Raw genomic sequence first — 115343 nt, forward strand, 5'->3', positions numbered from 1 at the left:
TAGAATTTTATAAAGCCGCTTTAGATGCAGGGGTTAAGCCCATCATAGGGTGTGAGGTTTATGTTGCAGCTGCGTCTCGTTTGACGAAAGATGGAAAAGGTGGTGGATATTACCACCTTGTACTTTTGGCAGAAAACAATGAAGGCTATCAAAATTTAATTAAGTTAGTGTCATACGGTTTCATTGATGGTTTTTATTATAAGCCTAGGGTAGATAAAGAACTTTTGAGAAAGTACCACAAGGGAATTATTGCTTCAAGTGCTTGTTTAGCTGGGGAAGTAGCGAGAAATATTTTAACTGTTTCCTATGACGAGGCAAAAGATGCTGCATTAGAATATTTAGATATATTTGGTGAGGGCAATTTTTTTCTTGAATTGCAAGACCATGGCATGAGGGAACAAAAACAGGTAAATATGGCATTGGTGCGTATGAGTGAAGAAACGGGAATCCCCTTGATTGCCACGAATGATAGCCATTATATTTACAAAGAAGATGCAGAACCCCATGATATTTTATTATGCATTCAGACAGGGAAAACTGTTTTGGATGAGGATAGAATGCGTTATGAGGGTGGACAGTTTTATGTGAAAAGCCCTGAGGAGATGTATGATTTATTTTCTTATGCGCCAACTGCATTGGAAAACACAGCCAAAATTGCCCAAAGGTGCAATGTATCCTTTTGTTTTCATGAATTAAAGCTTCCCCGGTTTGATGTACCACAAGGAAAAACTGCCCAACAGTATTTAAGGGAAGTTTGTGAGGCAGGTTTTAGGGAAAAATATCCTCAGGCAAAAGCCGAATGGAAACAACGTTTGGAATATGAGTTGACAACCATTGAAAATATGGGATATGTGGACTATTTCCTAATCGTTTGGGACTTTATTAAATATGCTAAGGATAATGGTATTATTGTTGGACCTGGTCGTGGTTCGGCTGCGGGCAGTATGGTATCATACTGCCTATCGATTACTACCATTGATCCTTTAAAATATGATTTGATTTTTGAGCGATTCTTAAACCCTGAGCGTGTTAGCATGCCAGATATTGACATTGACTTTTGCTACGAGCGTCGTCAGGAGGTAATTGACTATGTAATTCGTAAATATGGTGAAGATCATGTGGCCCAAATTATAACATTTGGGACTATGGCGGCTAGGGCGGCCATTAAGGATGTGGGGCGAGCGTTGGCTATGCCCTATGCGGATGTAGATCGCATTTCGAAAATGATTCCTACAGAGTTGGGGATTACAATAAAAAAAGCTTTGGCAATGAATCCGGATTTACAAAAAGCCTATGAAACGGAGGAGGACACCCATCGCTTGATTGACACATCCTTAAGATTAGAAGGGTTGCCAAGGCATTCATCTACCCATGCAGCAGGGGTTGTTATTTGTAAAGAGCCCGTAATGGAATACGTGCCTTTGAGTGCCAATGATGGGCAGGTCAATACCCAGTATACCATGACATTATTGGAAGAATTGGGTATTTTGAAAATGGATTTCTTGGGTCTACGCACCTTAACGGTTATACAGAATGCAGTACAGGAAGTGGAACGTATCCATGGTATTAAAATAGATATTGACACCATCCCTGATGATGATATTGAAGTATATCAGCTCATTAGCCAAGGTAAAACAGAAGGTGTGTTTCAGTTGGAAAGTGCCGGTATGAAGCAGTTTATGCGTGAACTTCAACCCAAGCGCTTGGAAGATTTGATTGCTGGTATTTCTCTTTATCGTCCTGGTCCTATGGATTTTATACCTAAATATGTAAAAGGAAAAAATAATCCTCAGAACATACAGTACACTCATGAGAGTCTAATTCCTATTTTGCAAAACACCTATGGCTGTATCGTATATCAAGAGCAGGTCATGCAAATAGTTCGTGATTTAGCAGGATATAGTCTTGGCCGAAGCGACCTAGTACGTCGTGCCATGAGCAAAAAGAAGGCCTCTGTCATGGCAGAGGAGAGAAACAACTTCGTTTACGGTGTTGGCAAAGAGGTGCCTGGTTGTGTGGCAAATGGAATTCCTGCAGAAATAGCGGAAAAAATTTTTGATGAAATGACAGATTTCGCAAAGTATGCCTTCAATAAGAGCCATGCGGCTTGCTATGCTGTGGTTGGTTATCAAACCGCCTGGCTAAAGGCTCACTATCCTGTAGAGTTTATGGCCGCATTGATGACAAGTGTTATGGATAATGCCAGCAAAGTTTCGGGCTATATTGAAGAGTGTAAAAAAATGGGGATATCCTTGTTACCACCAGACATTAATGAAGGCTACGGACATTTTTCCGTTTCTGATGGAAAAATACGTTTTGGCCTTGCGGCAATTAAAAATGTAGGTAGAGGCGTAGTAAACACATTGGTTACGGAACGGAGGGAAAATGGCTTATTTCAATCTATGACAGACTTTTGCAATCGCATGGAAACAGGTGAGATTAACAAGCGCAGTATTGAAAGCTTAATAAAAGCTGGTGCCATGGACTCTTTAGGTGGCGCCAGAAGCCAGTACATGGCGATTTACAAAAGTATTTTGGATGGAATTGGGCAAGCAAGAAAGAATAACATAGCAGGGCAAATGAATTTGTTTGACATAGATATGGGGGAAGAAAGTTATACACCTCAAGATGATTTGCCAAAGGTGGAGGAGTATGCATCTAGGGAAAAATTGGCTATGGAAAAAGAAGTTTTGGGGGTTTATGTGAGCGGACACCCTTTGACGGAGTATGCCATTAAACTGAGAACAAAAACCAGCCATAGTAGTATTGATTTTCTTCCTGTTGAAGAAGGGGACGACAGACATCAGGTGGAGGAAGAAACAAAGGTTATTGTGGGCGGTATGATTGCAGCTGTTTCGGTGAAATATACAAGAAACAACGACAAGATGGCCTTCCTCACTTTGGAAGATTTTCAAGGCACCATGGAAGTTGTTGTTTTCCCCAAGGTTTATCAGCAGTATCACGACCTTTTTCAGGAAGAAACGGTAATTCTGATAAAAGGCCGTGCAAGTGTATCGGCGGATGGGGAAGCAAAAATCATAGCATCTCAAATTCAATTATTACAATTGGAGGAGGAGGCGAAGCCGACGTCTTTGTGGCTGAAAATTGCAGAAGAAAATGAGGTGCCTTTGCCCCAAATTATTGCGGTATTATTGCAACATAAAGGGAATACCCCAGTTTTTATTTATCAAGAAAAAACAAAGCGAAAGATGAAGGCCGAAAGAAAATATTGGGTTAACGGCTCCTTGGACTTGCAGCAGGAGTTAAAGCTTTTGCTGGGGGAAGCCAATGTAGTGGCTAAGGATATTTAGGAGGAGATGGCGTATGGATGACAAAAGTATGGAAAATACACCTTATATCTGCGTGAAAGCGTTAGAAAAGGGTGTAAGCATAATCGGGGTAACCCGTGGAGAAGTTACGAAAATTCACCATACGGAGAAACTGGATCAGGGCGAAGTTCTGATTGCCCAGTTTACGTCCAACACCTCAGCGATTAAAGTAAGAGGCCAAGCAGAAATTTATACACAGTTTGGCATGATTTTAGCTGAAAAACCAGAGAAGGAATAGCATAACGGATTTTAACAGTTACTTTCTTGCAATATGCTTACTTAAAAGTTATGAGTAGGCAATTGAGGACAGAAAAAATATTGTATTACCATCCGTTATGAGTATTTTCAAATTGCAAAATACGAATTATTTTTTATTGGATAGGAGGAATGGGTCATGGGAGTGAAAAAAATAAAGAAAATTGGGGTTTTGACCAGTGGTGGCGATGCACCCGGCATGAATGCAGCCATTCGTGCTGTTGTAAGAACTGCTATTTACCATGATATTCAGGTAATTGGAATTCGTAAGGGTTATAATGGCCTAATAAACGGTGAAATCAAAGAGATGCATAGTAAAGATGTATCAAATGTGATGAACCTTGGTGGCACAATTTTGCACACTGCTCGTTGTCCAGAGATGATGACAGAGGAAGGCAAAAATAAAGCAGCTGCCATTTACAAAATTTTGGGTTTAGATGCCTTAGTTGTAATTGGAGGCGATGGTTCTTACAGGGGGATGGCAGAGTTAGCAAAGCTTGGGGTTAACTGCATTGGTATCCCTGCCACAATAGACTTGGATATGAACAGCACCGAGTATACCATTGGTTTTGACACAGCGGTAAATACGGGGATGGATGCTTTAAATAAACTTAGAGATACATCAAGCTCTCATGAGCGCTGTTCCGTAGTTGAAGTTATGGGCCGTGATGCTGGCTATATTGCTGTATGGTGTGGTATGGTTGGTGGTGCAGAGGATGTTATGTTCCCTGAGGCTAAGGACATCATTGATAGTCAAAAAGTCATTCAGCAGATTTTAGCAAACAGAAGTGTTGGGAAACGACACAACTTAATTGTAGTTGCAGAAGGTGTTGGGGGAACACAGCAGCTTGCAAAAGATATTCAGGATATTACCGGTATCCAAACCAGAGCAACCATTCTTGGTCATTTGCAAAGAGGCGGCAGCCCAACAGCAGTGGACCGTATGCATGCCTCCATGATGGGCTATCATGCCGTAAAAGCCATTATGGAGGGTAAAGAAAACCAGGTTATATCCTTTAATAGGGGAAGATATGAGATCATTGATTTAGAGGAATCTTTGGGGATGGAGAAAACTCTGGATAAAGAAATGTATGACGTAATCAAAATGCTTGCTATATAACAAATGTGTTAGGGAGAACCCAGCATAACAATGCCGATGTCAATTCAAATTGCGATAATCCTTTATGCAAGATGACGATGATTTAACATTCAGAAATTTTTCGGAATTTTTAGATACTTTGCTTGTATAAAAGTTTTTAAACTTTTGGCAATAGATAAAATGAATAAAAAAGAGGAGGTACTGCAATGCGCAGGACAAAAATCGTTTGCACACTGGGACCAGCAACAGACAGTGTTGAAACTATGAAAAAATTAATTCAGAATGGGTTGGATGCTGCCCGCGTAAACTTTTCTCATGGAACTTATGAATCCCATGGGGAAATGATTAAAAAGCTAAAACAGGCGAGAGAGGAATTGGGTGCGCCTATTCCCTTAATCTTAGATACAAAAGGCCCTGAAATTCGTATCAAAACCTTTGCCGAAGGTAAGATCGTTTTAGAGGCAGGAGACAAATTCACTTTAACTACAGAAGATATTGAAGGTACAAAGGATATTGTATCTGTAACCTACTCGGATTTGCCTAAAGATTTACAGGTTGGCTCTCGTGTTTTGATTGATGATGGTTTGATCGAGCTTAGAGTTGAGAATATTGTTGGACCTGAGGTGCGTTGTGTTGTAGTAAATGGTGGTAAGGTTGGCTCCAGAAAAGGTGTAAACTTACCTGGTGTAAAGGTGAATTTGCCTGCATTGACCGAAAAAGATATTGAGGACTTGAAATTTGGCATTGCCAATGAATTTGATATAGTTGCCGCCTCTTTCATTCGTTCTGCTTCTGACGTAGTCAGAATCAGAAAAGTGTTGGAAGAAAATGGTGGAGAAGGCATTCAGATTATTTCTAAAATTGAAAACCAAGAAGGTGTAGACCGTATAGATGAGATTTTGGAAGTTTCCGATGGTATTATGGTTGCCAGAGGTGATTTGGGTGTAGAAATTCCACCGGAAGAAGTTCCTTTGGTTCAAAAGCAGTTGATTGCCAAGGCAAACAAGCGGAGCAAACCGGTGATTACTGCTACGCAGATGTTGGAAAGCATGGTAAATAGCCCTAGACCAACCAGAGCAGAGGCAAATGACGTTGCAAATGCTATTTTTGATGGCACAGATGCCATAATGCTTTCTGGGGAAACAGCGGCAGGCAGCTTCCCCATTGAGGCAGTTGCAACTATGGCTCGTATCGCTGAAAAAACTGAAAGCAGTATTAATTATAGCAAGTTGCTTACAAGGCAGTTTGATGGTGTCAGAACCAATATTACCAATGCCATTAGCTTTGCCGCTTGTACAACAGCTGCTGAATTGAATACAGCTTGCATTTGTACAATTACACAGTCCGGCTTTACAGCTAGAATGATTTCCAAGCACAGGCCTGTATGCCCAATTGTTGCGGCAACAATGACGGGAAGAGTTTGGCGTCAGCTTAACTTGGTTTGGGGTTGTAAGCCCATGTTGCACACGGCCAAGTTGCAACAGGGTAAGGTATTTGATACAGGCATGGAGGTTGCACAGGCAAGTGGAATAGTGAAAAATGGCGACACCGTTGTGTTAGCTCTAGGAATGCCTGTTGGCGTAAGTGGTGCAACGAATACCCTTCGTGTTGATATTGTTGGCGATGTTTTGTGTAAGGGTATTGGTGTAGGATCAAAAAAAGTAAGTGGCAGAGCCAGAGTCATTAAAATGCGTGAGGATATGGAACGTAACTTCCAAAAAGGCGATATTTTAGTAGCTACAGCTACGGATAACGATTTTATGCCTTATATCCAAAAGGCATCTGCCATTATCGTGGGTCCTATGGATCATAGCGATGATTGTCACGCAGAGATTGCTGGTAGAGCCTTAGATATACCTGTAATCATTTGTAATGCAAAGGTAGTGGATTTTATTCCCAACGATGCATTAATATCGGTGGATGCATCTACTGGATTTATTTATGCAGGGTTGCCTGACGATAAACAAAAAGCATAGTTTTTTTAATATAGTGAAGGTCATGTCATCTGGATATGGCCTTTTGTATTTAAAAAAGTACAAACGATATTTCCGATATGTAAAAAATATGAGTAGTTTTTTTGTTTATTTTGCCATATATGCTTACTTGTCTACAGTATAAAACGCACAAAATTGTGTATTTGCATAAAGCAAATAGAAAAAAATATAATTGAGTAGGGAGGTTTCTCTATTTGAGTCATTGACAGAGGAAGAAAAGGGTGCTAACATATGAACAAGGATTCAACATGTTGAATATTTTCAAAATATTGAAAATATTTCAAGAATCCGAGGTTTGCATTTTGGCTAAGCAGCAACCAAAGTGTAAGCATGGACTTTTACATTATTTTTATTTTTAAAGGAGGAGATATTATGACTGGTACAACATTGATTAGTGCTGACAATACGTGGGCACTTATGGCCATTACTTGTGGCTGGGTTGCGTTTTCTATTTACGCAGAGCAGACATGGTCTTGGGCATCCAAACTTTCAGGTGCAATTATTGCGCTGATTGGTGCTTTGCTGTTAACAAACTTGAAAATTATTCCTACAAATGCCCCTTGGTTCGATGATATTATTTGGGGCTATGTGGTACCACTGGCTATCCCCCTGTTGCTGCTACAGTGCGATATTCGTAAGATTTGGAAAGAATCGGGTAAACTGTTAATTATTTTTCTAATTGGTTCTGTGGGTACAGCTTGTTCTGCGGTTGTTGCTTTCAAATTATTACAAAACAGTGTTCCAGAGGCAGCCGGCGTTGCAGCCATGATGACAGGTTCATACATCGGTGGTGGTGTTAACTTTGCTACTTTAGCAGGTTCTTTTGAAATTCCTGGCGAAGTTGTTGCAGCTACAACAGTAGCCGATAACCTTTTAATGGCTTGCTACTTCTTCGTATTAATTGCAATTCCTAGCATTGGTTTCTTCCGTAAAGGTTTCAAACATCCTCACTTGGATGAAGTTGAAAGTGCAGGCGTTGATGAAGCAGCAAAGACGCAAGCAGCTGCATACTGGGAAAGAAAACCTATTTCCTTAAGAGATATCGCTGTTGACTTTGCAATTAGTGCAATCATTGTTTGGGTTTCCATCGAAATTGCAAAAATTTTCGGAACAGTTATTCCTAAAAGCAACACAGCATTAACGATGATCAACGGTTTGTTGGGTAACAAATACTTGATCATGACAACAATTGCTATGTTTGTTGCAACCTTTGGCTCAAAATATGTAGGTAAAACTGCTGGCACACAGGAAATTGGTACATATTTGATTTACTTATTCTTGTTCGTAATCGGCGTTCCTGCATCTATTGGTCAAATCCTTCAGAATGCACCAATGTTGTTCGTATTCTGCTTAATTATGGTCGTAATTAATATGTTGTTCTGCTTTATTTTTGGTAAGTTGTTTAAATTCAACTTGGAAGAAGTTATCCTTGCATCCAATGCTAACATTGGTGGCCCTACAACAGCGGCAGCAATGGCAATCTCCAAAGGTTGGGTAAAATTGGTTGGACCTATCATGTTGGTTGGTACTTTGGGTTATGTAATTGGTACATACTTTGGTACTTTTATCGGTCAATTGTTAGGTGCATAAGCATAAGAGAGTTTTTTAAGAGACGAAAAGAGGAGTAGTATGATTTTTGACGGACATTCCGACATCTTTACGGATGTCACCATCAAACGCCTGCTTGGGGAAACGCAGGTAATTAAGAATCACCACCTGACTAGATTGCGCAAGGGCGGAATTGAGGGAGGCTGTTTCGTCATCTGGATTGATCCACCCTATGACAAAGAACCATCGAAAAGACTTGCACAAATTTTGAAGGCAACCAAAGATGAAATGGCAGAGTGTGAAGAAGCGGTTTTGGTACATAGTATGGCCGAAATTGAGGCTGCACAAATAGCTGGTAAGTTTTTTATCTTACTTGGTATGGAAGGTCTTTCAGGCATTGGGGAGGATCTAGATCAGATACATAAACTTTACGATTTTGGTGCGCGTCACGCTATGCTAACATGGAATGAGCAAAATGCCTTAGCCACAGGTGTACAGGGTGATCCTGCTAGAGGGGTAACACCGCTTGGCAAAAGAGCTATACAAATGATTCAGGAAAAACATATGATCATGGACGTTTCTCACTTAAATGAGCGCTCTTTCTGGGATGTAATGAGTGTGGCCCAAGGCCCCATTTTAGCATCTCACTCAAATGCCAAGGCTCTTGTTCCTGCGGCAAGAAACTTATCGGATGACCAATTGCTGGCCATTAGAGATACAAAGGGGTTGGTTGGCTTAAACTCCTTTAACCTCTTTGTCTGTGAAGATTTAAAAGGACAAAATGTGGATAACTTGGTGAAACACGCATCCTATATTGCAGACAAAATTGGCGTTGAGCATATTGGCTTTGGGTTTGACTTTTTTGAATTTCTCTCCACAGATTCTATGAAGAGTTATAGCGACCAGGAAACCTCCTTTACCGTAGGACTCGAGGATTGTTCTAAGGTTCCTGAAATGTTAGTGAAAATGAAAAAAGCTGGGTTTACTGATAAAGAGTTGGGAATGATCTCATGGGGTAACTGGTTCAACTTAATTCGCAAGGTGCTTGGTTAAAGGTGAAATGGCTTCCCTACCTTTTTAAAAGGTAATATAAAACGATTCTATGAAGTGAGTCAATAGAGCCCAAAAGAAAGGCGAGCAAATTTTGCTCGCCTTTTTTATAGATATAGATAGGTGTATATTGGAAAAGTGTTTTGACGGTTAGCTATAATGGAAGGGATTGAAGTATAAATAAAAATAAAAAAGGCACTCTGCAATTTTGCAGAATGCCTTTGGTTTAAAAAAATGGGGGTGTCATTGCCCAAATAGATATACATTCTTCATCGGAGTTATTGATATATTTATGGGGGAGTGTGCTATTAAAATAAATACTATCCCCTTCGTAGAGAATATAATCTTTCCCATTCAGATGAACGGTTAAGGTGCCTTTTAGCACATACCCGCATTCTTCGCCTTCATGGCAAAGCGTATCCTTTTCATAGGTACAGCCGCATTTCAGACGGACTTCTGTCATATCCAATAAATGACCAGCTCTTGTGGGGGACAACAACTTATAAAAGCTGTTGTTCCGATGGGTTACGATTGTTTTATGATCTCCCCGCCGGATAAGGATACTATCTTCCTGCTGTTTTTCTTCAAAAAAATAATTTATGTTTGTATCTAAAGCGCTGGCTAAGCGCCAAAGGCTTACCACGGAGGGAACAACCAAATCACGCTCTATTTGGCTAATTAGACCGGTACTCACATCAGAAACTTTAGAAAGTTCTGCAATACTTAATTTTTTCTTATTTCGCAGTTCTCGAAGTCTTGAACCGATTTGAAAATCCATTTTGCTTTCCTCCTATCTCTAAGTGAGTTGATTTTAATAGAAATTTTCAATTATTGTATTAATTTGTTTTAACAAAACAAACAGTATTATTGATAGGCATTTGTTAATACGAACAGAATGTATAAAAGTCATACTAGGTTCTCATTATAACATTACTGTTTTTATTTGTATACTACATTTTATCACTAATGTTTTCGGGGAACAATATTTTTTTGAAAAAAGGAAAGGATGTATAAAGACAGGGCAAATCAGGGTTTTTTCGGGGGCAAGATTGCAAATTAGGTGGGTGTGTGCTATGATGTTAAGGATTATAGAGCGGTATTAAAAAATTGGAGGATTTTATGTTGACGAGTAAACAAAGATCATATTTGCGTTCCATGGCTAATGGAATTGATGCAATTTTTCAGGTTGGGAAAAACGGAGTTACACCTGAACTTCGTGACACAGTGCATAATGCTTTGGAGGCCAGAGAGTTAATTAAGATTAGTGTGTTGGATAATAATATGTTGGGGGCTGGGGAAGCAGCAGAAATGTTGGCCAGCAGAACTGGGGCAGAAGTTGTTCAAGTCATTGGGAATAAGTTTGTTTTGTTCCGCCAGTCAAAAACCAAACCGGTAATTGAGCTTCCAAAAGTAAAAAAGTAATATTTGGGGGAGAGGATATTCGTGACTAACGTGTTTGATTATCTGCTTTGGCGGGGGGATCTAACGTTAGAGCAATCTCCGTTTCAAGACGTAGATGGGCTTATTTTAACGTGTTTATCCTATCATTTTTTTACAGAAGTAATGGAGCAATATGGCGCTACACCTGTGCCCATTGAAGTATTGGCGCAGAGGGTAAAAGACTTACCCCAGGAAAAACTTCGTATGCGAGACCCTCAGGATGTTGTATTATTGCAACTTATGGGCAAGAGCCTACGGTTTAAAAATATGGAAGTATGCTTTTATGTAGATAGGGTTGATTTGGAAAAAGAAGCACAATTTTCAGCCATCACCATTCTTTTGGGAGACGGCACATTTTTTATTGCATATCGAGGAACAGATCTAACGCTTATTGGATGGAAAGAAGATTTCAATATGAGCTTTTTAGACTTTGTACCAGCTCAAATTGCAGCTGCAGCATATCTTTTATACGTTGCAACGAATTTGACTGGGAATATGCGAATTGGTGGACATTCCAAAGGTGGAAATTTGGCGGTGTTTGCGTCAGCAGTAGCTCCCTCAAAAGTGAAGGATCGTATTTTGTGTATCTACAACCATGATGGCCCCGGATTTCAAGAAGGAATGCTTCGTTTTCAAGGATATAAGGAGATTGTGCCCAAAATATACTCTTTTGTACCTCAATCGTCTATTATTGGTATGTTAATGAGCCGACAAGGTGGGTATACAGTTGTGAAAAGTGGAGAAAAGGGTTTGCTTCAGCATGATCCCTATTCTTGGGAGGTATCGGGAAAAGATTTTGTGCGTTTGGAGTCGGTATCCATAGAAAGTAAATTTTGGGATAAAACCCTAAAAAGCTGGTTAAAAAGCCTAACACCAGAAAAAAGAGAAAAGTTTGTGGATGCTTTATTTGAATTGCTTTCAATGACCCATGCGGATGAGCAAGGAGAAGTGGTTTTGTCTCCGTTAAATGCGTACCGAACCCTGCAAACCTTGAAGGATGAAGATGAAGAGACCAAGAAGGTTATTTTGGATGGACTTAGGTTACTTTGGATGGCAGCGAAAAAAACTGCAGGCGACTATGGCTTTGCATTGCAAAAGCTGGCTGGATTGATACTGTTGGATAAGAAAAGATAAAGAGGCGTTCCTATGCGAAATGAAATAGCAGGATTCAAAAATTGCAAAAGCATTGCCATTATGGGTGGAACATTTGACCCCATCCATAATGGGCATTTGGTGACGGCTGAGGCTGTACGCCACCGTTTTAATGTGGACAAGGTTATATTTATTCCCACTGGCAGACCTGCACATAAAACACAGGAGCAGGTGACCCACAATGAACACCGTTATTTGATGACTGTTTTGGCCACTATGCGAAATGAAAATTTTGAAGTCTCGAGAATTGAGATTGACCGACCTGGTGTAACTTATACTATAGATACCATCGAGATGCTAAAAAAGATGTGCCAGCCTGATGTAAGGCTATATTTTATTACTGGGGCAGATGCCATTCACCAAATTATGCACTGGAAAGAGCCAGAAAGGCTATTATCTCTTTGTGATTTTGTGGCAGTTACCAGACCGGGATATGATAGAGCTAGTTTATTTGGTGATATACGAGAAATTAGAGAGAAATTTGCAAGCCGTATTCACTTTATGGAGGTGCCGGCATTGGCGATTTCTTCCTCGGACATCAGAGACCGTGCAAAACGTGGGGCTCCAATTAAGTATTTATTACCTCAGGCGGTGGAGGACTATATCCACAAGTTTTGTTTGTATGAGGATGTAGAAAAGAACGAGGTGAGATTTATGTTGGATTTAGATGTTATGCAGGAAAAATTACAGTCTGCATTATCAATCAAAAGATATATTCACACAATGGGAGTTGCCGATGAGGCTGAACGTTTGGCAGAGATTTACGGAACACAGGGAGACAAACAAAAGGCACGGGTTGCTGCCTTACTTCACGATTGTGCAAAGGATTTTCCCATTGGGGTTAGAGATCGTTTTTGTAAAGAGTATAAAGTTCCTGTGGATGAGTATATGAAAAAAGCAACCGATTTAATTCATCCTTTTTTAGGGGCGGAGGTTGCAAGAAGAGACTATCTAGTGTCTGATGAGGAGATAATAGGAGCCATCCGCTTTCATACAACAGGAAGGGCAAATATGACTTTACTGGAAAAAATAATCTATATTGCTGACTATATAGAGCCAAATAGGGAAAAATTTGACGGGATTGAGGAAGCCAGAAGGTTGGCATACTTAGACTTAGATATGGCAATGAAGTTTATTTTAGAGCAAACCATTGAATATGTTAAATCAAGGGGACGGGAAGTGCACCCTTTTTCCATAGAAGCATTAGAATATTATAAAGATTGTTGAGGAGGAGCTATATGAACGCATTGGAGGCGGCGAAGATTGCTCAGGAAGCATTAGAGGATAAGCTAGGACAGGATATTAAGGTTTTAGATTTACAGGGTTTATCCAATATTACAGATTGCTTTGTAATTGCAAGTGGTAGCAATGTGAACCATTTAAGAGCCATGGCAGATGAAGTGGAGCAGAAACTATTTCAGGAGGGTGTGAAGTTGCATCATTCCGAAGGGTATAGTGTTGCAACCTGGATTTTGTTAGATTTTGGCAATCTTTTGGTGCATTTGTTTAACAAGGAACAAAGAGATTTTTACGGCTTAGATCATGTCTGGAGTGACGCAAAGAATGTGAAAAAAGTGTGAATGTAAAAATTTAAATTTGTAAAATCATCCATTATTATACTCAGATTCCAAAATGTTTGGCAAAATAATTAAGCTACTATAAGGATAGAATTCTGTATTGAACAGGGCTCAGTCCTTTTCATTTGCATTGGATTCTGTGATAATTAAAAGCTTCTATATTTTTCTAGTTCATCTTTAAATTCATGTATTGAACTAAATTTTGTTAGATAACAACTCTGACTGAAGCAATCCAAAGAAGTTTTATCATTGAATTTTCGATACAGCTTCTTTTTCGTGGCATATCCTGAATAATATCTTTTTTAAAAGTATTTTTGATACGCTTGATGTTAGACGGACAGCCTTAATCAGAATGGAAAATATGTTTTGAGAACACAAATTTTCACAATAGCTTTGTCTAACATAGCCATTAGTATCTCAATAAGGGATCCTGACCCATGTTATAATTGATTATTTCATTTATATATCTAGGTTAGGGGATAAGAATAATTTATTTTTTATTTTCTTTTGGCTTTGTTTTTTTCAATTTATCTGACCTAGCCCATGATATACTCTTGCCAGAGATGCAAATCCTTGGTTATCTTCCAAGTAAAGTTGAACGATTTCTACATTTAAAGTTGAGGTATATTTTCTTGACATAAAAAAAACTTTCGTTAGTTTTCTTGCCTAACAAAAGGGGTTCAATTCAGTATAGGGAGTGTTTTTTATATAGCATAAAAAACCATATAATGAGAAATAGAAGATAATTATGTGTTTTTGAATTAAAAACAGATGTCTATCTGCAATGGAATTCAAATAAAATTATCAATCGTTTTTTTTCTCTTTGGTTGTAAAAACGAATATATTTTTGACTAATGTACTCAATATTATATATAATTTTTCCAATATATTTGATTAAAAGTTTAGATTCAATCGTCACAAATGTTCATATTTTTGTTCATTAACAACAACGAGAGATTCTATGCCAGTTTCATGCATTGCAATGAGGAAAAAAATAGATTATAATTGTCCCCAAGATCAAAGGAGTTCTTAAACAGCATGATGTCTGCCTGTTTAAGGGCTTTTTTTTTACTCAAAAATGCAAGGTATAATATTTTTTATGGGAAGGACTGATGGAAAATACTATTTATGCGTTTGGGGAGTTCGAGAGTCTGAACTGTTATATAGAATTTAAATTTAGCTAAAGGTGTAGTGCATTTCAGAAAGGAGTGAGGGGAATGAGTTATAATTTGTATCAACAGCTAAACCAGCCGAAGGGGTTATATGATCCAAACTTTGAACATGATAACTGCGGGATTGGAGCAATTGTAAACATCAAAGGAATCAAGAGCCATCAGACTGTGGAAGATGCATTAAAAATTGTAGAAAACCTGGAACACAGAGCGGGTAAAGATGGTGAGGGGAAAACAGGGGATGGTGTAGGGATCCTTTTGCAAATTTCCCATGGATTTTTTACCAAAGAAGCAAAGAGGCTGGGTTATGATATTGGTGAAGAAGGCGACTATGCAGTTGGTATGTTTTTCTTACCCCAAGGTGAGCTAGAAAGAAACCGTGCAAAAAAAATGTTTGAAATCATTGTAGAAAAAGAAAATCTGGAGTTTATAGGATGGAGGCAGGTTCCAACGAATGCAGCTATTTTAGGGAAGCAAGCTCTAGACTGCATGCCTTTTATTCTGCAATGCTTTGTGAAACGAAAAGCAGATATAAAAAAAGGCTTGGAGTTTGAACGTAAGGTTTATGTTGCAAGGCGAGTTTTTGAACAGAGCAATGACAATTCGTATGTAGTGTCTTTATCTAGCCGCACCATAGTGTATAAAGGGATGTTCTTGGTAAATCAACTTAGATTATTTTTCAAAGACTTGCAGGACAAAGACTATGAATCTGCCATTGGTATGGTTCATTCTCGTTTTAGCACAAACACTACACCAAGCTGGGATAGAGCCCATCCCAACCGTTATATTCTTCATAATGGTGAAATCAATACCATTCGTGGCAACTCTGACCTCATGCTTGCCCGTGAGGAAACCATGGCAGCGGATGTATTTAAAGGAGAGATGCATAAGGTATTACCAATTATTAACCAGGCTGGTTCAGATAGTGCAATGCTGGATAACACACTAGAATTTTTGGCTATGAGCGGCATGGATTTGCCCTTAGCGGTTATGGTTACCATTCCTGAGCCTTGGAGCAATAATAAAAATATGAGTCAGGCAAAAAGAGATTTTTATCAGTATTACGCAACTATGCTTGAACCATGGGATGGGCCGGCATCAATCCTCTTTTCTGATGGTCAGGTGATGGGCGCAGTGTTGGATCGAAATGGATTAAGGCCTTCTAGATACTACATTACCGATGATGATAGATTAATCCTTGCCTCAGAAGTTGGGGTTTTAGACATTCCTGTTGAAAAAATCGTAAAAAAGGATCGATTGCGCCCTGGTAAAATGCTTCTGGTAGACACGACAAAAGGCAGGATTATTGACGATGATGATTTGAAGGAGCACTATGCAACACGCCAGCCCTATGGCGAGTGGATTGACAAGAATCTTGTTCATCTAAAGGATATTTCTATCCCCAATAAAAAAACACCTCACTATACTAAGGATGAGTTAACTAAACTGCAAAAAACCTTTGGATATACATATGAAGAAGTAATGACTGCAATTTTGCCTATGGCAAAGACTGGAGAAGAAGCCATTGCATCTATGGGTACGGATACGCCACTGCCAGTGCTTTCGGATACAAACAAGCCTTTGTTTAACTATTTTAAACAGATGTTTGCTCAGGTTACAAACCCGCCGATTGATGCAATTCGAGAGGAAATTGTAACAAGTACCACAGTATACATTGGTGATGCAGGTAATCTTTTGGAGGAAAATCCAGAAAACTGTAAAGTTATTCGTGTGAATAACCCTATTTTGACCAATACCGACTTATTAAAGATAAAGGATATGAATATCGATGGCTTTAAAATTGCCGTAATCCCAATTACTTATTATAAAAACACCCATTTGGAAAGAGCTCTTGACCGCCTATTTGTGGAGGTAGATAGAGCTTATAGGGATGGCGCTAACATTATCATTTTATCAGACAGGGATGTGGATGAAAATCATGTCCCTATTCCATCTTTGCTTGCAGTTTCTGCAGTGAGCAAATATTTGGTTAAAACAAAAAAGAAAACCAGCGTTGCTTTAGTCTTAGAGACAGCAGAACCAAGAGAGGTGCATCACTTTGCAACTTTACTGGGATATGGTGCGTGTGCCGTGAATCCTTACTTAGCACAGGATACCATTGCAAATTTGATTGATGAGGATATTTTGGATAAGGATTATTATGCAGCGGTAAATGATTATAATTCAGCAATTTTACACGGAATAGTTAAGATTGCATCAAAAATGGGCATTTCTACCATCCAGTCATACCAGGGGGCACAAATTTTTGAGGCTGTGGGTATTGACTCTAAGGTTGTAGATAAATATTTTACCAATACAGTAAGCAGGATTGAGGGCGTTGACCTGGATGATATTCAAAAAGAATTCCATGAGTGGCATAACAGTGCATTCGACCCCTTGGGATTGGATACTGACCTAACGTTAGACAGCGTAGGCAGTCATAAGTATAGAAGCAATAAGGCAAAACATTTGTATAACCCCCAAACAATTCATCTCTTACAAGAAGCAACAAGGACCGGAGATTACAAACTTTTTAAAGAATATACCCGCTTGGTAAATGATGAAACAAAGGTAACACTACGAGGGCTGATAGGTTTTAAGTTTGCAGAAAATCCTGTTCCAATAGAAGAAGTGGAAAGTGTGGAATCTATTGTTAAGCGTTTTAAAACAGGGGCAATGAGCTATGGCTCTATCAGTCGAGAAGCCCATGAAACCCTTGCCATTGCTATGAATCGAATTGGCGGTAAAAGTAATAGTGGTGAAGGTGGGGAAAGCGTGGATCGCCTTACGTCAGATCCGAATGGTGACAGTAGGTGCTCTGCAATTAAGCAAGTTGCTTCTGGCCGATTTGGCGTTACTAGCCGCTACTTAATGAGTGCTAAGGAAATTCAGATAAAAATGGCCCAGGGTGCAAAACCTGGTGAGGGGGGACACCTTCCAGCAGAAAAGGTATACCCTTGGATTGCGAAAACAAGACACTCCACCCCCGGCGTAGGTTTGATATCCCCTCCGCCTCATCACGATATTTATTCTATTGAGGATCTGGCACAGCTAATCTATGATTTGAAAAATGCCAACAGAGATGCAAGAATTTCTGTTAAGCTCTGCTCTGAGGCAGGTGTTGGTACCATTGCCGCAGGTGTAGCAAAGGCAGGTGCACAAGTTATATTAATTTCTGGCTATGATGGGGGTACAGGCGCAGCACCCAGAACCTCCATTCAGCATGCAGGTATTCCTTGGGAGCTAGGATTGGCTGAAACACATCAAACCTTAATTCGAAATGGTCTGCGCAACAAAGTAACTTTAGAGACTGACGGGAAGTTGATGAGTGGTAGAGATGTTGCCATTGCAATGTTGTTGGGAGCCGAGGAATGTGGTTTTGCCACAGCTCCGCTGGTAACTATGGGGTGTGTTATGATGCGTGTTTGTAATCTGGATACTTGCCCAGTTGGGGTGGCTACTCAAAACCCGGAACTTAGAAAAAGGTTTAAGGGGAAACCAGAATATGTAATCAATTTTATGTATTTTATTGCCCAAGAGTTGAGGGAATACATGGCGAAACTAGGATTTAGGACTATTTCGGAGATGGTTGGTCGTAGTGATTTATTAAAGGTTCGCCATGGCGCTAGAACCAGAACCACAAAGGTTGAATTAGCGAAAATCATTAATAACCCTTTTGCTAAACCAGGCCAGAATTTTTGTTTTGATCCCAAACAAACTTTTGATTTTCAGCTGGAAAATACATTAGACATGAGGCTGCTTTTAAAGGAGTTAAAAGATGCCATGGAAACGAAGACTCCGGCATCATTGGAAGTGAATGTAAAAAATACAGATCGTTCTTTCGGTACAATTTTGGGTTCAGAAATTACAAAGAGATATCCTGAGGGTTTGGCAAGGGACACATTACGCATTCGGTGTAATGGTACAGGAGGTCAGAGTTTTGGTGCGTTTATTCCAAAAGGACTTACTCTTCAGCTAGAGGGGGATAGTAACGACTATTTTGGGAAAGGGCTTTCTGGAGGTAAACTAATCATCTGTCCACCGAAAAAAAGCAAACTAAAGGAAGATGATAATATCATTATCGGCAATGTTGCTCTCTATGGTGCAACCGATGGTGAAGCCTACATCAACGGTGTGGCAGGGGAACGTTTCTGCGTTCGAAACTCTGGAGCTAGGGCTGTTGTTGAGGGTGTTGGGGATCATGGTTGTGAATATATGACAGGTGGCATTGCTGTTATTATCGGACATACGGGCAAAAACTTTGCTGCAGGTATGAGTGGTGGTGTTGCCTATGTTTTAGATGAAAATAGAGATTTTTACACTAAGGTGAATAAGGAATTGGTTTCTTTGGAGGAGGTAGTTCATAAACAGGATGTTACCCTTCTAAAAGAATTGCTGACAAACCATGTAAAAGCAACTGGGTCAAAAAAAGCCATGGAAATTATTAATGACTTTAGTGATTATTTGCCTAAATTTAAAAAAGTTCTTCCTCATGACTTCGATAAGATGCATAAAGCTACTGTTCGTATGGAGGAAAAGGGTCTGAGTGGTGATGAAGCGTTAATCGAAGCATTTTATGCGTTCTATTCAAATAAATAAGACAGGGGGGACTAAACATGGGAAAAGCAACAGGATTTTTGGAATATGAAAGAGAAGCTGGTGGTGAGGTGAGCCCGAAAGAAAGAATTAAAAATTTTCAAGATTTTCACCAGCATTTAGAAAGAAGTCAGCAACGCCAACAGGCGGCTAGGTGTATGGACTGCGGCGTTCCCTTCTGTCAGAGTGGAATGATGATAAAAGGAATGACTTCAGGGTGTCCTTTGAATAATTTAATACCTGAGTGGAATGATCTAATATATCTGCAAAAGCCAGAGCAGGCTTTGGGAAGGCTGCTAAAAACAAATAATTTTCCGGAGTTTACAGGTCGTGTTTGTCCTGCACCTTGCGAGGCAGCCTGCACTTGTGGTTTAAATGATTCTCCGGTAACCATTAAGGATAATGAGTGGGGTATTATTGAAAATGGATATGCTTCAGGCTTTATCCAACCCAATCCGCCAAAAGTAAGAACCGGTAAAAAAATAGCAATTGTAGGAAGCGGACCATCTGGTCTGGCAGCGGCGGATCAACTAAATAAAAGAGGACATAGTGTGGTTGTTTACGAACGCAATGACCGTATTGGGGGTTTGATGATGTATGGAATTCCCAATATGAAATTGGAAAAAAGTGTAATTGACCGTAGAATAAACATCATGAAGGCAGAGGGAATTGAGTTTGTTACCAATGCGGATGTGGGGAATACAATTAAAGCAGATAAGCTGACTAAGGAGTATGATAGCGTGATTCTAGCCTGTGGTTCCTCGAACCCTCGTGATATTAAGGTACCTGGTCGTGAGGGAAAAGGAATTTACTTTGCTGTGGATTTCTTGAAAGCCACTACCAAAAGCCTGTTGGATAGCAATTTAAAAGATGAGAAATACATGAGTGCTAGGGGAAAGAAAGTATTGGTAATTGGCGGTGGCGACACCGGAAATGATTGTGTGGGCACATCTATACGTCATGGAGCAAAAAGTGTGGTGCAATTAGAGATGATGACAAAACCTTCTATTAACAGGGAAGACGATAATCGTTGGCCCCAATGGCCTAAGGTTTTAAAAACTGACTATGGTCAGCAGGAATCTATTGTTATTTTTGGAAATGACCCAAGAATTTATGAAACAACGGTAACTGAGTTTGTTTTAGATAAGGATGGGAATGTTACAAAGGCGAAGATCATTAAGCTAGAGAAAAAGAATGATAAAAATGGAGCCATAATATTAGCTCCCCTAAAGGGAAGTGAAAAAACAATTGATGTGGATTTGGTATTGATTGCAGCAGGCTTTGTGGGCGCAGAAAGCTATGTGACTCAGGCGTTCAAGCTTGTGTTGAACGAGAGAACAAATGTAAAAACTGCTGAAAATAGCTTCCGTACAAATGTTGAAAAAGTATTTGTTGCAGGTGATATGCATAGAGGACAGTCTTTGGTTGTTTGGGCAATCAAAGAGGGAAGAAGTGTAGCAAGAGAGGTGGATAAGACACTAATGGGTTATACCAACCTGGTATAGCGTTTGTAAGTAAGCTTTATAATAAGAAATAAGGGGATAGGAAAAAGCTTGTAATCTAAATGATTCAAGCTTTTTCTAATGGTTTTTTTTAGTTGCAATAAAATGTTGGGAAAGCTATAATGGGAACAATTATAAAATGGATGAACAAGAATAATAAAAAAGCTTGAATGCTTTATCAATTTATATTTATGTGATATAGAATTTTTGTTTATATTATTGAAATGTTATTGCAAAAAAAATTTTTTAGCTTTAGAATATTTCTATATATTACCAAAATGAATGCTACTGTCTATTTTTGTATGTAGAGCGAAATAAGCAATGGAGCGTGAAAGTTTGAAAAAAATTCGAAACAGGAAAGAACTCTACTTTGAAATTTTAAAATCTTTTTATCAAGGAAAGTACGTGTATGGCGACAAGTTCATGACACAGTTAGAGGCAAAAGAGTATTACCAAGTTGCCAGGCCTACGGTGGAAAAAGTATATAAAATGCTTCAAGAGGAGGGGTTTTTAACCTCTAAGCGTCATGTCGGATCAATCGTTACATTTAATCCAATTGATGAAACACACTTTAACAGAATACCTATAGATCACAATAATCCCGGAGTTTTAGATTTTTATACATACTATTTTCCCCGAATGACTATGGCCAGGGCGATATATGAGGGGCTATGTTGGGCAAGTGAAGAAGGGTTGAAGGACATACAGAAGGATATCCATGTTATTTTAGAGAGGATAAGAGAGGGAAAACCTTTTGTAAATCTAGTTTCGGATTGGTACCTAAAGTTAATAACTAGCATCCAAAACCCATTTTTAGCAAATATAATGGATCACTACTATCACAGGGTTATTTACTTTAATAGATGTAGAACTTTACCATCGACCTTAAAAAAACAAATTGATCAGGCAATGAAAGATTTTTTTGAAGGCATTCTTGTCATTATTCAAGCTAAGGAGCATGAAAAAATCTTTCCTCATTATTATACCTTTTATGATCGCCTTTTTAGCACACCAGATTTATTATTTTTCTCGAAAGGAGAGTTTAATGAGCAACGTTATTTTGAGCATTCACAGTATAGCAGACTGCTACACGAATTGTTGATTTCCATTCATATAAAAGGTGTGAAAAAAGGGGAAATTTTGCCAACTATAGACAGGATTAGTGAAATGTATAAAGTAAGCGGGAAAACAGCTAGGGATGCTTACGATGTTTTGGTAAAAAATAGAATAGCTGTAAGAAGGCAAAGAACAGGAACAATGCTGATTGCCCAATTAGATGATGACAAAGTTAGGGAATGGACGGCCAAAAACTTTGAAGAACAAAAGGTGGGAATTTATTATATTCTTGAAACATTAAGAATTTTAGCTACCGACTATATGCAGTGTGAATGGGAAACAATACCTTCAAACGTGATTCAGAAGATGAAGGATGAATTAAACATGCAGCATCGGGACGAGGTATATAGCCATGCACCTTATTTTGTTTCAGATATTTTAGTTACACCTATAATAATGAATTTGCCTATGGGCGTTTTACAAAAATATTATTTTTATGTCCATAAACCTGCATCAGAATTTGTGAATGTTTGCGGTTTGGAACTTTGGTTTTATTTCAATAAAAATGACGAAGTATATGATTTACTTGTTCAAGCAATCAGCGCCCTTGAGGAGGGTGATCATAAAACCTTTGTGTATTTTGGGATAGAGGCATTACAATTGAATATGGAAATTATTATGCAGACTTGTGAAAAAGGTTTTGAAAGACACAAAAAACGGTATATATAGATTACAAATATGTGGGACATAACAAAGCAATTAGGCAAAAAAATCTTTTTTGCACAGAATTGAAAAAAATGAATTTCACGTCTAGCAGCTATCGGTTTTTGCTTAGATAAAGTGAGTGAAAAACATAACTAAACATGAATAGGCTTCAAAGGACACAAACGAGCTATAGTAAATTGAAATAAAGCAAAGACAATTCTTTTGAATTGTTCTTTGCTTTATTTGTTGCTATCCAGAAGTTTATAAAGCAGTGTATATAAGATATGGGCTTCTTCTGAGGATAGGTTCATATCTTCTGCCATTTTGGTAGGAATGCAGATTGCGTCATCTTTTAGTTGTGTACCTTTTTTGGTAAGGGTGACAATCAAACTCCGTTCATCTTCACTAGAGCGTTCTCTTGTGATCAAACCCTCTTGCTCTAAACGTTTGAGCAATGGCGTTAGCGTACCTGAATCCAAGAAAAGCTTCTGCCCTAGTTCCTTAACGGTGCAACTTTCATCCTCCCAGAGTACCATCATGGCGATGTACTGTGTATAAGTTAACCCAATATGATCCAGATGGGGTTTATACATCTTTATAATCTCTCTGGAGCAAGCGTATAGAGGGAAGCAAAGTTGATTTTTTAGTTTTAAGTTATCATAGTTCATGTTACACACCACCTTTTTATTATTATAACACGCAATTTAATTAGGGGCAATTTAATGTTTTAAGTTTTGTTTGCTCTGGTTAAGCCAAGCGAGCTGTGGAAAGTTTTGCTAAAAGCTACTTTTTGACCCTTTTAAACTGTTTTGAGAAAGCAAGAACGAGGATATCAAATTATTTGGATATCCTCGTTACATTTTTTTTATTAGAACCGTTTTAAAGTAATTCCTTCAATCTTTCTTCAATCATTTTTATTTCTTCTACCGGTTCAAAACGTTCTACAACTTCGCCAGTTCGATCAACTAAAAATTTTGTAAAATTCCATTTTATATCTGCAGTTTCTTGATAATTCGGATAAGCTTTACTTAAAATATCGTGTAGGACTGGGGTAAGGGGATGATTTTCTAGAAATCCTTGAAAGCCCTTTTGCTCTTTTAGGAACTTAAAGAGGGGTTCAGCGTTCTCACCATTGACATCGATTTTTGAGAAGATGGGGAACGTAACTCCGTAACGAGAACTACAGAATATTGCTATTTCTTGGTTGCTTTCCGGTGCTTGATTCCCGAATTGGTTACAAGGAAAATCTAGAATTTCAAATCCTTGATCCTTGTATTTGTTATATAAAGCTTGAAGGTCTTCATACTGGGGCGTAAAGCCGCAACCCGTTGCAGAATTCATAATTAAAGAGACTTTCCCTTTCATCTCCTGGAGGTCTACAAGATCACCTTTTTGATTCAACACTTGAAAATCATATACATTCATTAATCATCTCTCCTTTTGGATAACAATATATATTAAATTTTTAAAATTAAATTTATTAAAATATAATTTAACACAACTGAATTTTAGCATGATAAAATTTGATTGTCAATCTTTTCTTAAATTAGAAAAATTTAATCGCATCATCCGAACTTCGTTATATAACAAAAGTAAAAACAATAGGGATCTGATTTAACCGTTGTGTTTTGAAGTTCTTAGTGGGCAAAGTTACCTTCCCTCAAAAGAAACTGAGCTTGCAAATAAGGTTTAAAACTCTATTATGATGAGGGAAAAAAGTTTTAGAAAAGTTTGCAAAAAGTGAGAATGTTTAAGAGAAAAAGGAGTAGATATGCGTTTCACATGATTGGATCGTGGTTTATACTATATTTAGGTGTTGCCAAATTATTTGAGAAGGTATATGGTACAGAGGAGCTTGATAGCAATCAATGAGATTTCTTAGATAGTGTTTTTCTGTTAGAAATTCATTGTGAGACGTAGCAAAACAAATTGCGTAAGGCGTATTACGAAATAAACTAGAGAGGAGAACCTCATTATCTGATAAGATGACAGGAAAAGGCATATATGCAGAATCATAAACCCTCCCTAAAGCACATTTTATCTATATAATCCTTCAAAATGAAAGCCACTACTCATTTGGGTAGTGGCTTTCATTGAATGAAAAATACAAAATTTACTTTGGTTAAAAGAAAACTATAAATTCATTTTATTTGGCTGATAAAAGGATGGATCAACCTTTACGAGAAAGCAATACCACGGACTCAACGTGAACGGTTTTTGGGAACATATCCATCAATTGTACTCTCTCAACTTCATACCCTGCCTGTTGGAATACAGCTAAATCCCTAGCCAAAGAGGTTGGTTTACAAGAGACATAAACAATTTCAGGCGCAGCAAAATCAATAATCTTTCCAATTGCCTTTGGGTGAATTCCATCTCTCGGAGGATCAACGATAATTAAATCAGGCTTGTCCCTTAAGTCGTCCACCTTTTGCAAAACGTCACCGGCTATAAAGATGCAGTTTGTGAGGCCATTTTGAGCGGCATTCTCATTTGCAGCAACAACTGCTTCTTCAATTAACTCAATGCCTACAACTTTTTTTGAGCCTGCCTCTGCCATGATTTGTCCAATGGTACCTGTGCCACAGTACAAGTCGAATACCAGTTTATCAGTAACATTCCCAGCGAAGTTTTTGACGATGGTGTACAGTTTTTCTGCACCTTTTGTGTTGGTTTGGAAGAAAGAATATACAGAAACCTTGAACTCTAAATCAAACAATTTTTCAATAAAATAGTCTCTTCCATAGAGGATTCTCATTTCATCACTACGAACGACATCAGCCACACTTTCATTTATGGAATGGAGAATACCGCAAAATGACCCATCTAGAGGGAGAGCCAAAAGCATATTCTTAAATTCTTCTGTGGAGAAGGGGACTTCATTACTGGTAACTAAATTTACTAGAATTTCTCCTGTAGCGGTGCCTTTTCGTACCACCAAATGACGCAGTGAACCTTCATGACGCAGCTTATGATAGAAGGGCACGTTTCTTTCATGGAAGAAGGATAAGGTGCCATTAATGATTTTTAGATAATCGTCATCGATTATGTTGCAGTCTTTCAAAGATACAACCTCATAGTGGCTCATACGCTTTCGCATACCCAATGCTAAGTCACCATCTTTCTGTTCGTCCCCAAAAGAGAATTCACACTTGTTGCGGTATGCTTTGTCGGATGGGGCGGGAACGATGCCTTCCCAGCTTTTTACTTGAATCCCTTCTTGGTCCAAGAGACGTTTTACTTGGCGTTCCTTTAGTTTTAATTCTTCCTCATGTCGAAGGGTTTGATAGGTGCAGCCACCACACAGGGCGTAGTGAGAACAGACGCCGTCCTGTCTTTCCAGAGGAGAAGGCTCAATAATGGCTACCTGTCTGGCTTCAATGCCACTATTTCTTTTCTTTATAACCTGGGCCTGAACTGTCTGCCCGGGAACCCCGTTTTTTACAATAATTTTCTCGCCATCTACAAAACCGTAGGCTTTATTTGGAAAGTTTACATCCTGAATTTGGATGGTAATAATGTCTTTTTTCTTCATAAATTCTCCTCCAAAAGTAGTTGAAAGTAGTTAGATTTTATTTGTATTCAAGAATAATCTATGGTATACTGTTCCAGTAATCTTAAAATTCTGAACGGGAGTGTATATTGGAATGTCTGAAAAATTAGAAGTAGGCAGTATCGTAGAAGGAAAGATTGTTCGCATTAAACCTTTTGGTGCAATTGTTTCTTTAGGTTCTGTACAAGGGTTAGTGCATATCTCTCAAGTTGCCAACAGCTTCGTACAAGATATTAATGACCATGTAAAGGTTGGAGATATCGTTAAGGTAAAGGTTCTTTCAATTGATGAAGAAACCCATAAAATTGCGTTATCTATTCGGGACGCGTTACCAAAGGAAGAACGCCAGCCTAGAGCTGAAAAGCCTTTCCGTAAACCAAATCAGACACAAAAGCCCGCAAGTCCTGCTGAGGAATATTTTCGTCCTCAAGCATCTGTAAATTCATCTACTGACTTTGAAGATAAGATGAAAGAATGGGCGAAGCAGTCTAACGAGCGTCATACCAGCTTAAATAAAAGAGCAAATAAACGCTCCTATTAAAATATTGCTTTAACATCTTACCATGAAACTGTTATAGATGCAATAAACAGACGGCGCAGTGGGAGGGATATCATGTCATTGTTTTTTGTCGTGGGCATATATTTTTATGCACGAGGTGTATTTGCATTGTTTGGTCAGACTATTTTTTATACCAAACGCACATTAGAATTGATTGAGCCGGAAAATTTGCCTGCTTACTTAAAGCAATCGGGGATTTGGCATATGTTAGCAGGAACAATTTTTGTTGGCAAAGCATTGGCAGATATCATGTTTCCAGGAAGTAAGGTGGTTTTATCCATTTTCTTTGTGCTATTGGTCATTTGTGTTTTTTTTCTTGCTCGTTGTAACGAACGATATACTAAGAAATAAATGTAAGCCTATTTGTATATACAAATAGGCTTTTTTTAATCGTTTATCAATTCCCGGGAAATAGCCAGTTGGGGTGTTTGCTCTTTTCAAGAAAGGATAGCTGAATATATTTTACAAAAAGTATGGGTTTTACTGCTAAAAAGTACTAGCATTTTCATTATTTTAGTTAAAGTGGCAATTTGTTTTACTTAAAATATGAATACTAATTGGTCAAACAATGATAAAGATTCTGTAAGAAATGCCAAAAATCAATTCAAACTTGGTTTTTATTCCAGAAAAAAACAATTGACAAAAAAATCATGTTGTATTAAGATTAATCCAATTTCAAACATAAAGACATTGAAGAGAAGAGTAGTGAGCGGATGCTTTTACAGAGAGTCCTCGTTTGGTGGAAGAGGATAGAGATAAGCTGATGAAGATGGTCTTGGAGTTGCATGGTCGAATTTGTTTAGACCATGACGGGCGCACCCGTTATAGTGCCAGGGTATAATCCATAAAATATGGCCGTACTCGTCGAGGTTTGTCTTGTGAGGGACAAATAAAATTAGGTGGTAACGCGAAGTTTAGCTCTCGCCCTAGTGATATATTTCATTTAGGGTGGGAGCTTTTTTGTTGAAACGGTTTTAGAGGTTTGGACGAGGAAAGGAGAATGGTATGATCCAGATGGAAAAAGTTAGCAAAACCTTTCGTGGAGGCAGCGAGCAGGTTCATGCGGTAAATGATGTAAGTTTAAATATAGCTGAGGGAGAAATATTTGGTATTATTGGGTTTTCCGGTGCTGGTAAATCCACGCTGGTTAGATGTATCAATCTTTTGGAAAGACCATCAGGGGGCAAGGTGATGGTTGACGGGGTAAACCTTATGGATTTGCCAGAGATTCGCTTGAGGGAAGAAAGGCGTAAAATCGGTATGATTTTTCAGCATTTCAACCTGCTACGTTCACGAACGGTGTATCAAAACATTGAGTTTCCTTTAAGAAAAAGCAAGCTGTCAAAGGCACAGAAGCATGAGAAAATATTGTCCTTATTAGAACTGGTAGGTTTGACCGACAAAAAAGATACATTTCCATCTCAGCTTTCGGGAGGACAAAAGCAAAGAGTGGCAATTGCTAGAGCATTGGCCAATGACCCTAAGGTTTTGCTTTGTGATGAGGCAACCAGTGCCTTGGATCCACAAACCACCAAGTCAATTTTAAGCCTTTTGAAAAAGGTTAACAATGAATTAGGGATAACCATTGTTTTAATTACCCATGAAATGGCAGTTGTAAAGGATATTTGCCATAGAGTTGCCATAATGGAATTGGGTAGGATGGTAGAAGAAGGGGAAACGGCGGATGTGTTCTCCCATCCTAAGGAAAAACTAACAAAGGACTTCATGGACACTGCAAGCAATATCAATAAGATTTACGAGCTTTTGGAGGCAGACCATGAGTTAACAAGAGTCAAAGAGGGAGAAAAATTGGTGTTGCTCACCTATTCTGGTGGAAACGCAGGGGAATCCGTAATTTCTCATTTGGCAGAGGCTTACCGCATTCAAGCTAATATTATTTTTGGAAATGTGGATATTTTAAAGGATAAGCCTATTGGGAAGTTGGTAGTTGTATTAAGTGGCGAATCCACAGATATGGAAAATGCAATACAGTATATTAAAGGTAGAAATGTTGAGCTGGAGGTGATCAAAGGATGAGTTTTTTATATAAAATAGCCCCGCATTTAGAGACTTTAGGTGGAGAGTTGATTAAGTGTACACAGCAAACTTTTCAGATGCTCTTTATTTCTGGCTCCATTGCTTTTGTATTAGGGTTGCTCTTGGGTATTTTACTCATAGTGACGAAAAAAGGGGGGCTTTTGCAAAATCAGCTTTTGTACAAAGTTTTGGATAAATGCATCGACGTTGTTCGTTCCATTCCCTTTATCATTCTTATGGTATTATTGATTCCTGTTAGCCGTGCTATTGTAGGAACAGGTTCTGGTGTGGCTGGTTCTTATGTGGCATTGATTGCAGGAACAGTGCCCTTTTTTGCAAGGCAGATAGAAACAGTTTTATCTGATGTAGACTACGGGCTGATTGAAGCCAGCGAGGCTATGGGCTTTGGCCCGGTGGAGATTATTTTTAGTGTATACCTGAAAGAAAGTATTCCTGGGATTACCCGTGTAACAATGATTACCTTTGTTAGCTTAATTGGGATTACAGCCATTGCAGGGGCAATTGGCGCCGGCGGATTGGGCGATTTTGCCATCCGTTATGGGTACCAGATGGGTTTTAGCGATATGACTTGGGTTACAATAGCAATTATTTTGATGATTATAACAGTGATTCAATGGATCGGAAATTTTATTATAAAACAAACGACCCATTAATGATTGGCACTTCAATGGAAGCATTTTAAGGATAAAGGAAAACAAGAAAATATACATAAAAAAGGAGAAATGTATTATGAAAAAGAATTTAAAGAAGTTATTTGCGACAACATTGGCAACAGCAGTTATTTTAGGTTTGGCAGGGTGTGGTTCATCCAACAGCTCGGAAGGTGAAGCAAAGGCAGATGAAGATGGGGCAGGGGCTACCATTGTAAAAGTTGGCGTTGTTGGGGAGTATAATGCCCAGTGGGACACCATTAATGAGTTATTGGCAGGTGATAATATTCAAGTTGAGCTTGTAAAATTTTCTGATTATGCTGCACCAAATCGTGCATTAAACGATGGTGAGATTGATTTGAATGCATTCCAGCACAAAGCATTTCTGGCCAACGACGTTGAAACAAAGGGTTATGACATTGTAGATATCGGAGACACAATTATTGCACCATTGTCAATTTTTAACAATAAAGAGAAGCTTGCTTCTATTGAACAAATCAAAGATGGCGATGTAATTGCAATTCCCAGCGACTTGACAAACGGCGGTCGAGCATTAAAATTACTGGAAGCAGCAGGTATCATTGAGTGTGACCCTGCAAAGGGCTATGTTCCAACAAAACTGGACATCACAAAATATAATAAAGAAATCGAAATTTTAGAGGCGGAGTCTGCAACGTTGGCAAATATCTTACCTGACTGTGCAGCAGCAATTATTAACGGTGGTAACGCCTTGACAGCAGGTTTAGACCCTACTAAGGACTCCATTTTTACTGAAAATGTAGATCCATCTGTAAATGAAGCGGTTCCTCAGTTAATCAATGTAATTGTAGCCCGTACCGCTGATAAAGACAACGAAGTATATCAGAAGGTTGTAGCAGCATACCAGACAGATGATGTGAAAACAACAATTAATGACGAATATAAAGGTGCTTTTATTTGCTCTTGGGATAAATAAAACAGGTAGAATCGAGAAGATACATTCAAAAAAATTTTAATGAAGTATTAAGATGGGGTTGCCCGTCCATAGATTGCAGATGGATTTATCTATTTTATTGGTAAATGCATCTGCTTTTCTTCTAAAACAACAGTTAGGGTAAAAATGTAGAAAAGGCGGAAAAAGAAATGGCGCTAAAGGATTATGTTTTACAAGAAAAAGACTATATTATTCATTTGAGAAGGTATTTCCACGCCCATCCAGAGGTTAGTTTGCAGGAATATGAAACCTGTAATAAAATTGAGGCCGAGTTGGATGCATTGGAAATTCCCCATAGGAGAGTAGGGGAAACAGGGGTTTACGCATGGATAGATGGAAAGAAATCCAGTCAAGGAAAAATAGTTGTTTTAAGGGCAGATATTGATGCCCTTGCTATGGATGATTTGAAAATAACTGAGTATCGTTCTCAAAATGATGGTTTTTGCCACGCTTGTGGACATGATGCCCATGCAGCAACGCTATTAGGGGCGGCAAAAATACTAAAATCTAAGGAGCAACTGTTTTCAGGGCAGGTTCGATTGTTTTTCCAACAGGCGGAAGAAATTGGCCAGGGAGCTAGGCTTTTTGTGGGTGAGGGTTTGCTAAATGGGTGTGTAAGAGTTTTTGGTGCCCATGTTGCTAGCAGACTTCCCAAAGGAAAAGTAGCATTAACAAAAGGCCCTCAGTGTGCTAGCTGTGACTATTTTAAAATAACCATAACAGGAAAGGGTGCCCATGTCTCTACACCACAATTGGGTGTGGATGCCGCTTATATTGCATCGCAGATTGTTGTAAATCTACAATCTATTGTGGCTAGAACCACTGCACCACTGGAAACGGTGGTGGTGGGTGTTGGCGTCATTAGAGCTGGTACACAGTATAACATTGTGGCTGAACATGCTGAAATAGAGGGAACAACCAGAAGCTTTTTGCCTGAGGTGAGAACTTATACTAATGAAAGAGTGGTGCAGATTGCAAAGCAAACAGCTCAAATGTATGGGGCACAGGCGGAAGTAACATTTTTAGACTATGCGGCACCTTTGGTGAACGATGATAAGGTTGTAGATGAAGTGACTAAGGTCGCCCAAGAGATTATGAAACAATGTGATATCGTTGGGGATTACGAAAAGGCATTAGGTGCTGATGACTTTGCGGATTACTTGGCGGTAACTAAGGGAATGTATGCATTTATTGGTACAGGGAATGAGGAGAAACCAAACACGATAGTTGCACATCATCACGGTTTGTTTGACATTGATGAGGAGGCATTGTTGCTTTCCTGTAATTTATATGTAGATTATGCTTTGTGGGTTTTGGAGGAATAAATATCTGAATTAAAAAGCAGTCCTTATAGGTAAGTTTCAAAAGAACCCCCAGAATAATTCTATTTTGGGGGTTCTTACTACATAAATACTTTTTCACTCTTCAGAGCATTCATCTTAAAGTGCTTTCTTTTCTCTTAAAGTGCCGTTTTTAAAAATAAAATCAATAACTTTTTCTTGAAAGTCTGTGCCTCCCTGGGGTGAATATTTTGTTTTATTCATATGTTCACCAATTGCAAAATCTTTACCAAATAATAAGACCACCATTTCACCCTCATCGCTATAAAAGTTTAAAATTGCATGTGGGTTTATTGTTGCGGAATATCCAATTGGATTTCCGGCATTAAAGAATTTCTTTCTGTATTTTGTAGATCTCAGAAGTCCAATTAAATCCGTATACTCCTTTGAGCTTGTATCAAATGTAAAATCGAAATAGTATTCTGTATCCTTTTTACCAGTGGCCTCATTTGAGAAAAAGTCTACATTGCAAGTTTGCACCTTGTCAAAATCAAAGTCGTCTGCTGCTTTTTCAAAGTTAACAGGAATCAAAGTTTTAATTAGCATAATGGCAATTAAAACCCCAGCAACAATATTCATTATTGTGTTTTTTTCAATTTTCATATGCACCCCCTATCTACTCTAATAGAGAAAATATAAGCAACCTGAACCTGCTTCCCAATAATTATATCAATAAACAAAGCACGCGTAAAGCGGTTGCATGGGCTTCATGGTGTTTCTCACAGCAAGTTGACAAATATATCATTTTGTATATATAAACAAATTACATATCGAGGATTTACCCTAAATCTTGCAAAGAAAAAAGGACGGATAGCATGCGCCATCCGTCCAAACTTCTATAAATCTAATGCTCTCTTTTTATTTTTAGAAATCTAGCTTTTTCACAATTCTGGTAAGGAAAACAGTACAAAGGGCGAAAGCCACAATTTCTGCAATAGGGAATGCCAACCAAACATTATTTAACTCACCCAGGCGAGCCAATAAATAAGCAGCAGGCATTAAGACTACCAGCTGTCTGGCAATAGAAGTGATTAAGCTGTAAACACCGTTGCCCAAAGCCTGGAAAACAGAACTTGTAATGATGTTATACCCTGCCAGCAAGAAACTGAAAGAGATGATTTTTAAAGCAGGAACACCGATGGAAATCATATTTTCAGATGCATTAAACAAAGCCAAAAGTTGTCTAGGTGCAAATTGGAACAAAGCAAAGCCAGCAACCATAATTAACACCGCAGTGATGATGCTGAGTTTAATTGTTTGGGTGATGCGCAGTTTGTTTCTAGCTCCATAGTTATACGCAATAATTGGTATCATGCCGTTGGTTAACCCAAAAACAGGCATAAAGATAAAGCTCTGAAGTTTAAAGTATACACCGAAAACAGCGATTGCCGTAGGAGTGAAGCTATCCAAAATACGGTTCATACAGAAAATCATGATAGAACCGATGGAAACCATTAAAATAGATGGAATTGCCACGATATAAATATTTTTTAAGATATACTTATTGGGTAGTATATTTTTGAAATCAATGTGGATTTCATGGTTTCTTTTTATATTTAGAATGATGCCGATGATACATCCAACGATCTGTCCGGCAATGGTAGCCAAAGCCGCACCAGCAACACCCATTTTAGGGAATCCCAATAGACCAAAGATTAAAATAGGGTCTAAAATGATATTAACCACAGCGCCAACACCTTGGGTTATCATGGCGTAAACAGTTCGGCCTGTGGACTGCAGTAGACGTTCTACTGCAACCTGAATAAAAATACCCAGTGAACCCATAAGCACAATTCGTAAGTAAATTTCGCCGTCACGGATGATTTCGGGAACATTGGTTTGTCCTCGTAAATATGACTTTGTAAAAACAAGACAAACAACTACAAAAAATAACCAGTTCATTACTGCTAGAAACAAGCTGACACAAGCAGTTTTGTTTGCAGTATCGAATTTTTTTGCCCCAAGGCTTTTTGAAAGCAATGCATTTACACCGACCCCCGTACCGGTGGCAACAGCAATCATAAAGTTTTGCATGGGGAAGGCTAAGGAAACGGCTGACAGGGCATTTTCGCTAATTTGTGCAACGAATGCGCTATCCACAATATTGTATAATGCTTGCACAAGCATAGATATAATCATAGGGACAGACATTGTAAAAAGCAGCCTAGTAACGGGCATAGTGCCCATTTTATTTTCTTTCATTTCAGTAGCAACGGAACTCATCAAAAAACCCCCTTTACCTAATGCAACTCCGAATATAGATGTAATATAAGCTAAAATAAGCGAAAGTATAGCGCTGCCGAAGCAGCGCTTATAAATGGCTCTTTAAGTAATACTTATCTATGATACGACGATATATTTTTATTGTCAATAAGAATTTAGGGGTTCGTCGTAAAACATATTGCAAATATTCTGTTTTATGAGGATGGAATTGCCCTTGTTTTCCACAATAGAAAGTTGTTTTCTACATATGCTTCTATCTTCTCAGTATCATAGAGATAGGATAGGTAGGAACGAATTGTGCTTCCCACCAAGACGTACTGACCATAGTCCATGGTAAGAGAATATCGTTCAAAGACGATATTTAGAATTTCCTCGAAAAATTTAGGTGAAGCACAAATTTGAAGAAGTTCCATAAGGATTTCTTCTGCTTTTTTACGGTTTAAATCCACAAGTGGGCGAATATCCTTTATGGGCTCGCCATGGGAAGGAATGAATAAATCGCCGGTGAGGGTTTCGATAAAGTCAAGGGTCTTAAAGTATGCTGTGACATCATAGTTAAAGCTGATGTGGTATTTTTCCAAAATGGTTTCGCTGAAGACGGAGTCGGCTAGGAAATAAACGTTATCCGGTGTTTTCACGCCAACCATCTGCCAAAAATGTCCACCCAAAGGAAAAATCTCCATGCCTGCAGGAAGATTTGCTTTGGCAATATCCTCTGCTTCAGATGGAGTGGCCATCAAAAACTTGTTTCTTAATTTTTGAAAAGGAAAACCGCCATAAAGAAAAGAAGGCTCTAGAATGGGATTTTTTATGATAGCATTTTCCATAGGGGTGCAAAAGACGGGACAGCCCAGCCTATTCTGCAATAATGTATTACCCCCAATATGATCGGCATTTGAGTGGGTATTAAGTATACCAGTAAGTCTCCAGCCCTGTTGTTCCAAAATCTTCTGGATTTTTCTTCCGGCATCTTTATCGTTGCCGCTATCGATTAATAGAACTTCGTCTGGTGCGATGCGGTACACGCCAATTTTAGATGGTGCGTTGATATAAAAGGTGTTTGGGGCAACTTGAATGAGTTCGTACATCTATATACCTCCTTTTCTTTTAGTGCTTGTAGATTTGAAAACAATATCTAATAGAGTCATCAATTTTTGAGTCTACACCAAAAGTTAACTTTGAAAAAAGCTGCTCCTGCGACAGGAACAGCTATAAACTATTATTGATTAGTCCATAGAGTTTGTGGAACCGATAACATTTTTAATTTTATCTTCCACTAACACCTGAATTAAGTCTCTACCTGCACCTAAATAACCACGGGGGTCAAAAGCTGAGGGATTTTCACCAAAGGATTTACGGATAGCCGCTGTCATCGCCAAGCGAAGATCTGTATCCATATTGATTTTGCAAACCGCCATAGAGGATGCCTTACGTAACATTTCGGTAGGGATGCCCTTTGCGCCAGAGATATTTCCGCCAAATTCGTTACACATTGCAACACAATTTTGGTCAACCGAAGAAGCGCCGTGTAAAACAATGGGGAAGTTATGAATTCCTTCTGCTTCTAATTTTGTTGTGATTGTTTCGAGGCGGTCAAAGTCCAATTTTGCTTCGCCTTTAAACTTATAGGCACCATGGCTTGTTCCGATGGCAATTGCCAAGGAATCAACCCCTGTGCGCTTAACAAAGTCCACAGCCTGATCGGGGTCTGTGTAAGTAGCGTTTGCTGCATCAACATTTACGTCGTCCTCTACGCCAGCAAGCTTGCCTAACTCGGCTTCAACTACAACCCCTCGTGCATGAGCATATTCCACGATGGCTTTTGTTTGTGCTACGTTTTCTTCATATTCTAAATGAGAACCGTCAAACATGACTGAGGTGAAACCATGTTCAATACAGTCCTTGCATACTTCAAAACTAGAGCCGTGATCCAAGTGCAGGGCGATATCTAAACCTGTTTCTTCAACAGCTGCATCAACCATGGCTTTTAAATATTTTGGGTGTGCATATTTTAATGCACTTTTGGAAACCTGAAGGATAACTGCAGAGTTTTGTGCCTTTGCAGCCTCAACTACACCCTGAATGATTTCCATATTATTAATATTAAATGCGCCGATGGCATAGCCGCCCTGAAAAGCTTTTTCGAACATTTTTTTCGTTGTTACCAACGCCATATTAAAACACCTCTTTCTTTTTTTTGTTTACAAATGATTGTTTCCCGTAATAAAATTATAATACGTTACTTTGTTTGTGGCAAGGAAATTTAGAGGTTGATTCCGCCTTTTATGGCAAAAAAACAGATTTGATAATGAAAGGGGTGATGATTTATGAAAAATATTTTGGTGTTTTTAGGAGTTTTGGGGCTGGATTTGGGAAGCAAGAAATGGGCAGATGTAAACTTGCCTCTGGGAAAACCCAAAGAAGTAGCCAAAAATCTCCTGTATTTCCAACACATAAAGAATTATGGGTTGGCGTATCATAAACTTGAAGGAAAAAAGAAAATCATTTTAAGTATTACGGGTGGACTTACAGCAATTTATAGCATTTTCTTTTTAGGTGCTTGCTTTAGCAAAAAGGATGCCAAAAGATATGGTTTCCCTTTGGCCATCACTCTGGGCGGAGCTTATGGAAATTTTTTGGAGAGATGGAAGAAGGGATATGTAACAGATTTTATCTATATCAAAAAAGGGGAAAATGCCCCAATTTTCAATATTGCGGATGCTGCATTGCTTTTTGGAGCAATTTTAGTGGGCATTGTGTCTTTGAAAGATACCTCAAATATGTAGATGTTTTCCTATTGATGTATTGCGAATTGCGTAGTATAATGTAACTACAAATTCCTGAAGTGTTCGAGATCTTACCATATTTGAACCTACACAACTGACTCGGGATTCCTATACGCAAAAGTTATGTCAGGCCCCAAGATAATTCCCATTGGGCGGGGGAAGGCAGAGGCTTTGGCTGCGGTAACCCACCTAGCTAAGGCTAGGTGTCAAGCGGTAAGGACGGCACTTTGGGATCTTTTTTTGCCCATGATCAGAACAGACGATTAAACCGTCTGTTCTTTTTTTATTCCAAAAGCATAGACTTGTACAAAGTCTGATAGGAGAGTGAAACCAATGAAACGGTTACTGATATGGATAGTTGCTTTTGGATTTATATTAGGCGGATGTAGTGGTATGCCTAAACAGGAGGTTACGACCACAACCCAGGCGCCGCAAGGAATTATTGGAGATGATATTCCCATCACAAGAAGCCAAGCGGCAAAAATGTTAGCATTGGCTTTTTATACTCCTGAAGAAGTACAAAATTTACCCCAAGATGTCTCCTTTCCCGATGTGTCAAAAGATAATTGGGCTTATCCATATATTAATGCAGCGGTGGAGCTTGAGTTTTTTTCAGGGGATGGAGAAGGATTTCGGCCAGATGACGATCTGTTGCTTTGGGAGGCACAAATCCTCATGGATCGTGTGGCACCAGATTATGAAAAGCGAATGGTTCTGACCGATGATAACCGAGAAATGGCGGTGGCTTATAGTCTTTGGACACAACTTTTTGAAAAAGCATTGATGGCAAGACGTGCTGAGGATAGTATGTATTCCTACGGAATTGGCAAGAAGACACAGGTTCTATTTATGCCAGGAGAAGAAAATCTTTTCGATGGAGGTATTTATGGTGCAGACGGATACGACCTTTCAATCTATACCGATGAAAAAATTTCATTTTGGGAGAAGGGAGGAGAAATTATTGGCCTAATATCCGTAGATGAGGTAGCACCAACCATAGAAAATATTTATTGCCAAAAAGAGGGCGATCAAATTATACTAACAGGAGCAGGGCGGAAGGAATATTCCTTTGAGGGATCTGAGTTTGAGGATGGGCTTTGTAATGTCACGATAGAAAAGGGTAAGGCTACGGTAAAAGAGGGAAACAAGCTTAGTGGGGAATTCGTAAAAAGGGTAGATGATAAGGAAGTTTATCTAAGTGATAGCGGAGAGCTGCAATGGGCAGAGAATTTCCGTGTTTATGGGCAGGATCTATCATGCCAGAACCAAAATGCTTTGATTTGTGGTACTGACTTAGCAGATTTCTATGTATTAGATGATAAGGTAATGGGTGCAGTAATACAGAAGGATGTCGTCCCTGAAAAGATTAGAGTGCTTTTAGGCGGTGGTCTTCAGGATTCGGTGACGGTAAAGGGGGCAGAGGGTTTCTCTTTATCCAATGGAGTTGGAGAGAAAGATTTTACATCGGGTGCGGCAACGCTTACAGCGGACTTGGCTTGGTTTGACCATGGCATCGTGACTGTTTCAGGGAAGGTTATTCTAACGTTTGATGACGGGCAGGAAAGAGCATATTCTGGATTGATTGAAATGGAGAGAATGGGGGATAAAGTAGCCATTATAAATGAGTTGGGTATGGAAGAATATCTTCTTGGGGTGGTTCCTTATGAAATGCCTGTAAGCTTTGGGCAGTCAGCACTGGAGGCGCAAGCCATCTGTGCAAGAAGCTATGCATATAATCAGTTTTATGCCAACGCATATGGGCATTATGGTGCCCATGTAACGGATACGGTGGCAAGTCAAGTTTTCATGGGGGCTGATACCGCTTTGGAGGCACAAAATGCAGTTGCGGCTACGGAGGGGATGTGTGTTGTGGCAGGGGACCGGGTTGCTCAGACCTATTTCTATTCTACATCTTGTGGCTTTGGTACAAAAGACTCCGATGTTTGGTCTACCGATGGAACCTTTAGCAGCAAGGGCAAAGCTTACTTAGAGGGGCAGGCTTTTGGTGTTACCCAGCAGATGCCTAAAACTGAGGAAGAATGGCTTGCTTTTTGGCAAGATTGGAACATGGAAGGATATGATAAGGAATCCGCATGGTACCGTTGGAAGGTTTACTTTAGTGCCAGTCAGCTTACTGAGATTATGGAAAAAACTTTAGCTGACTTATCAGCGTCAAACCCTGCCTTGGTTAAAGTAAAGCAGGGGGATGGCAGCTGGGCTGCCGCTGCAACTAAGGGCTTAGGGCGGTTGACAGGCATGAACGTAGCGGAGAGAGGCCAAGGCGGTATTATAAAAATCTTAGAGATGGATTTTGAAAAAGGTGCTGTTCAAGTCTATACAGAAAACGCTATTCGAAAAGTGCTTTCACCCACAAAGAGAACCATTGGTGAGACCATTAACTTGCAAAGGCTAAGTGGAGGCACACTAACAGGACAAAAAATGCTACCCAGCGCTTTCTTTGCTATTAAAGAGATGAAAAACAATGAAGGAAAGCTGACGGGAATTGCTCTTTATGGTGGTGGCTGTGGTCATGGTGTTGGTTTAAGTCAATATGGTGCTAAGGAGTTAGCTGCCCAAGGGTTAAGCGGAGCAGAAATTGTACAAAAGTTCTTCCCCAATACAACCGTGGAAAAAGTGATGTGACTAGAGATAGACAGGACACTCTAACTATAAAAGAGTTGAATCATAGCCATCAGGAATGGTGTGATGGAGGATAAGTTTCAAGGGATTGATAGAAGGAACGTGGGGAGTTTTTGTTTATTATTTTAATGAAGTTTAAAAGGCATCCATAATGAAATTATGGATGCCTTTTTTTGCTATCTTAATGAAACATATTTGTTGAGCACATCAACAATTTTTTCAAGATCCATCCTGGATGTATTTAGAATTAGATCGTAGTTTTCTGCCTTGCCCCATTTTAGGCCGGTAAAGTAGCTGTAATAACTAGCACGACGCTTGTCAGTTTTGATTACTGTGGCCTCTGCATTTTTTTCTGAGAGACCATATTGGGTGATTGCTCGCTTCACACGATCTTTTAAATCTGCCTGCAAAAATACATTGATGCAATTTTCCATATCGGAAAGAACATAATCGGCAGAGCGCCCAACAATGACACAACTACCTTTTTCTGCAACTTCTTTGATTACTTGAGATTGAACAAGAAAGATTTTTTCATTTAATGGCAAGCCGAAAGAATCTATGCTGGGGGTTAGGGTGGTTAGAGATAGTAGTAAGTTTCCAGCAGAAGTTTCTTCAGCATTTACGAAGCATTCCTTTGAAAGACCAGTTTTTTCTGCTGCCAAGGTGATTAGTTCATTATCATAAAAGGGTATCCCCAAGCGTTCTGCCAATAGCTTACCTACGATGCGGCCGCCGCTGCCATATTGACGGCTAATTGTGATGATTTTATGTTGGTTCATGTATATCACTCCTAATTTTTGCTTGAAATAAGTTTCAAGTGCTTTTATTTTTGGGCAACTATTAAAGTTAAAATAAGGTTGCACTTTAATAACCCTAGCTTCTCATTATTTTCACTGTGAACGTAGGATTTAGAAGAAAAGCAAATTTTATTCTTATTTCTGTTAACATTATATCATACTTGTATAAAAAAGGAAACTACTCAAGAAAGGGTAAAACCCATAATCATGAATTCTTAGTAAAAGGGGAGAAAAGAACATGAAACTTTTCAGGAAAACTTTACTTTTTTGGGAAAAATGGTATGATAGATAAAGAAAATTAGTATTTGAAGGAGACATCAAAAATGGGCGAAGCATTAACAGGCTTAAAAAGAAGCTGTATGTGTTGTGAAGTGAATGAAAGCATGATTGGGAAGGAAGTAACGGTTATGGGCTGGGTTCAGCGTCGCCGTGACCTTGGACAATTGATTTTTATTGCGTTAAGAGATAAAACAGGTTTGGTTCAAATTGCTATTGATGGTAATGTTGCTGAAAAAGATTTATTTGCTAAAGCAGAAGGCGTTAGAAGTGAATTTGTTTTGGCTGTAAAGGGTCAAGTTGCTCCGAGAACCGAAGGCAACATCAACCCTAATATGAAAACAGGAACAATTGAAATTATTGCTTCTGAAATTCGTATTCTTTCTGAGTCAGAGACAACACCATTCCAGATTGAAGATAATATAACGGTGAAGGATGACCTAAGATTAAAATATCGCTATTTGGATTTACGTCGTCGTAGCCAGTTGAACAATTTGCTTTTGAGACACAAGGTAGTGCAAGTTATGAGAAATTTCTTAGATCAGGAGAATTTCTTAGAAATTGAAACACCGATTTTGGGCAAAAGTACACCTGAGGGTGCAAGAGACTACTTGGTTCCTAGCCGCGTGCACCCTGGTAATTTTTATGGTTTGCCACAGTCACCCCAGCTGTACAAGCAGTTATTAATGGTATCAGGTATGGACCGTTATTATCAGGTGGCAAAATGTTTTCGTGATGAGGATTTAAGAGCGGATCGTCAGCCTGAATTTACACAGGTTGATATGGAACTTTCTTTCGTTGACGTTGAAGATATCATGGATGTAAACGAAAGAATGATGCAGAAGGTATTTAAAGATGTTTTAAATTTAGAGATTCCATTGCCACTAAAGAGGATGACTTACAAAGAGGCCATGGAACGCTTTGGTTCTGACAAACCAGACATTCGTTTTGGCATGGAGTTGGTAAATATTTCAGAGGTGGTCGCTGGTACAGATTTTGTTGTGTTTAAAACCGCATTAGAGGCAGGCGGTAGCGTTAGAGCAATAAATGCAAAGGATTGTGGCTCTTTCCCGAGAAAGAAAATTGACAGTTTGGTTGAGTTTGTAAAAACATATCGTGCAAAGGGATTGGCTTGGATTGTTGTAAACGAGGATGGAACTTTAAAATCTCAGATTGCAAAATTCTTTACAGAAGAAAAATTGCAAGAGATTGTGGATAAAATGGACGGCAAGCCAGGTGACTTAATTTTAATTTGTGCCGATCAGGACAAGGTTGTATTTGATTCTTTGGGTGCATTACGTTTAGAGCTTTCTAAGATGTTAGAGTTGACAAAGTCTGACGATTATAGTTTCCTTTGGATTACTGAATTCCCTATGTTGGAATGGGATGAAGAAGCGGGCAGATTCGTGGCAGTTCATCACCCATTTACAGCACCTATGGATGAAGATTTGACGCTACTGGAAACAGACCCTGGTAAGGTTCGGGCCAAGGCATATGATATTGTATTAAATGGCTATGAATTGGGCGGAGGTTCTATCAGAATTCACCGCAGAGATGTTCAGCAAAAGATGTTTGAGTTATTGGGCTTCAGTCAGGAGGATGCACAAGAAAGATTTGGTTTCTTGTTAGATGCATTTAAATATGGTGTACCTCCACATGGTGGTCTTGCTTTTGGTTTGGACCGTATCATCATGTTGATGTGTGGCGCTACTAGCATCCGTGATGTTATTGCCTTCCCAAAGGTTAAGGATGCATCTTGCCCAATGACAGATGCACCAAATGTTGTTGATCAAAAACAGCTGGATGAGTTGGCGATTCACATCAATCAGGAAATTATGAAAGCAGTAGAAGCAGCAGAAACGGCAGAATAATGCTTTTTCTATGCTGAACATGGTTTCCCTAGGTTTTAACAACGTTGACCCTTAGAAAAATGGCATCATAAAGAAATATTTTTTCGAGTTTTCATTAAAATGGATACGGATGGCTTAGGGTAGGGGGAAACCCCTACTCTTTTTATTGATTGCCATGAGTTGCTAATCATTTGGGAGCATAAACATCCAATCTGACTTGACATTATTGGAAAAAAAGGGCAGAATATAATTATTTCAGAAATCGATGCGTGGCTCAGTTTGGTAGAGCGCGGCGTTCGGGACGCCGAGGTCGCAGGTTCGAATCCTGTCGCATCGAGAAACAAAACGATGGGAAAAGTTTACTTTTCTCGTCGTTTTTATATAACAAGAAGTATTTAGTTCGCTTTTGAACTGAAATGATCATAGATAGGAGAGAGAATTTGAAGTATGATTTGACAACGGGAAAAATCGGCAAATCTCTAATTGTTTTTAGTATGCCGATGATTTTAGGGAACCTTCTGCAACAAATGTACAATGTTGTGGATACGTTAATTGTGGGTAAAACCATTGGTTCCACTGCACTTGCTGCTGTGGGGTCTTCCTATTCGCTTATGGTGCTGCTTACCTCTATTGTTTTGGGTTTATGCATGGGGAGTGGTGTGGTTTTTGCGCAGCTTTATGGGGCAAAAAAGAATGAAAGTATGAAAACAAGTATTTTTAATGCTTTTGTTTTTATTGTCATTATTTCGGCGGTAATCAATGTTTTGGCCTACATACTGTTAGATAAATTTATTATTTGGATAAATATTCCAGTTGAGGCTATCTCTTTTACGGAACAATATTTAAAGATAATTTTTGGGGGGATGATTTTTGTTGCCATCTTTAATTTTGTCTCATCTGTGCTACGAAGCATTGGCAACACATTGATGCCTTTGGCATTTCTAGCAGTTGCCGCTGTGACCAATATTGTGCTGGATATTTTGTTTATTATTTATTTTGATATGGGTGTTGCAGGGGCGGCCCTAGCAACTGTAATTGCCCAAGGTTTATCGGCAATTTTAATTACCATTTATTTTGTTTTAAAAGGAAAGGATATCTGCCCTAACAAAAGTAATATGCACTTTGATAAGTCCCTCATAGGACTTGTGATTCATAACTCAACATTAACAGCCGTGCAACAATCCATCATGAACCTTGGCATTTTGATGGTGCAAGGTCTTGTCAACAGTTTTGGTTTTGCAGCAAGCGCAGCTTTTGCAGTTGTAGTAAAGATAGATGCACTATCCTATATGCCTGCTCAGGATTTTGGAAATGCATTTGCTACATTTGTTGCCCAAAACTATGGTGCCAATAAATTGGATAGAATTAAAATTGGAACTAAAATTTCTATGATGATTTCTGCAGGGTTCTGCATTTTGGTTTCGGCTTTTGTGTGTTTTTTTGCAGAACCACTCATGTTGATATTCATTGATGCAACGGAAGTTGATACCATTCAAATAGGTATTCAATATTTACATATTGTCGGCGCTAGCTACGTTGGAATTGGTATTCTCTTTTTACTATATGGTTTATATAGAGGCATTGGCAAATCACAGATGTCTATTGTGTTAACGATCATTTCCTTAGGGAGTCGTGTTTTACTTGCTTATATTCTTTCTTCCGTCTCTACAATAGGGATAGTTGGCATTTGGTGGGCGGTTCCCATAGGTTGGGCATTGGCTGATGTCTTTGGCATTGTATATTATTTTATGAAAAGAAACCTTTTTGTTCAAAGCAAGGCTTTAGAGTTGTGAGCAAGGCATTTTATTCGGTTTAAAGGAATCAAATAATAACATGAAAAGGGATATCTTTACAGGATATCTCTTTTTTGAATAAGCAAACTATGATACAATACCATATATTGGATGGATTACATAATTTGAAAAACATAGAGAGGGTTGAAAGAATGAGAGTAATAGATTTGACACGCACAATTTCTAATACAATACCAGTCTATCCTGGAACAGAGGGACCAAGTTTGACCATTGCAAACACATATGAAGAAAGTGGGTTTAAAGAAACCCTACTACAAATGTATTCCCATACTGGTACGCACATGGATGCACCCCATCATATTTTTCCTGAAAAAATTTCGCTAGATAAGAAGGATGTATCAGCGTTTGTGGGAAAAGCCTGCATTATTGATGCCAGGGATGTTGGCCCTGGAGGAACGATCGATATTACTTATATCCAACGTAACAAAGAACGAGTAGATGGGGCAGAATTTATTATTTTTCAAACGGGATGGGAAGAATATTGGGGACAAGAGGAGTATTTCGGAGAATACCCGGTGATTTCTAAAGAGGTTGCTGCTTATATTGTAGATAATAATAAAAAGGGAATTGGTTTGGACAATATCGGTTTAGATCCTATTGCCGACCTTGAGCTAAAATTACATCATTTTATGTTAGCCAATGAAAATATAGTAATCATGGAAAACCTTTGTAATTTGGATTTGATTGGCCAGCAGGAGTTTTTACTTGTTGCGTTGCCTTTGAAATTTGAAAATTCTGATGGTGCACCTATTCGTGCCATTGCAATTTTATGATGTATTTTAGGATTTTTCTGTATAAGGTTTGGACTGTTTCCTTGTCCTCTGATTTTAGATAATAAAATAAATAAAAAGCCCTATTTAACCAGTAAAAGTATTGGGGTAAATAGGGCTTTTTTAAGTTTCTATAAGTGGTTCATGCAAAAAGTTTATTCTGCCTCAACCAAGGCTAAAATATCAGATGGAATTTTTTGATAATAGCCAGTACTATCCTCAGATACCATTTCCCCTGTATGTGATGCATAGTACATTTGGCAGGCTTCCACAGGGTCTAAATGATGCTTCTTTGCCAGCATTGACACAACCTGAGAAATTACAGCAGTACGCTCCTTGTAATGTGCATAATCATTTTCATCGGCATCGCTCTCCATGGCAATTATTCCATCGATCATACCTGCATAAAAGCCTAAATCCATGTCTGGAAAATTTTGATTGCTTTCTAAAATCATAGCTATAATAGAGGCTTGTTGAAAGGATTGGAAAACTTTATTTGCGGGGATATTTTTCAAAAAGCTATAATATTCTACGCAAGATACAATCAGTGCTTTTTCTTCCATAATACTTCTCTCCTTTTCTTTTCATCAAGAATTATGATAACTGTTTTTTTGTTGAAATTCAAGGGCTTTGGTCGATAATACATTGTTATCGGTTTTTCAGATAACCGAGTATAAAAAAGGTATAATAACGGGAGACTGTTTATATATGCTATACTTATCATACCAATAAATGGAAAAATTATAAGGGAAAAGGAGTGTTATATATGGCTCATACAAACGGTGGTTTTGGTACAAAGGCTATTCACGCTGGGAATGTTAAAGACAAACAATATGGGGCTTTGACAATGCCTATTTATCAAACGTCTACATTCTTTTTTGAAAACTGCGAACAAGGGGGACGTCGTTTTGCAGGTCAGGAAGAAGGATATATTTATACTCGCTTGGGGAATCCCACAACTACCGTTTTAGAAGATAAGGTTGCCGCCTTAGAATGTGGGGAGGCATGTGCAGCTGCTTCTAGTGGTATGGGTGCTATTTCTTCTTGCTTATGGAGTATTGCCAGTGCTGGTAAGCACGTTTTGGCTGATGAAACCCTGTATGGATGTACATTTGCTTTGTTCAATCATGGCTTAACCCGTTATGGTGTAGAGGTTTCCTTTATTGATACTTCTGATCTAGAAGCAGTCAAATCAAATTTAAAGGAAAATACAGTTTGCGTTTATTTAGAAACACCTGCCAATCCCAATTTAAAGATTTCTGACATTGCTGAAATTTCCAAAATTGCCCACAGCTATAACCCTGAGATTATGGTTGTGTGTGATAATACGTTTGCATCACCTTATTTGCAAAGACCTTTGGAGTTAGGTGCTGATGTTGTGGTTCATTCTGCAACAAAATATTTAAATGGACATGGCGATGTAATTGCTGGTTTTGTTGTAGGTAAGTCTGCTTTTATTCAGCAAGTTAAAATGTTTGGTATTAAGGATATGACTGGAGCAGTGCTTGGCCCCTTTGAGTCGTTCTTAATTTTAAGAGGGCTTAAAACCCTAGAAATTCGTATGCAGAGACATTGTGCCAATGCAAGAATAGTGGCCGAATTCTTAGCTAGCCATGAAAAGGTGGAAAAGGTTTATTACCCTGGCTTAGAAAGCCATGTTGGCCACGAAATTGCAAAAAAACAAATGGATGATTTTGGGGCTATGATTTCCTTTGAAGTTAAGGGCGGTAAGGAAGCTGGAATGAAGTTTGTAAACAGCTTGTCCTTGGCGACAGTTGCTGTTTCTTTAGGAGATGCCGAAACTTTAATTGAGCATCCTGCTTCTATGACTCATTCTACCTACGGCGAGGAAGATTTGAAGGCTGCTGGTATCTCTGCTGGGTTAATTCGTTTATCTGTTGGCTTGGAAAATGTAGAGGATATTATTCAAGATCTAAAATCGGGTTTTGCAAAAATTTAAATGAAGAAGGAAATAGATAACGAAATGCTTAATTTTGAAAGAATAAGCATTTACCTTTCAAGAAAAGTAAAATCCTCACTAAAAAATTATCTTTTTAGTAATGGAAATTAAAAAGCTTTTTTCCTACCTGCTCTCATATAGACGGTCGCCGTAAAAACGGCGACCGTTTAATTTAATATTTTTTTATTTGATCTTCTAAAATGGAAACAAATTCTTTCGCTTTTTGAGAAAGGAGTTCCCCTTTTCTTGAAATCCATCCAATTTGCATATCACAAACGGGTGAAGCAATGGGAATGGCAGATATGCGGGGGTCGTAATAGCCATCGGGTAAAACACCGCTGCCCGTGGAGATCGCAGTAGTGTGGGAGATGATATTATAGGCAGTAGCTCTATCATTCACATAAATGATCTGCTTATAATCAATGGTTTGGCTTAAAACCGCTTCTTCTGAAAAGTTTAAAGAGCTTTCATCTTTTTTAGAAAAAACAACAAAGGGATATTTTTTTAATTCACTGAATGGGATCTCCTTTTGTTGTGCCAAAGGGTGGTCTTTATTCATGAAAACATGGGGGCGAAGTCTTTTCATTTCATGAAATACAAGGTTTTTTGAGTGAAATAATTTGCTTAAAAAAACTTGGGTGATATCTGAAAGGAAAATAATCCCCAGGTCACTCTTGCCAGTTTGGACCTCCTCAATAACTTTACCCATGGGACATTCTTTAAACCCAAAACGAAAGTTTGGGTCATTTTGATTTTTTAAAAATTCTACAAATGCTTTTGCACAAAAAGGATAGCGTTGGGTGGAAATGGACAGGCGAGAAATTTCTTGGGTATTTTTGCCTGAATAAAAAAGTTTTACTTCTTTGGCTTGCTGTAAAAGGAGGTGGACTTTTGAAATAAATTCTTGGCCCTCTTCTGTAAGGGAAATGCCACGATTACTACGCACAAAAATGGTTATTCCTAACTCATCTTCCAGCTCTTTTATGGCAGTGGAAATTGCGGATTGGGAGACAAATAGGTTTTGTGCTGCTTTATTCATAGAGCCACATTGGTATATTTCCATTATGTATTCCAGCTGCATGAGAGTCATGAAGTTGTCCACTCCTTTTCTTTTTATCATAGCACAATTTTTATGTCTATGGGAATGGTTGAATAATGTTTTTTGAAAGGATGGGTTTCTCCTTTTCCCCTTGACAAGAAATTATTTTGTCGTAATCTGTTATAGAGAAGGAAATTGAAAAGGAGATAACCATTATGCGAAATATATCGATAGATGATAGCTTAAAAGAACGATGTGTCGAGGCAGTTTTGGGAGCATTGCAATGCCAGGTGGTTGTGAAGGAAGATGACCCATCATTCTTGGAACTGCTGAATGGTAAGATTGCTGAACTGGCAGAGGTTGAGCTCTCCCAGGCGAACAAGAGGGAAAAAATCCAAGCCACAAGAAAGGCGTATAAGGCTTTGGGGAAGGATGCCAACCGCTATCGTTGTTCGGCCGAGGCGATGTGCCGCAGAATTGCAAAGGAACGTGGATTGTATTATATTAATAATGTCGTGGATATCAACAATTATCTCTCAATAAAATCTGGGTATTCCATGGGCACATACGACTTGGAAGAATTGAGAGGAGAAATTTTATGGGCTCGTGCCCCTCAAGGAACAGCATATCAGGGTATTGGCAAGGATGTTTTAAATATAGAATTTTTACCAGCTTTATTTGATGAGATAGGCCCTTTTGGTAACCCCACTAGCGACAATACTAGAGCAATGATTACAAATAAAACCAAGGAGATTCTTATGGTTTTTTATGGGTTTGATGGTGAAATGGATTTGGGGGATTACATGGATGAGGCGGAAGAACTATTAAAAATGTTTGCCCAAGGAAGGGATATTGAGAAAAAAATTATTTTTTAATAATATGAATATATTTGACGAAAAAAAGTAGTTTTGGAAAAAAGCATGGAGTATCAACCACGATTAGGGTATAGATTTTTCTATGGGGCTATGGTATCATGGGAAAAATATGATTCAATTGAGAGAAGGTGATGGATTGAAATCCTTCGAAGCCCTTTATACAGAGTATTATGACAAGGTATATTGCTTTTTATATCGGCTTTGTGCCGATGGGGATTTGGCAGAGGATCTGACGCAGGAAACATTTTTACAAGCCTATACATCCTTTCACAGATTCCGTGGAGAGTGTGAGTTATTTACCTGGCTTGCTTCCATTGGAAAGCATGTGTATTTTAAGTATTTGAAAAAAAATAAATTGGATTTAGATTCAGCTAACTTAGAGTTAGTTGTTAACACATATTGTGCAGGATGCAATGATCCCGAGGAGCATATGCGAAGAAAAGATGTAGAGGAAGCAGTGAGGGGTATTGTTGAGGGCATACCCAAAAAATATCGTGATGTTGTATTATTACGAATTTATGCTGAATTATCATTCGCTCAAATTGCTTTAGCTTTAAAAATTAGCGAGAATTCTGCGAAGGTTATTTATTTTAGGGCGAAGAAAATGCTTTTGGAGGTGTTGAAGCATGAGTTTGAATTGTGATATTGTAATGGATCTTGTGGCTTTGTATCATGATGGAGAGGCTAGCAAAACTAGCCAATCAGCAGTGAAGGAGCATTTAAGACAGTGCAAAAGGTGTAGGGAGTTTTATAGGCAATATGGAATTACAACTCCAGCATCACAAAGTTTTCATTTTATGTCTAACGGGAATTATAATGAGCTAGCCAAGCAAATGCGCATTCGTCGTTTATGGACTGTTGCAGCGGTATTAGGTTATGTAAGTGCATCTTTATGTGCGTTAATCATGCTTTTAATGCGTGTTCGGGAAGACTGAGATGCTGCTTGTTGCAAAAAAATAGAATAATTAAAAAATTCTAATAATAGCCAGAAGCATTGATATGAGGGGCTTTGTTACCCAATTTTTATTTTTCAGAAAAAGGTTACAAAAAAAAAATATTTTTTTTGTAACCTTTTTCTTTTTTTTTGGTACTAAGTTTGCATAACACAAAAGAAAGCAGTTCGGAGGATTAAAATATGAGTTTTAATGTGCTTGGAACGGGGATGTATGTGCCCCCCAATATTGTGACTAATGAAGATATATCAAAATATGTTGATACCAATGATGAATGGGTAATGCAAAGGGTTGGCGTAAAGCAAAGACATTTTAGCATAAACGAAACGACAGATGTGATGGGGTATCAGGCGGCTTTGGCTGCACTGGAGAATAGTGGTGTAAAGGCGGAAGAATTAGATTTGATTTTGGCTGCCAGTATAAGTGGGGAATCTATTTCTCCCTCTGTTTCCTGTATGATTCAAAAACATTTAGGTGTTTCTTGCATGACTATGGATGTTAGTGCGGCATGTTCTGCTTTTGTTTTTATGCTGGAAACGGCGGCAGGTTTTTTTGCAAGGGGCAAGGCGAAAAAGGTTTTGGTAGTTGGCGCAGAGCGTTTGAGCCGTATTTTGGACTGGGATGATAGAGGAACCTGTGTTATTTTTGCCGATGGTGCAGGGGCAGTCGTTTTGGGGGAAGGGGACTCCTATGTAGACTCTATTTTTGATGTTAAGGGTGGTTCAGACGTAATTGACATCCCTCAAGACATTGGAAAGTCACCTTTTTATAAAGGGACACAGAAAAAGCCCTTTATCCATATGGCAGGTCAGGAAACATTCAAATTTGCAGTAAATGCAATTTGCAATGACACAACACAGCTTTTGGAAAGAAACGGACTTACCTTTGATGATATCAAATATATTGTTCCTCATCAGGCAAACAAAAGAATTATTGATTTCGCCAGCGTAAAGCTGAGGGTTCCGCAAGAAAAATTTTATGTGAATATTGATAGATATGGTAACACTTCTTCTGCAAGTATCCCTATTGCATTGGATGAGATGAACCGAAAAGGGATGTTAGAAAAAGGCGATTTGTTATTGCTACCTGCTTTTGGCGGGGGATTGGCAAGTGCAACCTGTATTTTAAGATGGTAATGAACGCCGCAAGGCTTCATATATAAAAAAAGTTTAATTGGACAAAAAAAGGAGATTAAAATCATGGTATTTGAAAAAGTTGCAGCAATGTTGGCAGAAAAATTGGAATGTGAAGTAAGTGAAATTAAAATGGACACAAAGTTTGAAACTTTGGGTATCGACTCTTTAGATGTTATGGAACTTTTGATGAATGTTGAAGAAGAGTTTGGCACAGAAATCGAATTAGGTGAAAACAAAGTAAATGCCGTAGGCGACTTAGTAGCACTGATCGAAAGCAAATTGCAGTAAGAGAGGAGGAGGGCAGAATGATCCTTTCACCCATCTGTTCTATGTTAGGAATTGAATATCCCATTTTTCAGGGCGGTATGGCTTGGATTGCTGATGGCAAGTTGGCAGCAGCAGTTTCAAACGGCGGTGGATTAGGAATTATTTCCGCCATGAATGCCGGTGGCGATTACCTTCGTGAACAAATCCAGATTGCACGGAGTTTAACAGATAAGCCCTTTGGAGTAAACATTATGCTGATGAGCCCACATGTGGAAGAAGTAGCTAAAATTGTTGTGGACGAAAAGGTTTCTGTTGTAACAACAGGAGCTGGTATCCCAACAAAATTTATGCCAATGTGGAACGAGGCGGGAATTAAAGTGATTCCTGTTGCGGCTTCTGTTGCTGCAGCAAAAATGATGGAAAAGGCGGGGGCAACGGCTGTAATAGCTGAAGGGGGCGAATCTGGCGGTCACATTGGGGATATGAGTACAATGCCATTAATTCCTCAAGTTTGTGACGCTATAAAAATTCCTGTATTGGCAGCAGGGGGTATTGGTGATGGCAGAGGAATTGCAGCAGCATTTATGCTGGGTGCCGTTGGGGTGCAAATGGGCACCAGATTCCTACTGGCTGAGGAGTGTTCCGTTCATCCTAATTATAAAGAGTTGGTTTTAAAGGCAAGTGATATATCAACAACTACAACAGGTAGAAGATTTGGTGGAAACACCTGCCGTTGCTTGAAAAATAACTTTAGCCGAGAATTTTTGAAAAAAGAATATGCACCCGAAACTACAGCGGAAATGGTAGCAGAGTTGGGTGTAGGAGCATTAAGAAAGGCAGCCGTAGAGGGCAATACCAAAGAAGGCTGTTTCTTAGCGGGACAAATTTCTGGAATGGTAAAGAAAGCGCAACCTGCAGCTGAAATTTTGCAAGAGATTGCAACAGAAGCAGAAGCTTTGTTAAAAGGAGGCTCACAATGGGTAAAGTAGCATTCGTTTTCTCCGGCCAAGGCGCACAAAAGGCTGGCATGGGCAAAAGCTTCTATGATACAAAAGAAAATATTCAAAAGTTATTCCAGGGGGCGGAGGAAATTCGCCCCAATACTCTAAACCAATGTTTTTTTGGTACGGACGAGGAATTAAAGAATACAGAAAATACACAGCCTTGTTTGTATTTGGCAGATTTGGCGGCAGCATTGGCGTTAAAAGGAGAGGGGATTATCCCCGATGGTGTGGCTGGGTTCTCCCTGGGTGAAATTCCTGCCCTAGCTTTTGCAGGTGCCTATGATTATTTGGATGGTTTTCGCCTAGCTTGTTTTAGGGGAAAAATTATGGCTAGGGAGGCTGAAAAAAATCCGGGTTCAATGGTAGCAGTGATGAAGCTGGACAATGCCCAGGTGGAAGAAATATGTGAAAAATTTGAAAACGTTTATCCTGTGAATTACAATGGCCCAGGGCAGTTGGTGGTTGCAGGTAAAAAAGAAGAAATGGAGGCTTTCTCTTTAGCAATTCGAGAGGCTGGCGGCAGAGGAATGCCCGTTGCAGTTGGTGGCGGTTTCCATTCCCCTTTTATGAAAGAAGCGGCAAAAGATTTTGCCCAAGTTTTGGCGGAATACCAGGTTCAGAAGCCTGAGATTCCAGTGTACTCAAATTATATGGCAAAGCCCTACGAAGATGATGTTCGGGCGTGGATGGCACCCCAGATTGACAATGCCCTGCGTTGGCAGGAGAGTATTGAACAAATGGCGGCAGATGGTTTTGATACCTTTATTGAAGTAGGGGTAGGTAACACATTGAAAAAACTGATTTCTCGTATCTTACCAGAAAGTAAGGTATATTCTGTTTCTTCTATGGAAGAAGTGCAGAAAATTAAAGAGGAGGATTTTATATGCTCGAAGGAAAAGTAGCAGTAGTGACTGGCGGTTCTAGAGGAATCGGTGCCGCTATTTGCAAATTGTTGGGGAAAAATGGAGCAAATATTGCTTTTTTATATGCAGGAAACACCCAAAAAGCTGAAGAAACCCAAAATACCTTAGAGGGTATGGGAATTAAGGCGAAGGGATATCAGTGCAACGTGGCTGATGCGGCGCAGGTTGCTGGGGTTATAAAACAGATTGTTTCCGACTTTGGTGGTATTCATATATTGGTGAATAATGCTGGAATTACAAAGGATAAATTAATCCCCATGATGAAAGTTGAAGACTTTGATAGCGTGGTGGATACAAACTTAAAGGGTGCCTTTTATACGATTAAGAGTGTATATCCCCTTTTCTTAAAACAAAAAAGCGGCAAAATTATCAACATAAGTTCTGTTTCGGGCCTGATGGGTAATGCAGGGCAGGCAAATTATTCTGCTTCAAAGGCAGGTCTGGTGGGCTTAACAAAATCGGTGGCCAAGGAATTGGCATCTCGTGGTGTTTGTTGTAATGCCATTGCCCCTGGGTTTATCGCAACAGATATGACAGAAACTTTCACTGGGAATGAGGATATAAAAAATGCAATTCCAATGAAACGCTTTGGTCAGGCAGAGGATGTTGCAAAATTGGTTTTATTTCTTGCTTCAGATGCGTCGGATTATATTACCGGTGAGGTGATTCGTATCGACGGCGGAATGGCAATGTAGGAGGTTCATATGAGAAGAGTTGTTGTGACAGGATTAGGGGCAGTTACCCCCATTGGAAATACAGTGGAAGACTTTTGGAAGGGATTGATAGAGGGTCAAAATGGTATTTCGACCATTACTAGATATGATGTTTCTGAAAGTAAATATACTTTGGCAGCAGAGATAAAAGATTTTGATGCGACTTTATACATGGACAAATTAGCGGCAAAGAAGTTGGACCGCTTTTGTGTGTATGCTATGGCTGCAACTGCCCAGGCAATGGAAGATAGCGGGCTGGATGGAACTGTTGATAAAGAAGAGATGTCGGTATACTTTGGCTCTGGCATCGGCGGTTTTGAAACCTTCTGTGAAAGTTCTACAACACTGACAGAAAAGGGGGCAAAGAAAATTTCCCCCTTGTTTATTCCAAAAATGATTAGCAACATTGCAGCAGGAAATATTGCCATTCGTTATGGTGCAGAAGGTGCTTGCGTGTCAGTGACCACTGCTTGTGCCACAGGAACCACTGCAATTGGTGAGGCTTACCGCGCTATTTTACATGGCTATACCACAGCGGCTATTTGTGGTGGTACAGAGGCTTCTATTGTACCTTTGGCAGTTGCCGGGTTTGGTAGTTGCATGGCTTTAAGCCCATCGGAGGACCCAAATGCTGCTTCTCTACCATTTGATAGCAGAAGAGGCGGCTTTATTATGGGCGAGGGCGCAGGTACTTTGATTTTAGAAGAATATGAACATGCAAAAGCAAGGGGCTCAAAGATCTATGCCGAGGTGGTAGGATATGGCTCTACTTGCGATGCGCACCATGTGACAGCGCCATCACCTGAGGCAAAGGCTAGTGCAAAGGCAATTAAGGATGCAGCCAAAGGTTTAGAAGGCATTGAGCCACAGCAGATTTATTATAATGCCCATGGCACAGGAACACCAATGAATGACAAAATTGAAACATTGGCTATCCGTAATGCTTTTGGTGAGGATGCAAAAGAACTTCATATCAGCTCTACTAAGTCAATGACAGGGCATATGCTGGGTGCTGCAGGTGCGGTTGAAGCAATTGCAGCCATATTGGCAATCAGAAATGGAGTTGTACCTCCTACCATTAATTTAAAAGAACAGGATCCATCTTGTGACTTGGATTATACACCCAACATTGCAGTAGAAGCATCGTTAGAAGGTGCCCTTTCTACATCCTTAGGCTTTGGCGGGCACAACGCCTGTGTGGCATTTAAAAAAATAAAGGATTGATGACTATGGAAACCAAAAAAATTGCTGAATTGGCTAAAATATTAAAACAGAATCAACTAACTAAGCTGGATTTAACAGAAGGTGAAGTTCGCCTTGTATTAGAAGCGGCAGGAGGAAAGGTTGTTTTACAAGAAGAAGCCAAAGAAACCCAAGTTTTTGTAGAGGAAACTACAATTACAATGGAAGAAAGAGAAACAGTGAGAGAAACGATGGCTGCATATGAGCAGAAATCCCCCTTGGTGGGCACTGTTTATTTAGCGCCACAAGTAGGGTCGTCTCCATATGTTAAGGTGGGGGATAGGGTGAAAAAAGGCAGCCCTGTTTGCATCGTAGAATCGATGAAAATGTTCAATACCATTGAGGCTGAAAAGGATGGAGAGATTGTAGAAATTTCTGTGGATAATGGCCAGATTGTTGAGTTTGGTCAGGTATTGGTTCGCATTCGCGAGGAGGCATAACATGAATCAGGAAGAAATCAAAAAGATTTTACCTCATAGGGATTCAATGCTTTTGATCGATGAGGCGAAACTAAAAGATGGCATTGCTTATGGTAAAAAAACAATTACAGGGGATGAATGGTTTTTGAATGGCCATTTTCCAGATAATCCGGTTGTGCCTGGTGTTATCCTTTGCGAAATTTTAGGTCAGTCTGCGTGTGTTTTGCTTTCGGAAGGAAATGAAAGCACAACGCCCTTCTTTACTGGGCTTGACAAGGTACGCTTTAAAAATAGCGTGCGTCCCGGAGATACTTTAGAAACACAATGTAAGTTAATCAAACACAAGGGTGTTTTTTATTGGGCCGAAGGAAAAGGCTTCGTGAACGGAAAATTATGTGTTAGTGCAGAATTCTCTTTTGCATTGATAAAGGAGAGCTGAGATAATGTTTACAAAAATTCTCGTAGCAAATCGAGGGGAAGTTGCCGTACGAATCATTCGGGCTTGCAAAGAAATGGGAATCGAAACCGTTGCTGTTTACTCTGAGGCAGATCGCAATTCTTTACCTGTGGCTTTGGCAGATGAAAGAATTTGTATTGGCGGAAAAAGTGCAACAGAAAGCTACCTAAACCAAAAAAATATATTAAGTGCTGCTTTGGCTTGTAATGCTGGTGCAATTCATCCAGGGTATGGATTTCTTTCAGAAAATGCTGAGTTTGCGGCGTTGTGCGAGGCAAATGGAATTGTCTTTATCGGGCCAAAAAGCGAGGTTATGGAAAGCATGGGCGACAAGGATCATGCCCGCAGACTAATGAAAGAGATTGGCGTGCCTGTTGTTCCGGGAACTGAAATTTTAAAAGATGTTAAAGAGGCTAAGATTTTGGCCGAGGAAATAGGATTTCCATTGTTGGTAAAAGCAACAGCTGGTGGCGGTGGAAAAGGGATTCGGGTGGTGTCTTCCAGAGAAGAATTGGAAAACGCATTTCTAACAGCCTCCGCTGAGGCACAGAGTGCCTTTGGCAATGGCCAGGTGTTCTTAGAAAAATATTTGACTCATGTGCGCCATGTGGAGATGCAAATTTTGGCCGATAGTTTTGGTAATATGGTGTGCTTGGGAGAAAGAGATTGTTCTTTGCAGCTAAATAAGCAAAAGGTGCTAGAGGAAACGCCAAGCCCTGTGATGACAGAGGACATCCGAAGCAAGATGATGGCCGCAGCCATTCAGGCAGCAAAGGCTGCAAACTACACCAATGCTGGAACAGTTGAATTTTTATTGGCACCAAATGGTGAATTCTATTTTATTGAAATGAACACTCGTTTGCAGGTGGAGCATCCTATAACCGAAGAAATTAGTGGAATTGATATTGTAAAATGGCAGATTCGTATTGCTTGTCAGATCCCACTGGATTTTGTGCAGGAGGATATTCAATTAAAAGGTCACTCTATTGAGTGTCGGATTAACGCAAGATCCACAGGAAAAATTCATTTCTTGCATATTCCAGGAGGCGCAAGAGTTCATTTTGACACTGCTTTGGTTCAAGAATGTGAGGTTGTGCCTTTTTATGACTCTATGCTAGGGAAGTTAATTGTGTTTGCAAACACCAGAGAAGATGCGATTCGTAAGATGGAAACAGCTTTATGTGAAATGGTTATTCAGGGTGTTGAAACGAATATTGAGGATCAGCTAAAGCTAATTCGGAGCAAGGCTTTTTGGCAGGGAGCGTATGATACGCTGATATTGCCAAGTATTTTAGCGGAAGGAAGTGATTGACTTGCATAACATTGTGGGGTTATTCCGCAAATCTAAAAACGATTTAGAAAAAGGGGGCATTACCCCTATTGTAGAAGAAAAAATGCGCTGTCCCGTTTGTAAATCCACCGAGACAAAGCGGAGAATTGCTAAAAATAAAATGGTCTGCCCATCCTGCGGAAACCATTTCCGAATCGGAGCAAGAATTAGGATTAAAGCCCTTTGTGACAAAGGGAGTTTTCAGGAATTGATTACGGAACTATCTACCAATGATCCCCTTGAGTTTCCCGGGTATGAAGTTAAGCTTGAGAGCGGCAAAATGGGCTCAGGAGAAGACGAGGCGGTGTTATGCGGTCGTGCCTCTTTTCGGGGGCAGGAATGTGCGTTATTCGTAATGGAGCCCCAGTTTATGATGGGCAGTATGGGCTCTGTTGTTGGTGAAAAATTAGCCAGACTATTTGAATATGCAGCAGAAGAAAAATTACCCGTTGTTGGCTTCACCTGTTCAGGTGGTGCTAGAATGCAGGAAGGAATCCTCTCCTTAATGCAAATGGCCAAGGTAAGTGGTGCTGTGGATTACCATAGCAAGCGTGGGGGTTTATACATCACAGTATTGACTGACCCAACCACGGGAGGAGTAACCGCAAGCTTTGCAATGCTGGGGGACATTATTTTATCGGAGCCCAATGCAACCATTGGATTTGCAGGCCGCCGAGTGATTGAGCAGACCACAAAAAAGAAGCTCCCTGATGATTTTCAAAAGGCAGAGTTTTTACTTGAGCATGGGTTTGTAGATGCAATTGTGCCTAGGACTGAAATGAGAGCTACCCTTGCCACATTATTGCGTCAACATGGGCAAAGAGAACATAGCGCCGCCTTAGTGGATGCCTTGTTAAAACAAGAGGTACAGCAGGTTAGGGAAAATACCCTATCTCCTTACGAAAGAGTCATAGCCGCAAGGGCGCAAAACCGTCCTACCACAAGGGCGTATATTGAAAAAATGTTCGCAGACAGAACGGAGTTTCATGGGGACAGAAAATTTGCTGATGATAGAGCCATTATTGGCGGCATTGGTATGCTGGGGGGAATGCCAGTTACTTTTATAGGAATTGAACGGGGCAGAAATCTAGAAGAACGCATCCAGTGCAACTTTGGTAGCCCTATGCCTGAAGGATACCGTAAAGCATTACGTTTGATGAAGCAAGCTGAAAAATTCCAGCGGCCTATCATTTGTTTTGTAGATACTGCAGGAGCCTTTTGTGGCGAGGAAGCAGAGGAAAGAGGCCAAGGGCAAGCAATCGCTGATAACCTCATGGAAATGATGGCAATTAAGGTACCTATTATCACCATTGTAATTGGTGAAGGGGGGAGCGGCGGTGCCTTAGGGCTGTCGGTTGCAAGTAAAGTATATATGCTGGAGAACGCAGTTTTCTCTGTTATATCACCAGAAGGCTGTGCAAGTATTTTATGGGGGGAAGCATCGCCAGAGGCTTCAGCTGAGGCGGCTAGATGCCTATGTATCACCGCTGAAGATATGAAACGATTTGGTGTTGCAGAGCGAATAATTGCTGAAAATTTTTCCGCCTTTGATGATATGTGTTTAGAGCTCAAGGAAATCATCAGGGGAGACTTAAAGGAAATTTACACTTTATCCCCTGAAATCAGTGAAAAAAGATACGAAAGATTTCGTAAACTTGGCAGCTGGAAGGAAAATGGGTGATTTTACAAATACTTTTCACGTTGTGTGAAAAGTATTTTTTTATAAACAAAAAAACCTTGCTAAAGCCAGTGGTTCAAAAAAGCATTAGGTGAAGAAGGGGGAATTAGAAATGCCTTTGTTTTAATTAAATCTTTCATGGACAACTGAGTCAAAAAAATGTAAGGTGTATCGGATGGATCTGAATAACATGAATCGTTTACTTCATAATAAAGGGGTTGAATATATACCACAGGGTAGTTGTAGCCCTATTGGGAAAAATATTTTGTGGTGAAAAGAGTCATTGGGAAAAATATTCCGACACTGAAGGTTTACTTTTTAGGATGCTTGTAATGCGGAAGGAACGTTGTATGACATAAAAAAAGTATTCATAAGTATCTAGAAAGGTTTGAATTTCTCGTTAAATTCATGGTTTTACTTAAAATATGTTTACAAAATATTCTGTTAACAATAAGTTCATTGAGATTAAAAAATAAAACTTGGTGGTTTTAAGTGGGAACAATTGCTAGAACGGTGTATAATTTGAAAAACATGATGCATTTTACCTTTACGAGTATCATTGATTTGTGCTAAAATACGGGAGATAGATAGTATTTTGTATTCAAAGATTGGCATATTGCGCCATTAAGTTGTGCATATTGCCAGATGGAATAGGGAATTTGAAGAAGAAAGGTGAGATAATATGAATAAGTTTCAGGAAATGTATCTTGCGAAAAAAATGAGCCCTGAAGAAGTAGCAAAATTTGTGAAATCTGGGGATATTTGTGCTTGCCCCACAGGGCTAGAGGAACCTACCGCAATTTGTGAGGCTGTCGCACAAAGAGCAAGAAATGGTGAGTTAACAGGCGTGATTCATCACCAGACCCTATCTGTCAAGGGTGGACCATTCATGAATCATGAAGAATTAAAGGGCAAATACGACTACGTTTCTTGGTTTACTGGCGGTGCGGGCAGAAAAGGTATTCAGGAAGGGCACTATACCTATATTCCCAATAATTATAGCACAATCCCTGGTTACTGGAGAGATGTTCAGCCTAGATTAGACGTATTTTATGCTGAGGTTTCTCCCATGGATCAACATGGCTATTTTAGTTGTGCAATGGCTGGTGCAGAGGTTGTTGCTATGCGTGACAAAGCAAAAGTTATACTTTTGGATGTAAACGATAAAATGCCCCGTGCTTTGGGTAATAACCAGATTCACATTTCTCAGGTTACAGCCCTTTGTGAATCATCTAGACCTCTATCAATTTTACCTAACGCACCCTTGACAGATGTAGATAGAAAAATTGGGCAGATGATTGCTGACGAAGTGCCCAATGGTGCAACATTGCAGTTGGGTATCGGCGGAATTCCTAATGCAGTTGGTGTTCTTTTGAAAGATAAAACCGACTTAGGTATTCACACAGAAATGCTAACGGATAGTATGGTAGACCTAATTGAATGCGGTGCTGTTACAAACATGAAAAAGCCAATTAACGTGGGCAAGACCATTGCTACCTTGGCTTGGGGCACTCAGAAAATGTATGATTTTATGAATGATAACCCTGCTTTTGAAATGCATCCTGTTGATTATACAAACAATCCTTATATCATTGGTCAGCATGATAACTTTGTTTCTGTAAATGCTTGTATTGAAATTGATTTATTTGGTCAGGTATGTGCAGAAAGTCTAGGGACAAAGCATTACAGCGGCTCCGGTGGACAGGTTGATTTTGTACGTGGTGCTAACCTATCAAAGGGCGGTAAGGGCTTTATTGCTATGACTTCAACGACGAAGGGTGGCACAATTTCTAAAATTAAGCCTACTTTAACACCTGGTTCTATCGTGACAACAACAAAAAATGAAGTTGACTTCTTAGTAACAGAAAACAACATTGTTCGTTTGAAAGGTCAAACGGCAAGTGATAGAGCCAAAATGATTATTTCCCTTGCTGCCCCTCAATTTAGAGAAGAGTTAGAATTTGAGGCTAAGAAAATGAACCTGATTATTTAATTGGATTTGATTCGGATAATCTTGGAATCAAAACAGAAAAAATTGATTTCAATGCAGTTTTTTTGGAAGAATCAGAATTTCAGTTTTTTAGAAGGACCAAACAATCAGTCCATTCTATCTCTTTTGTTTGATGTGTACTGCCTTTTTACCTGGAAATTTGAAAAAAAACCTTTGTTTGCTGAAGGAATATTTACGGGTAAAAAGGCTTTTTTTAGTGGAAATGTTTTTGACAAAAAACAGTAGATATGATATTTTTGTAGAAATAATGGTAGGGGGAATGATAACGGTGAGAGCGAGTTGGGACGAGTATTTTATGCAGATTGCGGAGATCGTAAAGACCAGATCAACCTGTTTGCGTAGGGAGGTTGGAGCGGTTATAGTGAAGGACAACCGCATTATTACTACGGGATATAACGGTGCGCCTTCTGGCTTGAAGCACTGTACGGAATTGGGCGGATGCGAAAGAGAGAGACTGGGGATTCCATCAGGGCAACGCCATGAACTTTGTCGTGCTTTGCATGCGGAGCAAAATGCCATTATACAGGCAGCAAAGTTGGGGATATCAACGGAAGGGGCAACTATATACATAACCCTTCAGCCTTGTGTAATTTGTGCTAAAATGCTTGTCAATGCAGGCATCAAGCGCATTGTTCACAAAGGCCAATACCCAGATGAATTATCTAGAAAAATTTTGGAAGAAGCGGAAATTGATATTACAGTTATGGCGGACTAAAAAATCCATTTCAGGTTATACGTAGCGTAGTAAAACTAAATTTGCATTGGCAAACTTAAAAATAAAAACGTTGGTATCCCGATTTTTTGAAAGAGACCAACGTTTCTTTTTTTATGCCTTTTTTATTTCAAAGTCAGTGGAAACGGGGGAAGTAAGGGGGAATCAAGAATGCTGTGGCGTTTCTTTCCAATAAAAGGAATGGGTGTCTATGCTACGCATAACAGCTAAGATGCCATCTAGGTGGTCATATTCATGTTGTATCAGTTCGGCTAAGTCCCCCTCTAGTTTCATGCTACAGGGTTGACCATCCATATCAGTATAGTGGATGATGCAGCGTTTATACCTGAGAACTTTCACCAGAAGATTGGGAAAGGACATACAATCGTCTAAAACTTCCATTTGTTCTGAATCGGGGAACGCTAAACGAGGATTTATAAAAGCTATGGGGTGGTCTATGTACATATACAGAATTCGTTTTTGTATACCGATTTGTGGGGCGGCAATGGCTCGTCCGGCACCGTATTTTTGACGAAATGCCAAGAGTGTGTCATGTAGGTCTTCGATAATTTGGGGTAAAGCGGAGAAGTCCTCCCTAACGACAGCAGAGGCGGTCTGATAGAGGGCAGGATTGCCCAAAAGCAATATTTTTTGTTCCATTTTAACAACTCCTTTCTTTTTCAGTGTACACTTCTTTTCTAAAGTCAGCAATGGCGAACGTATTTTCCGTTTTTTTGTGGTTAGGGTTGCTCTTTGAGGGCTTGTCCAGTATAATAATGGAATAAAGAAAGTGAGGAGAAGAAATATGATCTCTTATATAAAGGGTGCTTTGGTGCATCGAGGGGAGAGCTCCATTATTGTAGAAACAGGGGGTATTGGCTATCAAATTTTTGTTTCTGCAGGAATGCTTTCAAAAATGCCTGATTTGGGAAACGAATTAAAGATTTTCACATATATGAGTGTAAAAGAGGATGGCATTTCTCTGTTTGGTTTTTTGTCAAAAGAAGAACAAGAAATGTTTTTGAAGTTATTAACCGTAGGCGGCGTTGGGCCAAAAGGTGCAATGGGCTTTTTATCTCAATTAACGCCCCAGGAAATTGTGATGGCTATTTTATCGGGGGATGTAAAAACCTTATCGAAAGCACCTGGTGTTGGCAGAAAGACTGCGCAAAGGGTAATTTTAGAACTAAAGGATAAGTGTAGTACTGATGATGTCATTGCCATTGGGTTGGATGTAGAGGAAAGCACTGGCTCTATGGGTGGTGGGAAGTTCGAAGCCATTGATGCCATGACAGCATTGGGGTACAGCCGCAGTGAGGCTGCAAAGGTAGTAGGACAGGTTGCTGCTGAAGGCATGACCACAGAGGACATTTTGAAGGCAGCATTGAAGAAAATGATCACATTTTAGATAAAAGCAGGTGTTACCATTGGAGAATCGGCGAATACTAACAGCGGGGTTTCGTGAGGAAGATAAAGACTTTGAACCGAAACTTAGACCGCAACAGTTGGATAACTATATTGGTCAGGAAAGTGTTAAAGAAAATTTAAAAATATTTATTCAGGCGGCACAGCAAAGAGGGGAAGCCTTAGACCATGTTTTGCTTTATGGCCCTCCTGGATTGGGAAAAACAACCCTATCCAATATTATTGCAAATGAAATGGGTGTTCATATTAAGACCACATCGGGCCCTGCTATTGAACGCGCCGGGGACATGGCAGCGGTTTTAAACAGCTTGAACGAAGGGGATATCTTATTTATTGACGAGATACACCGATTAAATCGAATGATAGAAGAGATTTTATATCCTGCTATGGAGGACTTTGTCATAGACATAATGATAGGGAAAGGCCCGGGTGCCAGATCAGTACGGTTGGACTTACCTAAGTTCACTTTGATTGGAGCAACAACCAGAATTGGTCTTTTGACAGCACCCCTAAGGGATCGGTTTGGTGTGGTTCAAAGATTGGAACCCTATGATATTCAAAACCTTAGAACCATTATTTGCCGCTCTGCCGATGTATTGCAGGTAGAGATAGATAACCAAGGGGCAGAGGAAATTGCAAGGCGATCCAGAGGGACACCAAGAATCGCCAATCGACTTCTGAAAAGAGTGCGAGATTTTGCACAGGTACGTTTTGATGGAAAAATAGATGGTGAAGTGGCTCGCTTTGCCCTTGATTTATTGGAAGTGGATAAAATGGGACTAGATCTCATTGACCGCAAGATGTTAATGACCATGATTGATAAGTTTGGTGGTAAACCTGTTGGGCTGGACACCTTGGCCGCTTCTATTGGGGAAGAATCGGAGACGATTGAAGATGTGTATGAGCCTTATTTATTGCAACTGGGATATATTCAAAGAACCCCAAGAGGCAGAATTGTGACTGCCGCAGGGTATGCACATTTTGGCATGAGGCCAAAAGAGACGTAGAAAAGGAGAAGGTTATGAAGTTGACAATTGAAGAATTGATTGAAAATGTAAAAGATGAATTGCTATGTTATGAAAATATGGAAGAACCAACTCAGCGATGGGAAGATGAATTTCGTAGTTGGGTGGAACGAAACAAAGACAGAAACAAAGACCTGGTAGTAGAACACGGTGGTGTTTTCTTTAAAATTCAAGATGAAGAAGAAATATTTGAAATTGCAAATTCTTACATGGATGCTTTGGATGAAGGCAGTGTAAAACAGTACTGGGAAAAATTTTAATGGGCTTTTGAAAGCCCCCCGCCTATTTGGCGGGGGTGCTGACAAGAGACCGTTTTTTTTATTGAAAAGTTTATTCTATTTGGTGCTTACTCATCAATCAAATTCCAAAAATCCTTTTTGGAGACTTTCTTTAAGTCTCTCCACTTCGGTGTTTCATCATAATCGTATCGGCAAATGGACTTATAGCGACAGTAAGAACAAGGTGATTGATCATTTTTTCGATAAGGAGAGGGGCTAATTATTCCATTTTGCATGCTATCTCCCAGCTCAGCGGCCCGCTTTACAACAAAAGAGAGAAGCTTTTCATATTGATTTTCATCTGCAAGGTATGCCGTAGCGGAAGGCTCTCCTTTTTTTGTGTAGCCAACAGGAATGATGGCAGAGCTTTTGCCCTTTACATCATCAATAAAAATGTGGTCAAGGCCTTGAATAACAGATTCATTTTCTAAAATCAAACCTGACATTTGCATTTTTTCATATAATGCTTCTTCTATTTCCTCAGGGGTCATTTCTTGACTAAGGGAAATATTGGGGTCCGTAATTCTAAAATAGAAAACTCCACCAGGTTTCATCGGTGTAGCTGTTTTTTCATAATGCTTCACATAGGCATCCAAATATATTAAAAGCTGCAATTGGAGTCCATAATATATATCTTGAAAGTTAAAGCTTTTGGAGCCAGATTTATAATCAATGATTTTCGCATAGTAATTTCCCTGAGTATCCAATAAATCGACACGGTCGATTTTTCCTGAGAGAACCAGTTGGTTTCCTTGGGCAAGCTCTATAACAATCGGCGGAAGTGCTTCATGGTTTCCAAAGCCGATTTCATAGCCTTGGGGAGTAAAATCACCATTTTTTAAGTGGCGAACGAGGGTCCAAGCAGCACGGGAGGATATTCGTTTGAGTCGATGAATCAGATACTGGTTTGCCGCGGTATCCAGCAGAATTTGGTCACCTAATTTGGGGGCGGCAAGGTCAACGGCTTCGTGGATAAGGGCTTCTGTTTTTTCTTGCGTCAATGTATCCCACGGAATATTTTCAAGTTTTATTTTGTTGGAAAACAACTCTAATACCTCATGAAACAGTAATCCTAGGTCAGGGGTACGAAGTTGGTACAACTTTCGTTCTGTTGCCTTTAAGGCGAATTCTGCAAAATATGAAAAGGGACAAGCGGAAAACCGCTCTAAGCGAGATACACTGGAGAAGATTTTTTCGCCATAAAGAGTTTTTGCTGTTATTGGTGATAGTTGTTCTTGTTTTTTTGTAGTAACAAAACCTTTACGAAGCAAAGAGAGTCGTTTTTCCCACAAAGGCTCTGTGGCGAAAAAACTATAAATATCTTTCCAAAGAGGATCCATGGGGGTTTCTTTTTTATGCTCTCGCATTTTTTCTCCAATTAGGTGGAAGGCGGAAGAGGGAACCATTTCTTCCAAGGAAATGCCAGAATAAAGCTGTACTTGCAGGGTGATATCCATACGGCAAAGTCGGTCAATAATAGGGGAAGGGAACAAAGCTTTACCTTGGGTTTCGCTGTTTGCATAAGTAAGAAACAGCCCCTGAGAAGGACGAGTTAGCCCTCGGTAAATCAAAAATTGTTCTTCAAATGCTTTACGTTTGCCGTCACTTGCCAGCTCCATCCCTGTTTCCGATAACAAATTGCGTTCTGATTCTGTAAAAATACCCTGAGGCTGAGAGGGAGAGGGAAGGATACCTTCATTAACACCCAAAACGAACAAATATTTTATTTCAGGCAGACGTGAACGTTCGATATCCCCCACTACCAGACAATCAATGGTAGGAGGAATTACACCCATGGTGCATTTTTGCATTCCCGCAGAAAGGATTTTAGATGCTTCTGCTAAGGTCATAGGTTCATCACCTAAAATTTCGCCGGCCTTTTCAAAGACTTGCATGAGAAGTTGCCAAATCTGGCGATGTTCTTCGCCTTTGGCACGATTTCCACTTTTCTGTTGGGTTTCTGTCCAACCTATAAGAACTTGTGAAACGCCTTGTTGCTCTAAATGCGCAATGATAAGAGTCATGAATTCTGATAAAGGGCGTTTTACACTCTTTTTCCATTTAAAAAAAGGGAGGAAAGGCTCCATAAAACGTTGGCGCAGTAGGTTTATATAGCGAAGCGTATCTTCTCCTTCTTTTTTCAGACCATATTCCCAAGTCTCCTTTTTCCATTTGTAGCCTTTGATTCCATAGGCCAGAACATAGTTTTCCAAAACATCAATGTCTTCATCGGTAAAAGGGGTAAGTCCTGATTTTAAGTAGGAGAATACACTTTCATAACGGAAGTCGAAAACCAAGCAATCCAAAAGGGCAGTTACCATTGTGAACAACGGGTGGGAGGCGATTTCCCTGCGACTATCGATAAAGCAGGGGATATTATATTCCCGCAGAATTCCACGGATGCTTTTCTCATATACATCCATAGCATTGGTTACGATAGCCATATCTTTAAATCGTAGACCCTGCTCACGCACCAAGCGGATGATATTGCCGGCAGCAAAAGTGATCTCTTCTTGCCTGGTTGGACAGGAGATGATCTGTACACTTTCTTTTAGGTTACACTTTTTGTAGTAACCCTGAAAGTAGAATTTCTCCAAAGCTTTTAAAGCTTCTGTTTTGCTACGATGGTTTTGGGAAAGAAAAATAGGAGGTTCTATGGAGATACCATTTTCTTCAGCCAAATGCACCAATTTATTTTTTGCGGTGCAAGGCTCAAAAAAGGGAGCAGATGGAGCCAAAAATGGAGCAAAGTAGCTTTTTTCATCCATTGGCAAGGTAACGGTTACTCTGAAAGAAAGCTTTAGTAATTTTTCAATAACAGCGTATTCCTGAGGGGTAAAGCCATAAAATCCGTCTAGCCAGATTTCTGTATTTTCAAAGGCAGCAGTGGAAGAAAGCTGAGTCGCCAAAAGGGCAAGGATCTCGTCTCCAGAGAGATAATCCTTTTCTAAAAAAGAAAGATATGCCTGATAAATGGTTGCCAAATCTGTTAACTTATCTTTAACTCCTTGTGTGATTTCGGGGCATTTTGCTTTTTCTAAAAGTTGCTGGGGGTCTATATAATATTGAAAAAACTCGGAAATAGTTAGGCTGAGCTGATCCACAAATCCATTTTTATCCATGGCATTTTTGAAAAAGTGGATATCCTCTTTTTTTTCCATAAGGACCTTTTGAATTGCCATAGACTTCCCTATATCTCCTAGGGGGATTTTTTGACCCAAACCGTTTTTCGAAAAAACTTGATGGGCAAGGCGTCCAAAGCTAAGTACTTCCGCTAAGATAATGGCATTTTGAGGACTATAGGTAATAAGATCACGTTCTGCTTGGGAGGTAAACTGTTCAGGCACAATAAAAATTTGATGGCCATTTCCATCTGTTTGTTTTTTTATAATTTCATCCATACATAAATGGGTTTTTCCTGTTCCTGCGGTGCCGATGATAAAGCGTAAAGCCATGTTGAAACCTCCTTTTTCTTTCCATGATACCCAAGTGAAAGCTTTTTTTCAAGGCAAACTTGTACAGCGGAATAAAGATGAATTGACAAACATATGGTTAGATAAGGAAATGTATTCTAGGAGGGAGTAAGGTGAGCGGCACGAAATTTGTGGTGGTAAAGTTGAAAGAGCTCATCAAGACGGTGGTATTTGCTGTGTTGGGCGTCATTATTCTAGTTGGGCTGATTTGGTTTTTCTTGAGCTTGGGTGATAAGGACTCGGCTACATATCGGGATGGTGTATACCATACCCAGGTTGCCTTAGGCAATGAGAGCGCTATGGTCTCCATTACTATTGAGGACGGAATGATTGAGGATGTTGCTCTTTCTGAAATGTCAGAGACTGCAATGGTATTTTACCCCTTGATGCAATCAGCAGCCGAAGAAGTATGCAAAGAGGTGGTTAAGAATCAATCCTTAACCATTCAGGTTTCCAAGCAAAATGCATATTCAGCACAAGCAATTTTAGAGGCAGTTGCAAAAGGTTTGGAAGAGGCAGAAAAATAAATGATCTGATACAACGAATGCAGTGAAAAAGGTAGGGTTTACACCCTACCTTTTTCATGTATGGCATTATGGTTAAATGTCTTGGCAATCTTTTACGGGAATACCATTTTCAATCAAGGTTTTTGCAAAGAGCCCCTGCCCATTGATCAAAACACCCTGGAAGGTACCATCATAGATTTGATTGACACCGCAAGTTGGGCTTCTGGATTGAAGAATGGCTAGGTCGATTTTTTGGCTATGGATTTTTTCCATGGCAAGGGCAACTCCTCTACGAAAACTTGTGTCTACATTTTTCCCATCTTTGGTCATATATACACCTTGCACCATTTCAACACTATCGCGAGGACAGCCTAGTCCACCCAATAGTTCTGGGCAGAGCGTGATTACATTGTGTCCTGTTATAAACTCCATTACATTTTGATTATAGTTATTTCCACCATTATATTTGCAATTATGGCCTGTGAGGCAAGCGCTGACTAAAATGTTCATCATATCATCCCTTTGAGTTATCGATATTGGTGTATCCAGCTAAGTTTTACTTTTCCGTTTTGCTAAAATTAAAGATTTTATGACATTTTAACAGAGCATAGAAAAATTAGCAACCGTTGGTTGCGAGAAGAAGCACCGTGAAAAAAAGTAAAGTTGACGCTTAGAAACGGTAAAGGGGAAGTGTGGCCTTGTATATAAAACAGGTGACACATATAAGGCTAGTAAATGCTTTTTGTGTAAACCAAGGTTTGCTTTACGTTAATTTACCCCTTTGGTATAGTATAAAAAAAGAATGAATTAGGTAAGTTTATGAGGAATTTCCGTTTTTTAACAGGAGGTAAAATATGGATGAGGATTTCGTGAATATTTCGTTTGAGAACATGGATGAGGAGCATCTTTGTTGTGCCATGGCCGATAAAAAACATCAATGTGGTGTACAAATGAAAAAGGCATGGCTAAAGGAGCAAATTCCAGAGGGACATATTTTTAGGAAGCTAGGCGTAAAAGGAAAGGTTTTTATTGAGTATGCGCCTTTAGAGAAGGCATGGGTACCAATACATGGAGCAAACTATTTATACATTTATTGTTTGTGGGTGGCAGGTGCATTTAAGGGTAAGGGCTATGCCAAATCACTCCTTGAATATTGCATAGAAGATGGGAAAAAACAAGGTAATGCAGGAATTTGCATCCTTTCCTCCCCAAAGAAAAAGCCTTATCTGGCTGAGGAAAAATTTTTGCTGCATAATGGATTTCAGGTGGTGGATTCTATTGGTGAGTATGAATTGCTTGCCCTATCTTTTGATGGGACAAAGCCCTATTTTGCCGAGAATGCAAAACGAGGAACCATAGACAGGGATACTCTTACCATTTACTTTGCAAGGCAATGCCCATTTATTCCAAACTGTGTGGAGCAAATCAAAAATTATTGTGGGTCTAATGGGATATCAGTGGAGTTCATTGAAGTGGATAGCTTAGAAAAAGCAAAGAGTGTGCCGTGTGTTTTTAACAATTGGGCTGTATTTCTAAATAGAAAGTTTGTGAGTGTTCAGTTGTTAAATGAGGGTGGATTGAAGAAGATTCTAGAACGATAAATTGAGTTATATATTTGGCAATTTTTTTGAATAAAAATATTACATATAAAACGCCGCCTGCTGAACTTTCAAAAGACGGCGTTTTGTTGTTGAATAAACAAATTATTAGAGTTATTTTATTGATTCACATGTGTACGAGCAATGGCCATGGTTTGTTTTTGATTATTTGCGGCGTAAAACTATAGCAATAAAGTTCATATACTTACCTGCCCCAGCATTCATCGCCTTTCGATCACCCACTGCATACTCATTTTCACAAGCCAGCCAATCCTTCCAACACTCTTCGTTACTTTCCATTTCTTCGATAGATATAATTTCTACACCTTTGGTATATTCTAAAATATTTCGCCAATAGGCACAGTCGTGGAAGGTTTGTAAATCTTCGACTGTCCAAGACAATAAAAATGCTTCGGGCAGGTTGTGGTGGATATCCTGTTTAAATCCGGGCACTACTAACAGGAGTTGGCCACCATGTTTTACCAAAGGTAGCAGATGCTTGCCCAGGTAGTGTTTATCCAAACCAAAGTAGTGATAAGAATCAATACTGATGACTGCATCGAAAAATTCTTCTGCATAAGGAAGGTCATGGGCTTCTCCTTTTATGGGGATAATCTCATTTTTGGTGAGGCTCATTTGGTCAAACCTTTGTTTGTTTTCTGTAGGAGAGACCCACAAATCTGTGGCAAAAACGTGAAGACCATATTCTTTTGCCAAAAATACGGAGGTGACACCACGGCCGCAGCCCAAATCCATTACCGTTGAACCCTTTGGTAAGGGATGCTTTTCCATTAATTCTTCTAAAAGCTTTATGGGGTTTGGCCCCATAATATTTTTTTGGATAAATTCTTTGCTGTATTTGTTTGATTTGTTGTAATTCATTATAGGCATCCTTTCCGTAATGAAATCTTAATAGCGATTTTGGCTTTTCTTTAAGTTCTTGATATGGTGTTTCGCTTTTTTCATACCACCCACTTCACGGAACATTTCGTTAAGCTTGGTGGTTTCGATTTCTTTTGCGGAAAGGCCTTCATATCTTGCTTCTCGTTTTAGTTTATAGTAGCTTTGCAGGCGTCGCTCATCCAAGTCTCCGTTTAATAGGGCTTGCTGTACAGCGCACCCAGGTTCATTGGTATGGGTACAATCGCTGAATTTGCATTGCTGAACCAAATCTTCGATATCAGCAAAGGTTTTAGCCACATCGGCATGGCTAATGCCCAATTCCCGCATTCCTGGGGTATCAATGACGATTGCGCCGTTTGGCAAAAGGATCATTTCTCGTCCAGTTGTGGTATGGCGCCCTTTATCATATTGGTCAATTTCGCTGGTAGCGAAAAGCTGTTTTCCTGCTAAGAGATTAATCAGTGTGGATTTACCTACTCCTGAGGAGCCGATAAAAGATGCGGTGACTCCTTTTTTTAGAAAGTCATAAAGGCGCTTCACCGTTGATTCGTCAAAGGATGAAGTGGCAATAACATCACACCCCATTGCGACCCTTTCAATTTCAGCCAAAACAGCTGAAATATGCTGGCATAAGTCGCTTTTTGTTAAGAGGATGATGGGTTTTGCGCCACTATCCCAGGCAATAGAGAGATATCTCTCCAAACGGCTGAGATTATAGTTTTGGTTTAAGGACATACAGATGAATACCAAGTCGATATTTGTGGCGATCACCTGTGTTTGGCCAGTAAGGCCTATAGCAGTACGCTCAAAGATGCTTTTTCTAGTGAGAACTGCATGGATGATAGAGGGGCTATTGGCATCCCCATTGGTGACCATTACAAAATCTCCCACAGCAGGATATTGAGAAAGATTTGCAACCTCATAGGAAAATTTCCCCGAAATTTCTGCAAATCGTGCACCAACCTCAGTGATGATGCGGTACATCCCTTTGTGCTGGGCAATAACCCTGGCTAGAGCGTAGTTGGGGTAAAGGGTTGCTTCGTTGATAAAGCGTTGTCCAACGCCATAATTTTCTAATTGATTCAATTTAATTACCTCCGTAAGAATTGTACACTGGTTTTTATATTTGTATACACGCAGGAGGTTTTAGAAGAGCCAAAGAATATTCATTTTTTACTTCGTAAAAATATGAATAACGGAGGGCATCGGCAGATGCCTTTTCATTTTGGGGGAGCTGATACGCTCCACGAAACTTGCTTAGTAAGCATCCTACCCAACAGAGGCGGGTACTTTCTAAAATCCGTTAAACTCTGAAAACCTCCTGATTTCTTACAATATCCATTTTATTCAAATTGTTTTTCATATTCACAATCCCCTTTCTAGTTTTATTTTCTTTATTTAGTTTATCAGAGAAATAAAAAATTATCAATTTAACAATGAATTTGTTTCTACCATTCTTGTATGCTCGTTCATATTTTATGTTTTAAGGCATATATTTGAAATCAGGAGGGATGCGGTATGACGGATAAAGAACGAAAGCGGCGCAGAATAGAAATGGAAAGACGAATGAGAGAAAGGCAAGGGGGGCGTCGTTCTTCAGAGAGTACGTCCAAAAACCTATTGCTTTTTCGTACATATGTAACAGTTATTCTGGCGGGAGCTTTTTTATTGGTTTCTGCGTTTCATACAGATACATCGGAGGAGGTAAGCCGCCGATTGAAAGAAACCATTGCATATCAAATCCCCGTAGATGATATTGCAACGGCAAAGGACAAAATAATGGCTTTCTGGAAGGACAAAGATATTTCTTTGCCTGTATTTCAGGAGGAAGATACACCCTCCCAGGAAAAAGTTTACAAGCCGGATTTAGAGGAGTCGCCCTAGTGTAATGGCGTGGTCATTTCTAAATTGGGAGAAGAAAAAAGAAGGGTGGATTAACCCTGCGGAGGGGATGGTGACATCTTCTTGTGGTGTGAGGGAAAACCCAGTGTTAAACAAAATAGAATTTCACAATGGAATTGACATTGCAGTTGTGGTAGGGACAGAAGTTGCGGCTGTGAGAAGTGGTGTGGTTCGTGTTGTTCGCACATCAGAGACTTTTGGTAAGGTTTTGGAGTATGAAACGGAGGATGGGTATAAAGTTATGTATGCCCATCTTTCCGATGTTTTGGTAAAGCCTGGAGAAAAGATAAAACAAGGGGAGATTGTAGCCAAATCAGGAAATACAGGGCTTTCCACGGGGCCTCATTTACATTATAGCCTCTGGAAAGATGGCAAACTGATAGATCCATTAAGCTATGTCACATTGGAATATACGCAAGAGGTTGAGGCAGAATATGCGGCTCGGGGGGAATCCATATGATAAAGAAGAATAAAATAAAAATTCATCCGTTGTTTTTATTATTTGGGGCCACCTTGTTTTATTTCAAGGCGGGTGGCCTTTTTTGGGACATGCTTTTTTGCTGGACCATTCAAGAGATTGGATATGCTATTTTTTGCTGTAAGAAGGGGCTTACTGTAAGGCACTGGCTTGTTACGCCTTTGGGGCTGCGTGGGGACTATGTCAGGTCGGAATTTATGCCTTTTGAGCAAAAGATTTCCATACATTTTATCGGCAGTGGGATTGGCATTTTATTGAGTGTTGTATTATTTGCGCTGGAGTTAAGGGATTTTGCACGGGTATCCCTATTGTTGGCAGGGGTTCGCCTTTTCCCATTCTTGCCTTTAGAAGGGGGCAGGATTTGGCTTGAAATTTTGGGGAAATGGAAAGGAACGCTGAGGGCGGCCAGTTGGCTTACAAAAGCAGGTTGCGGTGTAGGGTACGGACTATGCTTCATAGGTATCTTATTTTCTATTTTATTTCCCATTGCCTTTGTAGCCGTGCCAGTTGGACTTTACTTAATTTATGTAAATAAGCACGAGTTTTTACAGATTGCTAAGGATTTGTATTTTGGGATGCTGGATGATACAGTGAAGCCCATAAGGGAGGTAATTGTAACCGGGGAAGAAACACCTTTGGAATTGGCTTGCCACCTCAACCCCTATGAGGATATTTTCTTTTTTCGCTCAAACCACAGCGGTGTTTCCCAAGAGCGGGTAATGCTTGCTGTATTTACAGGAAAAGACCGCAATTGGATATGGAAATTGGCAGATGAAAAAGAATTTGGTGCAAAAATCTACGATTTCGGGTATGATGAAATATAAAAGAAAGAACAACGAAAAAAGTGGGTGTTTGCTTGAAAAGGGTGTTATTAGATATTGAAGAAGGGATTACCAGAGTCGCACTAGTTGATGATGGAAGACTGGTAGAACTATATTATGAAACAAAAAGAGATGAGAGCTTAGTTGGAAATGTTTATGTTGGACGGGTTGAGAATGTGATACCCAACTTACAGGCCTGTTTTGTGGAAATAGGCAGTGAAAAGAAAGGTTATTTATATTATGGGAATAGGCGGGCCGTTTCAGACCAAGGCAAAAACTCCGCCAGACCAAAGACGGGGGATACTTTCGTGGTACAGGTAGAGAAGGATGCTACCGGCACAAAAGGCGCTGTGTTAACACAATCCATCTCTTTCCCTGGTAAGTTTCTAGTGCTGGTAAAGGAAGATGGAGAAATTGGTATTTCTCGCAAAATAACAGATGGTCAGGAAAGACAGAGAATTCGCCAAGTGTTAAAGGGCATTTTACCTCAGGGATACGGTGCTGTGGTAAGAACCAATGGGGAAGGAAAAACTGAGGAAGACTATGCAAAGGAAATCAGAATGCTCTTGGATAAAGCAGAGGTCATAGACAAAGGGCAGTTTAGAAAAGCACCTTCCCTTCTTCTTCAGCAGAGTTTGCCCGTTGAAAAGGCAGTTCGTGACTTTTATAGTGAAGCAGTAGAAGAATTTGTTATGAATAACGAAGAAGTTTATATGAAATTGTTGGCTACGGGAGATTTTAATGGAGAGCATCAGCCTACGCTTGTTTTATATCAGGAGAAACTGCCGATTTTTGAGGAATATTTTGTGGAAAGCCAAAGTCAAAAAGCTTTGGATGAAAAAGTGTGGCTCAAAAGTGGAGGTTTTTTGATCATTGAGGAAACGGAGGCTTGTGTTGTCATTGATGTGAACTCAGGCAAAGGTGCAGGCAGGGGTGACTTGGAAAAGGCAATTTTGAAAACAAACCTTGAGGCAGCAGAAGAAGTAGCCAAGCAGTTGCGACTACGCAATCTTTCGGGGATAGTTATCATTGATTTTATCGACATGGCCAGGGAGGAAAATCGAAATGCTGTAACTAAGGCGTTGGAGAAGGCTGTGGAGAAAGACCGAATAAAAACAGTTGTTGTGGGGATGACAGAACTTGGGCTCATGCAAGTAACAAGAAAAAAGACCCGGCCAAGCTTGTCTAAACAGATGACCACAAAATGTCGACAGTGTGAAGGGACTGGAAGAATGCCCTCTATTGAATGGACAGTAACCAGGATGCGACGGGAAGTGGAAAGCATACTAGCCAATACCATCTACACGAAAGTAACCGTTCAGGCTGACAGCAGACTGCTGCTTGCATTCAAAGGACAAGGGGATTCCTACTTAGAAATGCTTTCAAAGAGGTTTGGTGGAGATGTTTTTTGCGTTAACACCAAGGAGTTGGGATTCGCTCAATACCAAATATCAAAAGAAAAATAGAAAAAATTGGATGGTTTGAACCGAAATTCAGATGAATTGTCATTTTTTCGGTTCTTTTTTATTGCTGTCGCTTTAACGAGTTAAATTGTTTCTTGACACGTATGGTAAAAAGTAATAAAATAATAGAGTGTTTTATGACACTGCTTAATGGTATGTGAAAAAAGAAAAATAGAACTTTGAAAAATGAATAAGGGGAGGTGTTTTTCATAGAGCCGATAAGTATTATCTGTGCTGTCGTTGGTGTTCTAGTTGGCGCCGCCTTTGGTATCTTTTATCGTAAACGTATTGCAGAGGCAAAGGTTGGAGTGGCTGAGGAAAGAGCCAAGAAAATCGTAGAGGATGCGGCAAAAGAAGCAGAGGCACGTAAGAAAGAAATTTTGCTGGAAGCTAAGGAAGACAGTATCAGAACAAAAAACGAGTTGGAAAAAGAAGTTCGTGACAGAAGAAATGAGCTTCAGAGAAATGAAAGAAGATTGTTCCAGAAAGAGGAAACATTGGACAGAAAGACAGAAGCTCTGGAAAGAAAAGACGAGCAGATGGCAAAGAAACTGGAAGAATTGGAAAAACAAAAAGAAGAGGCAAAAGCTCTTCATGAGAAACAACTTCAAGAGTTGGAGCGTATTTCCGGTTTGACTACCGAAGAGGCGAAGAATTATATTCTTGCTATGGTAGAAAACGATGTGAAGCACGAAGCAACATTGATGATTAAAGACATTGAAAGTAAGGCTAAACTGGAGGCAGATCGACGCTCCAGGGAGATTGTTGCCAATGCGATTCAAAGATGTGCAGTTGACCACGTTGCAGAAACGACAGTTTCTGTTGTTCAACTTCCAAATGATGAGATGAAGGGACGTATTATCGGTCGTGAAGGTAGAAATATTCGTGCATTGGAAACTTTGACGGGTATAGACTTGATTATTGACGATACTCCGGAGGCAGTTATTCTTTCCGGTTTTGACCCTATTCGTAGGGAAATTGCAAGACTTGCTTTGGAAAAGCTCATTGTGGATGGTCGTGTTCATCCATCCCGCATCGAAGAAATGGTAGAAAAGGCTAGAAAAGAAGTAGAAGTTATCATAAGGGATGAAGGTGAAGCAGCTACTTTCGATACAGGTGTAAACGGTTTGCATCCTGAACTTGTTAGACTTTTAGGTAAGCTGAAATATAGAACAAGCTATGGGCAAAATGTGTTGAAGCATTCCATGGAGGTTGCTCATTTGGCTGGACTTATGGCTGCCGAGCTGGGTGTTGACGTAACACTGGCAAAACGAGCAGGCTTACTTCATGATATCGGTAAGAGTGTGGATCATGAAATGGAAGGTTCTCACGTTAGTATCGGTGTTGGGTTGTTGAAGCGTTACAAAGAAAATCCGTTGATTATCAATGCAGTTGAGGCACATCATGGCGATGTGGAACCTCAAAGTATTGTGGCTGTACTGGTACAGGCGGCAGATGCTATTTCTGCGGCTAGACCTGGCGCAAGACGTGAAACTTTGGAATCTTATATTAAGAGATTACAGAAGTTGGAAGAAATTGCTGACAACTTCAAAGGCGTTGAAAAATCCTTCGCAATTCAAGCGGGCCGTGAGTTGCGAATTGTAATAATACCCGAGGATGTAAATGACGAGGGTATGACTCTTCTTGCAAGAGAAATTGCAAAGAGAATTGAAGAAGAGTTAGAATATCCGGGACAGATTAAAGTAAATCTGATTCGAGAAACAAGAGCGGTTGAATACGCAAAATAAAAATGATAAAGTTCACCATTTGGTGGACTTTATTTTTATTAACAATTTTTATGTGGCATACGCCAGAATTGGAGCGGATCATTGTAACGAAGGGGAACTGAGCAAACAGTTACTAAAAAGAGAATGGTCTGGCCTAAGGCATTGATAGATTTTGGGTGTTGATATTTGGAGGGGATAATATGATTCGGTCTTTTTCATTCCGTTATGGTGACAACAGGGGAAAACAGGAATGGTATCGCGTAGAAGATGATGAGAGAAATATTTGCGTAAGAATAGATAGGCGTGAAGCTGAGGAGGAAACATTTTTTGCTGAGGTTGGAAAAGATTTTTTGGATGAACTGGAAGATGCAGTGAAGCGTGCAGGAATTATGAAGTGGGATGGTTTTCACGATATTGATGCCTGTCTTTGTAGCGGTGATTCCTGGGTTCTCCATATTTTTTACACCGATGGGCAGGAGGTGCATGCCATGGGGCATTCTGCCTATCCCCATGGGTTTAAAGTTGGAAAAAAGGAAATAGAAGATATTTTTCATAAGTTTTTGGACTGAAAAACAAGAAGGGTATTCTTGCGGAAAATAGCTGTTTTGTTTTATAACGAATAAAAGTTAAAATAAAAAATAGGATGTGCAAATAATGAATGCACATCCTATTTTTATATGTTTAAGAATTGTGTTGTTTAAATATGATTTATAAATAATGATAATACTTTTTATTAACCCAAAGTAGACAAAATGCCAAGATTGATGTAAGTCCTTCGGCGATGGGCACTGCTAGCCAAATGCCATCAATATCAAAAATATAGGGAAGGAATAAAATGCAAACAGTCACAAAGAAAAAAGTTCTTAAAAAAGATATTGTTGCAGAAACTTTCCCATTTGATAACGCGGTAAAGAAGGATGAAGCAAAAATATTGATGCCAGCAAAGAGGAAGTTCCAAGCAAAGATATGATACCCATGACGAGTGATTTCATAGGTGGAGGTTTCTTTTGACGTAAAGATTGCAATGGTTGGGGTTGCCATAAAGAAAGAGAATACGGAAATCACTACGGAGGAAACCAGGATAACCTTAACGCACATTTTAAACATCTTCTGCAAGCGGGGAATGTTTTGGTTTCCATAGATATAGCTAAAAATAGGTGCTACCCCATTGGAAAAACCCATATAGGCAGAAGAAAATAAAAATTGGGCATAAAGAACAATGGTGATGGCAGCTACGCCATCTTGACCTAGATACCTCATCATGGCAAGGTTAAACAGAAAGGTGGTTACTGCCATGGCAGAGGAGGTTACCATTTCCGAGGAACCGTTTAAAATGCTGGCAAGAATCACTTTTCCATCCCATTTTGGTTTTACAAAGTAAAGGCTGGCTCTGGGCTTAGCAAAATACCATAAAGGTGGTAGGCCACCCATGAGAAAGCTAGAAACAGTACCCCAAGCAGCGCCTGCTATTCCCATATCTAATACAACAATAAACAAATAGTCAAAAAAGATATTTGCAATACCCGAACCTACATTGAGCCACAAACCAAAATGGGGCTTCCCAGCTGTAACAAATAAGGTTTGGAACAAAACCTGAACCACAGAAACGGAGTAAAAGGCTAAGAGTACACGGCCATAGTCGATGCAATAAGGCAACAGAATATCATTTGCCCCTAAAAAGCGAGATAGGGGAGTGATAAAAGTAAAACAAACCCCTGAAAGGATAATGCCTAAAAATGCAGTGAAAATTGTGATTAATGTAAAGCTTCTACGGGCTTCATCAATTTTATTTTCGCCAAGCTTACGTCCAATTACGGCGCTACCCCCTGTGCCTAACATTATCCCTACGCCGATCATGATATTGATAAGGGGAAAAACAATATTGATTGCTGATAAAGCATCGGTTCCTACATAGCGAGAAACAAAAATACCGTCTACAATGGTGTAGGTTGCAATAAAAACCAACATTGTAATCGTTGGAAATGTAAAGCGTAATAATGAGGACAAATTATAATCTTTTGCCAGTTCGTTTTGCATAGTAAAACCTCATTTCGAAATAAGAGGCGAAAATTTTGTGCCTCACAAGGTGTTTTTGTAATAGCATTCATTTAAAAATGGTAATGTAACTGCGATAATAATTAAAGAATTTAGTTTTCTTAGTTTAAATTTTGTTGGATCACTGGACATTATTTCCATATCTCAACGAATAAAAACAACCTTTCCATTTTTTGTATTTTTGCGTATTGTACAACCTACTGTATGTGGCAGTATTGTACCCACCTTAGAGCACTTACATAAAATGAATGGTGCATGAATGTAGGTGAAAACGATTTCGTAAAAATCATGAAAAGCTACATCGTTTCCATTTTTTTTACTTTATTTTCATCAGGTGTGACGTAGATAGTGCGATTTGTAAGATAAATTACCATCCCTGGTTTGGCACCATTTGGCTTCTTTACATTTTTACGCAAGGTATAATCAACGGGAACCGTACTGCTATTTTTTGCTTTACTAAAGTAAGCCGCTAGATTTGCAGCTTCTTCAATGGCAATATCACTGGCGGTGCCAGCTCCATTGGTTTTAATAATTACATGGGATCCGGGGATATCTTTGGTGTGGAACCAAAGATCTGTACTATCTGCGGTACGCAGGGTTAATTCATCGTTTTGCAGATTGCTTTTGCCAACAAAAATATTATAGCCATCGGAGGAAATAAAATGCAGAGGTTTTGCCTTCTTGGGACGTGGAGCCCCCTTCTTGGCAGCTTGCCGACGAACAAAACCACTCTCGGCCAATTCCATTCTGATTTCCGATAGGTCGGCATCATCAGAAGCATTTTCTATGGCATTTAGGACACTTTCCAAATAAAGAAGTTCCTCATCGTTTTGCTTTTCCTGCACTTCCAAAGCCGCCAGAGTTCTCTTTGCTTTATTATAACGGGAAAAGTATTTTTGTGCATTTTCCGCAGGTGTTTTTGTTGGGTCAAGGGCGATATCTATTTCCCCCATATTTTCGGCGTAAAAGTCTATGGTCCGATAGACGGTAACACCCTGGGGGATGGCATAGATGTTTGCGGTGAGCAGTTCACCTTTTTTACGCCAGATTTCCATGTCGGCCACTTCTTTACGGGTTTTTAATTGTATTTCTTTCTTTTTTACGCAACGTTCAATATTTGAAACCACCAAACGCCTCATATCATGAGCTTTTTGGCGGATATAAGATGCATTATCTCTCTCTTGATAGAATCCCTCCAGCAAAGATGAAACCGATGGGAATGTTTTATGGTCTAGAGCATGGAACTCTGTCATTTCTAAAACCGAGAAGTCCAAAACGCCTTTGGAATTTGGGTGGTAATAGATATTGGGGGTGAAGTTTGCTTCCTTTACTTCAGTCATAACCTTGTCAAATGCTGCAAATAAAGCTTCCCCTTCTTCGGTAGTTGTTTGTTGGCAAGAGTTGGAGGGATCTAAATTGGCACGGAAACAAATTTCTCCTGCCATTATGGGGCTAATGCCTGTATAGGTTTTATACAAAAACTCTTGCAGTTTTTGCCCTTCTTGCAAATGAAGGGAGAACAAAAAGTCTGACTGAATAGCAACAAGAGGGTTCTTTTTATTTTGAGATGGAGGATAGACATAATCTTTCCCGGGCAATACTTCACGCACAGAGCTTTTTTCATGGCTAATACGTTTGATGGAATCTAAAATACGGCCGTTTTCATCGGTCAAGATTAGGTTGCTATGTTTCCCCATGATTTCTAAAATTAGGTTTTTTGTTGTTAAGTCGCCCATTTCATTCGTAGACTCAATTTTAATGATGATGATTCGTTCCAGCTGGGGTTGGCAAATATCTATGATTTTGCCTCCTGCAATATGTTTGCGTAAAACCATGCAGAACAATGGGGCAGTCATCGGGTTTTCCTTAGAGGTTTCAGTAATATGAATCCTAGGGGTGCTAGAATTTGCGGAGGCCATTATTTTTCGGACAACGCCTACACCTCTTACCGTAAATCGGATTTCATCCGCCACCGGTTGGTGGATTTTATCAATTCTGCCGCCAATAAGATTTGTTTTTAATTCGTGTACGATAGCTGCTGTGGTGATACCGTCCAAAGCCATGAGGCGTTCCTCCTTTTTTCGTGTGTATGTGCCGGTATAGTATAACATAGTGGGCCAGATAATACACAGAAGTTAAAAATTAAAATTTGATTAAAAAAATACCTCTTTTTTTGTGTTTTTTCTTGCTATTTCTAAGGGCATAGGCTATAATGGGGAGCAATGCAAATAAGAAATATTGGTTTTTGAGACATAAACTTTGTTTTGATTAAGTTTGGGAGATTTTCTGTTGTTTTAGACAATGGAATCAAATCTCTAAAAATTTATAAAGAACAGGTTTTTTTGCAGTTGCAAAGGTGTGGGTTGCAGCCCATAACTTCATTAGGGGAAAATTGATTTTTGATGAAAAAGTCCAAAGCGGTAAAGAGAGGAAAAGAATATGGGTGCAAACGTTAGAAGTATGACGGGATACGGCCGAGGCGAGCATATTGCCGAGGATAGAAAATTTACCATTGAACTAAAATCCGTAAATCATAGATATAATGATATTAGCATTAAGCTGCCCCGTTCTTTGGCAAGTTTGGAAGATAAAATTAAAAAACATATTATGAAGCAGGTTTTTCGTGGGAAGACCGATGTTTATATTGGCTTTGAAACCTTTGCTATGGACGATGTTGAAGTCAAATTAAATGAAACACTTGCCCAAGCATATGTGGAAAAACTGAAAACACTTCAGCAGAACTTGAACTTAGAGGGCGGAAGCTTTTTGGATTTGGCAGCCAAATTTCCTGATGTAATCACAATTGATAAACCTCAGAAGGACGAAAAGGTGATTTGGGAAGCTTTAATGCCAGCGCTGGATGAGGCGGTAACAAGATTTGTAGCTATGCGCCAAACCGAAGGTGAAGCTTTGAAAAAAGACATTTTGACAAAGGCAGAACGGATAAAAACCTTAACTGCAGAGGTTAAGGAGCGCTCTCCTCTCGTTGTAGATGAATATAAAGAAAGGCTCAACAACCGCTTGAAGGATTTGTTGGGTGGCATTGATGTTGATCCCCAGCGCATTGCAACGGAGGTTGCCGTTTTTGCCGATAGAGGATGCGTGGACGAGGAAATCACTCGTTTGGAAAGCCACTTAATTCAGCTTGCTGATATTTTAGAAAAAGGTGGTCAGGTTGGACGAAAGTTGGATTTCCTTGTTCAGGAAATGAATAGGGAATCTAATACCATTGCATCAAAAGCAAATGATATTCAAATTGTTCAGGCAACCATAGAACTCAAGAGCGAAATTGAAAAAATTCGTGAACAGATTCAAAACTTAGAGTAATTGGGAGTGGTAGCATGGAAAAAACACAATTTTTGAATATTGGCTATGGGAATGTAGTAGCTGCAAATCGGGTCATTGCCATTGTTAGCCCTGACTCTGCCCCCATTAAGCGCATTGTGCAAGAGGGAAAAGAAAAAGGTATTTTAATTGACGCAACCTATGGTAGAAAAACCCGTTGTGTGATTATTATGGATAACGGGCATGTGGTACTTTCACCCAATATGCCTGAAACAGTGGGTGGCAGGCTTTCCGCAGAGCAGAAGGGGAATTAACAATGAAGAAACAAGGAATATTGCTAATTATTTCCGGTCCTTCCGGTTCGGGCAAGGGAACGGTAGTAGAACAGCTTTGCAAAAAAGACAACTTTTCACTTTCAATATCCGCAACAACAAGGGATCCTAGGGAGTATGAAAAGGATGGTGTTCATTATTTTTTTCATACGAGAGAGGAATTTGAGCGCATGAAAGAGCATAAGGAGCTTCTGGAATGGGCGGAATTTTGCGGCAACTATTATGGAACACCACGCAAATATGTCGTGGAGCAGTTGACACAAGGCAAGAATGTTATTCTTGAGATTGAAGTGCAAGGTGCTTTGCAGGTGAAAAAAATTTATCCTGATGGCGTTTTGGCGTTTTTGATGCCTCCAAACCTTGAGGAATTAGGCAGAAGACTAACCAATAGAGGTACAGAGGATAAAGATACCATTAACCGAAGAATCCACAGGGCTTTGGAAGAAATGGAGCTGGTGGGTGAGTATGATTATGTAGTAATTAATGATACCATTGGGCAGGCTACGGAAGATATGCTTACTATTGTTCAGGCTGAACGAATGAAATGTAGCAGAAACCCTAATATAAAAAAGATATTTAAAGGAGAGATGTAGGATGTTAAGACCTTCATATACAGATTTATTGGAAGTTATCAACCAAGAGACCGATGATATTACCTTAGGTAGTAGATATACAATAGTTATTGCAGCGGCAAAAAGAGCCAGACAGCTTGTTGATCATGCTGAGCCATTGGTTAATAAAATCAAGGTGGATAAGCCAGTTTCTATTGCTGTAAATGAACTTTATGAAGGAAAAATTAAAGTTCGTCAGGCAAAGGATTGGGCCTATAAACAAGATATGCTCCTGATTGAGGAGAAATTTGAAACCACAGGGGAATAAGAAAGAAGTGAGGACGATAAACAAAGTCATCTTGTGCAGAACCAGCAGTTTTGCCAAGAACCCTTGTTTATCGTCTTTTTTGGAAAGTTCTATAAAATTAAGCAGAATTCGTAAGGGGCACGACTCTATACTGTTTACTTAGAAAATAAGTTGGAGGGAAAAAACAGGCCTCCACTCGCTTCAAAGGAAGAACTAAATGCTAGATGGACCATGTATTTTTGGAAGAAAAACTTGATTGGACTTTGACTATGAAAGGGGGGAGAAAATGAAGTTTGCCAGAGTTATTATTGGGATGAATAGCCCTGAAATAGACCGTGTGTTTGACTACCGCATACCAGAAAGATACGAGGGCATTGCCTTACAGGGCGTGCGAGTGATTGTGCCCTTTGGAAGAAAAAATACAAAAACAGAGGGATATATTCTTTCCTTATCAGAGGATAGCGAGGTATTACCAGAAAAATTAAAGGATATCACCGAGGTTTTGGATGGGGGCAAGCCCATTTTTACCCCCACTATGTTGAAATTGGCAGAGTGGATGAAAGAAAAATATTTTTGTACCATGAACCAATGCCTACAGGCCATTATGCCCACAGGAATAAGGACAAAAAGCATTTGGTATGTTTCCATAAACAAGGCCAATGAGTTACAGGGATATAACCAGGCGGAAAGGATTGTTCTGGATACTTTGCAAGAGATGGGGGCGGAAGTTGAGCTGAAGGAATTGGAGAAGGTTTTGGGACAGGGCGCAAAAAATGTCCTTCAGGAGCTTCAGAGGAAGAACATGATTCACTTAAAGCAAAGGCTTTTGCGTTCGGACTATAAAAAAGAAAAACGTTATTATTCAATAGATAGCGCTTCACCTTTGCTTGAAAATACCAGAAAAAAAGCACAGCAAGATAAGCGGCTTTTGGGGCAACAGAAGATCATTGAATTGTTGATGGAAAAAGGGGAATGCACGCTAGAGGAAATAAAAAGCTATGGCATCTCTGATTCCCCAATTAAAACACTATTGTGTAAAGGAATTTTACTTGAGCGCAGGGAGGAGGGCAAAAGAGAAGTTTTTTCCCTTGAAAACTATGAAAAAACGCAACCTTTTCATCCCACAACTGAGCAAGCTAAGGCCTTAGAGGCAATTGAAGCCCAGTTGTTAGAGCCTAAAAAACGGCCTATTCTTCTGCATGGGATTACCGGTAGTGGAAAAACAGAAATTTATATGCAAAGTATAGCCAAAACCCTGGCTCTGGGCAAGCAAGCAGTGGTTTTGGTGCCTGAAATATCTCTGACACCACAGATTATGGAGCGGTTTATTTCCCGTTTTGGGAAGGTTGTTTCTATCACCCATAGCAGGCTTTCTGCGGGCGAGCGTTTAGACCAATGGAAAAAAGCCAGAGATGGTGAGATTTCCGTGATGATTGGACCAAGGTCGGCTTTATTTATGCCTTTTTCTAATTTGGGCATGGTGATTGTAGATGAGGTTCATGAAAACAGCTATATTTCTGACATTACACCCAAGTATGACGCAAGGGAAGTGGCAAAACAATTAGCCAAAGAGACTGGGTCAGTTTTCATTATGGGGAGTGCCACGCCAGACATAGTCACTTACCATCGAGCAGTGAAAGGGGAATACCTTTTATTAGAGCTAAAAGAAAGAACGGGTGGCGGTTGTTTGCCTAAGATGCATATTGTTGATATGTGTCGAGAGCTAGAAGACGGAAATCGCTCCCCGTTTAGCCGTGTATTACAAGAGGAAATGGGGAAAAATTTGAAAAAAGGTCAGCAAACGATGCTGTTTCTGAACAGGCGGGGATATGCTACCTTTGTGTCGTGCCGCAGCTGTGGACATGTGATGAGATGTCCTGAATGTAATATTTCCTATACGTATCATGGGAAAGAGGGGGATTTGATATGCCATTACTGTGGGAAGACAGAAAAAACACCTAAGGTTTGCCCTGTTTGCAACTCCAAATATATCCGTTATTTTGGGGCAGGGACTCAAAAAATAGAGGAAGAGGCGAAACGCTTGTTTCCCGAAGCAAGAATTTTGCGAATGGATTTGGATACTACTTTGAAAAAAGATAGTCACAGCAAAATTCTGCAGTCTTTTCGGGATGGAGAAGCAGATATTTTGGTAGGAACTCAAATGATAGCCAAGGGGCATGATTTTCCGAATGTTACGTTAGTTGGCGTTGTGGCGGCGGACAGTTCCCTAAATACGGGAAATTTTTATGCCCCTGAAAATACATTTCAGCTGATTACCCAAGCGGGGGGGCGGGCTGGACGAGCCGATGATACGGGACGGGTTTATATCCAAACATATCAGCCAAAGCACTACTGTATTACCAATGCGGCAAAGCAGGATTATGAGGGGTTTTATAAAGAGGAAATTTTACTTCGTGAAATGATGGGATATCCTCCCTTTGGCATCTTTTTTTCTATTGTGATTAGCGGACAAAACGAAAAAGAAACAATGGATGGAGCGGAAAGTCTGGGGAGGATATTGGAAGCTGAAAATGAACTTGGGAATTTTTTTATTATGGGCCCTGTGCCTGCAACATTATCTAAGTTTCGTGGGGAGTTCCGTCAGAGGGTACTTATTCAAGGGACGAACGAAGCTGAACTTATTTTATTTGCACGAAAAGGTGTTGAGAATTGCAAAAAAATTAATAAAAAAGAGATTCGTTTTAATCTAACTCTAAATCCTATGAATATTGTATAGTGCTAGGTTTTATGTTACAATATTCCGTAACACTATGAATACCATGAAAGCTGGTTTGCTTCGCTTTTTTTAGGACTTTGAAACAGGATTTGTTTTTTATTATGAACAAGGCCTATGAACACAAATGGCTATGGAAAATGAATAAAAAGTATCAAAAAGTGATACAAACCAATGCATTTCCCACGCTTTTTTTGGAATAAGGGAATAGTGATTTGTTTGAAATGGTTATTATTAAATGATGACAATTTTTTGCATGGATTGTACTTATAGGAGGTAAGATAGATGGCAACGAGGGAAATCCGTTTGAGTACGGATGAAGTTTTGAGAAAAAAATGCAAGCCAGTAAAAGAGATTAACGAGAATACGTTGACTTTATTGGATGATATGGCAGAAACAATGTATGCAGCCAATGGAGTCGGCCTTGCGGCGCCTCAGGTAGGAATTTTAAAAAGAATTGTAGTGATTGATATTGGTGATGGTTTGATTGAGCTGATTAACCCTGTTATCGTTGAAAAGAAGGGTTCTCAGATTGATTATGAAGGCTGTTTGAGCGTTCCTGGCATGAGTGCCTTGGTGGATCGCCCTGAGTATGTGAAAGTGGAAGCTTTGAATCGACACGGTGAGAAAATTGTGGTAGAAGGGGAAGAACTGATGGCAGTTGCCCTTTGTCATGAAACGGATCATCTCGATGGGGTATTATATATTGATAAAGCCATTCCTGAAGAAGAAGTGGAAGAGGTTTAAGGAGGAATAACTCATGAGAGTGATTTTTATGGGTACGCCTGATTTTGCTGTATATTCTTTGAAGGCATTAATCACACAGCATGAAGTAATTGCTGTAGTTAGTCAGCCTGATAAGCCCAAAGGCAGAGGGAAAAAGGTGGTATCTACACCTGTTAAGGAGTATGCACTTGAGCAGGGCATTCCGGTGTATCAGCCAGAAAAGGCAAGAGATCCAGAGTTTGTTGCATTGTTACAAGGGCTTCAGCCCGATGTAATTGCAGTTACTGCGTTTGGACAAATTTTACCAGAAGATATTTTGAACATTCCAAAGTATGGTTGCATTAATGTGCATGGCTCCTTGTTGCCAAAATACCGTGGGGCAGCACCCATGCAATGGTCGATTATAGACGGGGAAGCTGTAACGGGGATTACTACTATGTTTATGGCCAAGGGCATGGACACAGGGGATATGCTTTTAAAAGCGGAAGTCCCCATTCATCCAGATGATAACTTTGCTTCGGTGCATGAAAAAATGGCGGAAGCCGGTGGGAACTTGCTTTTAGAAACGCTGGCTGCATTACAGGCTGGAACCGTTACTAGGGTGCCTCAAGATCATGAGGCGGCAACTTATGCGCCTATGATTACGAAGGAAACCGGCCATATTGATTGGTCAAAAAGTGCCAAGGAGATTATAAATTTGATGAGAGGGTTGGACCCTACTCCCGGTGCATATGCAATGTATGAGGGGGAACCCTTAAAGCTTTTTAAGGGTGAAAAGGCAAACGAGGAATACGCCCAGGGGAAGATGGGTGAGATTGTTGATGTGATAAAGAAGGGGGTCGTCGTGAAATGCGGCGATGGAGCAGTGACCATTACCGAGTTGCAGGCAAGAGGGAAAAAACGTATGTCTGCTGATGCGTATTTGAGAGGTAATGCGATGAACAAGGGCGTCCTTTTGCAATAACTATTTTTAGGCTTTGCAAAAACAAAGGAGGAACCAACTATGTATTTTTTATTGATTTTGGCAATGATGCTTTCACTGTACGCGCAATCCAATATATCAAACACTTACAATAAATATTCTAGAATTGCAAACAGACGGGGATATACAGGGGCTCAGGTTGCAACACAGATGCTTCAAAATTCAGGAATTTATGATGTTCGGGTGGAAAGAGTGGCAGGTAACTTGACAGACCATTATGACCCCCGTACCAAAACATTACGCCTTTCTCAGAGTGTGTATGACAGTACATCCGTTGCCGCTCTGGGCGTTGCTGCCCATGAAACAGGCCATGCAATTCAGCATGACGTGGGGTATGCCCCCCTTTCCTTACGTAGTATTTTTGTACCTGTTGCAAACTTAGGTTCTAAGTTATCGTTGCCATTGATTTTCATCGGTATGTTTTTTACCAGCAATAGTGGCAATATGATGATTGATTTGGGTATTATTTTCTTTGCTTTGTCTGTGGCATTTACACTGATTACATTACCCGTTGAGTTTAATGCATCTTCAAGAGCGATTACACTTTTGGTTGACCAAAACTTTTTGGATGAAGGGGAAGTTGGTGGTGCCAAAAAGGTACTACAGGCAGCGGCACTGACATATGTGGCGGCGGCAATTGCAGCAGTTGCCCAGTTATTGCGTTTGATTGCCATATTTGGCAGAAGAAACGATTAAGAATAATAAGAAGGCTGATTCTTTCTAATGGAAAAATCGGCCTTTTGCCATTTCTTACGAAAGAATGAAATAGACGGCAGAATGGCGAAAAATGTTGCCCTATGTCATAGAATCATTTATAATAATAAGTTGATAAATAAGTTTTTTAAACAATATTCCTGATGAAGGGGAAAAAAGAATGATACAGATTAACCCGAGAGAAATAGCTGCCCAGGCCATGATGGAGATTATGGAAGAGGGCGCTTATAACAATATGGCACTACGTAGGCTATTAAAGCAAAATGGTGCTATGCCACCATTAGATCGTGGGTTGGTGACGGAAATTGTAAATGGTACTTTGCGAAATTTATATTATATTGATCATGCCATTAACCAGTTTTCCAAGACCAAAACAGAAAAGATGAAACCCTGGGTTTTAGCGGTTTTGAGGACAGCAGTTTATCAAATGTTTTTTATGAAAATACCTGATTCTGCGGCTTGCAACGAGGCTGTTAAGCTGATTGCTGCTAGGGGACTGGCTCCCCTAAAGGGTTTTGTTAATGGTGTTTTGCGTACTATGGCACGAGAAAAAGAAAATATTGTACTACCCAAAGATGGGACAGCGGAGTTTTTAAGCATTCAGTATTCTCACCCATTATGGTTGATTAAAATGTGGATTGCTTATTTTGGATTTGTTGAAACACAAAAGCTTTGCCAGGCGAATAATTGTCCACCCGATGTAACCATTAGAGTAAATACGTTAAAGACACAAAAGGCAAGTCTAAAAAAAGATTTAGAGAAAAAAGGGGCAATGGTAACAGACGGAAAAATTCTACCTTTTGCCCTACATCTGAAGAAAACGGCAGATATCGGTGGTATAAAAGCGTTTAAAGACGGTTTATTCCATGTGCAGGATGAAAGTTCCCAGCTTGCTGTAGAAGTTTTAGACCCTAAAAAAGGGGAAGCTATTCTTGACCTTTGTGCCGCGCCTGGTGGGAAAAGTTTCACCATTGCAGAGAAAATGGAAAACAAAGGGAGACTGGTTTGCGGAGATATTTACGAGCATAAAATTGAATTGATTTCCCAAGGGGCTGAACGCTTGGGGATAACGATAATTGAGGCAAGACAACAAGATGCTACCCAGTGGAGAGAAGAATTTGATCAGGTTTTTGACAGGGTATTGGTAGATGCCCCTTGCTCTGGATTGGGGCTTATGGGGAAAAAGCCTGATATTCGGTTGAAGAAAAATGGGGTTGAAATTGACCATTTGGTACCCATTCAGCGGCAGATACTAGAAAACGGTGCAAAATATGTGAAACAGGGGGGAACTCTGGTTTACAGCACTTGTACCCTGTGTAAGAAAGAAAATGAAAAAAACATGGAATGGTTTTTAAAAAATCATCCTGATTTTATGACTGAAGATATTTCGGAGTTTCTGCCGGATGAGCTGTGGCGAGAAACTGCTAAGTTGGGGTATATTACTTTATTGCCTCATGAAAGCAATACAGATGGATTCTTTATTGCAAAAATGAAAAGAAAGGGATAAGTCATGAATAAAGCAGATTTAAAATCTATGGGTTTAGAGGAAATACAGCTTTTTATGGAGGACTTGGGAGAACCAAAGTTTCGTGGCAAGCAGGTTTTTGAGTGGGTTCATAAGAAACAGGTTTCTTCTTTTGATGAGATGACAAACCTTTCCAAAGGATTAAGGGAAAAACTTCAGCAAAAAGCAACCCTTGGTGGTATTGAGATGGTACGAAGATTGGTATCTCAGATTGATGGCACAAGAAAATATCTTTTTGCATTAGAGAATGATTCGGTTATTGAAAGCGTATTGATGAAATATGAATATGGTAATACGGTTTGTATTTCAACCCAAGCTGGGTGCCGTATGGGTTGCAGGTTTTGTGCATCTACCCTGGATGGGGTTGAACGAAACCTAACGGCGGCAGAGATGCTCTCTCAGGTTTATGAGATACAAAAGGATTGCGGCGAGCGTATCAGTGGCGTTGTGCTAATGGGAAGTGGCGAACCTTTAGATAATTACGATAACGTGATAAAATTTATACGTTTGATCAACCATCCAGATGGGCAAAACATGGGGCAAAGGCATATTACCCTTTCCACCTGTGGGCTGATTGAAAAAATGTTCCGTTTGGAGGAAGAACAGTTTCAGATAACTCTTGCAGTGTCCCTCCATGCGCCTAATGATGAAATTAGAAAAGAAATTATGCCTGTGGCCAAGGCTAACCCCATGGATCGTCTTTTGGCTGCTTGCTCTAAGTACACAGAAAAAACAAAACGACGCATCACGTTTGAATATGCCATGATGCGAGGGGTTAACGACAGTGATGATTGCGCTAGAGAACTAGCAAGAAAATTGCACAATATGCTATGTCATGTAAATCTGATACCTGTTAATGACGTGAAAGAGCGAGAGTATATCAAAAGCTCCGCGGAGCGAGTAAAGAGATTTGCTTCGATTTTGCAAGAAAATGGTGTGGAAACCACTATTCGAAGAAAACTTGGCAGTGATATTGATGCAGCCTGTGGCCAACTTCGACGCAGCCATCTAAAAGACAATAAAATGTAAAATCGAGTTTAATGGGGCTTTTGAAAGAGCCTCATTGAAAGAATATTTGGTTAGAAATTCTGTACACCGAGGAGGTGGATTTGTTTGAAAGCAGTAGGAATCAGTGATATTGGGAAATGCAGGAAGAATAATGAGGATGCGTTTTACGTGCCAGCACCTACAGATGATATTCAAAATCTTTTTATTGTGGCTGACGGTATGGGTGGTTGTAATGCGGGAGAAGTGGCCAGTCGATATGCCATTGACTCTTTTTTAGAATATATTCGCCAGGAGCAAGATTCCCATTGTCAAGAAGATATCCCAGACTTATTAACTGAGGCTATGGTGGCATCAAATAAAGCAGTTTATGAAAAATCAAATTCTCAAAGAGAGTTTGCAGAAATGGGCACTACCTTAGTTGCAGCGGCAGTGCAGGATGGTAAAATTTATGTGGCGTACGTTGGAGACAGCCGAGCATATTTATTTCGAAAAAAAGAATTAAATCCTCTTACCACGGACCACTCTTATGTGATGGAGCTGGTTAAACTTGGTTCAATCACTAGGGAGGAAGCGGCAACCCATCCAAAAAGAAACATCATCACCCGTGCCGTTGGAATTAAAGAAACGGTTGAGACAGATGCCGTTGTAGAAAAGGCAATGAAGGGCGATATCTTATTGCTTTGCACAGACGGCCTTTCTGGGATGTTATCCGATAGGGATATGGCCGAAGTTATCGGAAAGAGAATGACCTTAGATAAAAAAGCACAGAAACTGGTTGAAATGGCCAACGAACGAGGCGGATATGACAATATTTCCTTGATTTTGGTTGATGTAGGAGGTAAGAACTAATGTTGTTGAATCCCGGAACTGTCCTTGGGGATAGATATGAGATTATAGAGAAAATTGGCTCCGGTGGTATGGCTATGGTTTATCGGGGCAAGGATAAAAAATTAGACAGGTATGTAACGGTTAAGGTGTTGCGTGAGGAGTTTATAGGCGATGATGAGTTCATCGATAGATTTCGTTCGGAAGCTTGTTCTGCTGCAAGGCTTTCCCATCCTAATATTGTTCGTGTTTATGATGTTGGAGAGGATGGAGAAATTAGCTACATTGTTATGGAGTATATCCATGGGGATACCTTGAAACAAGCCATTCGTCAGAAGGCCCCCTTTGATTCACGCTCCACATTAAATGTGTCAATTCAGATTGCCTCTGCTTTAGCACAAGCCCACAAAGCCCATATTGTTCATAGAGACATTAAGCCACAGAATATTTTAGTTGGTACTGATGGGGTTATAAAGGTGACTGATTTTGGCATTGCTAGGGCGGCAACTGCGTCTACAATGACTACAACGGCAAACGCAGCAGGCTCTGTCCATTATTTTTCTCCAGAACAAGCCAGAGGTGGCTATGTAGATGAAAAAAGTGACATTTATTCCCTGGGCATTACTATGTTTGAAATGATAACAGGCGTTTTGCCTTTTCAGGGGCATAATTCCGTTTCTATTGCGTTAAAACATATAAATGAGGAGATACCTGATATTAGGCAATATAATCCCAATTGCACCCCTGCCATTGAAGGCATAATTAGAAAAGCCACAATGAAAAAGGCGGACGAGCGTTATGCCACCATTGATTTAATGTTATCAGATCTAATTCGGGCAAGAACTGATACGGCAGGAGGGTTTTTACATACGGAGGTGCCGGTAAAAAAAGAAGTTGAGGCAGCAGTGACAGCGGCAACCTTGACTGGAGCGGCAAGTGCTGTTTATGGTGTGCATCGATCCCGAAGGGCTGCGGCTGCGGCAGAGATTCGTCAGTTGCAAGGCAAAGAGAGTAAGGCAGAAGAAGTTGTAGCTATCACGGAACCTAGTCAAACTAAGGAAAAAGTGGATTTGGAAGCAACAATAAAGGCGGCAGATCCGAAAGAAGTCGAATTTATTAGACTCAATAAAAATGTTTACTCGGAAAAAGCTGAGGAAGAAGAATCTGTACCTAAACCTGGGGTTGAACCCATGGTTAGCTTTGAAAAATACAGCAAAAAGCTACGTATATCAAAAGAAGACGATTACGAAAATGAATACATGGAGGCGGAACCTGTGCAAACAAGCAAAAGGCCCAAAAGAACGCGGAGAAACCCTAGAAAAGAAGGGGATTATGGGAATGAAAATGACCGCAGAGCCGAGAAAAAAGTAATTATAGCTGCCATTGTTACTGCCTTGGTAATTATTGGGGTTATTTCGGTTGTTGGCATGAAGTTATTGAGTGGTGGTTTTGGCGGCTTCCTTTCATCTGAAAAAAATATTGAAGTGCCAACTTTTGTTGGTGTACCCTTGAACGATGCTAAGGCAGCAGCAGAACAAATGGGGCTAGAACTGGTTGAAGAAGGACAAGATTATAGCAACTATTATGACGAAGGGTACATCATTTATCAATCCGTTGGTGATGGAACCATGGTTTCTTCTGGAACCAAAATTGGAATTAAAACAAGTCTAGGCTTGGTTTCTCAGGATATGCCGGGAGTGGTTGGACAGCAGGAAAAAGCAGCAACAGACAAAATTGTTTCTCTGGTTGGCACCCCCCCACGAATTGAATATGAATTTGACAAAGACAAAGAAATTGGCGTTGTTTTAGAGCAAACGCCGGCAGAAGGAAGCAAAATAAATGCAAATAGTACCATAGTCTTGAAGGTAAGCAAGGGTGATGAAAACCAAAATGTTTCTGTACCCAATGTTACTGGGCTTTCGGAAGACCAGGCTAAAAAAGATTTGACTGCTGTTGGGTTGGTAGTTGGTAATGTATCCCACGCACAAAGCAATACCGTGGAAAAGGGCAAAGTAATGACACAGACATTAGGCCCAGGGCAAGAAGTGCCTAGTGGAAGTGTTGTTAACCTTGTAGTTAGCTCTGGAAAGGCCACAGTAGAGGAGCCTTCACAAGAAGATAATAATAATAACTCAAATAACAACGGCACTAACAGCGGCAATAACAGCGGCAATAACAGTGGTAACGAAACAACAACGGGTACAAAATCCTTTACCATTACTGCACCAAGTGGTGCTGATGGAGATCTATATGTACGCGTTGTGAAAAACGATGCGGATGGTGCTTTCCCTGTTGTAGACGAAACAAGGAATTCAACCCAGTTCCCTTACACGGTGACCGTTACTGGCAGAGGTAGCGGTACAGTAAGTTGTTATATTGATGATGTATTGCAATGGACACAAAATGTGAATTTTTCTGGATAAGGTGGCGAATATATGCTGGAAGGCGTGATAGTTAAGGGGATCGGCGGGTTTTATTATATTGATACAACAAGAGGAGTTTTTGAAACCAGGGCCCGCGGAATTTTTCGAAAAGAGGGAATTCGCCCCACAGTTGGGGATCTTGTGAAGATTTCTATACTGGATGAAGAAAATAAAAAAGGTAGTTTAGATGAAATATTGCCAAGAAGAAACGAATTGATTCGCCCAAGAGTGAGCAACGTGGATCAGGCAGTGATTGTTTTTGCTGCCAAAAGCCCCAATATGAATTTGGATTTGCTGGATCGGTTCTTGCTCCTTGCAGAGGAGCAAGAATTGGAAATTGTCATTGTAATTAATAAAATTGACAAAGACAACAAGAAGGAGTACGAAAACCCGGTAATGGTTTATCATAAGGCGGGATACAGGGTTGTTTGCACCAGCGCGGAAACAGGAGCCGGATTACAGGATCTAAAGAGAGCGTTGGATAACAAAATTTCTGTTTTTGCAGGCCCTTCTGGTGTTGGTAAAAGCAGTCTGATTAATGCTGCTTTCCCCGGGTTGGAATTAAACACAGGAGAGATAAGCGAGAAAATACAGCGTGGACGCCATACCACCAGACACGCAGAGTTAATTCCACTTTCTGAAAAAAGCTATATTGTAGACTCGCCTGGATTTACGTCTTTGTTTTTGAACCATATTCCTTCGGAAAAATTGCAGTATTATTTCAGAGAATTTGAACCATTTGTACACGAATGTTATTATAATGGCTGTATGCATATTAACGAACCTGATTGTGCTGTTAAGGGTGAAATTGGAAAAACCATTGACCCTATGCGATATGAACGATATGTAACTATATTCCATGATTTAAAGAACGAAGAAGAAAGGAAAAAATAAAATGGCAATCTATCTTTCCCCATCTATGCTTTCCATCGATTTTACAAAGATTGGTGAACAATTAGCAATTATTGAAAATGCAGGTACTCCATACATTCATTTAGATGTAATGGACGGACGTTTTGTGCCAAATATTTCTTTTGGTATCCCTGTGATTAAAGGTATTCGCAAGGCTAGCAATATGGTATTTGATGCCCATTTAATGATTGTGGAACCTGAAAAATATATAGAGGAGTTTCGTAAAGCAGGTGCGGACATTATTAACTTCCATTTGGAAGCCACAGAGAACCCTAAAAAGGTGATTGATATGATTCGTGCCACTGGTGCAAAAGTGGGCATTACCATTAAGCCTAAAACACCAGTTGAAGACTTGAAGCCTTATTTGGCTGAGGTTGACATGGTTTTGGTTATGACCGTTGAACCCGGTTTTGGCGGACAGAAATTTATGGAAGACCAAGTGCATAAGATTAAGCAGTTGTCCCAATGGAAGAAAGAAATGAGCTTCAATTATGACATTCAGGTTGATGGTGGTATTACACAGGATAATGTAAGAGTGGTTTTAGATGCTGGGGCAAATATAATTGTTGCGGGCTCAGCAGTCTTTGGAAAAGAGGATATTGCCCAAGCTGCTAAGGATTTCATGGAAATTTTTAAGGAGTATGAGTAATATGAAAGCAGTCATTTTTGCAGGTGCAAAAATTGAGGATTATGAATTTTGTAAAGAGTATTTAGACGATGTGGATATTTTGATTTGCTGTGATGCAGGCATGGAACATACAAAGGCTTTGGGCTTAACTCCAGATTATATCGTGGGGGATTTTGACTCCGTTGGCCAAGATGTTTTGGAATTTTATAAAGAAAAAAATATTCCCATTTATCAATTTCCTGCAAAAAAAGATCAAACGGATATGCAATTGGGCATTCATTTGGCCTTAGAGAAAGGGGCCACAGATTTGATTCTTTTTGGTGGAATTGGTAGCCGCTTTGACCATACCCTTGCAAATGCCCATTTGCTTTTGGGATTATTAAAAAAAGGCATACGGGCAAGGCTGGTTGATGAAAATAACTGTATTGAGTTGGTTGACAAACCAATTACCATACATGGTAAGGTTGGAGATTTGGTATCAACTATCCCTCTTTCAATGATGGTGAGAGGGATTACTTTGACAGGCTTTGCTTACCCATTAACAAACAGAGATTTGGCTTTGGATGATGAATTGGTTGCAGTAAGCAATGTGTTGGCTCAGGAAGATGGAAAAATTTATTTAACAGAAGGATATCTATTTGTGATTCATTCCAAAGATTAATAGTGGCAAGCAGAAAAAAATCTCAAATTATCCATTGATTTTCCTTGCAAAACTTTGACTTTTCTGCTAAAATATCTTTGTTGTGTCACATAAGGCATTAGTAGAGGAGGTGCAGACAATGGCTAAATGTGAAATTTGCGAAAAGGGCCAGATTAAAGGTCATAGAATCAGTATTAACCGTAGTCAGGTTAGTAGACGTGCGAATAGAAAGTGGAAACCCAACGTAAAGAAAGTTAAAATCGTTGAAAATAACGGCAATGTGAAATCTATTTACGTTTGCACAAGATGCATGCGTGCAAATAAAATTACACGTGCAATCTAATTGACCGAAAGTATAAAAGCCTTTTTCCATATCTGGGAGAAAGGCTTTTTTTCGTTTTGTAATGATTTGGCTAGCACCGCTTGAAATTGAAAATAAGCCAAGCACCAACGGCAATAAATAAGATGGCTAACAAAGGGATACAATAGGGAATAAGAACTGCCAGAAGCATACCTATGCCTAAACAAAGCGAAACAATTCCGCATAGCCATTTCATTGGTGAATACTGACATCTTCTGCGCATACAAACACCCCCTCTAGTATCTTTATTCCGAAGAAGCAATTTTTGTTCCTTGGGATGAAAAATTTGTGTATCATTTTGTAGAGACAATGGTTTAATTTCAAAGATATTTAGAAAGTCAAAGGGGTTATGTATAGTGGACAAAAGAGCAACTACTGTTAGATGGTTTTTATATACAAGCGCATAGTGGAAAAGGAAAAGGCATAAGACTAAGCCCAGGTAAGGCCGAATCAACAGAAAAAGAAACAACGAATATAATGTCTTTTCTATGGCAAAACTTGTATTTTAGTAGGGAATAGGATATGATAAAAAACGAAGGTATATTGTGTTGAATTGAAGGAGATTGTTATGCTTGATATTTGTTTGCTGGGAACTGGCGGTATGATGCCTATGCCTGGCCGATTTTTGACAGCAATGCTGGCAAGGATAAAAGGACGGTTATTGCTGATAGACTGCGGCGAAGGCACGCAGGTTACAATGAAGATGCAAGGTTGGGGATTTAAGGCCATTGATGTGATTTGCATTACCCACTTCCATGCAGACCATATTTCTGGTTTACCAGGGCTTTTGTTAACCATTGGGAACGCAGGCAGAGAGGAGCCCCTTACAATTGTAGGACCACAGGGTCTTGAATATATTGTGGAGGGTTTGCGTAGAATTTGTCCTGAATTACCGTTTCCGTTAGAATATATTGAAATAGGAAAAGAAACGCCAAATCCAATTAATATAGGTGATTTTTGTATCTCTTATTGTTTGGCGGATCATATGGTGAGATGCTATGCATATCGTATTGACTTGCACAGAAAAGGTAAGTTTGATACGAAGAAAGCTGAGGGCTTGGGGCTGCCCAAAACACTATGGGGTAAGGTGCAAAAGGAAGGCTCTGTAGAATTTGAAGGGAAAGTTTATACAGCGGACATGGTGCTGGGAGATGCACGAGCAGGGATTGGGGTGGCGTATTGTACGGACTCTAGGCCTGTGGACAGGTTGCGTAGCTTGATTCAAGGGGTCCAGCTCTTTATCTGCGAGGGAATGTATGGCGAGGATGAGAAAAGACAAAAGGCCAAGGAAAATAAACATATGTTATTTTCTGAGGCAGCACAACTTGCCAGAGATGGACAGGTTGAAGAATTATGGTTGACTCATTTTAGCCCTTCTTTAACCGAACCAGAGCTATTTTTGGAAGTAGCGCAAAATATTTTTCCTAACACCACACTGGGAGAAGAAAGAAAAAGTACTACCATCCTTTTTCCAAAACAAGGATAATTTGGAGGACAAAAATATGGAAGACAAAAAAGATATATATATACTGGCCATTGAAAGCTCTTGCGATGAGACGGCGGCAGCTGTGGTGAAAAACGGGCGTGATGTGCTTTCTAATATTATTTCATCTCAGATAGATTTACACACATTGTATGGGGGTGTTGTGCCTGAAATTGCATCCAGAAAGCACATAGAGGCAATTGACGGTGTTATTACCCAGGCGTTACAGGAAGCAAGTCTTACTCTGAATGATGTGGATGCCATTGGGGTGACCTATGGCCCAGGGTTGGTAGGAGCATTATTGGTGGGGTTGGCAGAGGCAAAGGCCCTTGCCTTTGCTGCAGATAAGCCCCTCATTGGCGTACACCATATTGAAGGGCACATTTGTGCCAATTATATTGAAAACAAAGAGTTCCAGCCCCCTTATATGGCTTTGGTTGTTTCAGGAGGGCATTCTCACTTAGTTTATGTATCCGACTATGGGAACTATGAGATTTTAGGAAGAACAAGAGATGACGCCGCAGGGGAGGCATATGACAAGGTGGCCAGAGCCATTGGCATGGGTTACCCTGGTGGACCAAAGATTGATGCGGCTGCAAAAAAAGGAAACCCTGATGCGGTAAAGTTTCCCCGTGTTTTTCTGGAGGAAGATAGCTATGACTTTAGTTTTAGTGGTTTAAAATCTGCAGTTTTAAATTATGTGAATAAGCAAAAAATGATGGGAGAGGAAATTGTTCCCGAAGATATTGCTGCAAGCTTTCAACAATCAGTGGTAGAAGTTTTAGTTGGTAAAACCATAAAAGCGGCAAAGGATAGAGGCGTTGATCAGATTGCATTAGCAGGTGGGGTTGCTTCCAATAGCACTTTGCGAGAAAAAATGAAGGATGCTTGTGAAAAAGAAGGCTTTTTTTTGAGTATACCTTCCCCCATTCTTTGCACTGACAATGCGGCTATGATTGGCTGTGCAGCATATTATGAATATTTGGCTGGGGTTCGGGACGGTTTGGACTTAAATGCAAACCCGAATTTGAGATTAGGAGACAGATAAGCTAGGGGTGAATGCTTTGATTCGAAAGGCGACGGAAAAGGATTTAAATGAAGTAGAAGCTATTTATAATGAAGTTTTGGATTTTGAGGCGGCCAATGGCAGCTACACCAACTGGAAAAAAGGGCTTTATCCCACTAGGGCAGATGGTGCCAAGGCTCTGGCGGATGGAACTCTTTATGTGGGGGAAGATGAAACAGGGTACCTTTATGGATGCGTAATATTAAACCATATTCAGCCCAAGGAATATGATGCTATTCCTTGGAAGGTGGAGGCCCAGGGGAGCGAAGTTTTGGTTATACATACCCTTTGCATTCGACCAGACTGCAATGGCAGGGGACATGGTAAGGAATTTGTTTTGTTTGTGGAGGCTTATGCCCGTGGGTTAAAATGCAAAACGGTAAGGCTTGATACATATGAAGGAAATAAACCGGCAATTCAGCTATACTCACGAATGGGTTATGAATTGCGGGGAACTAGCCTATTTCATTTTCAAAATGTGATTTGGGAAACCTTGGTTTGTATGGACAAGGAAATAACGGAATCGGGAAGCACTATGAGGAAAATCACATGAAATGATTTTTGCCTCTAGGTTTCAATGCTAAGGATTTTTATGGGTTTTTGAAAGGTTATTGTATCGAGGCGTTAAAACCACGGCATTGGCAAGAGTTTATATTTGAAAAGCGGTATTTGCCCTTAGGCAAATACCGCTTTTGTCGTATAGATATGTATTTATTCTTCTATTTCTAAAAGAGGTAGAAGTTCCAGTAAATTTTTAACTTCATAGTTGGGCTGGAATGGGGTGTCATTGATTTTTTCTAATGGGTTGAACCAGCAAGTATCAATGCCTGCTCGAATACCACCTTGTATGTCTGAGGAGAGGGAATCGCCAATTATGAGGGCCTCTTTTTTTTCAAAATCCGGAATATGTTCAAAGCAGTAATCAAAATACTCCACCATTGGTTTTTGAAATCCCAGTGTTTCGGAAACAAAAGTTTTATGAAAAAATGGGGCAAGGCCAGAATCTTTCAGACGTTTTTCTTGGGTTGAAGCCAGTCCGTTAGTCACGATGTAAAGTTGGTGGGTTTTAGAGAGTTTTTCGATTAAAATGAGGGCATTCTCCATTATGTCACAACCGTGGGACAAAGCTTTACGATATGCATTTTCCATTAAAGTGCCATCGGCATCCAAGGCAAACTGTGTAAAGGTATCGGCAAAGCGGGCCTGGAAGATGGCTTCTCTGGGGATAATGCCCCTTTCATAGTTTGACCAAAGTTTCTGATTATGGGCAAGATACCAAGTTAGGAGCTCATCGGTAAAAGGAAGCCCGAAGGCATGAAAACATTTTTCCAGGGCTTTTCTCTCCGATGCTGCAAAATCCAAAAGGGTATGGTCAACATCGAACAATAAAAATTTTTTTTTCATTAGTTCATACCTCCATCAAGGGTGATGACCTGCCCTGTAAGATAGGTGGCATTTTCATCAGCCAGGAATAGTGCTAAATTTGCTACTTCTTCAGTTGTGCCAAAACGCATCAAAGGGATTTCTGTGGTTAAGGCAAACCGTTCCTCATCATCAAGGCCAGCGTTCATTTGGGTTTCTATGACACCACAGGCGATGGCATTTACTCGAATGGAGGAAGGACCTAACTCCTTTGCCATTGCCTTTGTAAAGCTGTTGATGGCACCTTTTGAGGCGGAATAAACAGCCTCACAAGATGCGCCCACTTCCCCCCACATGGAGGAGATATTTATGATGGCTCCAGCCTTCTTTCGTACCATAGGGGGTACTGCCAGGTGGGTGCAGTTGAAAACGGAATTCAGGTTTACTGCCATAAGCCGTTGCCATTGCTTGGGAGACATATCCGTGAACAGGCCAATGTGGGATACGCCAGCGTTGTTGATTAAGATATCTACATTTCCGAAGGTTTCGTTTATTGTTTGAAACATTTTTTCACAGGTTTCATAATCTGACACATCTCCCAGAAGGGCTAGGACAGGAATGTTAGCCTGCTTTAGTTGTTCTTCTATGGCAGAAAGGTCTTCTTTGCTTTTTGAGGCATTTAGAACGATGTTGCAACCAGCCTTGCCAAAGGCAACAGCAATTGCCTGTCCAATGCCCCTTGAAGAACCTGTTATAAAAAGGGTTTTACCCTTGAGACTCATTTTATCACTGCTTTCTAATGTTTTGTTAATATAATAGTCTAAATTTTTAAGAATTACAAGGTTCAAAGCGGTTGGAATTTTTATGGGAATGCGGTATACTAGATCTATTGACTTCAAATGGGAAAGGGTGAAGATATGCTAGATGCAATAAATAACAAAGAGTTGGGTTTTATGGAGATTTTATCCATTGCCATGAATTTGTTTATGAAGAATTTTAAGTCAATTATGATTGTTGTTTCATTTCTTTTTTTACCCATTAGTATCTTAAACGTGCTGATTGTTGAAAAATTGAGCAATAGTGCTTTAATTTTGATGAGTATGACCGAGGCAGAAGGCCTTTTAGAGAATATGCCTGCATACACAGAGGCTTTATTAAGGTTTTTGGGTAACCATGCATTGCAAATGACAGTATTATTATTTTTGGAACCTGTTGGTGTAATTGCAATAGCAAAAATTACCAAGGGCTATTTGTGTAACGAAACCATTCAGGTGAAGGATGCAATTGGTGAGTCCATGAACTGCCTTTGGAGTGTAATCATCACTGGCATCCCTTATTGGATCTTGATTTTTATTGCCAGTTCCTTTTTTATTGTTCCAGGGCTATTCCTTGGGGTGATTTGGACATTTTATGTTTACGCCATTGGATTAAAGGGAGCAAAAGGATGGAAAGCTCTAACTTATAGCAAGAGACTAACCACGGGTAAATTTTGGAAAACAGCTGGATTTATTATTGTGACTTCATTCATTGTTTCGGGTTGGAACTGGTTATTTAATGGGTTGTTAGTGATTGCCCCAGAGCATGTTGCAACAGACATTTTATACAGCACGCTAACGTATATATCTGGTAGTTTTGCTTATATGGGCATGACCGTATTGTTTATGAACAGAGAATCAATTATGTTAGGTCAAAAGTATTACCCCCATGAAAACATTGTGGATAGTACAATGACAGAAGGCAAAGAATAAGTTTTAGAAAAAGGTTTCTTCCTATCTGAAAGATAGCAAGGGCCTTTTTTTAATGGGTGGGGGCGGCAAAAGGAAGGATTGAAATGATGAGAAGAGATGCAAGTATGAGCTGGGTTTTATAGAGAAATAGTATAAAAGAAGTGCTTAGTTATTAGCGAATCCAGTTTTTTTGGTAGTTACAATGAAAAAATCATATTCGTAAAGGGGAATTTCATGAAAATAGGTGAGTTGATTTATGGTGGGTTTTTGCATAAAATAAGAAAAGTATGGCTATTTTTTAAGACTAAGATTATTTTTCTTTGGGATGAGAGTTTTTAGTAGGGTAAACGACGAGTTTTTCATGAGGGAAGGAAGTATAATCTTGGGGCGGTTGTAAGCCTATGCAGAACAATGTGGGACGAAAAATGTCCCGTTTTTTATAAAAAATTTGAAAAAAGCCTAGGAAAAGAAAAAAGGCTCTGCTATAATGAACATGATAAATCTTTATATTTAAAAGAATGGTGGGCATAACATGTATTCGACAGATCGACCCTTTACAAAGGAAGAAATGAAATATTTAAAATTACTTTCAAATCAGTATAAAAATATCAACAGTGCAGCGACGGAAGTTATGAATCTAAAGGCGATTTTAAACTTACCAAAGGGAACGGAACATTTTGTTTCTGATATTCATGGGGAAGCTGAGTCCTTTAGTCATGTTTTGAGGAATGCTTCCGGCGTTATTAAAAACCACATTAGTGCCATTTTTGGTGCAAGTCTTCGGGAAAGTGAAAAAAAAGCTTTGGCCACATTGATTTACTATCCCGAAAAAAAGCTGGAGATGATGGCGGAACAGGAAGAGGATTTGAATGACTGGTATAAGATAACGTTACATAGACTAGTTCGAATTTGCAAGGTAATTTCTTCAAAATATACTCGCTCTAAAGTGAGAAAGGCTCTACCAAAGGAGTTTGCTTATATTATTGAAGAGTTGTTGCATGAAGACAGCGTAAGCCGTGACAAAGAAATGTACTATAACGAAATAATCCGTACCATCATTGATTTGGATCAAGCTGATCGTTTTATTATTGCCTTGGCAAATTTAATTCAGAGATTATCCATTGATCAACTTCATGTTATTGGAGATATTTACGACAGGGGACCCAATGCGGCGGCAATAATGGACATTTTAGGAAGATACCATTCTGTGGATATCCAGTGGGGCAACCATGATATTGCATGGATGGGGGCTGCAGCAGGTTGTCAGGCATTAATTTGTAACGTTTTACGCATTCAGACCAGATATGCCAACCTCGATACCATCGAAGAAGATTATGGTATCAACTTAATTCCATTGGCTACATTTGCCATGGAAAAATATGCTGATGACCCTTGTATTCAGTTTGCGCCCAAGGGGACAGAAGAAATGAGTGATAAGGATTTTGAGATGATTGCCAAAATGCATAAGGCCATTTCTGTTTTACAATGGAAAATGGAAGCACAAATCATCAAACGTCATCCTGAATTTAAAATGGATAACCGCTTATTGTTAGATAAGATTAACTTTGAGAAAGGAATCATTCGCATTGAGGGGAAGGAATATGAGATGAATGATATTCATTTCCCTACTGTTGATCCAAAAGATCCATACAGGTTGACGGATGAGGAGCAGCTTGTGATGGATAAAGTAAAATCCTCTTTTATCAACAGTGAAAAATTACAGGAACATATCCGTATTCTTTATAGCAAGGGCAGTATGTATACGATTTTTAACTCCAACCTTCTATTTCATGGTGGCATCCCAATGAATGAGGACGGCACGCTGAAGACGGTTTTGTTCCGTGGGAAGCAATATAGTGGCAAAGAATATTTGGATGAGGTGGAGAGAACCGTACGAGAAGGCTATTTTAGCAAGCCTCACAGCGAAAACAAGAGAGAATGTATGGATATTATATGGTATTTATGGTGTGGCGAAGACTCTCCTTTGTTTGGCAAGAAAAAGATGACAACCTTTGAGCGTTATTTTATTGATGATAAAACAACCCATAAAGAGGTGAGCAACCCTTATTATTCTTTGCGTAATGAGGAGAGTGTTTGCAAAACTGTTTTGTCCGCCTTTGGATTAGACCCTGATTCATCTCACATTGTGAATGGCCATGTTCCCGTTAAGGTTTCTAAGGGGGAAAGCCCTATCAAAGCCAAGGGCAGACTATTTGTAATTGATGGTGGATTTGCCAAGGCTTATCAAAAGGTGACGGGTATTGCTGGGTATACTTTGATTTACAATTCTCATGGTATGGTTTTGGTATCCCATGAGCCCTTTGTTTCCACAGAAGTGGCAATAGCAGAAGAAAAAGATATCCTTTCATCCACCGTTGCATTACAATACACCCAGGATCGTATCCGAGTGCGGGATACGGATATTGGGAAGAAGTTATTAGAAAGCATCTCAGAGTTGGAGAAGCTACTCTATGCATACAAGAATGGTTTGATTATTGAACAATAATAAAAAGGGCCGCCTATTCCGATTTTTTGGAGGGGTGGTCTTGTTGTTTTTCAAAGATTTTTTTGGTTAACTTGAAATTACGTAAAAAATTTGAGTTTGAAAAAATGAACCTCTCCTTTTCATTATGCTATAATGATTGTAATTTCTTACTTATAATGAGTTAAGCTTTTTTAGATATTTGGTGTCTTTATGATATCATTGATAGAGGAGGGATTGAAAAATATCTTTGTAAAAGTAAATGTGGCCTTCGTTGCCTCTTTTTGATTTGTACTCAGAAAAACTCAGGTAGAATCGAGGGGAGAAAAGGGAGGAGATTCAACATAAAGCAAGGGTAAATGCAGCAAGGAGTAAATTATTTTATGGGGTTCTATCAGGTTTGTACCTTTTATGGTATACTTAAGGATAAAGGATATAATATAGGTATTCTTTACTATGTGAATGAGGTATCAAGATGAACAAAAAAGTATTGCATACATTAGAGTTTAACAAAATAATCGATAAATTAGCAGGCATAGCTGTTTCACCTATGGCAAAAGAGCGTGCCAGGGATTTACATCCTTCTACGGTGATGAGCGATATTGCCCTTTGGCAGCAGGAAACAACAGAGGCGGCAAACATGATTTTGCGAAAAGGCACCCCTTCCTTTGGTGGGTTTCGTGAAATTAGGCCTCAATTAAAACGGGCAAGCATGGCCGGGGTGCTTTCCATTTCTGAACTGATGGGAATTGGAGAATTTTTGTATGTTTGCCGTAAAATAAAAAACTATGGAAAGCATGAAAATAAAGCAGAAGTCTATGAACGCATGGATGAATATTTTGAGTTGTTGGCACCATTGCCCTCCTTGGAAAATGAAATCAGCCGATGTATTCTTTCGGAGACTGAAATCTCTGACGATGCCAGCAACGATCTGCGTAATATTCGTAAAGAAATTAAGGTGTCTAATGAAAAAGTTAGAGATCATTTGAATGGAGTTATTTCATCTTCTGCTTATAGAAATATGTTGCAGGACTTCGTAATTACCATTAGAAATGATCGATATTGTGTTCCTGTTAAAAGTGAATACAGAAACAGCTTCCCTGGTATGATTCACGATCAATCTAACACGGGGTCTACCTTATTTATGGAACCTTTGAGTGTAATTCAGCTTAATAATAAAATCAAAGAATTGCAGGCAAAGGAAAAGGAAGAGATTCGCAAGGTTTTAGTAGAGTTATCTAGGATGGTTACGGAAAACACGCTGATTATTGAAGCGGACTTAGAGCTTTTAACTCAAATGGATTTTATTTTTGCAAAAGGGGCTTTGTCTATTTCTATGGGAGGGACCATGCCTTTATTTAACACAAAGGGTTACATTAATATACAAAAGGCTAGGCACCCATTGTTGGACGAAAAAGCAGTTGTACCCATAGATATTTATTTGGGAAGGGAATTTACCACTTTATTGATTACTGGCCCCAATACTGGTGGTAAGACGGTTGCGTTAAAAACCTTAGGTTTATTTACTTTGATGGGGCAGGCTGGGTTGCATATTCCTGCCTTTGACCATTCACAACTGGCTATTTTTGATAATGTTTTTGCTGATATTGGGGATGAGCAAAGTATTGAGCAAAGCTTAAGTACATTCTCTGCTCATATGACCAATATTGTTCGCATTATGGAGGAAGTTACAGATGATTCCTTGGTGCTTTTCGACGAGTTGGGGGCGGGTACGGACCCCACGGAAGGAGCAGCACTGGCAATTGCAATTATCCAGGCATTAAAGGACAGGAAAATCCGCACTGCCGTAACAACACACTACAGTGAGCTTAAGGTTTTTGCTCTTTCCACAGAAAGGGTAGAAAATGCTTGCTGTGAATTTGATGTGGAGACGTTAAGACCTACCTATCGACTACTCATTGGTATTCCTGGTAAAAGTAATGCTTTTGCCATATCCAAAAGATTGGGCCTACAGGAATATATTTTAGAGGGTGCCAGAGAGTTTATTAGTCAGGATGAAGCTAGGTTTGAGGATGTAATTACAGATTTGGTAATCAGCAAAAAATCTGTGGCTTTTGAACAGGAGCGGGCAGAGCAGTATCGCAAAGAAGCCGAAACACTGAAGCGTGAGGTAGAGCGACAAAAAGAGAAAACAAGAGAACAAAAAGAGAAGATTTTGCAGAAGGCAAGGGAGGAAGCAAAGCTTATTTATGCCCAGGCCAAAGAAGAAGCTGACAGTATTATCAAAGAAATGAATCGACAGGCAAAAGAAAAAGGAAATCAACAGAAGCTAATTGAAAACAGAACCAAGCTGAAAGAAAAGCTTTCTTCTGTGCAAGAAGACTTCTTAAAGTCTAAAAAGATGAAGCCAAACCATAAGGTGCCAGAAAATTTAAAAGCTGGTGACAGAGTCTATGTTATTTCATTTGATCAAAATGGAGAGGTTATCTCACCCCCAGATAAAAACAAGGAAGTTATGGTACAGATGGGGATTATGAAAGCAAAGATACCTTTGGCAGAATTAATGCTAGACGACACACCCCAGCCCAAGGAGAAAAAACAAAGACAGATAGCACCGAAAAGCAAGATGTCAAAGAGTCAATTTATTTCTGCTGAGATAGATTGCCGAGGACAATTGGTTGACGAGGCATTGGCAAATATTGATAAATATATTGATGATGCTTATTTATCTGGATTAAAACAGATTGTAATCATCCATGGGAAGGGAACGGGGGCATTGCGTTCGGCGGTGCAAAGCTATTTGAAAACCAATTCCCATGTGAAAACCCAAAGGCCAGGGGTATACGGCGAAGGAGAAGCAGGCGTTACCGTAGTGGAACTGAAGTAGACCAATGATGAGGGGTGATCTTCATGAACGGAAAACAAAAGATTTTAATTGTGGATGATGATAGACATATTGCTGAGCTGATTTCTCTTTATTTGGAAAAAGAGGGATATGATACAAAAGAGGCTTACGACGGTAGAGAAGCATTAAAAGAGGCATTGGCAATTAAGCCGGATTTGATTATTTTGGACTTGATGTTGCCTGGGTTGGACGGATACCAGGTTTGCACTGAAATTCGTAAATCAAGCAATGTCCCCATTATTATGCTGACAGCTAAAGGAGAAACTTTTGACAAGGTTCTTGGATTGGAGCTTGGCGCTGACGATTATATGGTTAAACCCTTTGATTCTAAGGAGTTAGTAGCCAGGGTTAAGGCAGTTTTGCGCCGATATGAGCCGAAGCAGGCTGGGGATTCAAATATTTTGAGGTACCCAGATTTGGAGATTAATATGTCTAACTATTCTGTGACCTATCACGGAAAAGGCTTAGAATTTCCGCCAAAAGAGTTTGAATTACTCTATTATTTGGCAGAGCATCCAAATCGTGTTTTTACCAGAGAGCAGCTTTTGGATCAGATATGGGGCTATGAATATGTTGGGGATACCAGAACGGTTGATGTGCATGTAAAACGAATTCGTGAGAAGCTTAACCAAGACGATGAATGGGGCATTTTAACTGTTTGGAGTGTTGGGTATAAATTTGGGCAAAAATAAAATAAGCTTCAAATGGTTTTATTGGATTGGTAGGTTAGATTAAGCAAAAGCAACATAAGACGGCTGTTGATCACAGCCGTCTTATGTGTAAAAATGAATGCAATAGGCAATATTAATTAGATTTAGGATTCTCCTGGGAAGGGGTTTCTTCTGTTGTGTGTGAAGGTTTTTCTTCGGTGGAGATAGTTTCACCGGGGGCTGTCATAATGGGTTCTGGTTTTTCAGCTCCTTGAATTTCTGCTTTTATTTCAGCTTCTTTACGTTGCTGTGATTCTTTTTTTGCATATTGTTTTCTTAGGTTCGTGATTCGCATCATGATGCAGAAGATATAGAGGAAAAAAAGAAGGTAATAAAAGCTACTCATATTCGACCATGGAGTTCGAATTAAAATAAAAAGGCCTAGCAACATTAATACGATATCAGTTGTTGATAATTTTCTTTTGTTTGAATTGGGTGTTTTATTAGGATTTTTTGTCATGGAATTGTGAAACGGTTATACCGTTATCTCCTTTCTTCATAGCTTATACATAGTTATTATAACATTATTCCGGAATTTTGGAAGTTTTTTTGTGTAATTTGGAGGTAAAATAATGCGGAAAGAGTCTATAGTGAAAAAACAGATGCTGCAGTATATTGGAACGATTGTTGTTTGCGTACTGGTATTAGGTGGTATTCTTTCTGTTGTTTATACTCAGCATTATATGAAAGAAAAAAGAGACGAGCTAATACAGCAGGGACGAAAGGTTTCTGTTGCCTTTGGTAATGCCTACAGAACAGGAAATTTAAACAACTTAAGCTACGAGTTACAGGTTTTGGAAGAGTATATGGGAGCGGGCATCTTAATGGTAAATGAAGATGGGATTGTTGTTTTGGCATCTCCTGGGCTTGATGAAATGATGATAGGGCGGACATTTGCCTATCAAGAGTTGGTTGAAGGTGTAAAGGACGGTAATATTGTTTCCATGGAAACCAAGGCAACGCCTTTGTTTGAAGTGCCCACATTGGTGGTGGGGTATCCTCTTGCTATAGGGCAGATGGTGGGGATTTTTATGTGTCGGTCTATGCCGGAAATGGAGCTATCTCTATACCAAATGTATCAAGCAGGCATTGCAAGTATATTTTTTGTTTTTCTTTTTGCCGTTGGCGTTAGCTATGTAACTTCCCAAAGGATGACTCGTCCTATTCAGGAGATGAATGAGGCTGCAAAAGTCATTGCAAGTGGAAATTTTGAACAGAGAGTTAAAATTACGAGTCATGATGAACTTGGTGAGTTAGGCAGAAGCTTTAACCATATGGCGGAAAGTTTACAAAATAACGACAAAACAAGGCGAGATTTCATTGCAAATGTATCCCACGATTTACGTTCACCCTTGACATCGATGCAAGGATTTTTGACGGCGATGATAGATGGAACGGTGCCGGTTGATAAGCAGGAAAGGTATTTACAGATTGTGCTGGAAGAAACAATACGCCTTTCCAGATTAACGGAGGGTATTGTGGACTTAAGTCGAGCGGAGAGCAGCAAAATTATATTGGATGAATCCGACTTTGATCTGAATGAACTAATTCGTGGTAATATAAACCTATTGGAACCACAGTTAAATGAGAAAAACGCAGTAATCAAGGCTATTTTTGCGGATCAAGTTACCATGGTTCATGGAGATATTGATAAAATTTCCCGTGTAATTCAAAATTTGTTAAGCAACGCGGTAAAGTTTTCACCAGTGGGTGGTTTGATTGAGGTGGAAACAACAAAGACGGAGCGGAGAAAAGTATTGGTTTCTATCAAAGATCATGGCATTGGCATTAGCCAAGAGGATCAGAAATATATTTTTGACCGCTTTTATAAAGCAGATAGAACCCGCAACCAAGATATGCATGGCAGCGGAATTGGCCTTGCAATTGTGAGAGAATTTTTGCAGGCGCACAATGAGGGGATAACAGTTAAAAGCATAGAGGGGGAAGGAAGTACCTTTGTATTCTCATTGAAATTAGCAGAGGAATAAAAAAACAGTGTCAATTGTAGTGATTACAATTGACACTGTTTTATTTTGGGCGTATTAGTGCAACTTACAATGGAAAGGTTGATTTATAAACGTTCAACTTCTTCCATCCAAATACGATTGGACGCATCTGTTGGCATACGCCAATCACTTCTTGGTGAGAGGCAAAGGGCACCAACCTTTGGACCATCAGGTAAGCAGGAGCGTTTGAATTGCTGGGTGAAGAAACGGCGGTAAAAGTTTTTTAACCATTTTAACAGTGTTTCTCTATCATAGTCTTTGCCGAAGGCTTGTTCAGCCAAGAATAAAACCTTTGCCGGAGAGAAGCCAAAACGAATGATTTGATATAAAAAGAAGTCATGGAGTTCATAGGGACCAACCAAGTCTTCTGTTTTTTGATTGATTTTTCCATTTTCATCAGGAGGAAGCAACTCGGGGCTTACAGGGGTATCCAAAACATCTAAGAGGATTTCGGAAGCCTGAGCATCCAGTTCGCCTGTGCTAGCAACCCAGTTGACCAAAACCCGAACCAAAGTTTTTGGAATGCCTGCATTTACACCATACATTGACATATGGTCGCCGTTATAGGTTGCCCAACCTAAAGCCAACTCGGATAAATCTCCGGTACCAACAACGATGCCTCCTGTTTGGTTTGATATATCCATGAGAATTTGGGTACGCTCACGGGCTTGCGTATTTTCGTACGTAATATCATGGATGGAAGGATCATGGCCAATATCTTTAAAGTGTTGCATAGCTGCATCCCGAATGGGTATTTCCCTAACGGTAATGCCAAGGGACTTCATTAGGTTTCGTGCATTCTGATAGGTGCGGTCGGTTGTACCAAAGCCTGGCATAGTAATACCTAAAACATGATCTCTGGAAATACCTAAGAAGTCACAGGCTTTTACGCATACCAAAAGTGCAAGGGTAGAATCTAAACCACCGGAAATGCCAATTACCAGGGTTTTTGCATGAACATGTTCCATTCGCCGAGCAAGGCCCGCTGTCTGAATCATAAAGATATCATGGCAACGCTTGCTTAGTGAGGCATCATCCTTGGGGATAAAAGGTTTTGCAGTAAGGGGGCGAGTGAATTTACCCAACTCTCCCTCAGACATGGTGAATTTTATTTCTCGATAGAACCTTTGCGCATCTGCCTTTGCTAACTGGGACATATAGGTGGTATGTTTTCTGCGTTCGCTAACCAATAATTCTAGATCTACATCGGCAAAGACAAGCTGGTTTTCACGTGAAAATGATTCAGTTTCACCAAGAAGCAACCCATTTTCATAAATCATACTATGACCACTAAATACCGCATCCTGAGTGGACTCACCTATGCCAGCGGAAGCATATGCATAGGCAGCGAGACATCGGGAGGACTGTTGGGCAATGAGTTGATGGCGATAGCCGGGCTTTGCTGCTAACTCGTTGCTTGCAGATGGATTGAGCAAAACCGTCGCCCCATAGAGGCTTAGGTAGGAGCTTGGGGGAATTGGTCCCCAAAGATCTTCGCAAACTTCAACGCCAACTTTAAGGTATGGTATGTTTTCAGCTACAAAGATAAGGTCTGATCCTATTGGCACAACTTGTCCCGCATAGGTGATTTCTTCCTTAATTAAATCGTTGGCAGATGCAAACCATCTTTCTTCATAGAATTCACTATAATTAGGAAGCAATGTTTTTGGAACCAAACCTAAAATTTTGCCTTTATGAAGAAGGACTGCACAATTAAAGGTTTGATTGTCCGTTAGAACTGGGACACCGATTAAAATCAGCATATCTAGGTCTTTGGTTTCATGGGCAATTTCTGCCACTGCTTTTTCAGCCGCAATAAGCAGTGGGTTTTGGAAGAATAAATCTGCACAGGTATAAGCTGTGATAGAAAGCTCGGGGAATGTAAGAATTTTTACATTTTCTTTTGCTGCCTCCGAGATGATTGAAAGGATTTCCTGTTTATTAAAAACGCAATCTGCAACTTTGAGCTTTGGAACGGCAACTGCAACTTTTACATAGTTAAACATGATATACACTCCTTAGAATTTTCTAAACAAACCAATTACTTTTCCCAAAATGGTCACATCACGGACAATAATGGGTGACATTGCTGCGTTTTCCGGCTGAAGACGAATGAAGTCTTTTTCACGGTAGAATGTTTTTACGGTTGCAAAATCCTCGATGAGGGCAACGACGATATCTCCGTTGTTTGCTGTGTTTTGCTGGCGAACCAGGATTAGATCTTTGTCGAAGATACCAGCTTCGATCATACTTTCCCCTTTTACCCGAAGCATGAATACGGTATCGTTATGAATGTATTCAACGGGAATGGGAAAAGTATCTTCGATATTTTCCACGGCAAGGATTGGAGTTCCTGCTGTTATGCTGCCAACGATAGGCACATGAATGAGCTCTCTTTGGGGAGATTCATAAAAATCGGGAGCCAGAATTTCAATGGCACGTGGCTTTGTAGGATCTCGGCGGATAAGGCCTTTTTTTTCCAATCGGGATAGATGACCATGAACAGTAGAGGTTGACTTTAGACCTACAGCTTCACAAATTTCCCTTACCGAGGGAGGGTAGCCTTTTTCTCGCACTTCGGACTTCATATATTCTAAAATTTGTCTTTGCTTTGGTGACAAATCACTCATTCATAACACTCCTTAAATATAGATTTTGTAAACTATGAGAAATTATTCAAAACAATGTATCAAAAGATAATTTTTTCCTTTTATGTAGTATAGCACAGCATAAAAATAAAATCAAACCTACGTTCGGAAAAATTTTAAAAAAATATTGACAAGGAATATTTGTTCGGGTATTATTGAAGCATAAAAAAGAATATTTGTTCGTTCAGGGGGCGTTTGTAATGAATCAATCTATGCAGAAAAAAATGGTTAGAAACTCGAAAATGATTCGTGAAAAAGTATTTTTATTATTGACATTAACAATGATTATAAGCCTTGGAACCTTTGCGATGGCGGCACAAAAAGATAAAAAGAGAGAAATTTACTTTGAAAGCGTAGCAATCCATTACGGAGACACACTTTGGAAGATCGCAGGAATCTATAAGGCTGAGGATCAAAAAATAGAACATATGATTTCTGAAATCATGGAGTTAAACGGTATGTGTTCTGAGAACATAAGGTCGGGAGAAAGCATTATTGTTCCTATGGTCAAAAAAGGTTAAATGCAGAAGAGGTGCCTATGCTTGCGGGTGCCTTTTTTTATAGAAAATGATATGAAATTTTATGGCGAGTAATAGATACAAGTAGTTTCAGAGAATTCTGGCTAATTCACCAATTTCGCGAAGTCTATGTAAAAGAAAAGATAAAAAGCTTTTAAAGATTGTAAATAATACAGAATCTGAAAGGGTATCTTAAAAGATGGAAAGGAAAGAAAAAAGTTGTAAGAAGATGCATAAACCAAAAGTGGATAGGTATTTAGGCTAGTTTCAGTCCTAAAATTTCTTAAGCGTTTTTTACGTTTGTAGAATTTCGTTGTTATCCTTTCACTCATATGGTAAGATGTTATAAAATATATAAATTCTGTAAATTGTTTCGCACTTATTTGGTATTGCTTTTAATTGACAAGAGGAAACTTTTTCTGAGAAGGGAGGATTAATATGTTACCTTGGATCAGCGTGTTGGCGATATTAGGGCTAGTATTGGTTTTTGCGGAGATGCTAATACCCGGTTTCGGCGTGTTTGGTATTTTAGGCATAATTTCTCTACTATGCTCCACGGTACTAGCCGCGAAAATGTACGGCACAATTGTATTTCTTTTCATGCTGCTATCACTAATTGTACTTTTTTTTGCCATGCTATTGATTGCAAAAAAAAGTGGACTATATAATAAAGTGATATTACATGATCGTCAGGAGGCTCAAGACTTTGATGAGTCACAACTTGCAGGGTTAATTGGTAAAATTGGTATTACACAAAGCACTTTAAGGCCTTTTGGTATCGCGGAGATTGACGACAAAAGTATTGATGTTTGTTCTCTGGGGGATTTCATTGATAGGGGAAAAAAGGTCAAAGTGGTTCAAATTTCCGGTAAGACTGTTACTGTAAAGGAATGGGATGAAGAGTAATCGTATTATAAAAGGAGGCATCTATTATGTTTGATTTGATTCCGGTGGCAATACCTATTATTGTTGTCATCGTTGTAGTGGTGATTTTTTTAAGTTTTGTACCTTTGGGATTATGGATTTCCGCAGTTTCCGCTGGTGTTCGAGTTAGTATCTTTTCATTAATCGGTATGCGCTTACGCCGTGTAAGAGCAGACAAGATTATTCGTCCCCTTATTAAGGCTCAAAAAGCCGGGATGAATGTAAATGCAAACCAGCTGGAGTCTCATTTATTATCAGGTGGTAGAGTGGATAATGTGGTGGATGCATTAATTGCTGCGCACAGAGCAAATTTAGATCTTTCTTTTGAAAGAGCAGCAGCGATTGATCTGGCGGGGCGTAATGTATTTGAGGCAGTACGTATGAGCGTAACACCTAAAATTATCGAAACTCCTTGGATCTCTGCCGTGGCTATCAATGGTATTGAAGTGAAGGTAATCGCA

101 protein-coding genes, 1 tRNA gene, 1 other RNA gene, 1 pseudogene and 1 other annotated feature (2 of these 105 running past the window's edge) are annotated in these 115343 nt (G+C 39.7%); of the genes and pseudogenes, 80 read left to right on the top strand and 24 right to left on the bottom strand.

Going from position 1 to position 115343, the window contains the following annotated elements:
- From ABVZ64_RS06290 to ABVZ64_RS06315, 6 genes are all read left to right on the top strand, one after another.
- Window positions 1–3311 carry the 3' portion of a DNA polymerase III subunit alpha gene (locus ABVZ64_RS06290; protein WP_352400181.1) on the top strand. It extends 172 nt beyond the left edge of the window, so the window shows 3311 of its 3483 coding nt (coding positions 173–3483); the start codon falls outside the window, past its left edge; its stop codon occupies window positions 3309–3311.
- A 13-nt stretch (window positions 3312–3324) separates the two neighbouring features.
- Window positions 3325–3567: a trp RNA-binding attenuation protein MtrB gene (gene mtrB, locus ABVZ64_RS06295; RefSeq protein ID WP_352400182.1), complete on the top strand. Its 243-nt coding sequence runs from the start codon at window positions 3325–3327 to the stop codon at window positions 3565–3567.
- A gap of 156 nt (window positions 3568–3723) precedes the next feature.
- The gene (gene pfkA, locus ABVZ64_RS06300; RefSeq protein WP_352400183.1) at window positions 3724–4704 is read left to right on the top strand and encodes a 6-phosphofructokinase; all 981 of its coding nucleotides are present in this window, start codon (window positions 3724–3726) and stop codon (window positions 4702–4704) included.
- A 185-nt stretch (window positions 4705–4889) separates the two neighbouring features.
- Window positions 4890–6659, top strand: a complete 1770-nt coding sequence (gene pyk / locus ABVZ64_RS06305; protein WP_352400184.1) for a pyruvate kinase — start codon at window positions 4890–4892, stop codon at window positions 6657–6659.
- A 390-nt stretch (window positions 6660–7049) separates the two neighbouring features.
- Window positions 7050–8267, top strand: coding sequence for a DUF819 family protein (locus ABVZ64_RS06310; RefSeq protein WP_352400185.1), 1218 nt, complete (start codon window positions 7050–7052; stop codon window positions 8265–8267).
- 39 nt (window positions 8268–8306) lie between these two features.
- Window positions 8307–9278: a dipeptidase gene (locus ABVZ64_RS06315; protein ID WP_352400186.1), complete on the top strand. Its 972-nt coding sequence runs from the start codon at window positions 8307–8309 to the stop codon at window positions 9276–9278.
- A 223-nt stretch (window positions 9279–9501) separates the two neighbouring features.
- Here the strand turns inward: ABVZ64_RS06315 and ABVZ64_RS06320 are convergent, their stop codons facing one another.
- Window positions 9502–10053: a cupin domain-containing protein gene (locus ABVZ64_RS06320; RefSeq protein WP_352400187.1), complete on the bottom strand. Its 552-nt coding sequence runs from the start codon at window positions 10051–10053 to the stop codon at window positions 9502–9504.
- Between the two features lie 341 nt (window positions 10054–10394).
- Between ABVZ64_RS06320 and yhbY the strand changes: the two genes are divergently transcribed.
- The 7 genes from yhbY to ABVZ64_RS06355 all read left to right on the top strand — a co-directional run bounded on the left by yhbY (window position 10395) and on the right by ABVZ64_RS06355 (window position 22499).
- The gene (gene yhbY, locus ABVZ64_RS06325) at window positions 10395–10697 is read left to right on the top strand and encodes a ribosome assembly RNA-binding protein YhbY (RefSeq protein ID WP_502892582.1); all 303 of its coding nucleotides are present in this window, start codon (window positions 10395–10397) and stop codon (window positions 10695–10697) included.
- 21 nt (window positions 10698–10718) lie between these two features.
- Entirely contained in the window at window positions 10719–11849 is a 1131-nt protein-coding gene (locus ABVZ64_RS06330; RefSeq protein WP_352400188.1) for an Mbeg1-like protein, read from the top strand.
- A 12-nt stretch (window positions 11850–11861) separates the two neighbouring features.
- Window positions 11862–13094 carry a nicotinate-nucleotide adenylyltransferase gene (gene nadD / locus ABVZ64_RS06335; protein ID WP_352400189.1) on the top strand — a complete coding sequence of 411 codons (1233 nt, stop codon included), beginning with the start codon at window positions 11862–11864 and terminating at the stop codon, window positions 13092–13094.
- Window positions 13095–13105: 11 nt separating this feature from the next.
- Complete coding sequence (gene rsfS, locus ABVZ64_RS06340; protein ID WP_352400190.1) at window positions 13106–13447, top strand: ribosome silencing factor; 342 nt, start codon at window positions 13106–13108, stop codon at window positions 13445–13447.
- Window positions 13448–14661: 1214 nt separating this feature from the next.
- Window positions 14662–19215: a glutamate synthase large subunit gene (gltB, locus tag ABVZ64_RS06345; protein WP_352400191.1), complete on the top strand. Its 4554-nt coding sequence runs from the start codon at window positions 14662–14664 to the stop codon at window positions 19213–19215.
- 17 nt (window positions 19216–19232) lie between these two features.
- Complete coding sequence (locus tag ABVZ64_RS06350) at window positions 19233–20717, top strand: glutamate synthase subunit beta (RefSeq protein ID WP_352400192.1); 1485 nt, start codon at window positions 19233–19235, stop codon at window positions 20715–20717.
- Between the two features lie 333 nt (window positions 20718–21050).
- Window positions 21051–22499 (top strand): GntR family transcriptional regulator, encoded by a 1449-nt coding sequence (locus ABVZ64_RS06355; RefSeq protein WP_352400193.1) that lies wholly within the window; start codon window positions 21051–21053, stop codon window positions 22497–22499.
- Between the two features lie 215 nt (window positions 22500–22714).
- Here the strand turns inward: ABVZ64_RS06355 and ABVZ64_RS06360 are convergent, their stop codons facing one another.
- The 3 genes from ABVZ64_RS06360 to rlmD form a co-directional block, all read right to left on the bottom strand.
- A complete protein-coding gene (locus ABVZ64_RS06360; protein WP_352400194.1) occupies window positions 22715–23143 on the bottom strand; it encodes a MarR family winged helix-turn-helix transcriptional regulator in 429 nt (142 codons plus the stop codon).
- A gap of 211 nt (window positions 23144–23354) precedes the next feature.
- A complete protein-coding gene (locus tag ABVZ64_RS06365; RefSeq protein ID WP_352400195.1) occupies window positions 23355–23900 on the bottom strand; it encodes a glutathione peroxidase in 546 nt (181 codons plus the stop codon).
- Between the two features lie 745 nt (window positions 23901–24645).
- Complete coding sequence (gene rlmD, locus ABVZ64_RS06370; protein WP_352400196.1) at window positions 24646–26010, bottom strand: 23S rRNA (uracil(1939)-C(5))-methyltransferase RlmD; 1365 nt, start codon at window positions 26008–26010, stop codon at window positions 24646–24648.
- 112 nt (window positions 26011–26122) lie between these two features.
- Here rlmD and ABVZ64_RS06375 point away from each other — a divergent pair, with 112 nt between their 5' ends.
- The 6 genes from ABVZ64_RS06375 (at window position 26123) to ABVZ64_RS06400 (ending at window position 31593) form a co-directional block, all read left to right on the top strand.
- Window positions 26123–26569 (top strand): S1 RNA-binding domain-containing protein, encoded by a 447-nt coding sequence (locus ABVZ64_RS06375; RefSeq protein ID WP_352400197.1) that lies wholly within the window; start codon window positions 26123–26125, stop codon window positions 26567–26569.
- Window positions 26570–26641: 72 nt separating this feature from the next.
- On the top strand, window positions 26642–26938 hold the full coding sequence (locus tag ABVZ64_RS06380; RefSeq protein ID WP_352400198.1) for a hypothetical protein: 297 nt from the start codon (window positions 26642–26644) through the stop codon (window positions 26936–26938).
- A gap of 330 nt (window positions 26939–27268) precedes the next feature.
- Window positions 27269–27519, top strand: a binding site (T-box leader).
- 73 nt (window positions 27520–27592) lie between these two features.
- A complete protein-coding gene (locus ABVZ64_RS06385) occupies window positions 27593–28624 on the top strand; it encodes a methionine ABC transporter ATP-binding protein (protein WP_352400199.1) in 1032 nt (343 codons plus the stop codon).
- Window positions 28621–29298, top strand: a complete 678-nt coding sequence (locus ABVZ64_RS06390; protein ID WP_352400200.1) for a methionine ABC transporter permease — start codon at window positions 28621–28623, stop codon at window positions 29296–29298. Before ABVZ64_RS06385 ends, ABVZ64_RS06390 begins: the two co-directional genes overlap by 4 nt.
- A gap of 76 nt (window positions 29299–29374) precedes the next feature.
- A complete protein-coding gene (locus ABVZ64_RS06395) occupies window positions 29375–30250 on the top strand; it encodes a MetQ/NlpA family ABC transporter substrate-binding protein (protein WP_352400201.1) in 876 nt (291 codons plus the stop codon).
- Window positions 30251–30417: 167 nt separating this feature from the next.
- A complete protein-coding gene (locus ABVZ64_RS06400; RefSeq protein WP_352400202.1) occupies window positions 30418–31593 on the top strand; it encodes an amidohydrolase in 1176 nt (391 codons plus the stop codon).
- A 114-nt stretch (window positions 31594–31707) separates the two neighbouring features.
- Here the strand turns inward: ABVZ64_RS06400 and ABVZ64_RS06405 are convergent, their stop codons facing one another.
- The 4 genes from ABVZ64_RS06405 to fba form a co-directional block, all read right to left on the bottom strand.
- Entirely contained in the window at window positions 31708–32211 is a 504-nt protein-coding gene (locus ABVZ64_RS06405; RefSeq protein WP_352400203.1) for a hypothetical protein, read from the bottom strand.
- 261 nt (window positions 32212–32472) lie between these two features.
- Window positions 32473–33831, bottom strand: a complete 1359-nt coding sequence (locus tag ABVZ64_RS06410; protein ID WP_352400204.1) for an MATE family efflux transporter — start codon at window positions 33829–33831, stop codon at window positions 32473–32475.
- 194 nt (window positions 33832–34025) lie between these two features.
- Window positions 34026–34919: an MBL fold metallo-hydrolase gene (locus ABVZ64_RS06415; protein WP_352400205.1), complete on the bottom strand. Its 894-nt coding sequence runs from the start codon at window positions 34917–34919 to the stop codon at window positions 34026–34028.
- A gap of 138 nt (window positions 34920–35057) precedes the next feature.
- Window positions 35058–36005: a class II fructose-1,6-bisphosphate aldolase gene (gene fba, locus ABVZ64_RS06420; protein WP_352400206.1), complete on the bottom strand. Its 948-nt coding sequence runs from the start codon at window positions 36003–36005 to the stop codon at window positions 35058–35060.
- 153 nt (window positions 36006–36158) lie between these two features.
- On the opposite strand from fba, the gene ABVZ64_RS06425 reads away from it, so the two are divergent.
- From ABVZ64_RS06425 to ABVZ64_RS06435, 3 genes are all read left to right on the top strand, one after another.
- A complete protein-coding gene (locus tag ABVZ64_RS06425) occupies window positions 36159–36617 on the top strand; it encodes a signal peptidase II (RefSeq protein ID WP_352400207.1) in 459 nt (152 codons plus the stop codon).
- A gap of 48 nt (window positions 36618–36665) precedes the next feature.
- A non-coding RNA gene (gene ssrS, locus ABVZ64_RS06430) (6S RNA) lies at window positions 36666–36855 on the top strand.
- A 95-nt stretch (window positions 36856–36950) separates the two neighbouring features.
- A complete protein-coding gene (locus ABVZ64_RS06435; RefSeq protein WP_352400208.1) occupies window positions 36951–39260 on the top strand; it encodes a SpoIID/LytB domain-containing protein in 2310 nt (769 codons plus the stop codon).
- 173 nt (window positions 39261–39433) lie between these two features.
- On the opposite strand, the gene ABVZ64_RS06440 is transcribed toward ABVZ64_RS06435, so the two are convergent.
- Entirely contained in the window at window positions 39434–40036 is a 603-nt protein-coding gene (locus ABVZ64_RS06440; protein WP_352400209.1) for a cytidylate kinase-like family protein, read from the bottom strand.
- Between the two features lie 341 nt (window positions 40037–40377).
- Between ABVZ64_RS06440 and aspS the strand changes: the two genes are divergently transcribed.
- From aspS to ABVZ64_RS06460, 4 genes are all read left to right on the top strand, one after another.
- Window positions 40378–42201 (top strand): aspartate--tRNA ligase, encoded by a 1824-nt coding sequence (aspS, locus tag ABVZ64_RS06445; RefSeq protein WP_352400210.1) that lies wholly within the window; start codon window positions 40378–40380, stop codon window positions 42199–42201.
- 242 nt (window positions 42202–42443) lie between these two features.
- Window positions 42444–42517: transfer RNA gene (locus ABVZ64_RS06450), tRNA-Pro, on the top strand.
- Between the two features lie 103 nt (window positions 42518–42620).
- Entirely contained in the window at window positions 42621–43973 is a 1353-nt protein-coding gene (locus ABVZ64_RS06455) for an MATE family efflux transporter (protein ID WP_352400211.1), read from the top strand.
- Window positions 43974–44125: 152 nt separating this feature from the next.
- A complete protein-coding gene (locus ABVZ64_RS06460) occupies window positions 44126–44767 on the top strand; it encodes a cyclase family protein (protein WP_352400212.1) in 642 nt (213 codons plus the stop codon).
- A 152-nt stretch (window positions 44768–44919) separates the two neighbouring features.
- Here ABVZ64_RS06460 and ABVZ64_RS06465 read toward each other — a convergent pair whose 3' ends face one another.
- Window positions 44920–45327, bottom strand: a complete 408-nt coding sequence (locus ABVZ64_RS06465) for a hypothetical protein (RefSeq protein WP_352400213.1) — start codon at window positions 45325–45327, stop codon at window positions 44920–44922.
- Between the two features lie 203 nt (window positions 45328–45530).
- Between ABVZ64_RS06465 and megL the strand changes: the two genes are divergently transcribed.
- Window positions 45531–46724, top strand: a complete 1194-nt coding sequence (gene megL / locus ABVZ64_RS06470; RefSeq protein WP_352400214.1) for a methionine gamma-lyase — start codon at window positions 45531–45533, stop codon at window positions 46722–46724.
- Between the two features lie 172 nt (window positions 46725–46896).
- Here the strand turns inward: megL and ABVZ64_RS06475 are convergent, their stop codons facing one another.
- Window positions 46897–47814, bottom strand: coding sequence for a LysR family transcriptional regulator (locus ABVZ64_RS06475; protein WP_352400215.1), 918 nt, complete (start codon window positions 47812–47814; stop codon window positions 46897–46899).
- 164 nt (window positions 47815–47978) lie between these two features.
- On the opposite strand from ABVZ64_RS06475, the gene ABVZ64_RS06480 reads away from it, so the two are divergent.
- From ABVZ64_RS06480 to ABVZ64_RS06550, 15 genes are all read left to right on the top strand, one after another.
- Window positions 47979–48638 carry a B3/B4 domain-containing protein gene (locus ABVZ64_RS06480; protein ID WP_352400216.1) on the top strand — a complete coding sequence of 220 codons (660 nt, stop codon included), beginning with the start codon at window positions 47979–47981 and terminating at the stop codon, window positions 48636–48638.
- A gap of 109 nt (window positions 48639–48747) precedes the next feature.
- Window positions 48748–49281, top strand: coding sequence for an RNA polymerase sigma factor (locus ABVZ64_RS06485; RefSeq protein WP_352400217.1), 534 nt, complete (start codon window positions 48748–48750; stop codon window positions 49279–49281).
- On the top strand, window positions 49265–49573 hold the full coding sequence (locus ABVZ64_RS06490) for a zf-HC2 domain-containing protein (RefSeq protein ID WP_352400218.1): 309 nt from the start codon (window positions 49265–49267) through the stop codon (window positions 49571–49573). Before ABVZ64_RS06485 ends, ABVZ64_RS06490 begins: the two co-directional genes overlap by 17 nt.
- Window positions 49574–49773: 200 nt before the next feature.
- A complete protein-coding gene (locus tag ABVZ64_RS06495) occupies window positions 49774–50727 on the top strand; it encodes a beta-ketoacyl-ACP synthase III (protein WP_352400219.1) in 954 nt (317 codons plus the stop codon).
- A 63-nt stretch (window positions 50728–50790) separates the two neighbouring features.
- Window positions 50791–51015 carry an acyl carrier protein gene (locus ABVZ64_RS06500; protein ID WP_313529993.1) on the top strand — a complete coding sequence of 75 codons (225 nt, stop codon included), beginning with the start codon at window positions 50791–50793 and terminating at the stop codon, window positions 51013–51015.
- 20 nt (window positions 51016–51035) lie between these two features.
- The gene (locus ABVZ64_RS06505) at window positions 51036–51983 is read left to right on the top strand and encodes a nitronate monooxygenase (protein WP_502892584.1); all 948 of its coding nucleotides are present in this window, start codon (window positions 51036–51038) and stop codon (window positions 51981–51983) included.
- On the top strand, window positions 51971–52900 hold the full coding sequence (fabD, locus tag ABVZ64_RS06510) for an ACP S-malonyltransferase (RefSeq protein ID WP_352400221.1): 930 nt from the start codon (window positions 51971–51973) through the stop codon (window positions 52898–52900). Before ABVZ64_RS06505 ends, fabD begins: the two co-directional genes overlap by 13 nt.
- On the top strand, window positions 52882–53616 hold the full coding sequence (gene fabG / locus ABVZ64_RS06515) for a 3-oxoacyl-[acyl-carrier-protein] reductase (protein WP_352400222.1): 735 nt from the start codon (window positions 52882–52884) through the stop codon (window positions 53614–53616). The genes fabD and fabG overlap by 19 nt, the downstream gene beginning before the upstream one ends.
- 9 nt (window positions 53617–53625) lie before the next feature.
- Entirely contained in the window at window positions 53626–54858 is a 1233-nt protein-coding gene (fabF, locus tag ABVZ64_RS06520; protein WP_352400223.1) for a beta-ketoacyl-ACP synthase II, read from the top strand.
- Window positions 54859–54863: 5 nt separating this feature from the next.
- Entirely contained in the window at window positions 54864–55316 is a 453-nt protein-coding gene (gene accB, locus ABVZ64_RS06525; RefSeq protein ID WP_352400224.1) for an acetyl-CoA carboxylase biotin carboxyl carrier protein, read from the top strand.
- A 1-nt stretch (window position 55317) separates the two neighbouring features.
- On the top strand, window positions 55318–55734 hold the full coding sequence (gene fabZ / locus ABVZ64_RS06530) for a 3-hydroxyacyl-ACP dehydratase FabZ (RefSeq protein WP_352400225.1): 417 nt from the start codon (window positions 55318–55320) through the stop codon (window positions 55732–55734).
- 4 nt (window positions 55735–55738) lie between these two features.
- Complete coding sequence (locus ABVZ64_RS06535; protein ID WP_352400226.1) at window positions 55739–57064, top strand: acetyl-CoA carboxylase biotin carboxylase subunit; 1326 nt, start codon at window positions 55739–55741, stop codon at window positions 57062–57064.
- Between the two features lies 1 nt (window position 57065).
- Window positions 57066–58763 carry an acetyl-CoA carboxylase, carboxyltransferase subunit beta gene (gene accD, locus ABVZ64_RS06540; protein ID WP_352400227.1) on the top strand — a complete coding sequence of 566 codons (1698 nt, stop codon included), beginning with the start codon at window positions 57066–57068 and terminating at the stop codon, window positions 58761–58763.
- Window positions 58764–59442: 679 nt separating this feature from the next.
- A complete protein-coding gene (locus ABVZ64_RS06545) occupies window positions 59443–60753 on the top strand; it encodes an acetyl-CoA hydrolase/transferase family protein (RefSeq protein ID WP_352400228.1) in 1311 nt (436 codons plus the stop codon).
- 286 nt (window positions 60754–61039) lie between these two features.
- Entirely contained in the window at window positions 61040–61486 is a 447-nt protein-coding gene (locus ABVZ64_RS06550) for a deoxycytidylate deaminase (protein WP_352400229.1), read from the top strand.
- A gap of 162 nt (window positions 61487–61648) precedes the next feature.
- Here ABVZ64_RS06550 and ABVZ64_RS06555 read toward each other — a convergent pair whose 3' ends face one another.
- On the bottom strand, window positions 61649–62143 hold the full coding sequence (locus ABVZ64_RS06555; protein WP_352400230.1) for a peptide deformylase: 495 nt from the start codon (window positions 62141–62143) through the stop codon (window positions 61649–61651).
- 145 nt (window positions 62144–62288) lie between these two features.
- On the opposite strand from ABVZ64_RS06555, the gene ruvA reads away from it, so the two are divergent.
- The 3 genes from ruvA to ABVZ64_RS06570 are packed head-to-tail and all read left to right on the top strand — an operon-like array spanning window position 62289 to window position 64193.
- Window positions 62289–62891 (top strand): Holliday junction branch migration protein RuvA, encoded by a 603-nt coding sequence (gene ruvA / locus ABVZ64_RS06560; protein ID WP_352400231.1) that lies wholly within the window; start codon window positions 62289–62291, stop codon window positions 62889–62891.
- 19 nt (window positions 62892–62910) lie between these two features.
- Entirely contained in the window at window positions 62911–63915 is a 1005-nt protein-coding gene (ruvB, locus tag ABVZ64_RS06565; protein WP_352400232.1) for a Holliday junction branch migration DNA helicase RuvB, read from the top strand.
- A gap of 14 nt (window positions 63916–63929) precedes the next feature.
- Window positions 63930–64193 (top strand): hypothetical protein, encoded by a 264-nt coding sequence (locus ABVZ64_RS06570; RefSeq protein WP_352400233.1) that lies wholly within the window; start codon window positions 63930–63932, stop codon window positions 64191–64193.
- An 86-nt stretch (window positions 64194–64279) separates the two neighbouring features.
- Here ABVZ64_RS06570 and addB read toward each other — a convergent pair.
- A pseudogene (gene addB, locus ABVZ64_RS06575) lies at window positions 64280–67696 on the bottom strand (helicase-exonuclease AddAB subunit AddB); the annotation flags it as partial.
- A 101-nt stretch (window positions 67697–67797) separates the two neighbouring features.
- Between addB and ABVZ64_RS06580 the strand changes: the two are divergent.
- Window positions 67798–68211 carry a hypothetical protein gene (locus tag ABVZ64_RS06580; RefSeq protein ID WP_352400235.1) on the top strand — a complete coding sequence of 138 codons (414 nt, stop codon included), beginning with the start codon at window positions 67798–67800 and terminating at the stop codon, window positions 68209–68211.
- Between the two features lie 72 nt (window positions 68212–68283).
- Here ABVZ64_RS06580 and ABVZ64_RS06585 read toward each other — a convergent pair whose 3' ends face one another.
- Window positions 68284–68700: a 2-thiouracil desulfurase family protein gene (locus tag ABVZ64_RS06585; protein WP_352400286.1), complete on the bottom strand. Its 417-nt coding sequence runs from the start codon at window positions 68698–68700 to the stop codon at window positions 68284–68286.
- Between the two features lie 344 nt (window positions 68701–69044).
- Between ABVZ64_RS06585 and ABVZ64_RS06590 the strand changes: the two genes are divergently transcribed.
- Entirely contained in the window at window positions 69045–69791 is a 747-nt protein-coding gene (locus ABVZ64_RS06590; protein WP_352400236.1) for a GNAT family N-acetyltransferase, read from the top strand.
- A 162-nt stretch (window positions 69792–69953) separates the two neighbouring features.
- Here ABVZ64_RS06590 and ABVZ64_RS06595 read toward each other — a convergent pair whose 3' ends face one another.
- Together ABVZ64_RS06595 and rsgA (ABVZ64_RS06600) are read right to left on the bottom strand one after the other, a co-directional pair.
- The gene (locus ABVZ64_RS06595) at window positions 69954–70670 is read right to left on the bottom strand and encodes an SAM-dependent methyltransferase (RefSeq protein WP_352400237.1); all 717 of its coding nucleotides are present in this window, start codon (window positions 70668–70670) and stop codon (window positions 69954–69956) included.
- A gap of 27 nt (window positions 70671–70697) precedes the next feature.
- Window positions 70698–71777 carry a ribosome small subunit-dependent GTPase A gene (gene rsgA, locus ABVZ64_RS06600; protein WP_352400238.1) on the bottom strand — a complete coding sequence of 360 codons (1080 nt, stop codon included), beginning with the start codon at window positions 71775–71777 and terminating at the stop codon, window positions 70698–70700.
- Window positions 71778–72209: 432 nt separating this feature from the next.
- Between rsgA (ABVZ64_RS06600) and ABVZ64_RS06605 the strand changes: the two genes are divergently transcribed.
- The 6 genes from ABVZ64_RS06605 (at window position 72210) to ABVZ64_RS06630 (ending at window position 77651) form a co-directional block, all read left to right on the top strand.
- On the top strand, window positions 72210–72575 hold the full coding sequence (locus tag ABVZ64_RS06605; protein WP_352400239.1) for a hypothetical protein: 366 nt from the start codon (window positions 72210–72212) through the stop codon (window positions 72573–72575).
- A gap of 4 nt (window positions 72576–72579) precedes the next feature.
- Complete coding sequence (locus ABVZ64_RS06610) at window positions 72580–73053, top strand: M23 family metallopeptidase (protein ID WP_352400240.1); 474 nt, start codon at window positions 72580–72582, stop codon at window positions 73051–73053.
- Window positions 73050–73895, top strand: coding sequence for a zinc metalloprotease (locus tag ABVZ64_RS06615; protein ID WP_352400241.1), 846 nt, complete (start codon window positions 73050–73052; stop codon window positions 73893–73895). The genes ABVZ64_RS06610 and ABVZ64_RS06615 overlap by 4 nt, the downstream gene beginning before the upstream one ends.
- A 41-nt stretch (window positions 73896–73936) precedes the next feature.
- Window positions 73937–75358: an Rne/Rng family ribonuclease gene (locus tag ABVZ64_RS06620; RefSeq protein WP_352400287.1), complete on the top strand. Its 1422-nt coding sequence runs from the start codon at window positions 73937–73939 to the stop codon at window positions 75356–75358.
- A 197-nt stretch (window positions 75359–75555) separates the two neighbouring features.
- The gene (gene rny, locus ABVZ64_RS06625) at window positions 75556–77103 is read left to right on the top strand and encodes a ribonuclease Y (protein ID WP_502892583.1); all 1548 of its coding nucleotides are present in this window, start codon (window positions 75556–75558) and stop codon (window positions 77101–77103) included.
- Window positions 77104–77282: 179 nt separating this feature from the next.
- A complete protein-coding gene (locus ABVZ64_RS06630; protein WP_352400242.1) occupies window positions 77283–77651 on the top strand; it encodes a hypothetical protein in 369 nt (122 codons plus the stop codon).
- 139 nt (window positions 77652–77790) lie between these two features.
- On the opposite strand, the gene ABVZ64_RS06635 is transcribed toward ABVZ64_RS06630, so the two are convergent.
- Together ABVZ64_RS06635 and ABVZ64_RS06640 are read right to left on the bottom strand one after the other, a co-directional pair.
- Window positions 77791–79119, bottom strand: coding sequence for an MATE family efflux transporter (locus ABVZ64_RS06635; protein ID WP_352400243.1), 1329 nt, complete (start codon window positions 79117–79119; stop codon window positions 77791–77793).
- Between the two features lie 314 nt (window positions 79120–79433).
- Entirely contained in the window at window positions 79434–81200 is a 1767-nt protein-coding gene (locus ABVZ64_RS06640) for an Rqc2 family fibronectin-binding protein (protein WP_352400244.1), read from the bottom strand.
- Between the two features lie 376 nt (window positions 81201–81576).
- Here ABVZ64_RS06640 and ABVZ64_RS06645 point away from each other — a divergent pair, with 376 nt between their 5' ends.
- The 16 genes from ABVZ64_RS06645 (at window position 81577) to ABVZ64_RS06720 (ending at window position 97072) form a co-directional block, all read left to right on the top strand.
- Window positions 81577–82464, top strand: a complete 888-nt coding sequence (locus ABVZ64_RS06645) for a YicC/YloC family endoribonuclease (protein ID WP_352400245.1) — start codon at window positions 81577–81579, stop codon at window positions 82462–82464.
- 14 nt (window positions 82465–82478) lie between these two features.
- Window positions 82479–82736 carry a DUF370 domain-containing protein gene (locus tag ABVZ64_RS06650; RefSeq protein WP_352400246.1) on the top strand — a complete coding sequence of 86 codons (258 nt, stop codon included), beginning with the start codon at window positions 82479–82481 and terminating at the stop codon, window positions 82734–82736.
- Window positions 82737–82738: 2 nt separating this feature from the next.
- Window positions 82739–83347 carry a guanylate kinase gene (gene gmk, locus ABVZ64_RS06655; protein WP_352400247.1) on the top strand — a complete coding sequence of 203 codons (609 nt, stop codon included), beginning with the start codon at window positions 82739–82741 and terminating at the stop codon, window positions 83345–83347.
- Window position 83348: 1 nt separating this feature from the next.
- Window positions 83349–83633: a DNA-directed RNA polymerase subunit omega gene (gene rpoZ / locus ABVZ64_RS06660; RefSeq protein WP_352400248.1), complete on the top strand. Its 285-nt coding sequence runs from the start codon at window positions 83349–83351 to the stop codon at window positions 83631–83633.
- Window positions 83634–83898: 265 nt separating this feature from the next.
- The gene (priA, locus tag ABVZ64_RS06665; protein ID WP_352400249.1) at window positions 83899–86349 is read left to right on the top strand and encodes a primosomal protein N'; all 2451 of its coding nucleotides are present in this window, start codon (window positions 83899–83901) and stop codon (window positions 86347–86349) included.
- A 282-nt stretch (window positions 86350–86631) separates the two neighbouring features.
- The gene (gene def, locus ABVZ64_RS06670; protein WP_352400250.1) at window positions 86632–87093 is read left to right on the top strand and encodes a peptide deformylase; all 462 of its coding nucleotides are present in this window, start codon (window positions 86632–86634) and stop codon (window positions 87091–87093) included.
- A gap of 13 nt (window positions 87094–87106) precedes the next feature.
- The gene (gene fmt / locus ABVZ64_RS06675; protein ID WP_352400251.1) at window positions 87107–88036 is read left to right on the top strand and encodes a methionyl-tRNA formyltransferase; all 930 of its coding nucleotides are present in this window, start codon (window positions 87107–87109) and stop codon (window positions 88034–88036) included.
- A 39-nt stretch (window positions 88037–88075) separates the two neighbouring features.
- On the top strand, window positions 88076–88750 hold the full coding sequence (locus tag ABVZ64_RS06680; protein ID WP_352400252.1) for a zinc metallopeptidase: 675 nt from the start codon (window positions 88076–88078) through the stop codon (window positions 88748–88750).
- Window positions 88751–88928: 178 nt separating this feature from the next.
- Window positions 88929–90275: a 16S rRNA (cytosine(967)-C(5))-methyltransferase RsmB gene (gene rsmB / locus ABVZ64_RS06685; RefSeq protein WP_352400253.1), complete on the top strand. Its 1347-nt coding sequence runs from the start codon at window positions 88929–88931 to the stop codon at window positions 90273–90275.
- 3 nt (window positions 90276–90278) lie between these two features.
- On the top strand, window positions 90279–91322 hold the full coding sequence (gene rlmN / locus ABVZ64_RS06690) for a dual-specificity RNA methyltransferase RlmN (protein ID WP_352400254.1): 1044 nt from the start codon (window positions 90279–90281) through the stop codon (window positions 91320–91322).
- 84 nt (window positions 91323–91406) lie between these two features.
- A complete protein-coding gene (locus tag ABVZ64_RS06695) occupies window positions 91407–92150 on the top strand; it encodes a Stp1/IreP family PP2C-type Ser/Thr phosphatase (protein ID WP_352400255.1) in 744 nt (247 codons plus the stop codon).
- A complete protein-coding gene (locus ABVZ64_RS06700; protein WP_352400256.1) occupies window positions 92150–94549 on the top strand; it encodes a protein kinase domain-containing protein in 2400 nt (799 codons plus the stop codon). The genes ABVZ64_RS06695 and ABVZ64_RS06700 overlap by 1 nt, the downstream gene beginning before the upstream one ends.
- A 12-nt stretch (window positions 94550–94561) precedes the next feature.
- The gene (gene rsgA, locus ABVZ64_RS06705; protein WP_352400257.1) at window positions 94562–95443 is read left to right on the top strand and encodes a ribosome small subunit-dependent GTPase A; all 882 of its coding nucleotides are present in this window, start codon (window positions 94562–94564) and stop codon (window positions 95441–95443) included.
- Between the two features lies 1 nt (window position 95444).
- Window positions 95445–96110, top strand: coding sequence for a ribulose-phosphate 3-epimerase (rpe, locus tag ABVZ64_RS06710; protein WP_352400258.1), 666 nt, complete (start codon window positions 95445–95447; stop codon window positions 96108–96110).
- A gap of 1 nt (window position 96111) precedes the next feature.
- A complete protein-coding gene (locus tag ABVZ64_RS06715; protein ID WP_352400259.1) occupies window positions 96112–96750 on the top strand; it encodes a thiamine diphosphokinase in 639 nt (212 codons plus the stop codon).
- Window positions 96751–96868: 118 nt separating this feature from the next.
- A complete protein-coding gene (locus ABVZ64_RS06720) occupies window positions 96869–97072 on the top strand; it encodes a large ribosomal subunit protein bL28 (protein ID WP_352400260.1) in 204 nt (67 codons plus the stop codon).
- A gap of 70 nt (window positions 97073–97142) precedes the next feature.
- On the opposite strand, the gene ABVZ64_RS06725 is transcribed toward ABVZ64_RS06720, so the two are convergent.
- The gene (locus ABVZ64_RS06725) at window positions 97143–97313 is read right to left on the bottom strand and encodes a hypothetical protein (protein WP_352400261.1); all 171 of its coding nucleotides are present in this window, start codon (window positions 97311–97313) and stop codon (window positions 97143–97145) included.
- A 345-nt stretch (window positions 97314–97658) separates the two neighbouring features.
- On the opposite strand from ABVZ64_RS06725, the gene ABVZ64_RS06730 reads away from it, so the two are divergent.
- The 3 genes from ABVZ64_RS06730 to ABVZ64_RS06740 are packed head-to-tail and all read left to right on the top strand — an operon-like array spanning window position 97659 to window position 100192.
- Window positions 97659–98576, top strand: coding sequence for a ribonuclease Z (locus ABVZ64_RS06730; protein WP_352400262.1), 918 nt, complete (start codon window positions 97659–97661; stop codon window positions 98574–98576).
- 16 nt (window positions 98577–98592) lie between these two features.
- Entirely contained in the window at window positions 98593–99621 is a 1029-nt protein-coding gene (gene tsaD, locus ABVZ64_RS06735) for a tRNA (adenosine(37)-N6)-threonylcarbamoyltransferase complex transferase subunit TsaD (protein ID WP_352400263.1), read from the top strand.
- Between the two features lie 16 nt (window positions 99622–99637).
- Window positions 99638–100192 carry a GNAT family N-acetyltransferase gene (locus ABVZ64_RS06740; RefSeq protein WP_352400264.1) on the top strand — a complete coding sequence of 185 codons (555 nt, stop codon included), beginning with the start codon at window positions 99638–99640 and terminating at the stop codon, window positions 100190–100192.
- A 158-nt stretch (window positions 100193–100350) separates the two neighbouring features.
- Here the strand turns inward: ABVZ64_RS06740 and ABVZ64_RS06745 are convergent, their stop codons facing one another.
- Together ABVZ64_RS06745 and ymfI are read right to left on the bottom strand one after the other, a co-directional pair.
- The gene (locus ABVZ64_RS06745) at window positions 100351–101043 is read right to left on the bottom strand and encodes a YjjG family noncanonical pyrimidine nucleotidase (RefSeq protein ID WP_352400265.1); all 693 of its coding nucleotides are present in this window, start codon (window positions 101041–101043) and stop codon (window positions 100351–100353) included.
- Window positions 101043–101783, bottom strand: coding sequence for an elongation factor P 5-aminopentanone reductase (gene ymfI / locus ABVZ64_RS06750; RefSeq protein ID WP_352400266.1), 741 nt, complete (start codon window positions 101781–101783; stop codon window positions 101043–101045). The genes ABVZ64_RS06745 and ymfI overlap by 1 nt, the downstream gene beginning before the upstream one ends.
- Before the next feature lie 135 nt (window positions 101784–101918).
- Between ymfI and ABVZ64_RS06755 the strand changes: the two genes are divergently transcribed.
- The 4 genes from ABVZ64_RS06755 (at window position 101919) to ABVZ64_RS06770 (ending at window position 108768) form a co-directional block, all read left to right on the top strand.
- A complete protein-coding gene (locus ABVZ64_RS06755; protein ID WP_352400267.1) occupies window positions 101919–102749 on the top strand; it encodes a hypothetical protein in 831 nt (276 codons plus the stop codon).
- A gap of 511 nt (window positions 102750–103260) precedes the next feature.
- Entirely contained in the window at window positions 103261–105234 is a 1974-nt protein-coding gene (locus tag ABVZ64_RS06760; RefSeq protein WP_352400268.1) for a fructose-1,6-bisphosphatase, read from the top strand.
- A gap of 451 nt (window positions 105235–105685) precedes the next feature.
- Window positions 105686–108058 carry an endonuclease MutS2 gene (locus ABVZ64_RS06765; RefSeq protein ID WP_352400269.1) on the top strand — a complete coding sequence of 791 codons (2373 nt, stop codon included), beginning with the start codon at window positions 105686–105688 and terminating at the stop codon, window positions 108056–108058.
- 23 nt (window positions 108059–108081) lie between these two features.
- The gene (locus tag ABVZ64_RS06770) at window positions 108082–108768 is read left to right on the top strand and encodes a response regulator (protein WP_352400270.1); all 687 of its coding nucleotides are present in this window, start codon (window positions 108082–108084) and stop codon (window positions 108766–108768) included.
- Between the two features lie 112 nt (window positions 108769–108880).
- Here the strand turns inward: ABVZ64_RS06770 and ABVZ64_RS06775 are convergent, their stop codons facing one another.
- Window positions 108881–109246, bottom strand: coding sequence for a hypothetical protein (locus ABVZ64_RS06775; protein WP_352400271.1), 366 nt, complete (start codon window positions 109244–109246; stop codon window positions 108881–108883).
- 112 nt (window positions 109247–109358) lie between these two features.
- On the opposite strand from ABVZ64_RS06775, the gene ABVZ64_RS06780 reads away from it, so the two are divergent.
- Complete coding sequence (locus ABVZ64_RS06780) at window positions 109359–110774, top strand: sensor histidine kinase (protein ID WP_352400272.1); 1416 nt, start codon at window positions 109359–109361, stop codon at window positions 110772–110774.
- An 83-nt stretch (window positions 110775–110857) separates the two neighbouring features.
- On the opposite strand, the gene ABVZ64_RS06785 is transcribed toward ABVZ64_RS06780, so the two are convergent.
- Window positions 110858–112798, bottom strand: a complete 1941-nt coding sequence (locus tag ABVZ64_RS06785; RefSeq protein WP_352400273.1) for an NAD(+) synthase — start codon at window positions 112796–112798, stop codon at window positions 110858–110860.
- A gap of 12 nt (window positions 112799–112810) precedes the next feature.
- A complete protein-coding gene (gene lexA / locus ABVZ64_RS06790) occupies window positions 112811–113422 on the bottom strand; it encodes a transcriptional repressor LexA (protein WP_352400274.1) in 612 nt (203 codons plus the stop codon).
- 218 nt (window positions 113423–113640) lie between these two features.
- Here lexA and ABVZ64_RS06795 point away from each other — a divergent pair, with 218 nt between their 5' ends.
- From ABVZ64_RS06795 to floA, 3 genes are all read left to right on the top strand, one after another.
- Window positions 113641–113961: a LysM peptidoglycan-binding domain-containing protein gene (locus ABVZ64_RS06795; protein WP_352400275.1), complete on the top strand. Its 321-nt coding sequence runs from the start codon at window positions 113641–113643 to the stop codon at window positions 113959–113961.
- Window positions 113962–114396: 435 nt separating this feature from the next.
- Window positions 114397–114864, top strand: coding sequence for an NfeD family protein (locus ABVZ64_RS06800; protein WP_352400276.1), 468 nt, complete (start codon window positions 114397–114399; stop codon window positions 114862–114864).
- Between the two features lie 26 nt (window positions 114865–114890).
- Window positions 114891–115343: the beginning of a flotillin-like protein FloA gene (gene floA / locus ABVZ64_RS06805; protein ID WP_352400277.1), read on the top strand. Its footprint extends 555 nt past the window's final position; the window shows 453 of its 1008 coding nt (coding positions 1–453); its start codon is at window positions 114891–114893; its stop codon lies beyond the right edge, outside the window.

This window comes from Anaerotignum sp., assembly GCF_040307045.1.
Classification (GTDB): Bacteria; Bacillota; Clostridia; order Lachnospirales; family Anaerotignaceae; genus Chakrabartyella.

What these genes read in the sequence shown, in the direction of transcription:
- ABVZ64_RS06350 (WP_352400192.1), top strand. Translation starts at nt 19,233, where the DNA reads ATGGGAAAAGCAACAGGATTTTTGGAATATGAAAGAGAAGCTGGTGGT.
- ABVZ64_RS06585 (WP_352400286.1), bottom strand. Translation starts at nt 68,700, where the DNA reads ATGAACATTTTAGTCAGCGCTTGCCTCACAGGCCATAATTGCAAATAT.
- aspS (WP_352400210.1), top strand. Translation starts at nt 40,378, where the DNA reads ATGGGCGAAGCATTAACAGGCTTAAAAAGAAGCTGTATGTGTTGTGAA.
- ABVZ64_RS06775 (WP_352400271.1), bottom strand. Translation starts at nt 109,246, where the DNA reads ATGACAAAAAATCCTAATAAAACACCCAATTCAAACAAAAGAAAATTA.
- ABVZ64_RS06310 (WP_352400185.1), top strand. Translation starts at nt 7,050, where the DNA reads ATGACTGGTACAACATTGATTAGTGCTGACAATACGTGGGCACTTATG.
- accB (WP_352400224.1), top strand. Translation starts at nt 54,864, where the DNA reads ATGGAAACCAAAAAAATTGCTGAATTGGCTAAAATATTAAAACAGAAT.
- ABVZ64_RS06725 (WP_352400261.1), bottom strand. Translation starts at nt 97,313, where the DNA reads ATGCGCAGAAGATGTCAGTATTCACCAATGAAATGGCTATGCGGAATT.
- ABVZ64_RS06500 (WP_313529993.1), top strand. Translation starts at nt 50,791, where the DNA reads ATGGTATTTGAAAAAGTTGCAGCAATGTTGGCAGAAAAATTGGAATGT.
- ABVZ64_RS06395 (WP_352400201.1), top strand. Translation starts at nt 29,375, where the DNA reads ATGAAAAAGAATTTAAAGAAGTTATTTGCGACAACATTGGCAACAGCA.
- ABVZ64_RS06765 (WP_352400269.1), top strand. Translation starts at nt 105,686, where the DNA reads ATGAACAAAAAAGTATTGCATACATTAGAGTTTAACAAAATAATCGAT.
- ABVZ64_RS06720 (WP_352400260.1), top strand. Translation starts at nt 96,869, where the DNA reads ATGGCTAAATGTGAAATTTGCGAAAAGGGCCAGATTAAAGGTCATAGA.
- ABVZ64_RS06535 (WP_352400226.1), top strand. Translation starts at nt 55,739, where the DNA reads ATGTTTACAAAAATTCTCGTAGCAAATCGAGGGGAAGTTGCCGTACGA.
- ABVZ64_RS06650 (WP_352400246.1), top strand. Translation starts at nt 82,479, where the DNA reads ATGGAAAAAACACAATTTTTGAATATTGGCTATGGGAATGTAGTAGCT.
- rsgA (WP_352400257.1), top strand. Translation starts at nt 94,562, where the DNA reads ATGCTGGAAGGCGTGATAGTTAAGGGGATCGGCGGGTTTTATTATATT.
- ABVZ64_RS06555 (WP_352400230.1), bottom strand. Translation starts at nt 62,143, where the DNA reads ATGGAACAAAAAATATTGCTTTTGGGCAATCCTGCCCTCTATCAGACC.
- ABVZ64_RS06385 (WP_352400199.1), top strand. Translation starts at nt 27,593, where the DNA reads ATGATCCAGATGGAAAAAGTTAGCAAAACCTTTCGTGGAGGCAGCGAG.
- ABVZ64_RS06595 (WP_352400237.1), bottom strand. Translation starts at nt 70,670, where the DNA reads ATGAATTACAACAAATCAAACAAATACAGCAAAGAATTTATCCAAAAA.
- ABVZ64_RS06390 (WP_352400200.1), top strand. Translation starts at nt 28,621, where the DNA reads ATGAGTTTTTTATATAAAATAGCCCCGCATTTAGAGACTTTAGGTGGA.
- rsmB (WP_352400253.1), top strand. Translation starts at nt 88,929, where the DNA reads ATGATACAGATTAACCCGAGAGAAATAGCTGCCCAGGCCATGATGGAG.
- ABVZ64_RS06405 (WP_352400203.1), bottom strand. Translation starts at nt 32,211, where the DNA reads ATGAAAATTGAAAAAAACACAATAATGAATATTGTTGCTGGGGTTTTA.
- ABVZ64_RS06315 (WP_352400186.1), top strand. Translation starts at nt 8,307, where the DNA reads ATGATTTTTGACGGACATTCCGACATCTTTACGGATGTCACCATCAAA.
- gltB (WP_352400191.1), top strand. Translation starts at nt 14,662, where the DNA reads ATGAGTTATAATTTGTATCAACAGCTAAACCAGCCGAAGGGGTTATAT.
- ABVZ64_RS06545 (WP_352400228.1), top strand. Translation starts at nt 59,443, where the DNA reads ATGAATAAGTTTCAGGAAATGTATCTTGCGAAAAAAATGAGCCCTGAA.
- ABVZ64_RS06375 (WP_352400197.1), top strand. Translation starts at nt 26,123, where the DNA reads ATGTCTGAAAAATTAGAAGTAGGCAGTATCGTAGAAGGAAAGATTGTT.
- fabG (WP_352400222.1), top strand. Translation starts at nt 52,882, where the DNA reads ATGCTCGAAGGAAAAGTAGCAGTAGTGACTGGCGGTTCTAGAGGAATC.
- rpoZ (WP_352400248.1), top strand. Translation starts at nt 83,349, where the DNA reads ATGTTAAGACCTTCATATACAGATTTATTGGAAGTTATCAACCAAGAG.
- ABVZ64_RS06410 (WP_352400204.1), bottom strand. Translation starts at nt 33,831, where the DNA reads ATGAGTTCCGTTGCTACTGAAATGAAAGAAAATAAAATGGGCACTATG.
- ABVZ64_RS06700 (WP_352400256.1), top strand. Translation starts at nt 92,150, where the DNA reads ATGTTGTTGAATCCCGGAACTGTCCTTGGGGATAGATATGAGATTATA.
- ABVZ64_RS06745 (WP_352400265.1), bottom strand. Translation starts at nt 101,043, where the DNA reads ATGAAAAAAAAATTTTTATTGTTCGATGTTGACCATACCCTTTTGGAT.
- rlmD (WP_352400196.1), bottom strand. Translation starts at nt 26,010, where the DNA reads ATGAAGAAAAAAGACATTATTACCATCCAAATTCAGGATGTAAACTTT.
- ABVZ64_RS06475 (WP_352400215.1), bottom strand. Translation starts at nt 47,814, where the DNA reads ATGACTCTCATGCAGCTGGAATACATAATGGAAATATACCAATGTGGC.
- ymfI (WP_352400266.1), bottom strand. Translation starts at nt 101,783, where the DNA reads ATGAGTCTCAAGGGTAAAACCCTTTTTATAACAGGTTCTTCAAGGGGC.
- priA (WP_352400249.1), top strand. Translation starts at nt 83,899, where the DNA reads ATGAAGTTTGCCAGAGTTATTATTGGGATGAATAGCCCTGAAATAGAC.
- ABVZ64_RS06415 (WP_352400205.1), bottom strand. Translation starts at nt 34,919, where the DNA reads ATGTACGAACTCATTCAAGTTGCCCCAAACACCTTTTATATCAACGCA.
- ABVZ64_RS06460 (WP_352400212.1), top strand. Translation starts at nt 44,126, where the DNA reads ATGAGAGTAATAGATTTGACACGCACAATTTCTAATACAATACCAGTC.
- ABVZ64_RS06485 (WP_352400217.1), top strand. Translation starts at nt 48,748, where the DNA reads ATGATTCAATTGAGAGAAGGTGATGGATTGAAATCCTTCGAAGCCCTT.
- rlmN (WP_352400254.1), top strand. Translation starts at nt 90,279, where the DNA reads ATGAATAAAGCAGATTTAAAATCTATGGGTTTAGAGGAAATACAGCTT.
- ABVZ64_RS06755 (WP_352400267.1), top strand. Translation starts at nt 101,919, where the DNA reads ATGCTAGATGCAATAAATAACAAAGAGTTGGGTTTTATGGAGATTTTA.
- ABVZ64_RS06645 (WP_352400245.1), top strand. Translation starts at nt 81,577, where the DNA reads ATGGGTGCAAACGTTAGAAGTATGACGGGATACGGCCGAGGCGAGCAT.
- ABVZ64_RS06380 (WP_352400198.1), top strand. Translation starts at nt 26,642, where the DNA reads ATGTCATTGTTTTTTGTCGTGGGCATATATTTTTATGCACGAGGTGTA.
- ABVZ64_RS06630 (WP_352400242.1), top strand. Translation starts at nt 77,283, where the DNA reads ATGATTCGGTCTTTTTCATTCCGTTATGGTGACAACAGGGGAAAACAG.
- ABVZ64_RS06435 (WP_352400208.1), top strand. Translation starts at nt 36,951, where the DNA reads ATGAAACGGTTACTGATATGGATAGTTGCTTTTGGATTTATATTAGGC.
- fabD (WP_352400221.1), top strand. Translation starts at nt 51,971, where the DNA reads ATGGGTAAAGTAGCATTCGTTTTCTCCGGCCAAGGCGCACAAAAGGCT.
- def (WP_352400250.1), top strand. Translation starts at nt 86,632, where the DNA reads ATGGCAACGAGGGAAATCCGTTTGAGTACGGATGAAGTTTTGAGAAAA.
- ABVZ64_RS06570 (WP_352400233.1), top strand. Translation starts at nt 63,930, where the DNA reads ATGAAGTTGACAATTGAAGAATTGATTGAAAATGTAAAAGATGAATTG.
- ABVZ64_RS06365 (WP_352400195.1), bottom strand. Translation starts at nt 23,900, where the DNA reads ATGAATGTATATGATTTTCAAGTGTTGAATCAAAAAGGTGATCTTGTA.
- megL (WP_352400214.1), top strand. Translation starts at nt 45,531, where the DNA reads ATGGCTCATACAAACGGTGGTTTTGGTACAAAGGCTATTCACGCTGGG.
- ABVZ64_RS06780 (WP_352400272.1), top strand. Translation starts at nt 109,359, where the DNA reads ATGCGGAAAGAGTCTATAGTGAAAAAACAGATGCTGCAGTATATTGGA.
- fabZ (WP_352400225.1), top strand. Translation starts at nt 55,318, where the DNA reads ATGAATCAGGAAGAAATCAAAAAGATTTTACCTCATAGGGATTCAATG.
- fba (WP_352400206.1), bottom strand. Translation starts at nt 36,005, where the DNA reads ATGGCGTTGGTAACAACGAAAAAAATGTTCGAAAAAGCTTTTCAGGGC.
- ABVZ64_RS06715 (WP_352400259.1), top strand. Translation starts at nt 96,112, where the DNA reads ATGAAAGCAGTCATTTTTGCAGGTGCAAAAATTGAGGATTATGAATTT.
- ABVZ64_RS06320 (WP_352400187.1), bottom strand. Translation starts at nt 10,053, where the DNA reads ATGGATTTTCAAATCGGTTCAAGACTTCGAGAACTGCGAAATAAGAAA.
- ABVZ64_RS06680 (WP_352400252.1), top strand. Translation starts at nt 88,076, where the DNA reads ATGTATTTTTTATTGATTTTGGCAATGATGCTTTCACTGTACGCGCAA.
- ABVZ64_RS06605 (WP_352400239.1), top strand. Translation starts at nt 72,210, where the DNA reads ATGACGGATAAAGAACGAAAGCGGCGCAGAATAGAAATGGAAAGACGA.
- mtrB (WP_352400182.1), top strand. Translation starts at nt 3,325, where the DNA reads ATGGATGACAAAAGTATGGAAAATACACCTTATATCTGCGTGAAAGCG.
- ABVZ64_RS06640 (WP_352400244.1), bottom strand. Translation starts at nt 81,200, where the DNA reads ATGGCTTTGGACGGTATCACCACAGCAGCTATCGTACACGAATTAAAA.
- ABVZ64_RS06490 (WP_352400218.1), top strand. Translation starts at nt 49,265, where the DNA reads ATGAGTTTGAATTGTGATATTGTAATGGATCTTGTGGCTTTGTATCAT.
- ABVZ64_RS06770 (WP_352400270.1), top strand. Translation starts at nt 108,082, where the DNA reads ATGAACGGAAAACAAAAGATTTTAATTGTGGATGATGATAGACATATT.
- ABVZ64_RS06610 (WP_352400240.1), top strand. Translation starts at nt 72,580, where the DNA reads ATGGCGTGGTCATTTCTAAATTGGGAGAAGAAAAAAGAAGGGTGGATT.
- pfkA (WP_352400183.1), top strand. Translation starts at nt 3,724, where the DNA reads ATGGGAGTGAAAAAAATAAAGAAAATTGGGGTTTTGACCAGTGGTGGC.
- lexA (WP_352400274.1), bottom strand. Translation starts at nt 113,422, where the DNA reads ATGAGTGATTTGTCACCAAAGCAAAGACAAATTTTAGAATATATGAAG.
- rsfS (WP_352400190.1), top strand. Translation starts at nt 13,106, where the DNA reads ATGAACGCATTGGAGGCGGCGAAGATTGCTCAGGAAGCATTAGAGGAT.
- nadD (WP_352400189.1), top strand. Translation starts at nt 11,862, where the DNA reads ATGCGAAATGAAATAGCAGGATTCAAAAATTGCAAAAGCATTGCCATT.
- fmt (WP_352400251.1), top strand. Translation starts at nt 87,107, where the DNA reads ATGAGAGTGATTTTTATGGGTACGCCTGATTTTGCTGTATATTCTTTG.
- ABVZ64_RS06800 (WP_352400276.1), top strand. Translation starts at nt 114,397, where the DNA reads ATGTTACCTTGGATCAGCGTGTTGGCGATATTAGGGCTAGTATTGGTT.
- ABVZ64_RS06795 (WP_352400275.1), top strand. Translation starts at nt 113,641, where the DNA reads ATGAATCAATCTATGCAGAAAAAAATGGTTAGAAACTCGAAAATGATT.
- rpe (WP_352400258.1), top strand. Translation starts at nt 95,445, where the DNA reads ATGGCAATCTATCTTTCCCCATCTATGCTTTCCATCGATTTTACAAAG.
- ABVZ64_RS06360 (WP_352400194.1), bottom strand. Translation starts at nt 23,143, where the DNA reads ATGAACTATGATAACTTAAAACTAAAAAATCAACTTTGCTTCCCTCTA.
- ABVZ64_RS06440 (WP_352400209.1), bottom strand. Translation starts at nt 40,036, where the DNA reads ATGAACCAACATAAAATCATCACAATTAGCCGTCAATATGGCAGCGGC.
- ABVZ64_RS06760 (WP_352400268.1), top strand. Translation starts at nt 103,261, where the DNA reads ATGTATTCGACAGATCGACCCTTTACAAAGGAAGAAATGAAATATTTA.
- ABVZ64_RS06615 (WP_352400241.1), top strand. Translation starts at nt 73,050, where the DNA reads ATGATAAAGAAGAATAAAATAAAAATTCATCCGTTGTTTTTATTATTT.
- ABVZ64_RS06635 (WP_352400243.1), bottom strand. Translation starts at nt 79,119, where the DNA reads ATGCAAAACGAACTGGCAAAAGATTATAATTTGTCCTCATTATTACGC.
- tsaD (WP_352400263.1), top strand. Translation starts at nt 98,593, where the DNA reads ATGGAAGACAAAAAAGATATATATATACTGGCCATTGAAAGCTCTTGC.
- fabF (WP_352400223.1), top strand. Translation starts at nt 53,626, where the DNA reads ATGAGAAGAGTTGTTGTGACAGGATTAGGGGCAGTTACCCCCATTGGA.
- ABVZ64_RS06730 (WP_352400262.1), top strand. Translation starts at nt 97,659, where the DNA reads ATGCTTGATATTTGTTTGCTGGGAACTGGCGGTATGATGCCTATGCCT.
- ABVZ64_RS06495 (WP_352400219.1), top strand. Translation starts at nt 49,774, where the DNA reads ATGAGTTTTAATGTGCTTGGAACGGGGATGTATGTGCCCCCCAATATT.
- ABVZ64_RS06465 (WP_352400213.1), bottom strand. Translation starts at nt 45,327, where the DNA reads ATGGAAGAAAAAGCACTGATTGTATCTTGCGTAGAATATTATAGCTTT.
- yhbY (WP_502892582.1), top strand. Translation starts at nt 10,395, where the DNA reads ATGTTGACGAGTAAACAAAGATCATATTTGCGTTCCATGGCTAATGGA.
- ABVZ64_RS06425 (WP_352400207.1), top strand. Translation starts at nt 36,159, where the DNA reads ATGAAAAATATTTTGGTGTTTTTAGGAGTTTTGGGGCTGGATTTGGGA.
- ABVZ64_RS06400 (WP_352400202.1), top strand. Translation starts at nt 30,418, where the DNA reads ATGGCGCTAAAGGATTATGTTTTACAAGAAAAAGACTATATTATTCAT.
- ABVZ64_RS06785 (WP_352400273.1), bottom strand. Translation starts at nt 112,798, where the DNA reads ATGTTTAACTATGTAAAAGTTGCAGTTGCCGTTCCAAAGCTCAAAGTT.
- ABVZ64_RS06590 (WP_352400236.1), top strand. Translation starts at nt 69,045, where the DNA reads ATGGATGAGGATTTCGTGAATATTTCGTTTGAGAACATGGATGAGGAG.
- pyk (WP_352400184.1), top strand. Translation starts at nt 4,890, where the DNA reads ATGCGCAGGACAAAAATCGTTTGCACACTGGGACCAGCAACAGACAGT.
- ABVZ64_RS06480 (WP_352400216.1), top strand. Translation starts at nt 47,979, where the DNA reads ATGCGAAATATATCGATAGATGATAGCTTAAAAGAACGATGTGTCGAG.
- gmk (WP_352400247.1), top strand. Translation starts at nt 82,739, where the DNA reads ATGAAGAAACAAGGAATATTGCTAATTATTTCCGGTCCTTCCGGTTCG.
- ruvA (WP_352400231.1), top strand. Translation starts at nt 62,289, where the DNA reads ATGATCTCTTATATAAAGGGTGCTTTGGTGCATCGAGGGGAGAGCTCC.